101 protein-coding genes (1 of these 101 running past the window's edge) are annotated in these 111750 nt (G+C 72.0%); 57 read left to right on the top strand and 44 right to left on the bottom strand.

Annotated elements, in window-relative coordinates; all coding sequences use genetic code 11:
- The 3 genes in view from ACIRC0_RS18065 to ACIRC0_RS18055 are tightly spaced (at most 21 nt apart) and all read left to right on the top strand, a layout consistent with a single transcriptional unit that may run on beyond the window.
- A protein-coding gene (locus tag ACIRC0_RS18065; protein ID WP_403617129.1) for a DUF5819 family protein crosses the window boundary here: on the top strand, positions 1 to 11 show its final stretch. Its footprint begins 844 nt before the window's first position; the window shows 11 of its 855 coding nt (coding positions 845–855); its start codon lies off the left edge, out of view; its stop codon occupies positions 9 to 11.
- The gene (locus tag ACIRC0_RS18060) at positions 11 to 1234 is read left to right on the top strand and encodes an HTTM domain-containing protein (RefSeq protein WP_403617128.1); all 1224 of its coding nucleotides are present in this window, start codon (positions 11 to 13) and stop codon (positions 1232 to 1234) included. The genes ACIRC0_RS18065 and ACIRC0_RS18060 overlap by 1 nt, the downstream gene beginning before the upstream one ends.
- 21 nt (positions 1235 to 1255) lie before the next feature.
- Positions 1256 to 2026 (top strand): TrmH family RNA methyltransferase, encoded by a 771-nt coding sequence (locus ACIRC0_RS18055; RefSeq protein WP_403617127.1) that lies wholly within the window; start codon positions 1256 to 1258, stop codon positions 2024 to 2026.
- 7 nt (positions 2027 to 2033) lie between these two features.
- On the opposite strand, the gene paaN is transcribed toward ACIRC0_RS18055, so the two are convergent.
- Entirely contained in the window at positions 2034 to 3725 is a 1692-nt protein-coding gene (gene paaN, locus ACIRC0_RS18050) for a phenylacetic acid degradation protein PaaN (protein WP_403617126.1), read from the bottom strand.
- 173 nt (positions 3726 to 3898) lie between these two features.
- Here paaN and ACIRC0_RS18045 point away from each other — a divergent pair, with 173 nt between their 5' ends.
- Together ACIRC0_RS18045 and ACIRC0_RS18040 are read left to right on the top strand one after the other, a co-directional pair.
- A complete protein-coding gene (locus ACIRC0_RS18045) occupies positions 3899 to 5413 on the top strand; it encodes a 3-hydroxyacyl-CoA dehydrogenase (RefSeq protein WP_403617125.1) in 1515 nt (504 codons plus the stop codon).
- Positions 5410 to 6000 (top strand): TetR/AcrR family transcriptional regulator, encoded by a 591-nt coding sequence (locus tag ACIRC0_RS18040; protein ID WP_403617124.1) that lies wholly within the window; start codon positions 5410 to 5412, stop codon positions 5998 to 6000. Before ACIRC0_RS18045 ends, ACIRC0_RS18040 begins: the two co-directional genes overlap by 4 nt.
- A gap of 47 nt (positions 6001 to 6047) precedes the next feature.
- Here the strand turns inward: ACIRC0_RS18040 and ACIRC0_RS18035 are convergent, their stop codons facing one another.
- Positions 6048 to 6533 carry an Lrp/AsnC family transcriptional regulator gene (locus ACIRC0_RS18035; RefSeq protein ID WP_403617357.1) on the bottom strand — a complete coding sequence of 162 codons (486 nt, stop codon included), beginning with the start codon at positions 6531 to 6533 and terminating at the stop codon, positions 6048 to 6050.
- 189 nt (positions 6534 to 6722) lie between these two features.
- Here ACIRC0_RS18035 and pdhA (ACIRC0_RS18030) point away from each other — a divergent pair, with 189 nt between their 5' ends.
- The 6 genes from pdhA (ACIRC0_RS18030) (at position 6723) to ACIRC0_RS18005 (ending at position 13917) form a co-directional block, all read left to right on the top strand.
- Positions 6723 to 7868: a pyruvate dehydrogenase (acetyl-transferring) E1 component subunit alpha gene (gene pdhA / locus ACIRC0_RS18030; protein WP_403617123.1), complete on the top strand. Its 1146-nt coding sequence runs from the start codon at positions 6723 to 6725 to the stop codon at positions 7866 to 7868.
- On the top strand, positions 7865 to 8869 hold the full coding sequence (locus ACIRC0_RS18025; protein WP_403617122.1) for an alpha-ketoacid dehydrogenase subunit beta: 1005 nt from the start codon (positions 7865 to 7867) through the stop codon (positions 8867 to 8869). The genes pdhA (ACIRC0_RS18030) and ACIRC0_RS18025 overlap by 4 nt, the downstream gene beginning before the upstream one ends.
- Complete coding sequence (locus tag ACIRC0_RS18020; protein WP_403617121.1) at positions 8869 to 10263, top strand: dihydrolipoamide acetyltransferase family protein; 1395 nt, start codon at positions 8869 to 8871, stop codon at positions 10261 to 10263. The genes ACIRC0_RS18025 and ACIRC0_RS18020 overlap by 1 nt, the downstream gene beginning before the upstream one ends.
- 152 nt (positions 10264 to 10415) lie before the next feature.
- Positions 10416 to 11303: an NTP transferase domain-containing protein gene (locus tag ACIRC0_RS18015; RefSeq protein ID WP_403617120.1), complete on the top strand. Its 888-nt coding sequence runs from the start codon at positions 10416 to 10418 to the stop codon at positions 11301 to 11303.
- A complete protein-coding gene (locus tag ACIRC0_RS18010; protein WP_403617119.1) occupies positions 11300 to 12802 on the top strand; it encodes a molybdopterin molybdotransferase MoeA in 1503 nt (500 codons plus the stop codon). The genes ACIRC0_RS18015 and ACIRC0_RS18010 overlap by 4 nt, the downstream gene beginning before the upstream one ends.
- Positions 12803 to 12936: 134 nt before the next feature.
- Positions 12937 to 13917, top strand: a complete 981-nt coding sequence (locus tag ACIRC0_RS18005) for an NAD(P)H-quinone oxidoreductase (RefSeq protein WP_403617118.1) — start codon at positions 12937 to 12939, stop codon at positions 13915 to 13917.
- Positions 13918 to 13986: 69 nt separating this feature from the next.
- Here the strand turns inward: ACIRC0_RS18005 and ACIRC0_RS18000 are convergent, their stop codons facing one another.
- Positions 13987 to 15204, bottom strand: a complete 1218-nt coding sequence (locus ACIRC0_RS18000; RefSeq protein ID WP_403617117.1) for a hypothetical protein — start codon at positions 15202 to 15204, stop codon at positions 13987 to 13989.
- 219 nt (positions 15205 to 15423) lie between these two features.
- Between ACIRC0_RS18000 and ACIRC0_RS17995 the strand changes: the two genes are divergently transcribed.
- The gene (locus tag ACIRC0_RS17995) at positions 15424 to 15969 is read left to right on the top strand and encodes a bacterial proteasome activator family protein (protein WP_403617116.1); all 546 of its coding nucleotides are present in this window, start codon (positions 15424 to 15426) and stop codon (positions 15967 to 15969) included.
- A gap of 66 nt (positions 15970 to 16035) precedes the next feature.
- On the opposite strand, the gene ACIRC0_RS17990 is transcribed toward ACIRC0_RS17995, so the two are convergent.
- Positions 16036 to 17655, bottom strand: a complete 1620-nt coding sequence (locus ACIRC0_RS17990; RefSeq protein WP_403617115.1) for a protein kinase — start codon at positions 17653 to 17655, stop codon at positions 16036 to 16038.
- 380 nt (positions 17656 to 18035) lie between these two features.
- On the opposite strand from ACIRC0_RS17990, the gene ACIRC0_RS17985 reads away from it, so the two are divergent.
- From ACIRC0_RS17985 to ACIRC0_RS17970, 4 genes are all read left to right on the top strand, one after another.
- Complete coding sequence (locus ACIRC0_RS17985) at positions 18036 to 19607, top strand: protein kinase (protein ID WP_403617114.1); 1572 nt, start codon at positions 18036 to 18038, stop codon at positions 19605 to 19607.
- Positions 19608 to 20099: 492 nt separating this feature from the next.
- Complete coding sequence (gene pdhA / locus ACIRC0_RS17980) at positions 20100 to 21290, top strand: pyruvate dehydrogenase (acetyl-transferring) E1 component subunit alpha (protein ID WP_403617113.1); 1191 nt, start codon at positions 20100 to 20102, stop codon at positions 21288 to 21290.
- Position 21291: 1 nt separating this feature from the next.
- Positions 21292 to 22269, top strand: a complete 978-nt coding sequence (locus ACIRC0_RS17975) for an alpha-ketoacid dehydrogenase subunit beta (RefSeq protein ID WP_403617112.1) — start codon at positions 21292 to 21294, stop codon at positions 22267 to 22269.
- A gap of 10 nt (positions 22270 to 22279) precedes the next feature.
- Positions 22280 to 23668: a dihydrolipoamide acetyltransferase family protein gene (locus ACIRC0_RS17970; RefSeq protein WP_403617111.1), complete on the top strand. Its 1389-nt coding sequence runs from the start codon at positions 22280 to 22282 to the stop codon at positions 23666 to 23668.
- Positions 23669 to 23742: 74 nt separating this feature from the next.
- Here the strand turns inward: ACIRC0_RS17970 and ACIRC0_RS17965 are convergent, their stop codons facing one another.
- Positions 23743 to 24645, bottom strand: coding sequence for a D-alanyl-D-alanine carboxypeptidase family protein (locus ACIRC0_RS17965; protein ID WP_403617110.1), 903 nt, complete (start codon positions 24643 to 24645; stop codon positions 23743 to 23745).
- Between the two features lie 208 nt (positions 24646 to 24853).
- On the opposite strand from ACIRC0_RS17965, the gene ACIRC0_RS17960 reads away from it, so the two are divergent.
- Complete coding sequence (locus ACIRC0_RS17960; protein WP_403617109.1) at positions 24854 to 25537, top strand: GntR family transcriptional regulator; 684 nt, start codon at positions 24854 to 24856, stop codon at positions 25535 to 25537.
- Positions 25534 to 26850: a nitrate/nitrite transporter gene (locus ACIRC0_RS17955; protein WP_403617108.1), complete on the top strand. Its 1317-nt coding sequence runs from the start codon at positions 25534 to 25536 to the stop codon at positions 26848 to 26850. The genes ACIRC0_RS17960 and ACIRC0_RS17955 overlap by 4 nt, the downstream gene beginning before the upstream one ends.
- A gap of 17 nt (positions 26851 to 26867) precedes the next feature.
- Here ACIRC0_RS17955 and ACIRC0_RS17950 read toward each other — a convergent pair whose 3' ends face one another.
- Entirely contained in the window at positions 26868 to 27668 is an 801-nt protein-coding gene (locus tag ACIRC0_RS17950; protein ID WP_403617356.1) for a carbon-nitrogen family hydrolase, read from the bottom strand.
- Between the two features lie 190 nt (positions 27669 to 27858).
- Between ACIRC0_RS17950 and ACIRC0_RS17945 the strand changes: the two genes are divergently transcribed.
- A complete protein-coding gene (locus tag ACIRC0_RS17945) occupies positions 27859 to 28683 on the top strand; it encodes a maleylpyruvate isomerase family mycothiol-dependent enzyme (protein ID WP_403617107.1) in 825 nt (274 codons plus the stop codon).
- A gap of 47 nt (positions 28684 to 28730) precedes the next feature.
- On the opposite strand, the gene ACIRC0_RS17940 is transcribed toward ACIRC0_RS17945, so the two are convergent.
- Together ACIRC0_RS17940 and ACIRC0_RS17935 are read right to left on the bottom strand one after the other, a co-directional pair.
- Positions 28731 to 29225 (bottom strand): LURP-one-related/scramblase family protein, encoded by a 495-nt coding sequence (locus ACIRC0_RS17940; RefSeq protein WP_403617106.1) that lies wholly within the window; start codon positions 29223 to 29225, stop codon positions 28731 to 28733.
- Entirely contained in the window at positions 29222 to 30220 is a 999-nt protein-coding gene (locus tag ACIRC0_RS17935) for a GlxA family transcriptional regulator (protein ID WP_403617105.1), read from the bottom strand. The genes ACIRC0_RS17940 and ACIRC0_RS17935 overlap by 4 nt, the downstream gene beginning before the upstream one ends.
- 51 nt (positions 30221 to 30271) lie before the next feature.
- On the opposite strand from ACIRC0_RS17935, the gene ACIRC0_RS17930 reads away from it, so the two are divergent.
- A complete protein-coding gene (locus tag ACIRC0_RS17930) occupies positions 30272 to 30664 on the top strand; it encodes a cupin domain-containing protein (RefSeq protein ID WP_403617104.1) in 393 nt (130 codons plus the stop codon).
- Positions 30665 to 30771: 107 nt separating this feature from the next.
- On the opposite strand, the gene ACIRC0_RS17925 is transcribed toward ACIRC0_RS17930, so the two are convergent.
- Positions 30772 to 31005 (bottom strand): hypothetical protein, encoded by a 234-nt coding sequence (locus tag ACIRC0_RS17925; protein WP_403617103.1) that lies wholly within the window; start codon positions 31003 to 31005, stop codon positions 30772 to 30774.
- A gap of 149 nt (positions 31006 to 31154) precedes the next feature.
- Here ACIRC0_RS17925 and ACIRC0_RS17920 point away from each other — a divergent pair, with 149 nt between their 5' ends.
- Positions 31155 to 32984 carry a thioredoxin-like domain-containing protein gene (locus ACIRC0_RS17920; protein ID WP_403617102.1) on the top strand — a complete coding sequence of 610 codons (1830 nt, stop codon included), beginning with the start codon at positions 31155 to 31157 and terminating at the stop codon, positions 32982 to 32984.
- 268 nt (positions 32985 to 33252) lie between these two features.
- On the opposite strand, the gene ACIRC0_RS17915 is transcribed toward ACIRC0_RS17920, so the two are convergent.
- The 5 genes from ACIRC0_RS17915 to ACIRC0_RS17895 all read right to left on the bottom strand — a co-directional run bounded on the left by ACIRC0_RS17915 (position 33253) and on the right by ACIRC0_RS17895 (position 38388).
- On the bottom strand, positions 33253 to 33417 hold the full coding sequence (locus tag ACIRC0_RS17915) for a hypothetical protein (RefSeq protein WP_181138986.1): 165 nt from the start codon (positions 33415 to 33417) through the stop codon (positions 33253 to 33255).
- A 49-nt stretch (positions 33418 to 33466) separates the two neighbouring features.
- Positions 33467 to 34546 (bottom strand): glycosyltransferase, encoded by a 1080-nt coding sequence (locus ACIRC0_RS17910; RefSeq protein WP_403617101.1) that lies wholly within the window; start codon positions 34544 to 34546, stop codon positions 33467 to 33469.
- Positions 34547 to 34834: 288 nt separating this feature from the next.
- Complete coding sequence (locus tag ACIRC0_RS17905) at positions 34835 to 35083, bottom strand: DUF6458 family protein (protein ID WP_103839426.1); 249 nt, start codon at positions 35081 to 35083, stop codon at positions 34835 to 34837.
- A 100-nt stretch (positions 35084 to 35183) separates the two neighbouring features.
- On the bottom strand, positions 35184 to 36482 hold the full coding sequence (locus ACIRC0_RS17900) for a M18 family aminopeptidase (protein ID WP_403617100.1): 1299 nt from the start codon (positions 36480 to 36482) through the stop codon (positions 35184 to 35186).
- A gap of 79 nt (positions 36483 to 36561) precedes the next feature.
- Entirely contained in the window at positions 36562 to 38388 is a 1827-nt protein-coding gene (locus tag ACIRC0_RS17895; protein WP_403617355.1) for an acyl-CoA dehydrogenase, read from the bottom strand.
- Between the two features lie 143 nt (positions 38389 to 38531).
- Here ACIRC0_RS17895 and ACIRC0_RS17890 point away from each other — a divergent pair, with 143 nt between their 5' ends.
- The 3 genes from ACIRC0_RS17890 to ACIRC0_RS17880 all read left to right on the top strand — a co-directional run bounded on the left by ACIRC0_RS17890 (position 38532) and on the right by ACIRC0_RS17880 (position 41291).
- Positions 38532 to 39017, top strand: a complete 486-nt coding sequence (locus ACIRC0_RS17890; protein WP_263234842.1) for an SseB family protein — start codon at positions 38532 to 38534, stop codon at positions 39015 to 39017.
- A 160-nt stretch (positions 39018 to 39177) separates the two neighbouring features.
- Positions 39178 to 40158, top strand: a complete 981-nt coding sequence (locus ACIRC0_RS17885; RefSeq protein WP_200421569.1) for a pirin family protein — start codon at positions 39178 to 39180, stop codon at positions 40156 to 40158.
- An 80-nt stretch (positions 40159 to 40238) separates the two neighbouring features.
- On the top strand, positions 40239 to 41291 hold the full coding sequence (locus ACIRC0_RS17880; protein WP_403617099.1) for an AI-2E family transporter: 1053 nt from the start codon (positions 40239 to 40241) through the stop codon (positions 41289 to 41291).
- A gap of 61 nt (positions 41292 to 41352) precedes the next feature.
- Here ACIRC0_RS17880 and ACIRC0_RS17875 read toward each other — a convergent pair whose 3' ends face one another.
- Positions 41353 to 43500, bottom strand: a complete 2148-nt coding sequence (locus tag ACIRC0_RS17875; RefSeq protein WP_403617098.1) for a SpoIIE family protein phosphatase — start codon at positions 43498 to 43500, stop codon at positions 41353 to 41355.
- Positions 43501 to 43719: 219 nt separating this feature from the next.
- Between ACIRC0_RS17875 and aspS the strand changes: the two genes are divergently transcribed.
- From aspS to ACIRC0_RS17855, 4 genes are all read left to right on the top strand, one after another.
- The gene (gene aspS / locus ACIRC0_RS17870) at positions 43720 to 45483 is read left to right on the top strand and encodes an aspartate--tRNA ligase (protein ID WP_403617097.1); all 1764 of its coding nucleotides are present in this window, start codon (positions 43720 to 43722) and stop codon (positions 45481 to 45483) included.
- A 165-nt stretch (positions 45484 to 45648) separates the two neighbouring features.
- Positions 45649 to 46539: a hypothetical protein gene (locus ACIRC0_RS17865; protein ID WP_403617096.1), complete on the top strand. Its 891-nt coding sequence runs from the start codon at positions 45649 to 45651 to the stop codon at positions 46537 to 46539.
- 28 nt (positions 46540 to 46567) lie between these two features.
- Positions 46568 to 46837, top strand: coding sequence for a hypothetical protein (locus tag ACIRC0_RS17860; protein ID WP_403617095.1), 270 nt, complete (start codon positions 46568 to 46570; stop codon positions 46835 to 46837).
- Positions 46838 to 46853: 16 nt separating this feature from the next.
- Positions 46854 to 46985 carry a hypothetical protein gene (locus ACIRC0_RS17855; RefSeq protein ID WP_403617094.1) on the top strand — a complete coding sequence of 44 codons (132 nt, stop codon included), beginning with the start codon at positions 46854 to 46856 and terminating at the stop codon, positions 46983 to 46985.
- Positions 46986 to 47059: 74 nt separating this feature from the next.
- Here the strand turns inward: ACIRC0_RS17855 and metG are convergent, their stop codons facing one another.
- Together metG and ACIRC0_RS17845 are read right to left on the bottom strand one after the other, a co-directional pair.
- Positions 47060 to 48775, bottom strand: a complete 1716-nt coding sequence (gene metG / locus ACIRC0_RS17850; RefSeq protein WP_403617093.1) for a methionine--tRNA ligase — start codon at positions 48773 to 48775, stop codon at positions 47060 to 47062.
- A gap of 164 nt (positions 48776 to 48939) precedes the next feature.
- Positions 48940 to 50871 (bottom strand): VWA domain-containing protein, encoded by a 1932-nt coding sequence (locus ACIRC0_RS17845; protein ID WP_403617092.1) that lies wholly within the window; start codon positions 50869 to 50871, stop codon positions 48940 to 48942.
- A 312-nt stretch (positions 50872 to 51183) separates the two neighbouring features.
- Here ACIRC0_RS17845 and ACIRC0_RS17840 point away from each other — a divergent pair, with 312 nt between their 5' ends.
- Positions 51184 to 53238, top strand: coding sequence for a PhoX family protein (locus ACIRC0_RS17840; protein ID WP_403617091.1), 2055 nt, complete (start codon positions 51184 to 51186; stop codon positions 53236 to 53238).
- An 84-nt stretch (positions 53239 to 53322) separates the two neighbouring features.
- Here the strand turns inward: ACIRC0_RS17840 and ACIRC0_RS17835 are convergent, their stop codons facing one another.
- From ACIRC0_RS17835 to ACIRC0_RS17815, 5 genes are all read right to left on the bottom strand, one after another.
- Positions 53323 to 55257 (bottom strand): FUSC family protein, encoded by a 1935-nt coding sequence (locus ACIRC0_RS17835; RefSeq protein WP_403617090.1) that lies wholly within the window; start codon positions 55255 to 55257, stop codon positions 53323 to 53325.
- Positions 55258 to 55270: 13 nt separating this feature from the next.
- Entirely contained in the window at positions 55271 to 56323 is a 1053-nt protein-coding gene (locus ACIRC0_RS17830) for an endonuclease/exonuclease/phosphatase family protein (protein WP_403617089.1), read from the bottom strand.
- A 253-nt stretch (positions 56324 to 56576) separates the two neighbouring features.
- The gene (locus ACIRC0_RS17825) at positions 56577 to 56996 is read right to left on the bottom strand and encodes a hypothetical protein (protein WP_403617088.1); all 420 of its coding nucleotides are present in this window, start codon (positions 56994 to 56996) and stop codon (positions 56577 to 56579) included.
- A gap of 136 nt (positions 56997 to 57132) precedes the next feature.
- Positions 57133 to 58038, bottom strand: coding sequence for a hypothetical protein (locus tag ACIRC0_RS17820; RefSeq protein ID WP_403617087.1), 906 nt, complete (start codon positions 58036 to 58038; stop codon positions 57133 to 57135).
- A gap of 171 nt (positions 58039 to 58209) precedes the next feature.
- Positions 58210 to 58698 carry a hypothetical protein gene (locus tag ACIRC0_RS17815; protein WP_403617086.1) on the bottom strand — a complete coding sequence of 163 codons (489 nt, stop codon included), beginning with the start codon at positions 58696 to 58698 and terminating at the stop codon, positions 58210 to 58212.
- A gap of 105 nt (positions 58699 to 58803) precedes the next feature.
- On the opposite strand from ACIRC0_RS17815, the gene ACIRC0_RS17810 reads away from it, so the two are divergent.
- The 3 genes from ACIRC0_RS17810 to ACIRC0_RS17800 all read left to right on the top strand — a co-directional run bounded on the left by ACIRC0_RS17810 (position 58804) and on the right by ACIRC0_RS17800 (position 62316).
- Entirely contained in the window at positions 58804 to 59439 is a 636-nt protein-coding gene (locus tag ACIRC0_RS17810; RefSeq protein ID WP_403617085.1) for an NAD(P)-dependent oxidoreductase, read from the top strand.
- 512 nt (positions 59440 to 59951) lie between these two features.
- Positions 59952 to 61097, top strand: a complete 1146-nt coding sequence (locus ACIRC0_RS17805; protein WP_403617084.1) for a PP2C family protein-serine/threonine phosphatase — start codon at positions 59952 to 59954, stop codon at positions 61095 to 61097.
- 79 nt (positions 61098 to 61176) lie between these two features.
- A complete protein-coding gene (locus tag ACIRC0_RS17800) occupies positions 61177 to 62316 on the top strand; it encodes a hypothetical protein (RefSeq protein ID WP_403617083.1) in 1140 nt (379 codons plus the stop codon).
- Positions 62317 to 62398: 82 nt separating this feature from the next.
- Here ACIRC0_RS17800 and ACIRC0_RS17795 read toward each other — a convergent pair whose 3' ends face one another.
- Both ACIRC0_RS17795 and ACIRC0_RS17790 read right to left on the bottom strand, forming a co-directional pair.
- The gene (locus ACIRC0_RS17795; protein WP_403617082.1) at positions 62399 to 63640 is read right to left on the bottom strand and encodes an amidohydrolase; all 1242 of its coding nucleotides are present in this window, start codon (positions 63638 to 63640) and stop codon (positions 62399 to 62401) included.
- Positions 63641 to 63644: 4 nt separating this feature from the next.
- Entirely contained in the window at positions 63645 to 63851 is a 207-nt protein-coding gene (locus ACIRC0_RS17790; RefSeq protein WP_403617371.1) for a hypothetical protein, read from the bottom strand.
- Positions 63852 to 64027: 176 nt separating this feature from the next.
- Between ACIRC0_RS17790 and ACIRC0_RS17785 the strand changes: the two genes are divergently transcribed.
- A complete protein-coding gene (locus ACIRC0_RS17785; RefSeq protein ID WP_403617081.1) occupies positions 64028 to 65371 on the top strand; it encodes a helix-turn-helix domain-containing protein in 1344 nt (447 codons plus the stop codon).
- A 15-nt stretch (positions 65372 to 65386) separates the two neighbouring features.
- Here the strand turns inward: ACIRC0_RS17785 and ACIRC0_RS17780 are convergent, their stop codons facing one another.
- Complete coding sequence (locus tag ACIRC0_RS17780; protein ID WP_403617080.1) at positions 65387 to 67231, bottom strand: alkyl/aryl-sulfatase; 1845 nt, start codon at positions 67229 to 67231, stop codon at positions 65387 to 65389.
- Positions 67232 to 67374: 143 nt separating this feature from the next.
- Between ACIRC0_RS17780 and ACIRC0_RS17775 the strand changes: the two genes are divergently transcribed.
- From ACIRC0_RS17775 to ACIRC0_RS17765, 3 genes are all read left to right on the top strand, one after another.
- Positions 67375 to 67653, top strand: coding sequence for a ribosomal protein L7/L12 (locus ACIRC0_RS17775; protein WP_403617079.1), 279 nt, complete (start codon positions 67375 to 67377; stop codon positions 67651 to 67653).
- A gap of 102 nt (positions 67654 to 67755) precedes the next feature.
- On the top strand, positions 67756 to 68877 hold the full coding sequence (locus tag ACIRC0_RS17770; protein ID WP_403617078.1) for a HoxN/HupN/NixA family nickel/cobalt transporter: 1122 nt from the start codon (positions 67756 to 67758) through the stop codon (positions 68875 to 68877).
- A 284-nt stretch (positions 68878 to 69161) separates the two neighbouring features.
- A complete protein-coding gene (locus ACIRC0_RS17765) occupies positions 69162 to 70100 on the top strand; it encodes a hypothetical protein (protein ID WP_403617077.1) in 939 nt (312 codons plus the stop codon).
- A 102-nt stretch (positions 70101 to 70202) separates the two neighbouring features.
- On the opposite strand, the gene ACIRC0_RS17760 is transcribed toward ACIRC0_RS17765, so the two are convergent.
- Positions 70203 to 70964, bottom strand: coding sequence for a DUF4142 domain-containing protein (locus ACIRC0_RS17760; protein ID WP_403617076.1), 762 nt, complete (start codon positions 70962 to 70964; stop codon positions 70203 to 70205).
- 250 nt (positions 70965 to 71214) lie between these two features.
- Between ACIRC0_RS17760 and ACIRC0_RS17755 the strand changes: the two genes are divergently transcribed.
- The 3 genes from ACIRC0_RS17755 (at position 71215) to ACIRC0_RS17745 (ending at position 73932) form a co-directional block, all read left to right on the top strand.
- Positions 71215 to 72249 (top strand): permease, encoded by a 1035-nt coding sequence (locus ACIRC0_RS17755; protein ID WP_403617075.1) that lies wholly within the window; start codon positions 71215 to 71217, stop codon positions 72247 to 72249.
- Positions 72246 to 73013, top strand: coding sequence for a TIGR03943 family putative permease subunit (locus ACIRC0_RS17750; RefSeq protein ID WP_403617074.1), 768 nt, complete (start codon positions 72246 to 72248; stop codon positions 73011 to 73013). The genes ACIRC0_RS17755 and ACIRC0_RS17750 overlap by 4 nt, the downstream gene beginning before the upstream one ends.
- Positions 73014 to 73398: 385 nt before the next feature.
- On the top strand, positions 73399 to 73932 hold the full coding sequence (locus tag ACIRC0_RS17745; protein WP_403617073.1) for a hypothetical protein: 534 nt from the start codon (positions 73399 to 73401) through the stop codon (positions 73930 to 73932).
- A gap of 11 nt (positions 73933 to 73943) precedes the next feature.
- Here the strand turns inward: ACIRC0_RS17745 and ACIRC0_RS17740 are convergent, their stop codons facing one another.
- The 7 genes from ACIRC0_RS17740 to ACIRC0_RS17710 form a co-directional block, all read right to left on the bottom strand.
- Positions 73944 to 74624: a DUF6445 family protein gene (locus ACIRC0_RS17740; RefSeq protein ID WP_403617072.1), complete on the bottom strand. Its 681-nt coding sequence runs from the start codon at positions 74622 to 74624 to the stop codon at positions 73944 to 73946.
- 101 nt (positions 74625 to 74725) lie between these two features.
- Positions 74726 to 75925, bottom strand: coding sequence for a serine/threonine-protein kinase (locus tag ACIRC0_RS17735; protein ID WP_403617071.1), 1200 nt, complete (start codon positions 75923 to 75925; stop codon positions 74726 to 74728).
- 601 nt (positions 75926 to 76526) lie between these two features.
- A complete protein-coding gene (locus tag ACIRC0_RS17730) occupies positions 76527 to 77414 on the bottom strand; it encodes a hypothetical protein (protein WP_403617070.1) in 888 nt (295 codons plus the stop codon).
- Positions 77415 to 78029: 615 nt separating this feature from the next.
- Entirely contained in the window at positions 78030 to 78533 is a 504-nt protein-coding gene (locus ACIRC0_RS17725; RefSeq protein ID WP_403617069.1) for a hypothetical protein, read from the bottom strand.
- The gene (locus tag ACIRC0_RS17720) at positions 78517 to 79008 is read right to left on the bottom strand and encodes an RNA polymerase sigma factor (RefSeq protein ID WP_263230991.1); all 492 of its coding nucleotides are present in this window, start codon (positions 79006 to 79008) and stop codon (positions 78517 to 78519) included. The genes ACIRC0_RS17725 and ACIRC0_RS17720 overlap by 17 nt, the downstream gene beginning before the upstream one ends.
- Before the next feature lie 138 nt (positions 79009 to 79146).
- Positions 79147 to 79758: a class F sortase gene (locus ACIRC0_RS17715; RefSeq protein WP_403617068.1), complete on the bottom strand. Its 612-nt coding sequence runs from the start codon at positions 79756 to 79758 to the stop codon at positions 79147 to 79149.
- Complete coding sequence (locus ACIRC0_RS17710; RefSeq protein ID WP_403617067.1) at positions 79755 to 80117, bottom strand: sortase-dependent protein; 363 nt, start codon at positions 80115 to 80117, stop codon at positions 79755 to 79757. The genes ACIRC0_RS17715 and ACIRC0_RS17710 overlap by 4 nt, the downstream gene beginning before the upstream one ends.
- A gap of 344 nt (positions 80118 to 80461) precedes the next feature.
- On the opposite strand from ACIRC0_RS17710, the gene ACIRC0_RS17705 reads away from it, so the two are divergent.
- On the top strand, positions 80462 to 81388 hold the full coding sequence (locus ACIRC0_RS17705) for a LysR family transcriptional regulator (RefSeq protein ID WP_403617066.1): 927 nt from the start codon (positions 80462 to 80464) through the stop codon (positions 81386 to 81388).
- A 288-nt stretch (positions 81389 to 81676) separates the two neighbouring features.
- Here the strand turns inward: ACIRC0_RS17705 and ACIRC0_RS17700 are convergent, their stop codons facing one another.
- Positions 81677 to 82465, bottom strand: coding sequence for a TetR/AcrR family transcriptional regulator (locus ACIRC0_RS17700; protein ID WP_403617065.1), 789 nt, complete (start codon positions 82463 to 82465; stop codon positions 81677 to 81679).
- 183 nt (positions 82466 to 82648) lie between these two features.
- Between ACIRC0_RS17700 and ACIRC0_RS17695 the strand changes: the two genes are divergently transcribed.
- The 3 genes from ACIRC0_RS17695 (at position 82649) to ACIRC0_RS17685 (ending at position 85485) form a co-directional block, all read left to right on the top strand.
- Positions 82649 to 83656 (top strand): aldo/keto reductase, encoded by a 1008-nt coding sequence (locus tag ACIRC0_RS17695; RefSeq protein WP_403617064.1) that lies wholly within the window; start codon positions 82649 to 82651, stop codon positions 83654 to 83656.
- 41 nt (positions 83657 to 83697) lie between these two features.
- Positions 83698 to 84444 carry an SDR family oxidoreductase gene (locus tag ACIRC0_RS17690; protein ID WP_403617063.1) on the top strand — a complete coding sequence of 249 codons (747 nt, stop codon included), beginning with the start codon at positions 83698 to 83700 and terminating at the stop codon, positions 84442 to 84444.
- Between the two features lie 114 nt (positions 84445 to 84558).
- Positions 84559 to 85485 carry an SDR family oxidoreductase gene (locus tag ACIRC0_RS17685; RefSeq protein ID WP_403617062.1) on the top strand — a complete coding sequence of 309 codons (927 nt, stop codon included), beginning with the start codon at positions 84559 to 84561 and terminating at the stop codon, positions 85483 to 85485.
- A 49-nt stretch (positions 85486 to 85534) separates the two neighbouring features.
- Here the strand turns inward: ACIRC0_RS17685 and ACIRC0_RS17680 are convergent, their stop codons facing one another.
- Complete coding sequence (locus tag ACIRC0_RS17680; protein ID WP_403617061.1) at positions 85535 to 86029, bottom strand: N-acetyltransferase; 495 nt, start codon at positions 86027 to 86029, stop codon at positions 85535 to 85537.
- A 272-nt stretch (positions 86030 to 86301) separates the two neighbouring features.
- Between ACIRC0_RS17680 and ACIRC0_RS17675 the strand changes: the two genes are divergently transcribed.
- The 6 genes from ACIRC0_RS17675 (at position 86302) to ACIRC0_RS17650 (ending at position 92658) form a co-directional block, all read left to right on the top strand.
- Positions 86302 to 87246 carry an RNA polymerase sigma-70 factor gene (locus tag ACIRC0_RS17675; protein ID WP_403617060.1) on the top strand — a complete coding sequence of 315 codons (945 nt, stop codon included), beginning with the start codon at positions 86302 to 86304 and terminating at the stop codon, positions 87244 to 87246.
- 117 nt (positions 87247 to 87363) lie between these two features.
- Positions 87364 to 88572, top strand: coding sequence for an NAD(P)/FAD-dependent oxidoreductase (locus tag ACIRC0_RS17670; protein ID WP_403617059.1), 1209 nt, complete (start codon positions 87364 to 87366; stop codon positions 88570 to 88572).
- A gap of 270 nt (positions 88573 to 88842) precedes the next feature.
- A complete protein-coding gene (locus ACIRC0_RS17665) occupies positions 88843 to 90111 on the top strand; it encodes a beta-ketoacyl-[acyl-carrier-protein] synthase family protein (RefSeq protein ID WP_403617058.1) in 1269 nt (422 codons plus the stop codon).
- Positions 90108 to 91328, top strand: a complete 1221-nt coding sequence (locus ACIRC0_RS17660; protein WP_403617057.1) for a ketosynthase chain-length factor — start codon at positions 90108 to 90110, stop codon at positions 91326 to 91328. The genes ACIRC0_RS17665 and ACIRC0_RS17660 overlap by 4 nt, the downstream gene beginning before the upstream one ends.
- Positions 91329 to 91359: 31 nt before the next feature.
- Complete coding sequence (locus ACIRC0_RS17655) at positions 91360 to 91617, top strand: acyl carrier protein (RefSeq protein ID WP_403617056.1); 258 nt, start codon at positions 91360 to 91362, stop codon at positions 91615 to 91617.
- A gap of 102 nt (positions 91618 to 91719) precedes the next feature.
- Positions 91720 to 92658 carry an aromatase/cyclase gene (locus ACIRC0_RS17650; RefSeq protein ID WP_403617055.1) on the top strand — a complete coding sequence of 313 codons (939 nt, stop codon included), beginning with the start codon at positions 91720 to 91722 and terminating at the stop codon, positions 92656 to 92658.
- A gap of 64 nt (positions 92659 to 92722) precedes the next feature.
- Here the strand turns inward: ACIRC0_RS17650 and ACIRC0_RS17645 are convergent, their stop codons facing one another.
- The 4 genes from ACIRC0_RS17645 to ACIRC0_RS17630 all read right to left on the bottom strand — a co-directional run bounded on the left by ACIRC0_RS17645 (position 92723) and on the right by ACIRC0_RS17630 (position 96361).
- A complete protein-coding gene (locus tag ACIRC0_RS17645; protein WP_403617054.1) occupies positions 92723 to 93844 on the bottom strand; it encodes a DUF6081 family protein in 1122 nt (373 codons plus the stop codon).
- 73 nt (positions 93845 to 93917) lie between these two features.
- Positions 93918 to 94862: an alpha/beta hydrolase gene (locus tag ACIRC0_RS17640; RefSeq protein WP_403617053.1), complete on the bottom strand. Its 945-nt coding sequence runs from the start codon at positions 94860 to 94862 to the stop codon at positions 93918 to 93920.
- A 113-nt stretch (positions 94863 to 94975) separates the two neighbouring features.
- Positions 94976 to 95911: an NADP-dependent oxidoreductase gene (locus ACIRC0_RS17635; protein ID WP_403617052.1), complete on the bottom strand. Its 936-nt coding sequence runs from the start codon at positions 95909 to 95911 to the stop codon at positions 94976 to 94978.
- Between the two features lie 12 nt (positions 95912 to 95923).
- Positions 95924 to 96361 carry a lipocalin-like domain-containing protein gene (locus ACIRC0_RS17630; protein WP_403617051.1) on the bottom strand — a complete coding sequence of 146 codons (438 nt, stop codon included), beginning with the start codon at positions 96359 to 96361 and terminating at the stop codon, positions 95924 to 95926.
- 296 nt (positions 96362 to 96657) lie between these two features.
- On the opposite strand from ACIRC0_RS17630, the gene ACIRC0_RS17625 reads away from it, so the two are divergent.
- The 3 genes from ACIRC0_RS17625 to ACIRC0_RS17615 all read left to right on the top strand — a co-directional run bounded on the left by ACIRC0_RS17625 (position 96658) and on the right by ACIRC0_RS17615 (position 101340).
- A complete protein-coding gene (locus ACIRC0_RS17625) occupies positions 96658 to 97797 on the top strand; it encodes a hydrolase (RefSeq protein WP_403617050.1) in 1140 nt (379 codons plus the stop codon).
- An 89-nt stretch (positions 97798 to 97886) separates the two neighbouring features.
- Positions 97887 to 99335 carry a multicopper oxidase family protein gene (locus ACIRC0_RS17620; protein ID WP_403617049.1) on the top strand — a complete coding sequence of 483 codons (1449 nt, stop codon included), beginning with the start codon at positions 97887 to 97889 and terminating at the stop codon, positions 99333 to 99335.
- A gap of 79 nt (positions 99336 to 99414) precedes the next feature.
- Positions 99415 to 101340, top strand: a complete 1926-nt coding sequence (locus ACIRC0_RS17615) for a flavin-containing monooxygenase (RefSeq protein ID WP_403617048.1) — start codon at positions 99415 to 99417, stop codon at positions 101338 to 101340.
- 67 nt (positions 101341 to 101407) lie between these two features.
- Here ACIRC0_RS17615 and ACIRC0_RS17610 read toward each other — a convergent pair whose 3' ends face one another.
- From ACIRC0_RS17610 to ACIRC0_RS17600, 3 genes are read right to left on the bottom strand one after another with little or no spacing between them, the layout of a single operon-like run.
- Positions 101408 to 102328, bottom strand: coding sequence for a DUF6081 family protein (locus tag ACIRC0_RS17610; protein WP_403617047.1), 921 nt, complete (start codon positions 102326 to 102328; stop codon positions 101408 to 101410).
- A gap of 4 nt (positions 102329 to 102332) precedes the next feature.
- Positions 102333 to 103466 (bottom strand): glycosyltransferase, encoded by a 1134-nt coding sequence (locus ACIRC0_RS17605; protein WP_403617046.1) that lies wholly within the window; start codon positions 103464 to 103466, stop codon positions 102333 to 102335.
- 57 nt (positions 103467 to 103523) lie between these two features.
- Positions 103524 to 104981, bottom strand: coding sequence for an NDP-hexose 2,3-dehydratase family protein (locus ACIRC0_RS17600; protein ID WP_403617045.1), 1458 nt, complete (start codon positions 104979 to 104981; stop codon positions 103524 to 103526).
- A 145-nt stretch (positions 104982 to 105126) separates the two neighbouring features.
- On the opposite strand from ACIRC0_RS17600, the gene ACIRC0_RS17595 reads away from it, so the two are divergent.
- The 3 genes from ACIRC0_RS17595 to ACIRC0_RS17585 are packed head-to-tail and all read left to right on the top strand — an operon-like array spanning position 105127 to position 108172.
- Positions 105127 to 106191 carry a glucose-1-phosphate thymidylyltransferase gene (locus tag ACIRC0_RS17595; protein WP_403617044.1) on the top strand — a complete coding sequence of 355 codons (1065 nt, stop codon included), beginning with the start codon at positions 105127 to 105129 and terminating at the stop codon, positions 106189 to 106191.
- Entirely contained in the window at positions 106188 to 107168 is a 981-nt protein-coding gene (gene rfbB / locus ACIRC0_RS17590) for a dTDP-glucose 4,6-dehydratase (protein WP_403617043.1), read from the top strand. The genes ACIRC0_RS17595 and rfbB overlap by 4 nt, the downstream gene beginning before the upstream one ends.
- A complete protein-coding gene (locus ACIRC0_RS17585) occupies positions 107165 to 108172 on the top strand; it encodes a Gfo/Idh/MocA family protein (RefSeq protein WP_403617042.1) in 1008 nt (335 codons plus the stop codon). The genes rfbB and ACIRC0_RS17585 overlap by 4 nt, the downstream gene beginning before the upstream one ends.
- A gap of 34 nt (positions 108173 to 108206) precedes the next feature.
- Here the strand turns inward: ACIRC0_RS17585 and ACIRC0_RS17580 are convergent, their stop codons facing one another.
- A complete protein-coding gene (locus ACIRC0_RS17580) occupies positions 108207 to 108992 on the bottom strand; it encodes a 3-oxoacyl-ACP reductase (RefSeq protein ID WP_403617041.1) in 786 nt (261 codons plus the stop codon).
- A 202-nt stretch (positions 108993 to 109194) separates the two neighbouring features.
- Here ACIRC0_RS17580 and ACIRC0_RS17575 point away from each other — a divergent pair, with 202 nt between their 5' ends.
- The gene (locus ACIRC0_RS17575; protein WP_403617040.1) at positions 109195 to 109629 is read left to right on the top strand and encodes a nuclear transport factor 2 family protein; all 435 of its coding nucleotides are present in this window, start codon (positions 109195 to 109197) and stop codon (positions 109627 to 109629) included.
- Between the two features lie 117 nt (positions 109630 to 109746).
- Here the strand turns inward: ACIRC0_RS17575 and ACIRC0_RS17570 are convergent, their stop codons facing one another.
- A complete protein-coding gene (locus ACIRC0_RS17570) occupies positions 109747 to 110565 on the bottom strand; it encodes a BTAD domain-containing putative transcriptional regulator (protein WP_403617039.1) in 819 nt (272 codons plus the stop codon).
- 285 nt (positions 110566 to 110850) lie between these two features.
- Between ACIRC0_RS17570 and ACIRC0_RS17565 the strand changes: the two genes are divergently transcribed.
- Positions 110851 to 111627, top strand: coding sequence for a hypothetical protein (locus tag ACIRC0_RS17565; protein WP_403617038.1), 777 nt, complete (start codon positions 110851 to 110853; stop codon positions 111625 to 111627).
- The last annotated feature ends 123 nt before the right edge of the window (positions 111628 to 111750 follow it).

Below are 111750 nucleotides of genomic sequence, written 5' to 3'. Positions count from 1 at the left end.
CGAGCGCCTGATGAACCGTGTCGCCCTGTCCGTCTCGCGCGGCATCGCACGAGTCGCCGACGCCGCCCTCGGCCCGTACCAGACCGCGGTCGTACGCATCGGTTTCGCGGCCACCTGGCTGCTGTTCCTGCTGCGGGAGCTCCCCCACCGCCAGGAGATGTACGGACCCGACGGGCCGTGGGGCTGGGACCTGGCCCGGCAGCTCATCGCGGACAACCACGCCTTCACGATCCTGATGTGGGCCGGCAGCCAGCTCTGGTTCGAGGCCGTGTACGTCCTCGCCGTGCTGTCGAGCGCCCTTTTCCTCGTGGGATGGCGCACCCGCGCGATGTCCGTGCTGTTCATGGTGGGCGTGCTGTCGCTGCAGAACCGCAGCGTGTTCATGGGCGACGGCGGCGACAACGTCATCCATCTGATGGCGATCTACCTGGTCTTCACGCGCTGCGGGCAGGTGTGGTCGCTGGACGAGCGACGCGAGCGGCGCGCCCGTGCGGCACGCGCGCGTGGGGAGCGGCCCCGGCCCGACCGGGCGGGGCCCGTGCTGTGGGGCGTGCTCGGCCTCGTGCTGGCCCTGGTGACGGGCGCGGGCCGGCTCGACGCCGGCTGGCTTGCCGTGTACTGGGGGCTGTGGGCTGTACAGGGCCTGTGGTGGTACGTCGTCCGGCGCGCCCCGGACGGCGAGCCCCGCATCCTGCTGGACGTCGTCGCCAACCTCGTGCACAACGCCGCCCTGCTCGTGATCATGGCCGAGGCGTGTCTGATCTACTCGACGGCCGGCTGGTACAAGATCCAGGGCTCGCGCTGGCAGGACGGCACCGCCGTCTACTACCCGCTGCACCTGGACTCCTTCTCGCCCTGGCCCGCCCTGTCCGACCTGCTGTCCGCGCACGGCACGCTGGTGCTGCTGGTGACTTACGGGACGGTCGCCGCGCAGGTCGCGTTCCCGTTCACCCTCTTCAACCGGCGAGTGAAGAACGTCCTGCTGGTGTGCATGATGACCGAGCACGCGGTGATCGCCGTGGTCCTCGGGCTGCCGTTCTTCTCCCTGGCGATGATCGCCGCCGACGCCGTGTTCCTGCCGACGTCCTTCCTGCGCCGGCTGGGCGGCTGGGCGTCACACGCGCGTGGGCGCCTGGCCGCGGGCCGTGTCGCCCGGGCGCTGCCTCGCCCGCGCCCGCACCGGCCGCCCACCGAGGAGCCGACCGAGGCCGCTCAGGCAGGCTCGCCGGCCTGAGCCGCACGTAGGCTGCACAGCATGACCGACCCGTCCCGCGGCGCCACCGACCCGCTGACCACCTGGCGCAGGCTCGCCGCCTCCTGCGTGCTGCTCGACGGTTTCCACGCGCTCAAGCACGCGGTCCGCTTCCACGCGCGGGTGCCGGTCGCCGTCACCACCGACCGGGGTGCGGCACTCGCCCTGGCCGACGAGCTCGCCCCAGACGTACGGGACACCCTGGACGCGCTGCTGACGCAGGTCCCCGAGGCCGCGTACCAGGCCCTCGTACCGCGCCCGCACCCCACCGGGGTCGCGGCCCTCGCCGAGCGCCCCTCGCGCGAGGCCAACCTGGAGACGCTGCGGCGCACGCCCCGCCCCGCCCCCGTCGTCGTCCTCGACAACCCCCGCAACCTGGGCAACGCGGGCGCGGTGATCCGGCTCGCGGCCGGCTTCGGCGCGACCGGGGTGGTCACGACCGGCACGCTCGACCCCTGGCACCCCACGGTGGTCCGCGGCGGGGCGGGGCTGCACTTCGCGACCGCCGTGGAGCGGCTGACCGTGGCCGAGCTGCCGCCCGGCCCCCTCTTCGCGCTGGACCCGGAGGGTGACGACATCCGCGGGCTGAAACTCCCCGACGACGCCGTGCTCGCTTTCGGCTCCGAGCGCAGCGGCCTCTCCGCCGAGCTGCGCGCCCGCACCGACCACCTGGTGTCCCTGCCGATGCGCCCCCAGGTCTCCAGCTACAACCTCGCGACCAGCGTGGCCATGACGCTGTACCACTGGAGCGCGACCGGGGGCGCATCCGCCTGAGCCGGTGCTACGACTCCCGGCGCACCTCCACCACCCGGAAGCGGTTCGCCACGAACGCCCCGTCGCACAGGGTCGCGTTGGCCGCGGGGTTGCCGCCCGAGCCGTGGAAATCGGAGAAGGCGGCCGTCTGGTTGACGTACACCCCGCCGGTCAGGTTGAGCGAGAGCTGGGCGGACTCCTCCAGGCAGACCTCCTCGACGGCCTGCTCCACCTCCTGCGAGGTGGTGTACGCACCCACGGTCATCGCGCCCTTGTCCCTGATCGTGCGCCGCAGCAGCTCCACCGCGTCCGACGCCGAGTCCACCGCGACGGCGAAGGCGACCGGGCCGAAGCACTCGCTCATGTAGGCGGCCTCGGCGTCCGGCTTGGCGCCGTCGAGCTTGATGACGACCGGGGTGCGGACGACGGCCTTCGGGAACTCCGGGTTGGAGATCTCCCGCGAGGCCAGGGCGACCTCGCCGAGCCCGGCCGCCGCTTCCAGGCGGGCCTTGACGTCCGGGTTCACGATCGCGCCGAGCAGCGCGTTCGCCCGCGCGTCGTCTCCCAGCAGGCCGTCGACCGCCTTCGCCAGATCGGCGACCACTTCGTCGTACGACTTCGGGCCGTCGTCGGTGGTGATGCCGTCCCGGGGGATCAGCAGGTTCTGCGGGGTGGTGCACATCTGGCCGCTGTACAGCGAGAGGGAGAACGCCAGGTTGGACAGCATCCCCTTGTAGTTGTCGGTCGACTCCACGATCACCGTGTTGACGCCGGCCTTCTCCGTGTAGACCTGGGCCTGGCGGGCGTTGGCCTCCAGCCAGTCGCCGAACGCCGTGGAACCCGTGTAGTCGATGATCCGGATCTCCGGGCGGACGGCCAGCGTCTTGGCGATGCCCTCGCCGGGGCGCTCGGCGACGAGCGCCACCAGGTTCGCATCGAAGCCGGCCTCGGCGAGCACCTGGCGGGCCGCCTGCACCGTGAGCGCGAGCGGCAGCACCGCGCGCGGGTGCGGCTTGACCAGCACCGCGTTGCCGGTGGCGAGGGAGGCGAACAGGCCCGGGTAGCCGTTCCACGTCGGGAAGGTGTTGCAGCCGATGACCAGCGCGATACCGCGCGGCACGGCCTTGAAGGTCTTGGTGAGCGCCAGCGGGTCGCGCTTGCCCTGGGGCTTGGTCCACTCGGCGGTGTCGGGGGTGCGGGCCTGCTCCGCGTACGCGTACGCCACCGCCTCCAGGGCGCGGTCCTGTGCGTGCGGGCCGCCTGCCTGGAACGCCATCATGAAGGCCTGGCCGCTGGTGTGCATGACCGCGTGCGCGAACTCGTGCGTCCGGTCGCTGATGCGCTTGAGGATCTCCAGGCACACCATCGCGCGCATCTCCGCGCCCGCGTCGCGCCACGCCTTCTGACCGGCGCGCATGGCGGGCAGCAGTACGTCGATGTCAGCGTGCGGATAGGTGATGCCCAGCTCGATGCCGTACGGGGAGACCTCGCCGCCCGTGAAGTCGTCGGTGCCGGGCTGGCCGAGGTCGAGGCGGGAGCCGAGGAGCGCCTCGAAGGCGGCCTTGCCCGCCGCCGCGTCCAGGCTGCCGTTCTCCCCGTAGGCCTTGGGGTGCTCGGGGTGGGGGGACCAGTACGCGCGCGTACGGATCGCTTCCAGCGCCTGGTCGAGGGTGGGCCGGTGCTGGGCGATCAGCTGGTGCGCGGTGAGTTCGGCGGCCATGCGGGACCAACTCCTCGTCTTGAGAGCTCTCCCTTGAGCTCGTGACCTGGGCAGGAACAGCCGGACAGGGTTAGAGTAACCGAACGATCGGTCGGGACAAGAGTGTCCGCCGTATCTGTGGACAAGGGGGTCCGCCGCATCCGTGGGCAACCCCGTGCGGGAGGATCGCGCACATGACAGCACTCGACCTCAGCAGTCCCGTGGCCGTCGTGGGCACCGGCACCATGGGCCAGGGCATAGCCCAGGTCGCGCTGGTCGCGGGCCACCCGGTGCGGCTGTACGACTCCGTCCCCGGCCGCGCCCGCGAGGCGGCCGCGGCGATCGGCGCGCGCCTCGACCGGCTCGTCGAGAAGGACCGGCTCACCGGCGCCGAGCGCGACGCGGCACGCGCCCGCCTGCTGCCCGCCGGGAGCCTGGCCGAGCTCGCGGACTGCGCGCTCGTGGTGGAGGCGGTCCTGGAACGCCTCGAGGTGAAACAGCAGCTGTTTCGCGAGCTGGAGGACATCGTCGGGGAGGACTGCCTGCTCGCCACCAACACCTCCTCCCTGTCCGTGACCGCGATCGGCGGTGCCCTGCGGGGCCCGGGCCGCTTCGTCGGACTGCACTTCTTCAACCCGGCGCCGCTGCTGCCGCTGGTCGAGGTCGTCTCCGGGTTCGCCACCGACGTGACGTCGGCCACGCGCGCGTACGAGACGGCCCGCGCCTGGGGCAAGACCCCCGTCGCCTGCGCGGACACCCCCGGCTTCATCGTCAACCGCATCGCGCGGCCGTTCTACGCCGAGGCGTTCGCGGTGTACGAGGCGCAGGCCGCCGACCCGGCCACCATCGACGCCGTGCTGCGCGAGTCGGGCGGCTTCCGGATGGGCGCCTTCGAGCTGACCGACCTGATCGGGCAGGACGTCAACGAATCCGTCACCCGTTCCGTGTGGGAGTCCTTCTTCCAGGACGTGCGCTTCACGCCCTCGCTCGCGCAGCGGCGGCTGGTCGAGTCGGGCCGGCTCGGCCGCAAGAGCGGACGTGGCTGGTACGACTACGCGGACGGCGCCGAGCGGCCCGAGCCGCACACCGCGGAGAAGGCGCAGGCACCCTCGTACGTGGTCGCCGAGGGCGACCTCGGCCCCGCCTGCGAGCTGCTCGCGCTGATCCGCGAGGCGGGTATCGGGGTCCGTGAGGAGGACGAGGACCACGGCACGCGCCTGGTACTGCCGAGCGGCGGCCAGCTCGTCCTCGCCGACGGGCAGACCTCCATGGAGTTCCGCGACGTCGTCTACTTCGACCTGGCGCTCGACTACCGCAGGGCGACCCGCATCGCCCTGTCCGCCTCCCAGGACACCTCCGCGCAGACCCTGGCCGAGGCCACCGGGCTCTTCCAGGCGCTCGGCAAGGACGTCAGCGTCATCGGGGACGTGCCCGGCATGATCGTCGCGCGCACGGTGGCCCGCATCATCGACCTCGCGCACGACGCCGTCGCCAAGGGCGTGGCCACCGAGGAGGACATCGACACCGCGATGCGCCTCGGCGTCAACTACCCCGTCGGCCCCTTCGAGTGGAGCCGCAGGCTCGGCCGCGGCTGGGCCTACGACGTCCTGGACGACCTGCACCTGCGCGACCCCTCCGGACGGTACGCCCCGTCCCTCGCGCTGTACCGCCACGCGTACGCCTCCGAGAAGCGGGAGGGCACCTCATGACCACCGCCAAGCGCGACACGTACACCCCGGAGAGCCTGCTCTCCGTCGCGGTGCAGGTCTTCAACGAGCGCGGCTACGACGGCACCTCCATGGAGCACCTGTCCAAGGCGGCGGGCATCTCCAAGTCCTCGATCTACCACCACGTCGCCGGCAAGGAGGAGCTGCTGCGCCGCGCCGTCAGCCGCGCCCTGGACGGCCTGTTCGGGATCCTCGACGAGCAGCACGCGCGCGAGGGGCGCCCGGTGGAGCGGTTGGAGTACGTCGTCAGGCGCATGGTCGAGGTGCTCACCGCCGAACTGCCTTATGTCACGCTGCTGCTGCGGGTGCGCGGCAACACCGGCACCGAGAGGTGGGCGCTGGAGCGGCGCCGCGAGTTCGACCACCGGGTCGCCGAGCTGCTCAAGGCGGCCGCCGCCGACGGGGACGTGCGCGGCGACGTGGAGGTGCGGCTCGCCACGCGGCTCGTCTTCGGGATGATCAACTCGATCGTGGAGTGGTACCGGCCCGACGGACGCGGCATGGGCGAGCGGGAAGTGTCCGACGCGGTCGTGCGGCTGGTCTTCGGCGGGCTCCGCAAGGAGTCCTGAACGGGCCTGGTGGCTCGACGGCCGACCTGATCCGAAAGAGAGGCCCCTCAGCCCTCCGGCTCCACGTCCTCCTCCTCGAACACCAGCAGCGTGCGCGTGCTGAGCACTTCGGGGATCGCCTGGAGCCGGGTGAGGACCAGCTCGCGCAGCGCCCGGTTGTCCGGTGTGTGCACCAGCAGCAGGACGTCGAAATCGCCGCCCACCAGGGCGATGTGGGCGGCACCGGGAAGCCTGCGCAGCTGTTCGTGGACGGTGCGCCAGGAGTTCTGGACGATTTTCAGGGTGATGTAGGCCGATGTGCCCTGACCGGCGCGCTCGTGGTTGACGCGGGCACCGAAGCCGCGGATCACCCCGTCCTCGATGAGCCGGTTGATCCGCGCGTAGGCGTTGGCGCGCGAGACGTGGACGCGCTCGGCGACCGCCCGTATGGAGGCACGGCCGTCCGCCTGGAGCAGTTGCAGGATGTCCCGGTCGATGGCGTCGAGGGGACGCGGGGACGGCGGAACGGGACTGTACTCCGCGGGCTCGGCCATTTGTTCAGATGCCATGTACCCCCGCCTCTCTACCATGGACGTACTGCGTCCATCTCAGGGTGTGGAGAACCGTTTGTCCACAGCCTGGAGGGGCCTGTAGCCAAAATGTGCTGTCGACCGAACAATCGGTAGGTGAGGCGCATCACTCCCGTGGCGCGCCTGAAGCCGCTCCCACGAGGAGGTGCCGTCATGACGGTCATGGAGCAGCGGGGTGCCTACCGGCCGACCCCGCCGCCCGCCTGGCAGCCCCGTACCGATCCCGCACCGCTGCTGCCCGACGCGCGGCCGTACCGCGTCCTCGGCACCGAGGCCGCCGCCAAGGCCGACCCGGAGCTGCTGCGCCGGCTGTACGCCGAGCTGGTGCGCGGACGCCGGTACAACGCGCAGGCGACGGCGCTGACCAAGCAGGGCCGCCTGGCCGTCTACCCCTCCAGCACCGGGCAGGAGGCCTGCCAGGTCGCCGCGGCGCTCGTCCTGGAGGAGCACGACTGGCTCTTCCCCAGCTACCGCGACACGCTCGCCGCCGTCGCCCGCGGCGTCGACCCCGTCCAGGCTCTGACCCTGCTGCGCGGCGACTGGCACACCGGCTACGACCCGTACGAGCACCGCGTGGCCCCCCTGTGCACCCCGCTCGCCACCCAGCTGCCGCACGCCGTGGGCCTCGCCCACGCCGCACGCCTGAAGGGCGACGAGGTGGTGGCGCTCGCCCTGGTCGGCGACGGCGGCACCAGTGAGGGCGACTTCCACGAAGCCATGAACTTCGCCGCTGTCTGGCAGGCACCGGTCGTCTTCCTCGTCCAGAACAACGGCTTCGCGATCTCCGTGCCGCTCGCCAAACAGACCGCGGCTCCCTCCCTCGCCCACAAGGCCGTCGGCTACGGCATGCCGGGCCGCCTGGTCGACGGCAACGACGCCGCCGCGGTGCACGAGGTGCTCGCCGACGCCGTGGCGCACGCGCGCGCGGGCGGCGGCCCCACGCTCGTCGAGGCGGTGACGTACCGCCTCGACGCGCACACGAACGCCGACGACGCGACCCGCTACCGCGCCGACGCCGAGGTCGAGGCCTGGCGCGACCACGACCCGATCGTGCTGCTGGAGCGGGAGTTGACGGACCGCGGACTGCTCGACGAGGACGGGATGCGGGCCGCGCGCGAGGACGCCGAGGCCATGGCCGCCGACCTGCGCACGCGCATGAACCAGGACCCGGCGCTCGACCCGAGGGACCTCTTCGCCCACGTGTACGCCGAGCCCACCACCCAACTGAGGGAGCAGGAGGCCCAGTTGCGGGCGGAGCTGGACGCGGAGGCCGCGGGACCGGAAGGAGCCGGGCGATGACGACCGTGGCCCTCAAGCCGGCCACCATGGCCCAGGCCCTGACGCGCGCGCTCCGCGACGCCATGGCGGCCGATGCGTCCGTGCACGTCATGGGCGAGGACGTCGGCACACTCGGCGGTGTCTTCCGCGTCACCGACGGGCTCGCCAAGGAGTTCGGCGACGACCGCTGCACGGACACGCCGCTCGCCGAGGCGGGCATCCTCGGCACGGCCGTCGGCATGGCGATGTACGGCCTCAGGCCGGTCGTCGAGATGCAGTTCGACGCGTTCGCGTACCCCGCGTTCGAGCAACTGGTCAGCCATGTCGCGCGTATGCGCAACCGCACCCGTGGCGCGATGCCGCTGCCGATCACCGTCCGCGTGCCCTACGGGGGAGGCATCGGCGGTGTGGAGCACCACAGCGACTCCTCCGAGGCGTACTACATGGCGACTCCGGGCCTCCACGTCGTCACGCCCGCGACCGTCGCCGACGCCTACGGGCTGCTGCGGGCCGCGATCGCCTCGGACGACCCGGTCGTCTTCCTGGAACCCAAGCGGCTGTACTGGTCCAAGGACACCTGGAACCCCGAGGAGCCCGAGGCCGTCGAGCCGATAGGCCGTGCGGTGGTGCGGCGCCCGGGCCGGAGCGCCACGCTGATCACCTACGGCCCGTCGTTGCCGGTGTGCCTGGAGGCGGCCGAGGCGGCGCGCGCCGAGGGCTGGGACCTGGAAGTCGTGGACCTTCGGTCCCTGGTGCCGTTCGACGACGAGACGGTGACCGCGTCCGTGCGCCGCACGGGCCGGGCGGTGGTGGTGCACGAGTCGAACGGGTTCGGCGGTCCCGGAGGGGAGATCGCCGCGCGCGTGACGGAGCGCTGCTTCCACTATCTGGAGGCGCCGGTGCTGCGGGTGGCCGGGTTCGACATCCCGTATCCGCCGCCGATGCTGGAGCGGCACCACCTGCCGGGCGTCGACCGGATCCTGGACGCCGTGGGGCGCCTGCAGTGGGAGGCGGAGAGCTGATGGCCCAGGTGCTGGAGTTCAGGCTGCCGGACCTCGGGGAGGGACTGACCGAGGCCGAGATCGTCCGCTGGCTGGTGCAGGTCGGGGACGTCGTCGCGGTCGACCAGCCGGTCGTCGAGGTGGAGACGGCCAAGGCGATGGTCGAGGTGCCCTGCCCCTACGGCGGTGTGGTCACGGCCCGCTACGGCGAGGAGGGCTCGGAACTGCCGGTGGGGGCACCGCTGTTGACGGTCGCCGTAGGCGCGCCGGCGGAACCCGCGGCGGAGTCGTCCGGGAACGTGCTGGTCGGATACGGCACGTCGGCGGCTCCGGCACGCCGCCGCAGGGTACGGCCACCGCGGCCCGGCGTACGGCCCACGGGCGGCGAACCGTCCGAAGGCCACCGGACGGCTGAGCCCGCCGCCGAGCCCCCGGTGTCCGCCGCCCAGCCGCCCGTGTCCGACTCTCCACTGCGCACCCGGCGCCCCACCGTCCCGGAGCGCCCCGACGGCCCCGTCCCGGTCATCTCCCCGCTGGTCCGCAGGCTCGCCCGCCAGAACGGCCTGGACCTGCGGCGGTTGACGGGGTCCGGACCCGACGGGCTGATCCTGCGGGCGGACGTGGAGGGTGCCCTGAGGACCACGGCGGCCCGCGAGGAGGCGGCGAAGACCACGGTGACCGCTCCGGCGCCCGAGACGGCTCTTCTCGAGCGCCCCGAGCCCCGTGCAGGCACCCGTATCCCCCTCAAGGGCGTGCGCGGTGCCGTCGCCGACAAGCTCTCCCGGAGCCGGCGCGAGATCCCCGACGCGACCTGCTGGGTGGACGCCGACGCGACCGAGCTGATGCGCGCGCGGGCGGCGATGAACGCGGCCGGCGGCCCGAAGATCTCCCTGCTCGCGCTGCTGGCCCGCATCTGCACCGCCGCGCTCGCCCGGTTCCCGGAACTCAACGCAACCGTCGACACGGAGGCCCGGGAGATCGTCCGGCTCGACCAGGTGCACCTCGGGTTCGCCGCGCAGACCGAGCGGGGGCTCGTCGTCCCCGTCGTACGCGACGCGCACGCGCGGGACGCCGAGTCGCTGACCGCGGAGTTCGCGCGGCTCACCGAGGCCGCGCGCGCCGGGACCCTCACCCCCGCGGACCTCACCGGCGGGACGTTCACGCTGAACAACTACGGGGTGTTCGGCGTCGACGGCTCGACACCGATCATCAACCATCCCGAGGCGGCCATGCTCGGCGTCGGCCGTATCGTCCCCAAGCCCTGGGTGCACGACGGGGAGCTCGCGGTGCGGCAGGTCGTGCAGCTCTCGCTCACCTTCGACCACCGGGTGTGCGACGGCGGCACGGCAGGCGGCTTCCTGCGGTACGTGGCGGACTGCGTGGAACAGCCCGCGGTGCTGCTGCGCACCCTCTGAGCCGACGGCCGGGCCCGGGCGCACGCCCGGGGGAACGGGCCCGGCCGCCTCGCCCCGGAAACGGGCCGCCCGGCCCCCTGTCAGCGATCCCTCGCGGACAGCCGAGGTCCCCGAGGGTGGCATTGATTCATGCGGCGCCCATACTCGGGGGCATGACCGCGTACCAGCCCCCGGGCGACCTCAGCCGCGACGGCTACGACGCCGTCGTGCTCGCGGGCGGTGCCGCCCGGCGGCTCGGCGGCGCCGACAAGCCCGGTGTGCGCGTCGGCGGACGGGCGCTGCTCGACCGGGTACTGGCGGCGTGCGCCGACGCGGACACCACCGTGGTCGTCGCCGGTGCCCGGCCCACCGCGCGCCCCGTGGTCTGGGCTCGCGAGGAGCCGCCCGGCGCCGGACCGGTCGCCGCGCTCGAAGCGGGCCTGAAGCGGACCACGGCCGCGGATGCCGTCGTACTCTCCGCCGACCTGCCGTTCCTCACCGAGCGGACGGTACGACGGCTACTGGACGCCCTCCGGGCGAGCGGCGCCGAAGGGGCGGTGCTGACCGACCCCGAGGGGCGTGACCAGCCCCTCCTCGCCGCCTACCGCACAGCGGCACTGCGCCGCGAGCTGGCACGGCTCACCACCGAGCACACCGGTCTCACCGGCCTTCCGCTGCGGCGCCTGGTCGCCGGGCTGGACCTCACCCGCATCTCCGACCCCGTCGCGTCCTTCGACTGCGACACCTGGGACGACATCGCCACCGCCCGATCACGCATCAGGGAGCATGGGCACGTGTTGGATGAATGGATTTCCGCAGTCAAGGACGAACTGGGCATCGACCTCGACGTCGACACCGGCGTCCTCCTCGACCTGGCCCGAGACGCCGCGCACGGGGTCGCCCGCCCCGCGGCCCCGCTGACGACGTTCCTCGTCGGCTACGCCGCCGCGCAGGCGAAGGGCGGCCCCGAGGCGGTCGCCGAAGCCGCCCGCAAGGCCGCCGCGCTGGCCCTGCGGTGGGCCGACGAGGACACCGCCGAGGACAGGCCGGGCGCCGGATGACCGGGCGGGGCACCGAGGGGCACCTGGACACCGAGGAACGCGACATGGAGGAGGCGCTGGTCGTGGCCAACGAGAGCGGGGAGCCGAGCCGTCCGCAGGCCCGCCCCGCCCGTTCACCGCAGGACCAGCACGACCGGGACCTGGAGGAGGCCCTCGCCCTCGTCCGCGACCCGGACCCGCGCTCCCCCGAGCCCGGGCCGCCTGCTCCCGGGCCCGAGGCGCGTACGCCCGAGCCCGGCCCCCGCGCACCGCAGCACCCCGGCACCCAGGACCGCCCGGCGGGCACCGGCGCCTCCACCCCACCCCCCTCCGAGCACCACGCGACGCCGTGGCCCGAGGCCCGCGCCGTCGCCGAGCGCGCCGCCCGCTCCGCTCCGCGCCGCCCAGCCCTGGACGTGCCCCTCGACGCGGCGCTCGGCCTGGTCCTCGCCGCGCCGCTCACCGCCCTCACCGACCTCCCCTCCTTCGACACCTCCGCCATGGACGGCTGGGCGGTCGCCGGCCCCGGCCCCTGGGACGTGCGGGAGCACGGGGTCCTGGCCGGGCACGCCGAGCCGGCACCCCTCGGCGACGGCGAGGCCGTGCGGATCGCCACGGGCGCCCGCGTCCCGCCGGACACCACCGCCGTCCTGCGCACCGAGCACGGCCGCACCGACGACAAGGAGCGGCTGCACGCCACCCGAGAACTCCCGCAGGGTCAGGACATCCGGCCGCGCGGCCAGGAGTGCCGCACCGGCGAACAACTGCTCCCGCCGGGCACCCACGTCACCCCGGCCGTTCTCGGACTCGCAGCCGCCGCCGGTTACGACACCCTGCGGGCGCTGCCCCGGCCGCGCGCCGAAGTCCTCGTGCTGGGCGACGAGTTGCTCACCGAGGGCCTGCCCAGGGACGGGCTGATCCGGGACGCGCTCGGGCCGATGCTGCCGCCGTGGCTGCGCGCACTCGGCGCCGATGTGACGGCCGTCCGCAGGCTCGGCGACGACGCCGATGCCCTGTACGAGGCCGTGACGTCCTCGGTGGCCGACCTGATCGTCACCACGGGCGGCACCGCCGCGGGCCCCGTCGACCACGTCCACCCCACCCTGCGACGCGTCGGGGCCGAACTCCTCGTCGACGGCGTGCAGGTCCGCCCGGGCCATCCCATGCTCCTCGCGCGGATCGAGGACGGCCGGCACCTCGTCGGTCTGCCCGGAAACCCCCTCGCGGCCGTCTCCGGCCTGCTCACGCTCGCCGAGCCGCTGCTGCGTACCCTCGCCGGCCGCATGGCGCCGGAGCCGTGCGCGCTGCCTCTGAAGGACTCCGTCCACGGTCATCCGCACGACACCCGGCTCATCCCCGTCGTCGTACGCGCCGACCAGGCCGTACCGCTGCACTACCACGGCCCCGCCATGCTGCGCGGTATCGCCGCCGCGGACGCCCTCGCGGTGGTGCCGCCCGGGGGCGCGGATCGCGGCCAGGAAGTGGAACTGCTCGACCTGCCCTGGGCGTTGGCGGGGTGAGGTCCGTCTGGGTCAGCTCGCCTCGGGCTGATCCAGAGCGGGGAGTGTTTCACGTGAAACATCCGTGTCGGCATGCCGTCGGGCGCCCGCGCGGGGATCGGCGGGGCTCCTCAGTGAGGAGTAGCGTCCCCCTCATGTACGCGATCACGATTCCTGAACCCGGTGGGCCCGAGGCGCTGGTGTGGGCAGAGGTCCCCGATCCCGTACCCGCCGAGGGCGAAGTGCTGGTCGACGTGGTGGCCGGCGCGGTCAACCGCGCCGATCTCCTCCAGCGGCAGGGCTTCTACAACCCGCCGCCCGGGGCGTCCCCGTACCCCGGGCTCGAGTGCTCCGGGCGGATCGCCGCGCTCGGCCCCGGCGTCTCCGGGTGGGCCGTCGGCGACGAGGTGTGCGCGCTGCTCGCGGGCGGCGGATACGCCGAGAAGGTGGCCGTACCGGCCGGTCAGCTGCTGCCCGTGCCCGAGGGGCTCGATCTGCGGAACGCCGCCGCGCTGCCCGAGGTCACCTGCACGGTCTGGTCGAACGTGTTCATGGTCGCCCATCTGCGCCCGGGCGAGACGCTGCTCGTGCACGGCGGCTCCAGCGGCATCGGCACGATGGCGATCCAGCTGGCCAAGGCGGTGGGAGCGAGGGTCGCGGTCACGGCAGGCACCAAGGCGAAGCTGGACTACTGCGCCGAGCTGGGCGCGGACGTGCTGATCAACTACCGCGAACAGGACTTCGTCGAGGAGATCCGGCAGGCCACGGCGGGGGCGGGTGCCGACGTCATCCTCGACAACATGGGTGCGAAGTACCTGGACCGCAACGTCCAGGCGCTCGCGGTGAACGGGCGTCTCGCGATCATCGGTCTGCAGGGCGGGGTGAAGGGCGAGTTGAACATCAACACGCTGCTGCGCAAGCAGGCGGCGATCACCGCCACCTCTCTGCGGGCGCGGCCGCTCGGGGAGAAGGCGGCGATCGTGGCGGCGGTGCGGGAGCACGTGTGGCCGCTGATCACCTCCGGTGACGTGCGCCCGATCGTGGACCGTGAGGTCCCGATGAGCGACGCGGCCGAGGCCCACCGGGTGCTCGAGGAGAGCGGGCACGTCGGGAAGGTGCTGCTGGTGGCGCCGTAGGCGTGGTCGTCCGGGGGTGATGGCGGCCCGGTGGGCACCGGTCGTGTGGGGTGGCGGTGGCCTCGGGGGTCATTCGCGGCGCAGGCGCAGGGCGAGGAGGGCGAGCGCCAGGCCGAGGCCCATGAGGACCAGGCCGCTGCCGAGGGGGAGGACCTGGGACACGGGCTGCGAGGCGGAGTTCTCCCGGGCGGAGCCGGCGGCGCCGTGCGAGGGGCTGGGTGAGGCCTCCACGGGGTCGGCCGGGTCGTGGGACGGCTCGATGCCGGTGGTCGGGTCTGCGGTGCCGCGGTCTGCCCGGTCCGGTGTCCGCTCCGGCGGTGACGGCGGGTCCTGGTCCGTGTAGGCCGGCTCGTCGTCCTCGTCCGGTGGTTCCGGATCCGGCCGCCCGGGCCGCACCCTTCCCTCGCCGGCCCAGTTGCCGGCCCGGGAGGAGTCGGGCGAGGGATCGGCGGAGGGCGGATCGTCGACGGGGTGTCCGGGGGCGGTTGACCGCACGGGGTCCTGGCGCCGGTGGGGGCGGTGGGGCTTGTCGTGGCGCTGCGGCGAGGCGTGTCTTTCCGGTCTGGCGTGGTCCTGCGGCGAGGCCTGTCTTTCCGGCCTGGCGTGGTCCTGCGGCTTGTCGTGGCCGCGCGGCTGGTCGTGGGCATGGGACCGGCCGTGGCCTTGGGGCTTCTCGGGTCCGGGCGGGGCTGTCCCGGTGGGTGGGGCGGACGCGGTGGGCGCGGGCGTGGACCGGTGCGTCGGTATCGCGGACGCCGTGTGCCGGGGAGCGGCGGTGTCGTCGGCCGCAGTCCCGGACGCCGGGGCCTTCGCGGCGGGGGCGTCGATCGGCCGGTCGGAGGTGACGGTGACGGCGGTGGGTGTGCGCCCCGGGGTGGCGGTGTGAGTCGGTGGAGCCGAGAGGGGGTGCGCGGCGGCGGATGCGCGGGTCGGCGGAGCCGAGGGGGTGTCTTCCCGGGCGGATGCGCGGCTCGGCGAAGCCGAGACGGTGTGCGCGGTGTCCGTGAGCCGGGCTATGGAGAGCCGGGCTATGGATTCGTGGGCCGGATAGGCGATTCGGGTGACGTACGTGCCGTGGAAGGGGCTCTTCGCCCCGGCCTGACGCACGGCCCCCGTGGTGTGCGAGGCGGCCCGTATGCCGTACGTGGGCCGGAGCCCCTCCGTGGACGCGAGGGCGCAGGCGGATATGCCGTACAGACCGCAGACGGCCGTGGTGGTGAGCACCGGTGGCAGGACGGCCACGCGGAGCGCGCGGAACCTGGACGGCGGACGAGGCCATGGAGTCACGCGAGTGACCCCCTCCCGTACTCGGGCGGCAAGATCAACGGCACCAGCGTCACACGGACCCCGGCGTCCGGCATCTCGGCCGTACGCCGTCCGTCGCGTCCGTCGCGCCCCCGCTGCACCGACCAGAGGCACCGAGGCCGAACTGTCGGTTGTGGGGTGGATCACTCCCCGTACCGGGCACCTGGCTGATGAGGTGTATCGGTGCGAGAGAATGGCGGCATGGAGATGCCGAGGAACGAACGGTCGTCGGAGAACGCCCAGAAGATCTTGGTCGTGGGCCAGGACGGGATGGCTCTCGGCGGCACCGGAGACGACGACTCCCGCGAGGTCCCGGTGACCGAACAGGTGGAGCAGCCCGCGAAGGTCATGCGCATCGGCAGCATGATCAAGCAGCTGCTGGAGGAGGTGCGCGCCGCTCCTCTGGACGAGGCGAGCCGGCAGCGTCTGAAGGAGATCCACTCCAGCTCTGTGAAGGAACTGGAGGACGGTCTCGCCCCCGAACTCGTCGAGGAGCTCGAGCGGCTCTCCCTGCCCTTCACGGACGAGGTGATCCCCAGCGACGCGGAACTGCGCATCGCGCAGGCCCAGTTGGTGGGCTGGCTGGAGGGCCTCTTCCACGGGATCCAGACCACTCTGTTCGCCCAGCAGATGGCGGCACGCGCCCAGCTGGAACAGATGCGCCGCGCCCTTCCCCCGGGCGTGGGCTCCCCCGACGGCGAGGAGGACCGCCGCACCGGTGGCCGGGCGGGCGGCCCGTACCTGTGACGCGGACCGTGCGAGGGGCCCGGCACCGTGAGGGTGCCGGGCCCCTGCCGTCGCATCAGAAGCGGCTCACGCCGGGTCGCCCGTCGACACCGTGAGCTCGATCACGGGCATCTTCTTCGGGTTGGCGTCCGTACCGGCCGTCGGCGACTGGCTCATGACCGTGTCCTCGCCGTAGGTGTTCTCGTCCTCGTGCGTGATCGTGTACTTCCAGCCCGCTGCCTGGAAGCACGCCTTGACCGACGTGAGGTTCTTGAAGGAGAAGTCGGGCACCCGGATCTTCTTCGGGTCGACGTACGACGTCTCCGGCTCCGTGCACCTCGTCGTCTCGATCGTCTTCGTCGTGTCCGGGCCCCTGTGGCCCGCCGCCACGGCCGAGGGCGTGCTCGCACCGCCGTCGCCCCCGTTGGCCTCGTCCCCGCTGCTGCCGTTGTTGTGCAGCAGCAGTGAGGTCAGCAGGCCGACTATCACGACCAGGGCGACCACGACCGAGCCGATGACCAAGGCCTGGTTGCCCTTCTGACCGCCCGTGGCGGGCGTCTGCGGGGTGAGGTGGTACGGCGGTGGGGTCGCCGCGGACTGCTGCGGGGCGTACCCGGCGTTCTGCGGGGGCGTCTGGTAGCCGCCCTGCTGCGGGTAGCCGTAAGGGGGCGACGGGACCGGGCCGCCGTACGGGCCGGGCTGGTACGGCGTCTGCACGGGCCCCACGGGGGCCGCCGCCGACTGGCCGACCGGGGGGAAGACCGCGGAGCTGACACCGGCGCCGCTCGGGGTCTGCGTGCCCGGCACGATGCTCGGCGCGGCGGCCGTGAGCGACGCGGCCACCCGCAGGCATTCGTCCCGCATCGCCTCGGCGCTCGGGAAGCGTTCGTTCGGGTTCTTCTTCAGCGCGCGGGCGACCAGCGCGTCCACCGCGGGCGGCAGCGAACGGTTGATCGAGGACGGAGCCACCGGCTCCTCCTGCACATGTGCGTACGCGATCGCGAGCGGTGAATCCGCCTCGAACGGCAGCCGCCCGGTGACCAGCTGGAACAGCATGATCCCGACCGAGTACAGGTCGGACCGCGCGTCCACGGCCCGGCCGAGGGCCTGCTCCGGCGACAGGTACTGCGGGGTGCCGACCACCATGCCCGTCTGGGTCATCGAGGTGACGCCGGACTGCATGGCACGGGCGATGCCGAAGTCCATGACCTTGACGACGCTGCGCTTCGTCATCATCACGTTGCCCGGCTTGATGTCCCGGTGGACCAGCCCCATCTCGTGGCTGATCTCCAGGGCCGCCAGCACATCAGCGGTGATCTTCAGCGCCTTGTCGGCCGGCATCGCGCCGTACTGCCGGATGTCCGCGTCGAGGACCGAGCCGAGCGGCTTGCCCTCGATGTACTCCATGACGATGTACGGGGTCGTCGTCCCCGCCAGCTCGTCCTCGCCGGTGTCGAAGACCGAGACGATGTTCGTGTGCGTGAGTTTCGCCACGGCCTGCGCCTCGCGGCGGAAACGCTCCCGGAAGGCCTGCTCGCGTCCCAGTTCGGTGTGGAGTGTCTTGATCGCGACCTGGCGGTCGAGGACCGAGTCGTACGCCAGGTGCACCGAGGCCATGCCGCCCTCGCCGAGCAAGTCGCGCAGCTGGTAGCGGCCGCCGGCGAGCGCGCGCCCCGCGTACCGGCCGTGTGCGCCGTCCTGGCTCATGTTCTGCGTCCCCCATCGGCGCGGCGGCAGCGGCTGCTGGTGCTCCCGCGGTCCGTGATCGAATATCCGTGTTGTCGACGATCGACAGCTACTGCTCCGTGATCGACTGGTCCATTCCCGGCCAAGTCTGCCCCAGGGCAAGGACACGTCAAGCTCGGTGCCCGTTCCGTGACCGTACGCGAAAGAAGCGTCGCGGAAGCGTTACAGGGGTTGTACGGCAGGCCCACGGAATTTGCACGTGGGACCCGGTACACGGTTGGATGGCCGGTCCATCTCGAATCCATCTCGGACCGGTGCCTTGCGCGGAGCCTGTAGCGTGGCCCGTCGGAGACCGTAACAACCACCGCGCAGACCGCGGGCAGAAACGACGGCGAGGACCGATGGCACAGACGCAGCGCGCCCAGGGCCCGTCCGACCCCGAGGCGACTGGCGGCGGGATGTCGGACGCGCCGGAGACCTGGGGCAACGGCGGACTTGTCGGGGACGGCCGGTACCGGCTGACCCGCAGGCTCGGCCGGGGCGGCATGGCCGAGGTGTTCGCGGCCGAGGACGTGCGCCTCGGCCGGACGGTCGCGGTCAAGCTGCTCCGGTCCGACCTCGCCGAGGACCCGGTCTCCAAGGCGCGTTTCACCCGCGAGGCCCAGTCGGTGGCCGGGCTCAACCACCACGCGATCGTCGCCGTGTACGACTCCGGCGAGGACGTCGTGGGCGGCCAGTCGGTGCCGTACATCGTCATGGAGCTGGTCGAGGGCCGTACGATCCGCGACCTGCTGCTCAACGCCGAGGCACCCGGCCCCGAGCAGGCCCTGATCATCGTCTCGGGCGTCCTGGAGGCGCTCGCCTACTCGCACCAGCACGGCATCGTGCACCGCGACATCAAGCCGGCCAACGTCATCATCACCAACAACGGCGCCGTGAAGGTGATGGACTTCGGCATCGCGCGCGCCCTGCACGGGGCGTCCACGACGATGACGCAGACCGGCATGGTGATGGGCACCCCCCAGTACCTGTCCCCGGAGCAGGCGCTCGGCAAGGCCGTGGACCACCGCTCCGACCTGTACGCGACCGGCTGCCTGCTGTACGAACTGCTGGCGCTGCGGCCCCCCTTCGTGGGCGAGACGCCGCTGTCCGTGGTCTACCAGCACGTGCAGGACATCCCGGTGCCGCCCTCCCAGATCTCCGAGGGGGCGTCGCCGCCGGAGCTGGACGGGCTCGTGATGCGCTCCCTCGCCAAGGAGCCGGACGACCGGTTCCAGACCGCCGAGGAGATGCGCGGGCTGGTCCAGTACGCGCTGCAGATGCTCTACGACCAGGGCGGCCACACCGGCACCTGGAACACCGGCCCGGTGGGCGTGCACGACGGCCGGCACACCCCGGCCGCGGGCCTCGCCGGCACGGCGGTGCTGCCGCATCCGGGCGAGTTGGGCACCGCGCAGATCCCGCAGTCGATCCTGCCCACCGGATACGGCTCCGGGGACGACGGCGGTTTCGAAGGACACGGCAACAAGGGCAGCGGGCGCGGCAAGCTGTGGGTCCTCGCGGTGCTCGCGGTCATCGCGATCGCGGCGGGCGTCGCGCTGGCGCTGCAGCACAAGGGGGACGGCGGCGGTACCGGGCCGACGACGTCCCCGACGGTCACGAAGTCGCACGAGGAGAAGCAGTCCAGCCAGACGCCGACGGACGAGGAGACCGCCACCACTCCGGGCGACGACTCGGACACCAGCGGCGACTCGGACTGGACGCCCTCGTACCGGCCCTCGCAGAGCTACAGCCAGCAGCCGCCGGTCGAGCCCTCGACGACGGCGCCGCAGACGAGCGGGCAGCCGACCCCGTCGGACCCCTCGCAGGGGCAGCCTTCCGACACGCCCCCTTCGGGCGGAGCCGGCGGCTCGACGCCTCCGGCGGGCTCGTCGGGCGGCGGCAACACCTCGGGCGTGCCCCAGGTGCCCTGACGCCCCGCAGTGAAACGCTCACCACGCGCGCGTGGCCCTAAGACGGGCGCCACGCGCGCGTGGCTTTTTTCGGGCGTGTCCCAGGTCGTGCCCCGGCCCGTGTCGCACACGGTGTCATCCGTGGGGCGGACCCACGGATGACACCCGTGTCACTCCAGATGACGTCTTCCCGTGCTCCGGGCGGGCGGGATAACGTGCCGTTGTTCCGGCCCCCTGCAAGGCTGTGACCAGCACCTGTTCCCGACTGACTCGATTTACTTGGATTTCCAAGCAAAATCCCAGGTCAGGAGGGGTTTCACAGAAATGTGGCGCGCTGGGTAACGTGCCCCTTGCAGGGTGCTCGCCGGGGCACCTTCCACGTCTGTTCGGACGAGCCGCACCCACCCCGTGCGTCCGTGCGCTGCAGGCGGAGCCGCTCCCACCGGCCCGAACGGGCCGAGGGGAACCCAGGCACCCGGCGAACCCGGGGGCCGGACCGACGGAGGAGCACACGTGACCGTGGAGAGCACTGCCGCGCGCAAGCCGCGACGCAGCGCCGGAAGCAAGGCCGGCACCACCGGCACCAAGCGCACCACCAGCAACACGCCCAAGAAGGGCAGCGACCCCGACCTCGTGCAGTTGCTGACGCCCGAGGGCACGCGGGTCGCGAACCCCGAGTACGACCGGTACGTCGAGGACATCACGCCGCAGCAGCTGCGCGGGCTGTACCGGGACATGGTGCTGACCCGCCGCTTCGACGCCGAGGCCACCTCCCTGCAGCGCCAGGGCGAGCTGGGCCTGTGGGCCTCGCTGCTCGGCCAGGAGGCCGCCCAGATCGGTTCCGGCCGGGCCCTGCGCGACGACGACTACGTCTTCCCGACCTACCGCGAGCACGGCGTCGCCTGGTGCCGCGGCGTGGACCCGACCAACCTGCTCGGCATGTTCCGCGGTGTGAACAACGGCGGCTGGGACCCGAACAGCAACAACTTCCACCTCTACACGATCGTCATCGGCTCCCAGACGCTGCACGCCACCGGCTACGCCATGGGCGTGGCCAAGGACGGCGCCGACTCGGCCGTGATCGCGTACTTCGGTGACGGTGCCTCCAGCCAGGGCGACGTGGCGGAGTCGTTCACGTTCGCGGCGGTCTACAACGCCCCGGTGGTGTTCTTCTGCCAGAACAACCAGTGGGCGATCTCCGAGCCCACCGAGAAGCAGACCCGGGTGCCGCTGTACCAGCGTGCGCAGGGTTTTGGCTTCCCCGGGGTGCGGGTCGACGGCAATGACGTGCTGGCCTGCCTCGCGGTGACCAAGTGGGCGCTGGAGCGGGCGCGCAACGGCGAGGGCCCGACCCTGGTGGAGGCGTTCACCTACCGGATGGGCGCCCACACCACCTCCGACGACCCGACCCGCTACCGCCTCGACGACGAGCGGGCCGCCTGGGAGGCGAAGGACCCGATCGCCCGCCTGCGCGCCTACCTCGAGGCCTCAAACCACGCGGACGAGGGATTCTTCGCGGAACTCGAGGCGGAGAGCGAGGCGTTGGGCAGGCGGGTGCGTGAAGCGGTCCGTGCCATGCCGGACCCGGACCACTTCGCCATCTTCGAGCACGCGTACGCGGACGGGCATGCGCTCGTCGACGAGGAGCGGGCCCAGTTCGCCGCCTACCAGGCGTCGTTCGCGGACGTAGAAGGGGGACGGTGACATGGCCGAGAAGATGGCGATCGCCAAGGCGATCAACGAGTCGCTGCGCAAGGCCCTGGAGTCGGACCCCAAGGTCCTGGTGATGGGCGAGGACGTCGGCAAGCTCGGCGGTGTCTTCCGGGTGACGGACGGCCTGCAGAAGGACTTCGGCGAGGAGCGGGTGATCGACACCCCGCTCGCGGAGTCGGGCATCGTCGGCACGGCGATCGGTCTGGCCCTGCGCGGGTACCGGCCGGTGGTGGAGATCCAGTTCGACGGGTTCGTCTTCCCGGCCTACGACCAGATCGTCACCCAGCTGGCGAAGATGCACGCCCGCTCGCTGGGCAAGGTCAAGCTGCCCGTCGTCATCCGCATCCCCTACGGCGGCGGAATCGGGGCGGTGGAGCACCACAGCGAGTCCCCGGAGGCGCTGTTCGCGCACGTGGCGGGCCTGAAGATCGTCTCTCCGTCCAGCGCCTCGGACGCGTACTGGATGATGCAGCAGGCGATCCAGAGCGACGACCCCGTGATCTTCTTCGAGCCGAAGCGGCGCTACTGGGACAAGTCCGAGGTCAACACCGAGGCGATTCCGGGCCCGCTGCACAAGGCGCGCGTGGTGCGCGAGGGCACGGACCTGACCCTGGCCGCGTACGGCCCGATGGTGAAGGTGTGCCAGGAGGCCGCCGCGGCCGCCCAGGAGGAGGGAAGGTCGCTGGAGGTGCTGGACCTCCGGTCGGTCTCCCCGCTCGACTTCGACTCCGTCCAGACGTCGGTGGAGAAGACCCGCCGTCTGGTCGTGGTGCACGAGGCGCCGGTGTTCTTCGGTTCGGGCGCGGAGATCGCCGCTCGCATCACGGAGCGGTGCTTCTACCACCTGGAGGCGCCCGTGCTGCGGGTCGGCGGCTATCACGCGCCGTATCCGCCGGCGCGGCTGGAGGAGGAGTACCTGCCGGGCCTGGACCGGGTGCTGGACGCCGTCGACCGCGCCCTGGCGTACTGAGGAGAGGGTCGTGACGACGATGACTGACGCGTCCGTGCGCGAGTTCAAGATGCCCGACGTGGGCGAGGGGCTCACCGAGGCCGAGATCCTCAAGTGGTACGTCCAGCCGGGTGACAAGGTCACCGACGGGCAGGTCGTGTGCGAGGTGGAGACGGCGAAGGCGGCCGTGGAGCTGCCGATCCCGTACGACGGGGTGGTCCGCGAGCTGCACTTCCCCGAGGGCACCACGGTGGACGTCGGCACCCCGATCATCGCGGTGGACGTGACGGGCGGCGCTCCCGCCGAGGAGGCGCAGGCGCCCGTCGAGAAGGCGGCGGAGGAGAAGCCCGCCGCGAAGGAGACCCGGCAGGAGGGCCGCAAGCCGGTCCTCGTCGGATACGGCGTCGCCGAGTCCTCCACCCGGCGTCGCCCCCGCAAGGCGCCCGCGGCGGCGGCCGAGGAGACCGTCTCCGTGGTCCAGGGCGACCTGAACGGGCACGGCAAGCAGGCCCGTCCGCTGGCCAAGCCGCCGGTGCGCAAGCTCGCGAAGGACCTGGGCGTCGACCTGGCGACGGTACGGCCCTCGGGCCCGGACGGGATCATCACGCGCGAGGACGTGCAGGCGGCGGTGGCCTCCGCACCGGCCCCCGAGGCCCCCGCGGTCCCGGTGGCGCCCGCTCCCGTCGAGGCGCCGGCGCCGGTGGTGACGTACGACAGCGGGCGCGAGACCCGTATCCCGGTCAAGGGCGTCCGCAAGGCCACCGCGCAGGCGATGGTCGGCTCGGCGTTCACCGCGCCGCACGTCACGGAGTTCGTGACCGTCGACGTCACCCGCACGATGAAATTGGTCGAGGAGCTCAAGCAGGACAAGGACTTCGAGGGTCTGCGTGTCAATCCCCTGCTGCTGATCGCCAAGGCCCTGCTGGTCGCGATCAAGCGGAACCCGGACATCAACGCGTCCTGGGACGAGGCCAACCAGGAGATCGTGCGCAAGCACTACGTGAACCTGGGCATCGCCGCGGCCACCCCGCGCGGTCTGATCGTGCCGAACATCAAGGACGCGCACGACAAGACCCTCCCCCAACTGGCCGAGGCCCTGGGTGAGCTGGTGGCCACGGCCCGGGAGGGCAGGACGAGTCCCGCGGCGATGCAGGGCGGCACGGTCACGATCACGAACGTGGGCGTCTTCGGCGTCGACACCGGCACGCCGATCCTCAACCCGGGCGAGTCCGCGATCCTCGCGGTCGGCGCGATCAAGCTCCAGCCGTGGGTCCACAAGGGCAAGGTCAAGCCCCGCCAGGTCACCACCCTGGCCCTGAGCTTCGACCACCGCCTGGTCGACGGCGAACTGGGCTCGAAGGTCCTCGCGGACGTCGCCGCGATCCTGGAACAGCCGAAGCGGCTGATCACCTGGGCCTAGCGCGGGACAACCCACCTACGGCGAAGGGGCCTGCCGCTGACCGACAGCGGCAGGCCCCCTGGTGTGTGCGGGTGTCAGCCGAGCCGGGCGAAGCCGTAGTTCAGCAGCCTCGTGGCGTCGGTGGCGCGCTGGCTGATCGACGACGAGGCGAGGACCGTGCCGATGACCGTCTTGCCGTTGCGGGTGGCGGCGAAGACGAGGCAGTACTTGGCCTCGGGGCCGGAGCCGGTCTTCACGCCGATCGCGCCGCTGTAGCTGCTGAGCAGCGTGTTGGTGTTGGTCCACGGCGCCATGGTGCGGATGGTGCCGGACTTGGTGATGGTCTTCGCCGTGTACGACTTGGTCTTCACGATCGTGCGGAACGTGGTGCTCTTCATCGCGCTGCTCGCGATTTTCGTCAGATCGCGCGGCGTCGAGTAGTTGCTGCCGTTGCCGATGCCGTCGAACGAGTCGAAGTGCGTGTTCCTCAGGCCGAGGCTCGTGGCGGCGCTGTTCATCTTGCCGATGAACGACTTCACGCGCGCCGCACGCGTCGTGCCGGAACCGAACTTGTCGGCGAGCGCGTAGGCCGCGTCACAACCGGAGGGCAGCATCAGCCCGTACAGCAGCTGACGGACGGTGACCTTGTCGCCGACGATCAGGTGCGCCTGGGAGGCGTTGTTGGCGACCACGTAGTCGCTGTACGCCTTCTGGATCGTCACCTTGGCGTCGAGGTTGAGGTTCGGCTGTGCGAGCACCACCTTCGCGGTCATGATCTTGGTCGTGGAGCCGGTGGAACGCCTGGTGTCCGCGGCCTTCGTGTACAGCGTCGCGCCGTTCGCGTTGTTCATCGCGTAGCCGCCCGCGGCCACGATCGAGGGCGTGGTGACGGCCTGAGCGGGCGCCGCGGTGAGGGCTCCGGTGGTGAGCACGGCTGAAGTGGTGACCACTGCCGCGACTGCCCTGCGAACTCGCGTGCCCTTAATGCCGGTAATCAAAGTTGAACGCTCCGATTGCGTCTCTGATGCCTCTGAATGCATCCAAATGCCCCTGGAGTGCGGCCAGATGACGAGGCCGCCTTCTCGTGAGACTCGTAGGTAGCACAAAAGGATGTGCGGTTGCCCGGGTGAAATCCGGGACCCGTGTGCCGGGTCCACATGGCGGACGATCCTCGGCATGCGTACGTGTTGTATCTATGATGTGCTCATGCCTGCAGCGTCGTCCGTCGCCCACGTCCCCGAGAAGATGCCCCTCAAACAACCCCCCGCCGCCGACCGCGTCTACACCCACGTCAAACGGGGTGTCCTGGAGCGCCGTTACCAGGGCGGGACGCTGCTGACCGAAGGTGAGCTGGCCGAGGAGGTCGGCGTCTCACGGACGCCGGTGCGCGAGGCGCTGCTGCGGCTGGAGGTCGAAGGGCTGATCAAGCTGTACCCGAAGAAGGGCGCTCTCGTCCTCGCCGTCTCGGCCCAGGAGATCGCGGACGTGATCGAGACCCGCCAGCTCGTCGAGGAACACGCGGCCCGCAAGGCCGTACCCGCCCCGCCGGGGCTGATCGAGCGGCTCGAGGAACTGCTCGCGCGCCAGAAGGAGCAGGCCGCCGCCGGTGACCTGGCCGGTGCGGCGCTCACCGACCGCACCTTCCACGCCGAGATCGTGCGCAGCGGCGGCAACGAGATCCTCTCCCGCCTGTACGACCAGCTCCGCGACCGTCAGCTGCGGATGGGCGTCGCCGTCATGCACTCGCACCCCGACCGCATCGCCAAGACCCTCACCGAGCACGAGGAGATCCTTCAGGCGCTGCGGTCCGGCGACGCCGAGGCGGCCGTGGACATCGTGCACCGGCACGTCAGCTGGTTCTCCCACCTGGCGCGGGGTGAGGTGCGATGAGGTCGGGATCGGTGAGCTCCCGTTCCGTGTCCCTGCCCGGTGATCCGCCGGGCGGCCGACGTGCCGTGGCCGTGTGGGCCATCGGCGTCTCGGTCTACTTCGTCGCCGTCGTCTTCCGTACGTCGCTGGGCGTGGCCGGACTGGACGCGGCGGACCGCTTCCATGTGAACGCGTCCGCCCTGTCCACCTTCTCCATCCTCCAACTGCTCGTGTACGCGGGCATGCAGATACCCGTCGGCCTGCTCGTGGACCGGCTCGGCACCAAGAAGGTGCTGACCATCGGGGTCGTCCTCTTCACGGCCGGTCAGCTCGGATTCGCGTTCTCCCCGTCGTACGGGACGGCGCTCGCCTCGCGCGCGCTGCTGGGCTGCGGCGACGCGATGACGTTCATCAGCGTGCTGCGGCTCGGCACGCGCTGGTTCCCGGCCCGCCGCAGTCCGCTGGTCGCGCAGCTCGCCGGTCTGGTGGGCATGGCGGGCAACCTCGTCTCCACGCTCGTGCTCGCCCGGCTGCTGCACTCAGTGGGCTGGACGGCGGCGTTCGGCGGCAGCGCGGTCGCCGGGGTGGTCGTCCTCGTCCTGCTGCTGCTCTTCCTGAAGGACCATCCGGAGGGGTACGAGCCGGAGCCGTTCCCGCACCGCGGGTCGGCGTACGTGCGGCGGCAGATCGTGGCGTCGTGGAAGGAGCCCGGGACGCGGCTGGGCCTGTGGGTGCACTTCACCACGCAGTTCCCGGCGATGGTGTTCCTGCTGCTGTGGGGCCTGCCGTTCCTGGTCCAGGCGCAGGGCCTGTCCCGGGCCACGGCCGGTGAACTCCTCACGCTCGTCGTGCTGTCGAACATGCTGATCGGACTGGTGTACGGCCAGATCGTCGCCCGGCACCACGCGGCGCGGCTGCCGCTGGCCCTCGGCACGGTCGGGGCGACGGCGGCGGTGTGGGCGGCCACGCTCGCCTACCCGGCCGCGCATGCGCCGATGTGGCTGCTGGTCGTGCTGTGCACGGTGCTCGGGGCGTGCGGTCCGGCCTCGATGATCGGCTTCGACTTCGCCCGGCCGGCGAATCCGCCGGAGCGTCAGGGCACGGCGTCCGGGATCACCAACATGGGCGGTTTCGTCGCCTCCATGACGACGCTGCTGGCGATCGGGGTGCTGCTGGACGCGACGGGTGACGACTACACCGTGGCGTTCTGCGCGGTCTTCGTGCTCCAGGCGGTGGGGCTCAGCCAGATACTGCGGCTCCGGAAGCGGGCGGCGCGCAGGGAGCGGGAGCGGCTCGTCGCCAGCCGGGTGGAGACGGTGCACGTCCCTGCGTGAGGGGCGCCGGGTGCCGTCTAGAGCGGACGACGCGGGGGCGCCAGGCCCAGGACCCGGTCCTTCAGCGCCGGGAACTGCTCCCTCGTCGTCGCCACCCTCGCCGGGTCGAACTCCACCGTGAGGATCTCCTCCTCCGCGCCCGCCTCGGCGAGGACCTCCCCCCACGGATCCACCACGATCGAGTGACCCGCCTGCGGAACCCCCGCATGTGTTCCGGCCGTTCCACAGGCAAGGACGTACGCCTGGTTCTCGACCGCCCGCGCCTTGGCCAGCAGCGTCCAGTGGGACCGGCGGCGCTCCGGCCAGCCCGCCGGGATCACGAGCGTCTCGGCCCCCGCGTCCACGAGCGAGCGGAACAGCTCGGGGAAGCGGAGGTCGTAACAGGTGGCCACGCCGACGGTCGTCCCCGGCAGCCGCACCGTCACCGGCTCGGTCCCCGCACCCATCAGCACGGCCTCGCCCTTGTCGAAGCCGAAGCGGTGGATCTTGCGGTAGGACGCGGCCGGTTCACCGGAGGGGGAGAAGATGAGAGACGTGTTGTAGAGGGCGCCGTCGGGGGCGCGCTCGGGGATCGAGCCGGCGTGCAGCCACACGCCCGCGTCGGCCGCAGCCTTCGCCATCGCCTCGTGGGTCGGCCCTTCCAGGGGCTCGGCCTCGGCGCCGAACCGCTCGTAGGCGAAGGCCCCGGTGGTCCACAGCTCGGGCAGCACCACGAGATCGGCTCCGGCTTGATCTCGTACCAGCGAGGCGGCTCGCCGCCGACGCGAATCGACCGATTCGTCCTCGTCCACCCGCATCTGGATCAGGGAGGCGCGCACACTACCACCGTCCTGGTAATCGAGCCTTCTCAACGGGCCTACGATCGTCACACCAAAGCACTGCCGGGGTGCCTCGCAGCAGCGTAACTTAACGTCCCAAGACACCCGCTGACAGCCACCTCCCGCAGTACAACCACCGACAACGCCGTCGACCAACGCCCGTGCACCGACCGCCGAGGGGTCCCGTTCCGTGAGTCTGCATCCCACTCTTCAGCCCTACGCCGATGCCTGGACCCACTCCATCGAAGCGATATCCGAGCTGGTGCAGCCGCTCGTGGAGGGCGAGTGGAACCGGCGGACACCGTGCCCCGCGTGGTCGGTGCGCGACGTGGTCTCGCATGTCATCGGCATGGACTGCGAGATGCTCGGCGATCCGCGCCCCATCCACACGCTCCCGCGCGACCTGTTCCACGTCACCAACGACCACCAGCGCTACATGGAGATGCAGGTCGACGTCCGCCGCCACCACACGGCGCCGGAGATGACGTCCGAACTCGAGTACACGATCATCCGCCGCAACCGCCAGCTGCGGAACGAATCGCGGGACCCGGGCACCAAGGTGCGCGGCCCGCTCGGCACCGAACAGACTCTCGAAGAGGCCATGCGGTACCGCGCGTTCGACGTCTGGGTGCACGAACAGGACCTGCGCACGGCGCTCGGCCGGCCGGGGAACCTCGACTCCCCGGGCGCGCACATCACCCGGGACGAGCTGCTGGCCGCCCTGCCGGAGGTGGTCGCCAAGGGCGCGGGCGCGCCGCCCGGCTCAGCGGTCGTCATCGACGTGCACGGCCCCGTGGAGTTCCTGCGCACGGTGCGGGTGGACGCGGAGGGGCGCGGCTCGATCGACGGCACGCCCTCGCTGGGCCCGGCGGTGACGCTGACGCTCGACTGGGAGACGTACGTCCGCCTGGCCTGCGGTCGGGTGAGCGCGGACGCCGTGGCCGACCGCATCAAGGCGGAGGGCGACCCGGAGCTGACGGCGGCGATCCTGCGCTCGTTCGCGGTGACGAAGTAGACGACGCGGGCGGACCCTCGAGCGTCCTGGCGCCCCTCGGGGCCCGCTCAGTCCTCCTCCCGCTCCTTGTCCGAAAGGTGGATCACGCACACGGCCACCGCGATCAGCAGTGCCGGGTCCGCGTCCTCGCGCACGATGTCGACGCCGTACGTCTCACGGACGTGCAGCCAGCGCCGGGAGATCTGGGCGAGCAGCTCGCCGTCGTACTCGATGGCGAACTCGCGGTCGAGGATCTTGCCGCTGACATCGAGCTCCGTGCCGTCCGCCAGCGAGACGCGGTAGTGGTTGCGCAGCAGGGAAAGCCGCTTGCGCTTGATCGTGGCCAGCCGCTCGCCGTCGCGCTCGATGATCATCGTGTCGCGCAGGGCGAACATCTTCTGGTGGATGTCGATCAGGACGCGCCCCTGCGGGTCCTTCAGCTCGAAGGTGTCCCTCAGCCGCATCGCCTTGCCGTCGACCAGGAAGACCTTGGTGCCGTCCTGGTCCTCGATCCAGTAGTCTTCGCCGATGCCGAGGAGCCGGTCGCGTACGAAAAGTCTCATGCGGTCAGAGCTTCCCCCGGGGCGGGCCCGAAACGCCGCCGGTAGGCCGACGGACTGAGCCCGGTCTCAGCCCGGAGCCGGGCCCGCAGGTTGGCGGCCGTGCCGAGGCCGCTGCGCGCGGCGACCACGTCCAGCCGCTCCTCGCCGCGCTCGATCAGCCGGCAGGCGAGGGCCACTCGCTCCCCCGTCAGCCAAGCCAGTGGTGTGGTGCCGAGCTGGGCGCGGAAGCGGCGGTGCAGCGTGGCGGGGCTGACCGCGGCGCGGGCCGCGAGGTCGCCGACGGTGAGCGGTTCGTCCAGTCGCTCCTGGGCCCAGGCCAGCACCGGGGCCAGCGACTCGTCCGGTACGTCCGGCAGGGGCCGCTCCACGAACTGCCGCTGTCCCCCGTCGCGGTGCGCGGCGAAGACCAGCCGGCGGGAGACGGCGTTCGCGACCTCGGCGCCGTGGTCGCGGCGTACGACATGCAGGCCGAGATCGAGTGCCGACGCGCTGCCGGAGGCGGTCAGGATGTCGCCATCGTCCACGAACAGTACGTCCGGTTCCAGCCTGACCTGGGGAAACCGCGCCCGGAAGGAATCCGCCCACATCCAGTGGCAGGCCGCTCGCCGGCCGTCCAGCAGCCCGGCCTCCGCGATGGTGAACGCGCCGGAGCAGAAGCCGACCAGCCGTGCCCCCCGCGCGTGCGCCCGGCGTACTGCGTCCAGGACCTTCGGGGAGCGCGGGGTGTCGGTGTCGGGCCTGTTCGGCACGATCAGCGTGTCCGCGTCGTCGGCCGCCTCGAGCCCGGCGACGTCGGTGAGCGTGAAGAAGCCGTCCCGCATCCGGATCCTGGGCCCGACGGCGCACAACCGGAAGTCGTACAGCTCACGGCCGAGCTCCGGCCGCCGTAGGCCGAACACCTCGATGGCGCAGCTCATCTCGAAGGGGTTGGAGTTCTCGTCCACGACGAGCACGACCCGGTGCCGGCGCGACGTCTGAGAGGATCCTTGCGGCATATGCGATTTCTAGCACTCGTACGGCGGCAGGTCACCCCGCACGATGACGGCATGGAACCCAAACCCATCTCCCTCGCCGCGGCCCTCGCCTCCTTCGCCGAACTGTGGAGTCCGCGCATCGTCACGACCGTCAACGACTACGACGTCCGCGTCGCGAAGGTCGAGGGCGAGCACCTGTGGCACACGCACGACCACACCGACGAGTTCTTCCTCGTACTCGACGGCGAACTGCACATCGCGCTGCGCGAGCCGGCCGGCGAGCGCACGGTCACCCTTGCCAAGGGCTCCGTCTTCACGGTTCCGCGCGGCACGGAGCACAAGCCGTCCGCGCCCGCCGGGGCATCGATCCTGCTGTTCGAACCCACCGGCACCATGACGGTCGGCGACCGGCATGAAGAGGTCCCCGACCACGTGGACGCGACGACCGGGCACACCCTGGCCTGAGCCCGCCCCGTCCCGGCATCCGCCGCCCCGGACACGGACGAGTCCCCCGCACGCGCGGCGGGGGACTCGTGGACTGACCGCGAGGGACCGCGCAGGGGCGGACCGGTCTACCGGTAGCCCTCCCGCCTGTCCTGCTCGTCGAGCTCGTCCTCGTCCCAGGACGAGCGCCGGCCCTCGCGGTCACCCCGCGTGCCGGGCCTGCCCAGGTCCTGGTCCGGGTGGTCGGAGCCGCTGATGTCGGGGTCGCGGCGCTTCCGGTCGCGGATCTCCTCGCCGCTCGTCTCACCGCGCTCGCGGTCGCGGCTCGGGCGGCGCATCTGGTCGTCGATGTCACGAGGCATGGAACTGCTCCCTTGCACTGACCCCCCTGTGTGAGACGAGCATCTCTCCGTCACGCCATGTGCGCATCCCGTAGGAGAGGTTGTACGCACAGTCACCGAGTTGTCCACAGGCCCCGCTGCACGCCCACGTCGGATGGCACCCTTGACCCATGAACGACTCCCCTTCGCGTCGCGTCCGTGTCCGTGCCCCCGAGCTGATCGGCAAGGGCGGCTGGCTGAACACGGGCGGAGAGCAATACAGCCTCGCCGACCTGCGAGGACGCATAGTCATCCTCGACTTCTGGACGTTCTGCTGCATCAACTGCCTGCACGTCCTGGACGAGCTGCGCGAGCTGGAGGAGAAGCACCGCGACACCGTGGTGATCATCGGCGTGCACTCTCCGAAGTTCGTCCACGAGGCGGAGCACCAGGCGGTGGTGGACGCGGTGGAGCGGTACGGGGTGGAGCACCCGGTCCTCGACGACCCGGAGCTCGCCACCTGGAAGCAGTACGCCGTCCGGGCCTGGCCGACGCTGGTGGTCATCGACCCCGAGGGGTATGTGGTCGCCCAGCACGCGGGTGAGGGTCACGCCCATGCGATCGCCCGGCTCGTCGAGGAGCTGGAGGAGGAGCACGCGGCCAAGGGCACGCTGCGCCGGGGCGACGGCCCGTACGTGGCACCGGAGCCCGAGCCCACGACCCTCCGCTTCCCCGGCAAGGCGCTCCTGCTGCCGTCCGGCTCCTTCCTGGTCAGCGACACCACCCGGCACCAGCTGGTGGAGCTGGCGGCGGACGGCGAGACGGTGGTGCGGCGCATCGGTTCCGGCGTACGGGGCTTCGCGGACGGCCCGGCCGGGGCGGCGAGCTTCAGCGAGCCGCAGGGCCTGGCGCTGCTCGATGAGGGTGCGGTGGTCGTCGCGGACACCGTGAACCACGCGCTGCGCCGCCTGGACCTGGCGACCGGCGAGGTGAGCACGCTGGCGGGCACCGGCAAGCAGTGGTGGCAGGGCTCGCCGACCTCGGGGCCGGCCCGGGAGGTGGACCTCTCCTCGCCGTGGGACGTGGCGGTCTTCGGCGAACGGGTGTGGATCGCCATGGCGGGCGTGCACCAGCTGTGGACGTACGACCCGGCCACGGCCACGGTCGTGGTGGCGGCCGGCACCACGAACGAGGGGCTGGTGGACGGCCCGGGCGCCGAGGCCTGGTTCGCGCAGCCGTCGGGGCTCGCGGTGTCGCCGGACGGGGAGCGGCTGTGGCTGGCGGACTCCGAGACGAGCGCCCTGCGCTGGGTGGACCGGGACGGCGCGGTGCACACGGCGGTCGGGACGGGGCTGTTCGACTTCGGGCACCGGGACGGGGCGGCGGAACAGGCACTTCTCCAGCACCCGCTGGGGGTGACCGCGCTGCCGGACGGCTCGGTGGCGGTCAGCGACACCTACAACCACGCGCTGCGGCGCTACGACCCGGCGACGGGTGAGGTGAGCACGCTGGCGACGGATCTGCGGGAGCCGTCGGACGCGGTGCTCGTCGGCGAGGACATCGTGGTCGTGGAGTCGGCCCGGCACCGGCTGACCCGGCTGCGGCTGCCGGAGGAGGCGGTGCAGGTCGCCGCGGTCGCCCATCGCACGCAGCGCGCGGCGACCGAGGTGACGCCCGGGAAGCTCCGGCTCGACGTGATCTTCCAGGCCCCGGCCGGCCAGAAGCTGGACACGCGCTACGGACCGTCGACCCGCCTGCTGGTCTCCTCGACCCCGCCGGAGCTGCTGCTGAAGGGCGAGGGCGCCGACACGGACCTCGCGCGCGAGCTGGAGCTGAACCCGGCGATATCCGAGGGTGTCCTGCACGTCTCGGCGATGGCGGCGTCCTGCGACGACGACCCGGCCAACGAATACCCGGCGTGCCATGTCCACCAGCAGGACTGGGGCGTCCCGGTCCGCCTCACCGAGGGCGGGACGGACCGGCTGCCCCTGGTCCTGGCGGGGATGGACGAGAGCCGGTAGACGGGGCGGCCTTGAGCGTCCCGGCGCGGCTTGAGCGTCCCCGATCCCGGGCGTTCCCGGGCTCGGGAGTCCCGGCCTGAGTGTCCCGGGGTGCCCGGACGTTTCCAGGCTCGGGAGTCCCGGCTTGAGCGTCCCCGGGGTGCCCCGGCGTTCCCGGGCTCGGGAGTCCCGGCCCGAGGGTCCCCGGGTCCCCGGGTGCCCCGGCGTCCCCCGGGCGCGGGGGCGCGGGGGCGCGCCCGGGGGACGGGATGGCATCGGTGGGCGGGTGTCAGCGGCGGCGCGGGCGCGGCGCCAGCTTGAACAGGGCCACTCCGGCCGCCACCAGGGTGGTGGCCGCCACCATCAGCGCCATGCTGTTCATCCACAGGCCGGTGGCGGCCAGTGTGGCGCCGCCCGCGCCGGTGGTGCCGGCGCCTATCACTCTTCCGTACATCGTCGAATCTCCTTGGGGCGTTGGTGCGAGAGAGGGTGGGGGGCGGGGCTCAGGTGGCCACCCACTTCTCCTCGCTGCGGCGCACGAGGCCCCACAGCGAGGTGAAGTAGACGGCGTGCTGGAACAGGTCGTAGAGCATCTCCGGGACCATCAGCGCGGCCACCACGACGGCCAGGGGCCCCGCGCGGCGTACGGAGACGGTCTTCTCGACCACGAAGATCAGGCCGATCGCGGTCCAGAACGGCGACAGTCCTGGCCAGCCGTACATGGTCGTGTAGGTGCTCATGAAGATCAGGTAGACGAGGAAGGAGAGCGCCCCGAACCCCATCAGGAACTGCTGCAGGAAGTAGCGGGCGGTGACCCGGGTCCAGCCGTAGTCGCGCAGGTTCTCCAGAGCGCCGCGCTGCCAGCGCAGGCGCTGGTGCCAGAGCTTGCGCAGGGTGGGCATGACCTCGGTGGTGACCGCGCAGCCGGCCGGGGACATGGCCCGGTAGCCGAGGGTCTTGACCGCCTTGGTCATCTCGTCGTCCTCGGTGAGCGAGGCCAGGCTGTAGTAGCCGTCGCCGCCACCGATCAGCCCGGACAGGCGGGCGGCCCGAACCTCGCGCAGCACCCGGGCGCGGAACATGGTGCCGGTTCCGGTGAGCACCTGGGCCCTGCCGCCGGTGCGCTCGACCTCCCAGGCGTAGCGGTGGAACTCCATGCGCTGCAGCAGACCGAGGAGTCCGCCGCCCGGTTCGCCGTAGAAAACGCCGCCGACCGCGCCCACCTTGCGGTTGAAGGTGCCCATGGCTGTCTCGTTGAACCAGGGGTTGAGGACCGTGTCCGCGTCCTGCACGAGCAGGAGGTCGCGGTCGTCGAGGTGGGGGAGTATCCAGTCGATGGCCTGGTTGAGGGCGCCCGCCTTCTTGTGGGTGTTGCCCCGGGTGTGGAAGACCTGCGCGCCGTGGGCGGCCGCGACGGCGGCGGTGTCGTCGGTGCAGTTGTCGGCGACCACCACGATCAGATCGGGGCGGCGGGTCTGACGCCAGAGGCCGTCGATGGCGGCGGCGATACGTTCCCGCTCGTTGTGCGCGGGGATCAGGACCGTCAGATGCGGTCTGCCGCCCGTTGCCGCCGGGTCGTGCACGGCAGGAGCCCCCCGTCGTGATGCTGTGGCGCGCCCGGCACCTCCACCCCCCGGGCGCTCATGACGCCACAGTCTTCACGTTTTTCACACAAGACGACAAGATGACTCCGGTAACGGAATACCCAAGGTTGTCTGTTGTCGTCCCGAGGCCGCCGTATCGTCCCTTGCGCGCCGTACGTGGGCTACCGCGCCGTACACGCCTTACTTGGCTTACAGCCGTCCACAGCCACCCACAGCCTTTCGGCCCTCAGCCCTTGCGGCCCTCCGCCCTTACGGCAGTTGCAGCCCTTACACGCCGTATCCGTCGGTGTAGCCGTCGCCGCGGTGGTGCCGGTTCTCCTCGACCACGGTCGTCGGGGGCGGCACGACGACCCGCCTGCGGCGGTAGATGCCGCTGAAGGTGGTCACTCCTATCAGCCCGACGATCATGAGTATGACGCCGACCAAGTGGATGTTGACGCCTTGCATGTGCCAGTCGGTCGCAAACGCGAGGATGGCCCCCACGGCGATCAGGATGATGCATCCACCCAGGCCCATGAGTCCTGCCCTCCCTGTGGGTCCGGTCCTTCCGGCCCCGAACCCGGGTACCCGGGACATCCGTGGACATGCCGGGACGATCGGCGGGCGGGCGGGAGTGTCAGCCCTCCAGAAACGCCGTCAGGGCGTTGGCCAGGAGATACGGGTCCTTCGCGCCGCACAGTTCGCGGGCGCTGTGCATCGACAGGATCGCCGCGCCGATGTCCACCGTCTTGATGCCGTGGCGGGCGGCGGTGATGGGGCCGATGGTGGTGCCGCAGGGCATCGCGTTGTTCGAGACGAAGGTCTGGAAGGGCACGTCCGCCTTCTCGCAGGCCGCGGCGAACAGCGCGCGCCCCGAACCGTCGGTGGCGTAGCGGTTGTTGACGTTCACCTTGAGGATCGGCCCGCCGTTCGCGCGCGGGTGGTGCGTCGGGTCGTGCCGCTCCGCGTAGTTGGGGTGGACGGCGTGCCCGGTGTCGGAGGACAGGCAGACCGTGCCGGCGAAGGCCCGCGCCCGGTCCTCGTAGGAGCCGCCCCGGGCGAACACCGAGCGCTCCAGGACCGACCCGAGCAGCGGACCGTCGGCGCCGGTGTCCGACTGCGAGCCGTTCTCCTCGTGGTCGAAGGCCGCGAGTACCGGGATGGACGACAGGGCGGCGTCCGAGGCGGCGACGGCCGCGAGCGCCGCGGTGCCCGCGTGCACGGACAGCAGGTTGTCCATGCGCGGACCCGCCACCAGCTCCTTGTCGCGGCCCAGGTAGGCCGGCGGCTCCACCGAGTGGGTCATCAGGTCCCAGCCGGTCACGTCACCGGCGGCGAGCCCCAGCTCCTGCTCCAGGAACGCGATCAGGTCGCCGTCGCGCACGTCGTCGCCCAGGCCCCAGACGGGCTGGAGGTGGCGCTGCTTGTCCAGCTTCAGGCCCTCGCTGGAGACCGAGCGGTCCAGGTGGATGGCCAGCTGCGGTACGCGCAGCAGCGGTCTGTCGACGTTCACCAGGCGCGTCGAGCCGTCGCGCAGGGACAGCCGGCCGGCCAGGCCGAGGTCCCGGTCGAGCCAGGAGTTGAGCAGGGGGCCGCCGTAGATCTCCACCGCGATCTGCCGCCAGCCGTGCGCGCCGCTGTCCGGCCGCGGCTTGACCCGCAGGTTGGGCGAGTCGGTGTGTGCGCCCACGATCCGGAACGGGGTGTGCGGATCGGCGCCCTCGGGGACGTACCAGGCGATGATCGCGCCGCCGCGCAGCACGTACCGGCCGCCGGACGTGCCGTCCCAGGCGTCCGTCTCCGAGACCTGACGGAAGCCGGCCTTCTCCAGCCGTTCGGCGGTGCCTGCCACGGCGTGGTACGGCGACGGGCTCGCCGCCAGGAAGGACATGAGGTCGTCGGTGTGGCCGCGGTCGAAGCGCGCACTTGTGCTCATGGGTTCACCTTAACGACGGACGAGGGCCCGCTCCCGGTGATGGGGAACGGGCCCTCGTAAGGGGTATGTGGAAGTGGTCCTAGAACGCGGCCTCGTCCAGCTCCATGAGGTCCAGGTCCACGCCCTCGGCGACCTTGCGGGCCAGGGTCACGCCCGGCAGGACGTTGGCCGCGAAGAACTTCGCCGCCGCGATCTTGCCCTGGTAGAACGCCTTGTCCTTGTTCGACGCGCTCGGCAGCTTCTCGGCGGCGACCGCGGCGCCCTTCAGCATCAGGTAGCCGACGACCACGTCACCGGAGGCCATCAGCAGGCGGGTGGTGTTCAAGCCCACCTTGTAGATGTTCTTGACGTCCTGCTCGGTGGCCGCGAGGTCGGTCAGCATCAGGCCGACGATCGCCTCCAGCTCCACGGCCGCCTTCGCGAGGTGGTCGCGGGCCGCGGCCAGCTCCTCGCCGCCCTCGCCCACCGCCAGGAACTTCTTGATCTCCTCGGCGAGCGAGTTCAGCGCGGCACCCTGGTTGCGGACGATCTTCCGGAAGAAGAAGTCCTGGCCCTGGATCGCGGTGGTGCCCTCGTACAGGGTGTCGATCTTGGCGTCGCGGATGTACTGCTCGATCGGGTACTCCTGCAGGAAGCCGGAGCCGCCGAAGGTCTGCAGCGACTGGGCGAGCTGCTCGTAGCCCTTCTCGGAGCCGTAGCCCTTGACGATCGGCAGGAGCAGGTCGTTCAGCGCGTGCTCCGTCGACGCGTCCTCGCCGTTCGCCTCCTTGACCGCGATCGCGTCCTGGACGGAGGCGGTGTACATCACCAGCGCCCGCATGCCCTCCGCGTACGCCTTCTGCGTCATCAGCGAACGGCGCACGTCCGGGTGGTGGGTGATGGTGACCTTCGGCGCGGTCTTGTCCATGAAGTTCGCCAGGTCGGGACCCTGGACGCGCTCCTTGGCGTACTCCAGCGCGTTCAGGTAGCCGGTGGACAGCGTGGAGATCGCCTTCGTGCCGACCATCATGCGGGCGAACTCGATGATGCGGAACATCTGGCGGATGCCGTCGTGCTTGTCGCCGATCAGCCAGCCCTTGGCGGGGTGCTTGTCGCCGAACGTCATCTCGCAGGTGTTGGAGGCCTTCAGGCCCATCTTGTGCTCGACGTTCGTGGCGTACACGCCGTTGCGCTCGCCCAGCTCGCCGGTCTCGAAGTCGAAGAGGTACTTCGGGACGAGGAAGAGGGACAGGCCCTTGGTGCCGGGGCCGGCGCCCTCGGGGCGGGCGAGGACGTAGTGGAGGATGTTCTCCTCCATGTCGTGCTCACCGGAGGTGATGAAGCGCTTCACGCCCTCGATGTGCCAGGAGCCGTCCTCCTGCTGGACGGCCTTGGTGCGCCCGGCGCCCACGTCCGAGCCGGCGTCCGGCTCGGTGAGCACCATCGTGGAGCCCCAGCGCTTCTCGACGGCTATCTTCGCGATCTCCTTCTGGACCTCGGTGCCCTCCTCGAAGAGGATGCGCGCGAACGCCGGGCCGGACGAGTACATCCAGATCGCCGGGTTCGAGCCGAGGATCAGCTCCGCGTAGGCCCAGATCAGGGACGGCGGGGCGGTGGTGCCGCCGATCTCCTCGGGCAGGCCGAGGCGCCAGTACTCGGAGTCCATGAAGGCCTGGTAGCTCTTCTTGAAGGACGCCGGGACCGGCGCGGTGTTGGTCTCCGGGTCGAAGACGGGCGGGTTGCGGTCGGCGTCCGCGAAGGACTCCGCCAGCTCGTTCTCCGAAAGGCGGGTCAGCTCCTCGAGGATGCTCTTGGCGGTCTCGGTGTCCATCTCCGCGAACGGGCCGGTGCCGTACAGCTTGTCGCGCCCGAGCACCTCGAAGAGGTTGAACTCGATGTCGCGGAGATTCGACTTGTAGTGCCCCATGGCGACGGCTCCGTAGAGGGATCGGCGAGGCACTGTCTCCTCGCAACTGGTTCATCTACCAACAAGTAGCTCCGATGATGCTACCCGTCGGTAATAAGAAGCAACCCCTCATGGCCCAGATGTGGCCCACTACTCTTTGGGGCATGTACGGCTACCAGAACGCGGGCGCTCAGCAGGGTTACGCCTCGGAGCAGATGCCCGGGCAGCAGATGCCGGGTGGGCAGATGCCCGGCGGGTACGGCCAGCAGCCGCCGCTGTACCCCGAGCCGTCGCCGCCGTCGCTCGCGGACGCGGTCCGTGCCTTCACCACCGGGTCGATGTCCGCGGAGGACTTCCAGCAGATCTTCGCCACGTCCAAGGTGTACTGCCCGCGCGGCGACAACCCCGGCTTCCTGGCGCTGCACAACACTCAGCAACCGGTGATCCCGATGTTCACCTCGCTCAAGGAGTTGCGGCGGTACGCGGGCAAGGAGTCGAAGTACTTCGTGATCACCGGGGCGGAGGTGATCGACCTGCTGCCGACCGGCTACGGCTTCGTCCTGGACATGGAGGGCGAGCATCGGATGGTGTTCGACGCGAAGGCCGTCGAGCAGATGGTCGAGTTCGCCATGCGCCGGATGTATGGCTAGACGCCCTTGCCGCGCGGACGGCCAGGTGCCGTCCTGCCGGCCTCGCGCCCCCTGGCGGGGCGCACCCGAGCCCGGAGGGAATGCCCTCCGGGCTTTCTGTGTTTCGGGGTGGCAGAAAGTTCAACGGTCAACTAAACTCGGACCACAAGGAGGTACCGACATGCCCGCAGTGACCGTCGAGAACCCGCTGACCCTTCCCCGTGTGGTCGCACCCGCCGACGCGGTGGCCCGTCCCGTGCTCGGTGTGACGACCGCGCCCAGCGGCTTCGAGGGCGAGGGCTTCCCGGTCCGCCGCGCCTTCGCCGGGATCCACTACCGCCACCTCGACCCGTTCATCATGATGGACCAGATGGGCGAGGTGGAGTACGCGCCCGGTGAGCCCAAGGGCACCCCCTGGCACCCCCACCGCGGCTTCGAGACCGTGACCTACATCATCGACGGCGTCTTCGACCACCAGGACTCGCACGGCGGTGGCGGCACCATCACCAACGGCGACACCCAGTGGATGACCGCCGGCTCCGGCCTGCTGCACATCGAGGCCCCGCCGGAGTCCCTCGTCGTGTCCGGCGGCCTGTTCCACGGCATCCAGCTGTGGGTCAACCTGCCCGCCAAGGACAAGATGATGGCCCCCCGCTACCAGGACATCCGCGGCGGCCAGGTCCAGCTGCTGACCACCCCCGACGGCGGCGCGCTGATCCGTGTCATCGCCGGTGAGCTGGACGGCCACCAGGGCCCCGGCATCACGCACACCCCGATCACCCTGATCCACGCCACCGTGGCGCCGGGCGCCGAGGTCACCCTCCCGTGGCGCGAGGACTTCAACGGCCTCGCCTACGTCCTGGCCGGCCGCGGCAGCGTGGGCGCGGAGCGGCGGCCGATCCGCCTCGGCCAGACCGCCGTGTTCGGTGCGGGCTCCTCGATCACCGTCCGCGCGGACGAGAAGCAGGACTCCCACACCCCGGACCTGGAGGTCGTCCTGCTCGGCGGGCAGCCGATCCGTGAGCCGATGGCGCACTACGGGCCGTTCGTGATGAACACCCGCGAGGAGCTCCAGCAGGCGTTCGAGGACTTCCAGAAGGGGCGCCTCGGGACCGTCCCGGCGGTCCACGGGATGACCGACAGCGGGCCGCAGGGTTCCTGAAGGGCCATTTCCTGACGCCGCGTCACCCGGGCGGGCCGTCCGTACAGGACAGCCCGCCCTCGGCGTGATCCGCTGGAGGGGTGCAGCTCCTCCCCGAACCAGTCCGCCGGCTCGCCGCCTGGTGCGCCGTCCTGCTGCTGGTCTCCGGGGTCGTCTGGATCGTGGTCCGGCTGTGCGGTCAGTTCCGTACGGCCGTCGTACCCGTGCTCCTCGCCCTGCTCGGGACCGCGCTGCTCGGGCCGCTGCACCGGCGGCTCGTGCGGGTCGGCGTGCACCGGTCACTCGCGGCCGGGATCACGTGTGTCGCCGTGGTGGCGGTGGTCGGCGGGGCGGTGTACATCATCGTCACCGCGCTCATCGACACCGGAGACCAGATCGTCGCCTCGCTCAAACGGGCCGCGAAGTCGCTCGGGCGGTACTTCGGGGCGGCCGGCACCTCGCTCGACGACCTGGTCTCCCACTCCAGGGAGCTGCTCGCCAAGTTCGGCGGGACCGCCGCCTCCAACGTCATCAGCGGCGTCAGCGTCGTCGCCGAGAGCCTCGCGATGGCCGTCCTCGCGCTGCTGCTCGTCTTCTTCTTCCTGCGCGACTCCGACCGAGCCGTCGGACTGCTGCGCTCGCTCGCCCCGCACGGCACCGCCGACGCCCTCGAGGCCACGGCGCGGCGCGCCTTCCAGGCCGTCGAGGGGTTCATGCGCGGGACCACGGTCATCGCCCTCATCGACGCCACCCTGATCACCGTCGGGCTGCTGGTCCTGCGTGTCCCGGGCGCGATCGGGCTCGGCGCGCTCGTGTTCGTCGGCGCGTACATCCCGTACCTCGGCGCCTTCATCTCCGGTGCGGTCGCCGTCCTGGTCGCCCTCGCCGACCGCGGGCTCGTCATCGCGCTGTGGGCGCTCGGCGTCGTCATCGCCGTGCAGGTCCTGGACGGGCACGTGCTCCAGCCGGTGGTCCAGAGCCGGACCGTGCGGATGCACCCGGCGGCGGTGCTGCTGGCGCTCACCGCGGGCGCGTCGGTGGCCGGAATCCTGGGGATGCTGCTGGCCGTACCGGTGACGGCGGCGGCGTTCGGCGTGGCGCACGAGCTGCGGGTGCGGTACGGGCGCGGCCCCGAGGCTTCACAGGACGGGTAGGGCCGGCGGCGGCGCCCGGGCACCATTCCATGGATCCCGTGCGCCCCTGGGCCCCGTGCGCCTACGCCTCCCCGTCCTCCTTCACCGGCTCCTCCTCCAGCTCGAACCAGATGCTCTTGCCCTCGCCCCGCGGATCGACGCCCCAGGCGTCCGCGAGGAGCTCCATGAGGACCAGGCCGCGGCCCGAGGAGGCCAGCTCGCCGGGGTGGCGCCTGTGCGGGAGGTCGTCGCTGGCGTCCGTGACCTCCACCCGGACCCGGCGCCCGGCCCGGCCGCCCAGGCCGTCGCCGTCGCCGGAGACCTCGGCCACCAGCAGTGCGTCCGCGTCGGTGTGCACCAGGACGTTGGTGAGCATCTCGGAGGCCAGGAGCACCGCCGAGTCGACCTGCTCGGCGGAGGACCAGTCGTGCAGCAGTTCGCGCAGCTGCTGCCGGGCGCCCGCGATCCGCTCGGGCTCGGCCTGCGCGATCGTCAGCGCCGTACGCCGTATCACCGGCAGTACCGGAGTGACCGTGCCGCCACAGGTGCCCGCCCCGCTCGCACGGCACAGCAGCACCACGGCGATGTCGTCCTCGCGCCGGTCGGTCAGCGGCCCGGTGGCGTAGTGCGAGGAGGGCCCGTGCACGGCCTGGACCAGCGCGTCGGCCAGCTCCTCCATGTCACCGTCGTGCTCCTCGAGGATGCGCCGGATCCGCCGCCAGCCGGTCTCCAGGTCGTGGCCGCCGGTCTCGATCAGGCCGTCCGTGCAGAGCAGCATGGTCTCGCCGGGCTCCAGGACGAGCCGGGTGGTCGGGTAGTCCGCGTCCGGGTCGATGCCGAGCGGCAGCCCGCCCGAGGTCGGCCGCATCAGCACCGTGCGGTCTGACATGCGGATCGCGGGGTCCGGGTGGCCGGCCCGGGCGATCTCCAGTGTCCCGGTCGCCGGGTCCACCTCCACGTACAGGCAGGTCGCGAAGCGCAGGTCGGCGCCGTCCTCGCCGTAGGTCATGCCGTGCAGGAAGCGGGAGGCGCGGGAGAGGACCGCGTCCGGGCGGTGGCCCTCGGCGGCGTACGCGCGCAGGGCTATCCGCAGCTGGCCCATGAGGCCCGCGGCGCGCACGTCATGGCCCTGGACGTCGCCGATGGTCAGCGCGAACCGGCCACCCGGCAGCTGGATCATGTCGTACCAGTCGCCGCCAACCTGGAGCCCGCCGCCGGTCGGCACATAGCGCGCGGCCACCGTCATGCCGGGTATCTGCGGGCCCAGCGTGGGCATCATCGAGCGCTGCAGCCCGTCCGTCAGCTCCCGCTCCGTCTCGGCGGCGCCCGCCCGGGTGAGGGCCTGGGCGAGCATGCGGGCGACCGTGGTGAGCACCGAACGCTCGTCGGGCGTGAAGGCGACCGGGTGCTTGAACGCCGCCATCCAGGCGCCCATCGTGCGTCCCGCGACGGTGAGCGGAAGGAACGCCCAGGACTGGCGACCGAACTGCGCGGCGAGCGGCCAGGAGGCCGGGTAGCGGGCCTTGTACTCCTCGGGAGAGGACATGTACACGGCGCGGCCGGTGCGGACGACCTCGGCGGCCGGGTAGTCCGTGTCCAGCGACATCTGGATGAAGGGCGCCTCGTCGCCCGGCTTGTGCCCGTGGTGGCCGATGACGGTCAGCCGGTCGGCCTCGACCCCGAAGACGGCCAGCCCGTCCGGCGAGAACCCGGGCATCGACAGCCCGGCCGCGACCCGCAGCACCTCCTCCGTGGACCGCGCCTCCGCCAGCGCGCGCCCCGCGTCCAGCAGGAACGCCTCGCGGGAGCGGCGCCAGTCGCCGATGACGGGCGCCCGGGCGGCGGCTCCGGGGACGGGCTCGGTGACCTCCTGGAGGGTGCCGACCAGCTTGTACTCGCCGGTGCGCGCGTCCAGCGACGGCTTGGAACGGCTGCGGACGATACGGACGACACGGTTGTTCTCGTCCATGATCCGCATCCGGACCTCGGCGATGGTGCCCTCGGCGAGGGCAAGCTGGACCACCCCGTCGACCTCGTTCCAGTCGACCGGGTGGAACCGGGAGCGGATCTGGGCCTCGGTGAGCGTGGTCGGCTCGGCGGGCAGCCCGACGAGCCGCGCGGCCTCGGCATCCAGGGTGACGAGCCCCGCGGCGGCGTCGTAGCGCCACATGCCGGTCGCCACGGCAGCCAGGACGTCCCCCACGGCGGGCAGGGGCTCACCAGTGCGCATTGCCCCACTGTAAGAAGAGAGGATCGGGAGGTGCCACTGAAAGTGAGCAACAGCCGATCTTGAGCGGGTTCGCGGTGATTCCGGCGCACCGGAAGAATCGGGGCGAGGCGACGTTGGGGCGGCCGGTACGCTTGATGGGTCCGGGCCGTGCCCGCCCGGAGGCGCCGGGGCGAGCGGCCCCGGCGAGACCCCGATCCTGCGAAGACTGGATGAACGACGATGCACCGGTACAGGTCCCACACCTGCGGCGAGCTCCGCGCCTCTGACGTCGGCAAGGACGTCCGGCTGAGCGGCTGGCTGCACAATCGGCGCGACCTGGGCGGCATCCTGTTCATCGATCTGCGCGACCACTACGGCATCACGCAGCTCGTCGCCCGCCCGGGCACGGCGTCGTACGAGGCCCTGGACAAGCTCTCCAAGGAGACGGTCGTCCGCGTCGACGGCAAGGTCGTCTCCCGTGGCACGGAGAACGTGAACCCGGACCTGCCGACCGGTGAGATCGAGATCGAGGTCGGCGAGGTCGAGGTGCTGGGCGCGGCCGCCCCGCTCCCCTTCACGATCAACACCGAGGACGGGGTCAACGAGGAGCGGCGCCTGGAGTACCGCTTCCTGGACCTGCGCCGCGAGCGCATGCACCGCAACATCATGCTGCGCACGGCCGTGATCTCGGCGATCCGCCACAAGATGGCGGCGATGGGCTTCAACGAGATGGCGACCCCGATCCTGACGGCGACCTCCCCCGAGGGCGCCCGCGACTTCGTGGTCCCCTCCCGTCTGAACCCGGGCAAGTTCTACGCGCTGCCCCAGGCGCCGCAGCAGTTCAAGCAGCTGCTGATGATCTCCGGCTTCGACCGCTACTTCCAGATCGCGCCCTGCTTCCGTGACGAGGACGCGCGCGCGGACCGTTCGCCGGGCGAGTTCTACCAGCTCGACGTGGAGATGTCCTTCGTCGAGCAGGAGGACGTGTTCCAGCCGATCGAGAAGCTGATGACGGAGATCTTCGAGGAGTTCGGAGGCGGCCGGCACGTCACCTCCCCCTTCCCGCGGATCCCGTTCCGTGAGGCGATGCTGAAGTACGGCTCCGACAAGCCGGACCTGCGCGCCCAGCTGGAGCTGGTCGACATCACCGACATCTTCGAGGGCTCGGAGTTCAAGGCGTTCGCGGGCAAGCACGTGCGCGCGCTGCCGGTGCCGGACACGGCCTCGCAGCCCCGCAAGTTCTTCGACCAGCTCGGCGAGTACGCGGTGGAGCAGGGCGCCAAGGGCCTGGCCTGGGTGCGGGTCGGCGAGGACGGCTCGCTGTCCGGCCCGATCGCGAAGTTCCTGACCGAGGAGAACGTCGCGGAGCTGACGAAGCGGCTGTCGCTGTCGGCCGGCCACGCGGTGTTCTTCGGCGCGGGCGAGTTCGACGAGGTCTCCAAGATCATGGGCGCGGTCCGGGTGGAGGCGGCCAAGCGGGCCGGCCACTTCGAGGAGGGCGTCTTCCGCTTCTGCTGGATCGTCGACTTCCCGATGTTCGAGAAGGACGAGGACACCGGGAAGATCGACTTCTCGCACAACCCGTTCTCGATGCCGCAGGGCGGCATGGAGGCGCTCGAGACCCAGGACCCGCTGGACATCCTGGCCTGGCAGTACGACATCGTCTGCAACGGCGTGGAGCTGTCCTCGGGCGCGATCCGGAACCACGAGCCGGACATCATGCTCAAGGCCTTCGGTATCGCGGGCTACGACGAGGAGACGGTGGAGCGCGAGTTCGCCGGCATGCTCCGCGCGTTCCGCTTCGGCGCCCCGCCGCACGGCGGCATCGCCCCGGGCATCGACCGCATCGTGATGCTCCTGGCGGACGAGCCGAACATCCGCGAGACGATCGCGTTCCCGCTCAACGGCAACGCGCAGGACCTGATGATGGGCGCGCCCACGGAGCTGGACGAGGCGCGGCTGAGGGAACTGCACATCTCGGTGCGCAAGCCGCAGGCGAAGTAGCGAGGCAAGAGGGTGGCCCGGAACCGACGGTGGGTTCCGGGCCACTTTCGCGTGGGAGAGGCCGGCCGGTTCGTCATCCGGTTCCGGGCTTCTGCTGTGAGGGGCGTGGCGCGTGACCTCGGTGCGGCGTACGGCGTTGATCACGTCGTACGGAAAGGAGAGCGGATGGTCGGCTCGTCGCACGAGGCGCTGCACCGGATCTTCCAGAAGGACCCGGCGCTGCTGACGCGTGCCCTGCAGCAGGTGTTGAACATCCCTTTCCCCGAGCCGCGCGAGTTCGCGGCCATGAACGTGGACCTGACGGAAGTCGAGCCGGTCGAACGCCGGGTGGACACGCTGCTGCGGGTGCAGACGGACCAGGGGGAGTATCTCCTGGTCGTCGAGTCGCAGGGACGGAAGGACGAGGCCAAGCGGGGTAGCTGGCCGTACTACCTCTCGTACTTATATGAAAAGTACGGCTGCGAGCCGGTGCTGATCGTCATCACACAGAACAGTGCCACGGCAGCCTGGGCGGCCGAGCCGATCCACCGCGTTCTCCCTGGCCGTCCGTCGATGACGGTACGGCCGTTGGTACTGGGCCCGGACAATGTGCCGTTGATCGCGGACGCGCGGGAGGCCGAGCGGGACGTACCCCTCGCGGTGCTCTCGGCGATGACACATGGCAAGGGCCCGAGGGTCGCGGCCATACTGGAATCCCTGGTAGCCGCTCTGCGCACCATCGACGCCGAGAGCGCGGCGGCGTTCGTGCAGTTCGTCGACTCATGCCTGGACGACCCCCGGGCGAAGGAGATCTGGAGGGACTTGATGGCTGCGGTCCAGTACTTCTGGAGGCACCCGCTGGCGGAGCAGGTGCGTGAGGAAGGCCGTGAGCAGGGCCGGTTGGAGGATCGCGCCGAGATGACCCTGCGCATTCTGGAGTGGCGCGGTATCCCTGTTCCGGATTCCGTGCGGGAGCGGGTGCAGGGCTGCACGGATCTGCGGCAGCTCGAAGTCTGGGCTCAGCGGGCGGTTCACGCGACGCGTGCCGAGGACTTGTTCGACGAGGATGCCGTCTGAGTGAGGTGGCCGCTCGAGGAGGGACTTGATGGCTGCGGTCCAGTACTTCTGGAGGCACCCGCTGGCGGAGCAGGTGCGGGAGGAAGGCCGTGAGGAAGGCCGTGAGCAGGGCCGGTTGGAGGATCGCGCCGGGATGACCCTGCGCATTCTGGAGTGGCGCGGTATTCCGGTGCCGGACTTCGTGCGGGAGCGGGTGCAGGGCTGCACGGATCTGCGGCAGCTCGGGGTCTGGGCACGGCGGGCACTCCATGCGTCGGACGCTGCGGAACTGTTCGACGACGAACGGGGAATCCGCTGAGGTGGTGACCGGAAAGATGAGCAGGCGAGTGCGGCAACCTTTTGCGACCGTCAACTGGAAGCCGACGCTCACCGCGGGTCTTCAGACCTCCGCGAAGAACCTGCCGGCGGAACTGGCCGGCACCACCGGCGCCGGGGTTCTTTCCTAGGAGCACGCAGACGCAGACGAACAGGGGCCCGGGAGCCTTTCGGCTTCCGGGCCCCTTTCGGTGTGCGGGCGCCGCTACTCCGTCTCGCCGCCGAAGCGCTCCTTGTACGCGGCCAGGTCCTCGTCCGTCAGCTTCGCGAACAACACCGGCGGGACCGTGAAGGGCGTGCCCGGGGTGACGGCGGTGAGGGACCTGGCCTCCTCCTGCGTGACCCAGGCCGCCGTGTCGTCCTTCAGGTCGAAGGCCGCGCGCATGGCCGCCGAGGACGTCGGGATGAACGGCTCCGAGACCACCGCGTACAGGTGGATCAGGTTCATCGCCGTGCGCAGCGTGAGGGCCGCGCCCTCCTTGTTGGTCTTGATCTCCAGCCAGGGGGCCTTCTCCTCGAGGTACGAGTTGCCGGCCGACCACAGGGCGCGCAGCGCCGCCGCCGCCTTGCGGAACTGGATGGCCTCCATGTGCTCCTCGTACTCCGCGAGCAGACGGGCGATCTCCTCGCCGAGCCGCGCCTCGGCCTCACCCGGTGCGCCGCCCTCGGGGACGGAGTCTCCGAAGCGCTTGCGGGAGAAGGAGAGCACGCGGTTGACGAAGTTGCCCAGTGTGTCGGCGAGGTCCTTGTTCACCGTGGCCGTGAAGTGCTCCCAGGTGAAGGAGGAGTCGTCCGACTCGGGCGCGTTCGCCATCATGAAGTAGCGCCAGTAGTCGGCGGGCAGGATCTCCAGCGCGTCGTGCGTGAAGACGCCGCGCTTCTGCGAGGTGGAGAACTTGCCGCCGTAGTAGTTGAGCCAGTTGAAGGCCTTGATCACGTCGACCTTCTTCCACGGCGCGCGGGTGCCCAGCAGGGTCGCCGGGAACATCACGCTGTGGAAGGGCACGTTGTCCTTGCCCATGAACTGGGTGTAATGGACGTCCGCGTCCGACTCCCACCACCAGGAGCGCCAGTCGCGGTTCTCCGGGTCCTGGTCCGCCCACTCCTTGGTCGCGCCGATGTACTCGATCGGGGCGTCGAACCAGACGTAGAAGACCTTGCCCTCGGCGGCCAGGTCCGGCCAGGTGTCGGCCGGGACCGGGACGCCCCAGTCCAGGTCACGGGTGATCGCACGGTCGTGCAGGCCCTCGGTGAGCCACTTGCGGGCGATGGAGGAGGCGAGGACCGGCCAGTTGTCGGCGCGCTCGTCCACCCAGGCCTCGACCTCGCCGGCCAGGGCCGACTGGAGGAGGAAGAGGTGCTTGGTCTCGCGGACCTCCAGGTCGCTGCTGCCGCTGATCGCCGAGCGCGGGTCGATCAGGTCGGTCGGGTCCAGCACACGGGTGCAGTTCTCGCACTGGTCGCCGCGGGCCTTGTCGTAGCCGCAGTGCGGACAGGTGCCGATGATGTACCGGTCCGGCAGGAAGCGGCCGTCGGCGTTCGAGTACACCTGGCGGATGGCCCGCTCCTCGATGAACCCGTTCGCCTTCAGCTCGCGGGCGATCTCCTGGGTGATCTCGCGGTTCTGCGGGGAGGAGCTGCGGCCGAAGTAGTCGAACGCCAGGTTGAAGCCGTCGTAGACCGCCTTCTGGGCGTCGTGCGCCTGGGCGCAGAACTCGTCCACCGGGAGACCCTGCTCCTTGGCGGCCAGCTCGGCCGGGGTGCCGTGCTCGTCCGTCGCGCAGATGTACAGGACCTCGTGGCCGCGCTGGCGGAGGTAGCGGGAGTACACGTCCGCCGGGAGCATGGACCCCACCATGTTGCCCAGGTGCTTGATCCCGTTGATGTACGGAAGGGCGCTGGTGATGAGGTGTCGAGCCATCGCGGGCTGCTCCCAGGTCGATACGTGGGGTGACGACGTCCTGCTCTCGGGTCGGCTGGGCATCGTCTACGAACCTTGAAATCGTAGCCGACATGGGTACGCCGCCCGCTTCGCGTTTTGGGGGGTGAGAAGCGGGCGGCGTCCCAGGGGGCGTCCGGGGAGGTTTACGGGCGCCAGTTCGCCAGTACGCCCTCGTAGACCTCGGCGTCCGTGAGCTCGCGCGGGGTTTCGCCGGCCAGGAAGTGCGACGTGTTGTCGGTCTTGAGCTTGCGGAGGTAGTCGAAGGCCTTGTTCTCCGGGTCGCCGAAGGCGATGAAGGAGAAGAAGAGCTGGGGGTGGCTCTTCGCGGCCTCGGTGAGGGACTGGGTGGCGGGGGTCTTCGCGTCCGGGGCGCCGTCCGTCTGGAAGATCACCAGGGCGGGGAGGTCCGGGTTCTCGGACTTGTCGTGGTGGGCGATCACCGCTTCCACGGCCGCGTGGTAGCTGGTGCGGCCCATACGGCCGAGGGACGCGTGGAGGGTGTCGATCTTGTTCTCGTGGTCGGCGAGGGTGAGCTCGCCGGTGCCGTCCAGTTCGGTGGAGAAGAAGACGACGGGGACCGTGGCCTCCGCATCGAGGTGGGCGGCGAGGGCGAGGACCTGCTCGCCGAGGGCCTGGGCGGAGCCGTCCTTGTAGTACGGGCGCATGGAGGCGGAGCGGTCGAGCACGAGGTAGACCCTGGCCCGGGTGCCGGTGAGGTGGCGGTCGTCGAGGACGGTTGCGGCGGCCTTGTAGGCGGTGAGGAGGCCGGGGGCGCGGGTCTTCAGGCGGGTGGCGGGGATGGCGGGGGCGGCCTTCGGCTTGGGCGAGGTCGCCTGCGGGTTCGCCTGCGGCTCGGGCTCGGGCGCGGGGTCCGCCTCGGCTTCGCCTTCGGCGGGGGTGTTCCCACCCGCACCACCCGTGCGGGTGGTGGTGTCGGGTGCGGGTGACTCCTGTGGGGCTTCCTCGCCGTCGGCGGCTGTCGGGTCGTCGGTGGGAGCGGGCGTGGGCTGCTCGGCGGTGGCCGGTTCCGGTGCCTCGTCCTCCGGCTCCGGCTCTGCCGTCACCTCCGTGGTGGGCTGCGCCTGGGCCACGGGCTCGGTCTTCGCCTCGGGCTCGGTCTTCGCCTCGGGCTCGGTCTTCGCCTCGGGCTCGGTCTTCGCCTCGGGCTCCGGCTGAGGCTCGGGCTCGGTCTTCGCCTCGGGCTGAGACTCCGGCTCCGCCTTCGCTTCGGCTTCCTGCTGGGCCTCCGGCTCCGGCTCCGCCTTCGCTTCGGCTTCCGGCCCCGCCTCCGCCTTCGCTTCGGCTTCCGACTGGACCTCCGGCTCCGGCTTCGCCTTTGCGTCGGCCTCGGGCTCCGGCTTCGCTTCGGCCTCCGGCTCCGCCTTCGCTTCGGCTTCCGACTGGACCTCCGGCTCCGGCTTCGCCTTTGCGTCGGCCTCGGGCTCCGGCTTCGCCTCGGCCTCCGGCTTCGCCTCGGCCTCCGGCTCCGCCTTCGCTTCGGCTTCCGGCCCCGCCTCCGCCTTCGCTTCGGCCTTAGGCTCGGGGGCCGCCTCGACTTCCGCCGTCGCCTCAGCGGTGGGCTCCGTCTCGGGCTCGGGCTCCGGCTCGACCTTGGTCCGCAACTCCGGCTCGGCCTCGGCCTGGGGCTCAGCCGCCGCCTCGGCCGTCGGCTCCGTCGCAGCCGTTCGCTTCGGAGTTTCCGTGGTCGGTGGCTCGTCCCTGGGGGTCGGCTGCCTCGGTACCGTCACGTTGTCGAACGCCGCCGCCACCAGTTCGTGTTCCTCGTCCGTACGGCCCGAAGACTGCGCCGGTACCGCCGGCTCCGGTTCCGTCGACTGCGCCGGGGCCGCCGGCTCCGGTTCCGTCGACTGCGCCGGGACCGCCGGCTCCGGTTCCGTCGACTGCGCCGGGACCGCCGGCTCCGGTTCCGTCGCCCGTGCCGGTACCGCCTGCTCCGGGGCCGTCGACTGGGCCGGGACCGTCGGCTCCTGTGGCTCCCGCGTGGGCTCCTCCTCGGCGGAGCGACCCTTGCGTGAGCGGCCGAACGCGTTCCGCAGGAGAGTGAGAATGCCCATGTGCGCAACCCTTCGCGTGAGTTGATGCCCGTCAATCCCTGGCCAGGACGGACACGTAAGGTTAGCGGCCGAAGGCGGCGATCCTGGGTACCGTCCGAACATCGGAACCGCCGCCTGTCAATACCGCGATTCCGCCGTTACACATCCTCGGGGCCGAGACGGCTCGGCTCGCGCGGCACGCCACGCCGAGTGCCGCCCAACCCCCGTACGGTTCCATCCGGTTCACCGATCGTTCATCCCTCTGCATTGCTCCCGCACACCCGATCCCCCTAGCGTCACGCCCACACCAAGGGTTCGTATGGGGAGAGTAAAGTGCGCAAACTGCTGCCGCTGATCGGTACGCCGTCCGGTTCGCATCCCGGCGGGCGGTCCGCCCTGACCTGCCGCTTCCGGTGCGGTGACGCCTGTTTCCACGAGGTGCCCAACACCAGTTCCAACGCGTACGTCGGCGATGTCGTCACCGGCGCCCTCAGCCGCCGTTCCGCCCTCCGCGCCGCCGCCGTCGTCACGGTGGCCGCCACCACCGGTACGGCCGCGCTGGCGGCGACCGCCTCGCGGGCCGAAGCCGCCGCCCCGGCCCGCGCCGGCGCCGCCCGCGGCCTTCGTTTCACCCCCGTCGCGCCCAACACCGCCGACGCCGTCACCGTCCCCGACGGCTACCGTCAGAACATCGTCATCCGCTGGGGCGACCCCATCCTCCGCGGCGCCCCCGCCTTCGACCCCGAGCACCAGACCGCCGCCGCTCAGGCCGGCCAGTTCGGGTACAACAACGACTTCCTCGCCCTCCTCCCGCTCCCGGGCGAGTGCGGCCGCCAGCTCCTCGTCGCCAACCACGAGTACACGGATGAAGTGATCATGTTCCGCGGGTACGACCCGGAGAACCCCACCCGGCAGCAGGTGGAGGTCGCCTGGGCCGCCCACGGGCTCTCCGCCGTCGTCGTCGAGGAGGACGAGCGCACCGGGCACCTGGCCGCCGTGTCCCGTCATCCCCTCAACCGCCGTGTCACCGCCACCACCGAGTTCCGGCTCACCGGGCCGGCGGCGGGATCGGAACTCCTGCGGACCTCCGCCGACCCCTCCGGCCGCAAGGTCCTCGGCACCCTCAACAACTGCTCCGGCGGCACCACCCCGTGGGGCACCACCCTCCACGGCGAGGAGAACTTCAACCAGTACTTCGCGGGCGGCAGCCGGGCCACCGACAAGCGGTACGGCGTCGGGACCGGTGCCACCGAGCGGAAGTGGGAACGGTTCGACAAGCGGTTCGACATCGCGCAGGAGCCCAACGAGGTCCACCGCTTCGGGTACGTCGTCGAGTTCGATCCGTACGACCCCGCCTCCACGCCCCGCAAGCACACCGCCCTCGGCCGCTTCAAGCACGAGGCCGCCACCGTGCGGCTCACCGAGGACGGGCGGCCCGTCGTCTACTCGGGGGACGACGAGCGGTTCGACTACTTCTACAAGTTCGTCAGCAGCAAGCGGATGCGGCACGGGAACTCCCGGGCCGTGCGGGAGCACAACCTGTCGCTGCTCGACGAGGGCACGCTGTACGTCGCCAGGCTCACCGGTGACTCGCCGGCCTCCGAGATCGACGGGAGCGGGAAGCCGCCCGCCGACGGGGAGTTCGACGGGTCCGGCACCTGGATCCCGCTCGCCACCGCCACCGCCCACGGGGCCGTCTCGCACGTCGAGGGCATGACCGCCGAAGAGGTGTTCGTCTTCACCCGGCTGGCGGGAGACAAGGTCGGCGCCACCAAGATGGACCGCCCCGAGGACATCCAGCCCTCCCCGCACACCGGCAAGGTGTACGTCGTCCTCACCAACAACTCCAACCGGGGCAAGCCCGGGTACGCGGCCGCCGACGAGGCCAACCCCCGCAACGTCAACAAGCACGGGCACATCCTGGAACTCACCGAGCGCCGCAACCGGCCCGACAGCACCGCCTTCGCCTGGTCCCTCTTCCTCGTCGCCGGTGACCCCGCCGACCCCTCCACCTACTTCGCCGGGTTCCCCAAGGACAGGGTCAGCCCCATCTCCTGCCCGGACAACGTGGCCTTCGACCCCCACGGCAACCTGTGGATCTCCACCGACGGCAACCAGCTCGGCTCCCACGACGGCCTGTTCGGCGTGGCGACGAGCGGTGACCGGCGCGGTGAGCTGAAGCAGTTCCTGACCGTGCCCACCGGTGCCGAGACGTGCGGGCCGATCGTGCAGGACCGGCGCGTGGTCGTGGCCGTGCAGCACCCGGGCGAAATCGACGGCGCGTCCGTGGAGAAGCCGGCCAGCACCTGGCCCGACGGCCCCGGGAAGATCGTCCGCCCGGCCGTCGTCGCGGTGTGGCGCGCGGACGGACGCGACGTCGGCGTCTGAGGCCGTACGGCAAGACGGCAGCACGGCAGTAAGGCAGGACGGCATTGAGAAGTACGGCCGTACGGCACGTGGGCGGTCGTGGTCTCAGTGCGGGGACGCGATCGCCCGTGCCGCCGCCACCTCCTGCCGCAGCGGCTCCAGGATGCTCTCCGCCGGGCCGGTGAGGTCGGTGCGGACGGGGACCAGCACCTCCGTCTCCCGCAGGCCCTCCGACAACTCCCGCAGTTGCAGGGTGATCTGGGCGATCTCGGCGGGCGACGGCGGCGGTGCCCCCTGCTTCACCCGTACCCGGGCCGCCGTCGTCGTGTCCACGATCCGTTCCACCGCGACGACCAGCGGCCACCAGGCGGCGGCCCGGCGGCCGGTCGGCGGCGGTTCGGTCAGGGCCCGCTGGAACTCCGTACGGATCGTGGACAGATCCCGGTACAGGCGCCGTCGCATCCGGGCGCGGGAGGCGGGGTCCGCGGTCTGACCGAACGCCTTCTCCACGTACACCGCCGTGTCGGCGACCGCGGTCGCGAGCCGGTCGCCGACACGTGTCTGCCAGCTCTCCGGCCACAGCAGGTAGCCGGCCACGAGGGCGATGCCGCAGCCGATGAGGGAGTCGACCAGCCGGGGCACCAGGAGGGCCGTGCCCAGGTGGTTCAGGATGTCGGACAGGAGCAGGATCACCGGGGTGATCGCGGCCGTCTGGTAGCCGTAGCCGCGGGGCGTCAGCGCGGGGATGAGCGGGGCGAGGACCACGAGCGTCGGCACGTCCCACCAGCCGCGCGGCACCGCGGCCAGCACGACGGCCGCCACCAGCAGGCCCGCCACCGTGCCGAGCGCGCGGAGCAGGGCCCGGGAGAAGACCGAGCCGAAGTCGGGCTTCAGCACGAAGGTGATCGTCAGGGCGATCCAGTAGGAGCGCGGGACGGGGACCAGGGACACCAGGGCCTGGGCGATGCCGATGCACAGGGCGAGGCGCAGGCCGTAGCGCCAGGAGGTGCCGGACAGCAGGACGTTGCGGGCCGTACGGTAGGCGCGGACCCGCAGGGAGGCGGGACGGCCGAGGCGGTCGACGATCGTGCGGGGGTCGAGGTTGTGGGCCGTGACGACCTCGGCGGCGTGGCGCAGCGCGTGGTCGAGGGCGCGGTCCGTCTCCCCGGCGGGGACCGGCAGGCCGAGGTCGAGGGGGTCGCGGCGGCCGGCGGCGATGGCGTCCGCGAGGAGCCGTACGGCGGCGGGGACCTGCTCGGGCAGCGGCCTGCCGTAGTGGTGGGCGGCCGGGGCGGCCTCCACGACCGGGGTGATCGCGTTCAACTCGGCGATCAGCCGGACCAGTTCGGGGCTGCGGCCGTGGTGGCGGGCGCGCCGGGCGAGGATGAGGTCGTAGGACTGGTTGAGGGACTGGGTGACGGCGTACCGGGCGGCGTCGTACGTCTTCGTCCCGCAGGCGCCGAGCAGGTCGGCGACCGCGCGGTAGGTGCCCGCGACGGCGGCCCGTTCGGGTACGCCCGAGCGCAACGGCCAGGAGAGCAGGGCGAGGGCCAAAACGAGCAGGCCGCCGCCGGAGAGCAGCAGCGGGGGGAGCCACCAGGGCTGCGGCAGCGGAAGTCCGGCGCCGATCACGCAGTTGAGGAGCAGCAGCAGTCCGGAGACGGAGGCGACCGCGCCGATCGAGGAGATCAGTCCGGACAGCAGTGCCACCGAGGTCATGGCGGCGACGGCGAGCCAGCCCTGCCCGAACACCAGGGAGCCGACGGTGACGCCGACGGCGCCGAAGAGTTGGGGGATCGCGATGTTGAGGATGCGCATGCGGTACGCGTCCGCGGTGTCGCCGATGACGCCGGACAGGGCGCCCATGGAGGCGATGGCGCCGTAGGCGGGTCCCCCGAGGGCCAGCCCGATCGCGAGGGGCAGGGACATCGCGATGGCGGCGCGGACGGCGGCGGGCCGGTTGACGGGGGCCTGCTGGGGTTGGAGGTTCCTGACCAGCCAGTCGGGAGGGGTGAGGCCGATGGGGAACTCGCGGGGCATGCCCTCATTATCGCTAATGCGTGCGGGTGACCCTTTGGGCTGTTTGGCGCTCTGTGTGCCGGCCGGGTTCGTGGAGGGTGAGGTCGACGACCAGGGCGCGGTGATCGGTGTCGGCGATGTGCAGGAAGCGGGCCGAGCCCACGGAGAAGTCCGGGGAGACCAGCACATGGTCGATCTGGGCACCGAACGGCGGGGCGGTGCGCGCGGGCCAGGAGGGCGTACGGGCGTGGTCGGCGAGGCGGGCGCTGTCGCGCAGGCCGGTGCTCAGGATGCGGCGGAAGGCGGCGTGGTCCTCGGAGGCGTTGAAGTCGCCGGCGAGGACGGTCGGGCCGCCGTGACCGGCCGCCGCGTAGGCGCGGAGCTCCCCGAGTTCACGGCGCCAGAGCGCGAGCTGGCCGGGGAGCGGGGGCATGGGGTGGGCGAGCTGGAGGCGCACCGGGTGGCCGTCGACGTCCGCGACGGCGCCCGGCATGCCCATGGTGCCGGGCACGCCGGGCGCGGGCCCGAGCGGGAACCGGCTGAGGATGACCGAGCCGTCCGAGCCGCTGCCGTCGACGGCCCTGCGGTAGGGGTAGGTGCCGTGCGCGCCGCCGAAGGCGCGCTCGAGGAGGGCGGAGCAGCGGTGTTCGCACTCCTCGACGAACACGATGTCCGGACGGGCGCGGCGGATCGCGGGGACGAGGGAGGGGGCGCCGCGGCCGAACTCGACGTTCGAGGTCAGCACGCGAAGGCCGGCGAGCGGGGTGCCGGTGGGTTCCGCCTCGCTGCCGTACGGCTTGGAGAACCACGCGAGGGCCATGAGCGCCAGGGCGCCCCACACCATTCCGGCGCGCCAGCGGGCGAGCAGGGTGAGGAGGAGGGCGAGGGCGGCGGGGAGGAGCAGCCAGGGCAGGAAGGCGAGCAGCTGGGGCACGGGGGTCACGCCGTCGGTGCCTGCGGCCCGGCACACGACGGCCACGCTCACTCCGGCCAGCAGGACCCCACCGGACCATGCCCCGGCGAGACGCCCCCGGGACCGCCGCCGCACCTCGGCCTGCGGGCCCGCCGCCACGATCGTCGTCTCCACGCGCCGCCGCCTTCCCCCGGTGGACCGGATGCCCGAATCCTCCCTCAAGACGGGGAGTTGCGGGGGATGGTTGCCGACGCGGAGGGGAAGAGACGGTGCGGAAGCGGTGCTACCGGAGCGCTGGGGTGCTAGCGGACAGCCACGGGGCCACGTGAGCGCTGCGGTGCTGGCGGACAGCTACGGGGCCACGTGAGCGCTGCGGCGCTGGCGGACAGCCACGGGGCCACGTGAGCGCTGCGGCGCTGTCCGACAGCTACGGGGCCCGTTCCGGGCGCGGTACCGTCACCAGGGACCAGATCACGAAGCCGCCGATCGCGATGGCGATGATCGACCAGATCGGGGCGTACGGCAGGAACATGAAGTACAGGATCATGTAGAGGGCCGCCAGGCCCACACCCACCCAGCGGGCCCACTCCAGGCCCTGCAGGACGCCCCACCCCGTGATCGCCACGAGAGCGCCGACGATCAGGTGGATCCAGCCCCACGTGGCGAGGCTGAACTGGTACACGTAGTCGCCGACGCGGACGTAGACGTTGTTCGTGGCGATGCCGGCGATGCCGTTCAGCACGCCGATGATGCCGCCGACCATCATCAGGACCCCGGCGAACGCCATGCCGCCGGTGGCCCACGCCGTCTGTCTGGCGTGCGTGGTGGATGCGGTGTGCTGGACCATGGGGTTGCCTCCTAGGGACGGGGCCTTCCCCCGCAGGTTCACCCCGAGGAGGGTGCGCCGCAGGGTGAAGCGGTCCGAACGGGTGAGCGCAGAACTCCCGCGGCCGCCCGGCGCGGAGGGTGCCTCGCGCACCATGTCAGGCCTGGACCTGCGACGGTCGCTCCGACGGAACCCGTGCGGGCTCCTCGGACGCTCGCCGGCGTCGCAGGTACCGGCCCGTGAGCCAGGCGGCCAGGGCCACCAGGAGGCCGAGTCCGAGCAGCAGCCAGGAGACCAGGCGCAGGGTCTCGGTGAGCGCGTCGTAGACCGCGCCGGCCGCCGGATGCGAGACGTCCGGCGGCAGGTCCGCCAGCGTCATGCGGCGCCCCACCGCGATCGCGACCCCGAGCAGGGCCGCGCCCAGCGCGGTGCCGAGGCCGGTCGCCAGCACGGCCCGGCGGCGGCAGACGGCCACGAGGATGCCGGTCACCGCGAAGGACACGGCGGCGACGGGAAGCCAGAAGCCCGCGACTTCGAGCACGTGGAACCCCTTCCGGAGCTTCGTCAGGTCCTGCGACTGCAGCAGCGTGATCTCGGTGTGCGCGACGGGGATGCGGCCCGCGAACGGCACATGCTCGTCGACGAGCTGCTGCTTCATGCGCTCGGTGACGGGGGCGAGGTCGAGGGTGACGGGCCCGTCGCCCCGGTCGTCGTCGTGCAGCGCGCGCATCACGGCGTCGTGCGCGCTGAGGTTCGCGGTGTCCCAGGCGGCGCGGAAGGCCTCCGTGTCCGTGAACGAGCGCACCGCGTCGTGGACGAAGGCGTGCACGGAGCCCCGCAGGGGCGGGCTGACCCGCACATCGCGCATGATGCCGTCGGTGACGGCACCGGCGATGGCGTCGCGGACCTCGGCGTCGGAGGCGAGCGGGGCGGTGCTGGCCGCGTAGCGGTCGGCGTCCTCGATGCCGTACTTCGCCCACGCGGCGAGCACGCCGAGCGGTGCGAGCAGACACGCGAGGCCGACCAGTACGGCGGACAGGACGCTGCGAACACGTCGGGACACGCCACCAGGGAATCGCCAGCACGGACGGCGCGCGAGCGGACCGCGTGCAAACGGGTGGACGGGGCGGCGGCGCGGTGACCGCGGACGGGCGCGAACGGGCGCGGTCCCGGACGGGCCGGGTCGGTGCGGGCCCGGCTCCGGGGCCGCGCGGTGACGTCCTCCGCGGACGGGTCAGCCGGCCCGGCGGCCTCCTGCCTCCTCGTCCCTGACGTAGTGGGAGAACGTCGAGTAGCGGTAGATGTCGAACAGGAACGCGGCCAGCGCGACCACGAGCGCCAGGCCCGCCGCGTGCAGCACGCTCACGTTGGCCTGGATGTAGAGGAAGCCGAGCGTGATGCCCGTGAACGCCCCCCACGCCATCGCGTGCGCCCCGCGCCGAAGGCGCGGCGCCACGACGAACAGGGCGTAGCACAGCACTGTGAAGACGATCGTGCAGGCGAAGCCGAACACGAGGTTCCAGCCGGTGATGGGGCCGCCCTGGCGCCGGTTGGCCGCCGCCCAGTAGCCGTAGAGGAGCCCGATGGCGAGCGGCACGGCCAGCCGTCCGAGGCGGTGCACGCGCCGGTCGAAGAGGTCCGGCGGCCGATGGGCCGGGACGAAAGCGCGGGAGGTGGTGGCGGGTGGGTGCGGGGTCCTCGATGCGGGTGCCGCGTGAGCCATGGGAGCACTCCTCTCTCCTCGCCCCTGCTCACCAGGGCACACCCTGGTGGGGGCGGCGGGCAAGTCGGGATGCGAGGCCTTTCGGAGCGTGTTTCGCTGGGGCTCATGAGGATCGTCCTGTTCGGCGCGACCGGGATGGTGGGCAGCCGGATCGCCGCGGAGGCGACGCGGCGCGGACACCGGGTGACCGCAGTCAGCCGCTCCGGCCGGTCGCCGGTGCCGGGGGTGACCGCGACGGCGGCGGACGCGGCGGATCCGGCGAAGGTCGCCGAGCTGGCGAGGGGGGCGGACGCGGTGGCGAGCGCGTGCGCACCGCCCCGGGACGGTACGGACCCGGAGGAGCCCTTCCTCGCGATCAACCGGGGGATCGTGCAGGGCATCCGGGACGCAGGGGTGCGGCGGCTGGTGGTGGTCGGCGGCGCGGGCAGCCTGGAGGTCGCGCCCGGGGAGGCGCTGTACGACCAGCCCGGTTTTCCGGAGGCGGTCCGGGCGGAGGCGCTGGCGCACGGCACGGCCCTGGACTTCTACCGCACGGTGGACGACCTGGACTGGACGTACGTCTCCCCCGCCGCCGAGATCGCCCCCGGGCAGCGCACGGGCCGTTTCCGGGTGGGCGGCGACCAGTTGCTGACCGACGCGGAGGGCCGCAGCCGGATCAGCGCGGAGGACTACGCGGCGGCGTTCCTCGACGAACTGGAACAGGGCGGCCACGTGCGCGCCCGCATGTCGGTGGCGTACTGACGAACCGCGAGACCGACGGACTGACGAGACCGACGAACCGCGAGACCGACGGACTGACGAGACCGACGAACCGCGAGACCGACGGACTGACGAGACTGACGAGACCGACCGACGGACTGACGAGACCGGCGAACTGACGACCGGCGGACTGACGAGACTGCGAACGGCAGGCAGGTCCGGTGCCCACGAGACGAGCCCCCGACGACCGACCGGAGGAAGGCCGGAGGGAAGAGGACGGCCGCGTACGCCATCGAGAGGACGTCCCACGGCTGGGCGCGCCGCGCCGGGGGCCCGAACCGCGAGGCAGGGACGACGCTCCGCCCGGCTCCCCGAGAGGCGGGGCTGCCGGCCAAGCGCGTGATGGCCTCGACGACCTCGCCGAGGCTGCCCGCGACGGACCGGACGGACCGGCCCTACCGGCCGGACCGACAGGACCCACGGGTGACGGCCTGGACGGACTCGCCCGCGTCGGTCCCGAAGAACCGGCCGCCGATGGACCCGTGCCGGGTGTCGTGACCACGCCCACGGGAGCGGCGGCCTCGCGCGGGCCGCAGTCGTTGTTGCGGGTGCGGGGGCGCAGCGTCGGCTGGGTGCCGCCGCTCCTCCTGCTCCTCACCATCGCCTTGCTGGACTGGAACAGCACCAGCGGCTTCCGGATGATCTCCTGGGTCGTGCTGGTGCCCGGCATCGCGGCGGCGATCTGCGGGGTGTGGGGCACGAGCGTCGCGGCCGCCCTGGCCGTCGTCACCTACGAGATCGAGGACCACGCCTGGCCGCACGAGCTCCGGACCGGCGTGCCCGACTTCATCCTCGTCATCGCGGGCGGCGTCCTGGCCGTGCTGGCCTGCGCGGTCCGGGTGCGCGGCGAGCGGCGCATGCTGCACATGCAGGACATCGCCGAGACGACCCGGCACACGGTGCTGCGGCCCCTCCCCGCCGACTGGGGCGGTCTCGACCACGCCGCGGCCTACCTCGCGGCGGACAGCGTCGCCCGTGTCGGCGGCGACTTCTACGACATCCAGCCCGGCCCGCACGGCACCCGTGTCCTGGTCGGCGACGTGCAGGGCAAGGGCCTCGGCGCGGTCGCCGCCGCCTCAGCGCTGCTCGGCACGTTCCGCGAGTCGGCGTACCACGAACCGCTCCTCGCCACGGTCGCCGAACGGCTGGAGACCCGGATGCTGCGGCATGTGCGCTACCGCACGTCGATCGGCCGCGACGACGGGGACCGCTTCACCACCGCCGTCCTGCTCGGCTTCCCGCCCACCGATCCCTGCTGCGTGGAGGTGGTCAACTTCGGGCACGAGCCGCCGCTGGTGGTCGGCCCCGGCGGCGTACGGCCCCTGCCGCCCGGCGAGGGGCTGCCGCTGGGCTTCGGCCCACTGGCCGACGGACCGCCGCCCGTACGGCGCGTACGGCTCGCGCCGGGCGAGACACTGCTGCTGGTCACGGACGGGGTGTGCGAGGCGCGGGACGGGGCCGGGGAGTTCTACCCGCTGCGGGAGAAGGTCGCGCGCGCGGTCGCCGAGGACCCGCGCGCGGCGGACCCCGACCGCCTGGTCCCGCTGGTGCGCGACGGCACCCTGCACCACTGCCGCGGCCGTCTGGCCGACGACACGACGATCTTCGCGGTCCGGCCCCGCCCGTCCGTCGCCCACTGAGCGTTCGCCGGACTCCGTCGCCCCTTTGCAGGCGCAGAGGTTACGGTGCTGACGTACCTGATCGATGGGGGAGGGAACGATGCCCGGAACCGTGCTGCTGCTCGCGGCCTCGCCGGCGGGCAAGGGATGCCTGGTGGACGCGGCCTCCGTGCTTCCGGTGCTCGCGGCCGTCGCCCCACCGGTGCTGTCCGGCACGGACACGGCGAACGTGGTGGAACTCGCCGACCCGCTGGAGCCGCAGGCCGTCCTCACCCGGCTGCGGGCCGCCGCGGCCGCCCCCGTCCCGCTGACGGTGTTCCTCACCGGGCAGCTCCAGCTCGACCGCCGCCAGCACCTGCCGCACCTGGCGCTGGCCCGCACCACCCCGGCCACCGTCCGCTACACCGGCTTCCCCTGGCACTGGTTCCGCGAGGAGCTGAGGCTGCGCCCGCCCGGTGCGACGACCGTGTTCGCCGATCTGCACGCGGATCCGGAGACCTGGCAGCACCTGCGCGGCATCGCACCGGACTGCGGCCCGGCCGTCACCCTCTACGGCCGTATCGCCCCACCTCCCGCGCGCCGCGCGCTCGCGACGCCCGCCTACATGAAGGCCGTCGCGACCCTGCTCCGCAGCGGCCACCGCCCGGACCCGGCCACCCTCCACCACCAGGCGGTGACCCGGGCCTACGCGGACGACGGCACGCGGGGGGACATACTGCTCGCCCCGCACCAGCCGCCGGCGCAGCTTCCCGTCCGCAGTAGCCGGCAGCCCGTCCCCGCACCACCCCCTCACCCGGCCGCGCCCCCCGACCCCCACGCCGCCCTGACCGCCGCCGTCCAGGACGGCCGGCACGGGGAGGCCGCCGCGCTCGCCGCGCAGTGGGAACAGGCCGCGTTGCGGCAGCACGGGCCCGGCTCGCAGGAGGCGCTGCACTGGATGGAGGTCCGCGCCGACCTCGCGATGCTCGCGGGCGACGCGGGCCGCAGCTGCGAGACCTGGCTGACGGTCGCCGCCGCCCGCCTCGCGGCCGGTCAGTCCCCCGAGGACCCGGCGGTGGAGGCGGCCGTCGACCGCGCCCACCACCAGTGGGGCCGCATGACCGACGCCACCCGCGCCCGCGAACTGGGCCCCGCACTGGCGGAGTTGCGCGAGCGGGTACCGGGGCGCCGCGAGGGAGCGCTCCGCCACGTCCGTCAGCACCTCGAGGAACTCGGGCAGTCGCAGCGCGTGCCGGGGTAGCGACCGACGCCCCCGAAAGGCCGGGCCGCGTTCACCGCGTGCGCGACCCGGTGGGAGCCGTCGGGTCGTCGGCGGGCTCAGGTCATGCCGCCGGCAGGTGGGCCAGCGCCCCCGACACGAGCGTCCGCACCCCGGGGACGAGTGTGGACAGGTCGGGTGCGAAGTGGGGGCTGTGGTTGCTGGGGACCGCCGCGAACTTCTCCATGAGGTCCGTGCCGGGGGCCGCCTCCCAGACGTCGGCGGGGGTGGTGGTGACGAACCAGTACGCGTACGGCACCCCGTCCGGCGCCAGGTGCGGGAAGTCCTCGCTGCCCATCGCCGCGCCGGGGTCGAAGACCCTCTCCGGGCCGAACACCTCTCTGTGCACGTCGGTGACGCGGTGGTCCGTGGTGGGGTCGTTGACCGTCACGGGGAAGTCCGCGCCCACGGTCACCTCCGGCTCGCGCGGGCAGCCGGCGGCCAGGCACTCGCCCGCAGCGATGCGCCGGATCGCGGCGATCATGCGATCCCGGACGGCGGCGGACTGGCTGCGCAGGTTCAGCGAGATGTGCGCCTGGGAGGGGATGACGTTGGGCCGGGTGCCCGCCTCGATCCGGCCCACCGTCAGGACGGCGGACTCGCGCGGGGCGATCTCGCGGCTGACGACGGTCTGCAGCCGGGTCACCAGGTAGGCGGCCGTGACCACGGGGTCGACGGTCGCCTCGGGGCGCGAGCCGTGGCCGCCCCGGCCGTGCACCACGATGTCCACGTCCGTGGAGGCGGACAGGATCAGGCCCGGCGAGTGCGCGTAGAGCCCGGCCGGGCCGGGGACCGCGTGCTGGGCGAGCAGTACGTCGGGGCGCGGGAAGCGCTCGTACAGCCCGTCCGCGACCATCGCCCGCGCCCCCTCGCCGGTCTCCTCGGCGGGCTGGCCCACCACGACCAGCGTCCCGGACCAGGCCTCCCGCCCCGCGGCCAGCGCACGGGCCGCCCCCGCGAGCCAGGTGACGTGCAGATCGTGCCCGCAGGCGTGCATCACCCCGGGGACCTCGGAGGCGTACGGCAGTCCCGTCTCCTCGGCGACCGGCAGCGCGTCCATGTCGGCGCGCAGCAGGACGGTGGGGCCGTCGCCGTTGCGCAGGACGCCGACGACCCCGGTGCCGCCGATGCCCTCGGTGGTCGCGTACCCGGCCGCGCGCAGCCGCTCGGCGAGCTTTTCCGCGGTCCGGTGCTCGCGCTGGGACAGCTCGGGATGGCGGTGCAGGTCCCGGTAGCAGTCCGCCAGGTCGGCGAGCGGGACGTCGGCGGTGAGGTCCAGCGCGGTGCGTGCGGCGGGGGAGGTCACAGGATCAGCGTAGGCGGCCCGGGAAGGCTCCGGGGTGAGTGTGCTCACGGGAGGCCGCCTGGGCGGGGAGCGTCTGCCGGGGCTCCGCGGCCCGGGCCGGGCCCGCGTTGGCGGCGGTGACCAGGGCGGCCACGGCCACGACGGCCGCGCCGAACCCTCTGACATGACGCGCGGATATGCGTCCGTGGTGCACGGAAGGGCGTGGGGGCACGGCAACCGACCTCGCAATGACAGCCGCGGATTAAGCGCGCTTAATGCGTCTTCCAAGCTAGGGGCTGGGACGCCTGCCGGGGAAGAGGCGCAGGGCAGTTGGCATGTGCCGGAAGGAGTTGACCGATATTCAAATTGTGCTCATTGGTAAGTGGGCTTACTGGCATGATGAATCGCATGGCGAAGCGGGACGACCCTGAGACCATCGGGCGCAGGGTGCAGCGGCTGCGGCGGGAACGCGGACTGACCCAGCGGCAGTTGGCCGAGCCCGCCTACACGCCCGCGTACATCTCCACCCTGGAGGCCGGCCGGGTCCGGCCCTCCGACGAGGCGCTCAGGCATCTCGCCGAGCGGCTCGGGGTGGCGTTCGACGAGCTGGCCACCGGCCGTCCGGCCCACCTCGCCACCGGGTTGCGGCTCAGGCTCACCGACGCCCAGCGCACTCTCGCCACCGGTGAGGCCGAGGTGGCCGCCGAGCAGTACGCCGCGCTGCTGGCCGAGGCCGAGGAGCACGGGCTCACCGCCGAGCGGGCCGCCGCGCTGCTGGGACTCGGTGAGTGCGCGCTGGAGCTGGGCGACCTGGTGGTGGGGCGGCAGTACTTCGAGCGGGCCGAGAAGTGCCTGCACGAGGCGCCGCTGCCGAGCCGCGTCCCGGCACTGCGCGGCCGTGCCGTCTCGCACTACCTCGCCGGTGAACTCCGTTACGCCTGCTACCTGCTGGAGACCACCCTCGACGAGCTGAACCGCTCGGGACTGCACGATCCGGACGCCCTGCTGCTGCTCTACGCGAGCGCCATCGGCCCGTACATGGACATGGGCGCGCACGCGAGGGCGGCTCAGGCGGCCGAGTTCGCCCTCGCGCTCGCGCCCCAGGTCCAGGACCCGGCTCTGGTGGCCCGTATGCACCGCTCCGTCGCGCGCACCCTGCTCGCCGAGGGGCGGCTGGCCGAGGCGGACTCCAACCTCGCCAAGGCCGCCGAGCTGTACCGGCAGCTGCAGATCCGCACCGAACTGGCCAATTGCCACTGGATGCGCGGCTATCTGTACGCGCAGAACGGTGAACTGGAGCGCGCGGAGCGCGAGTTGCGCGAAGCCCTCGCCATGCTGTCGGAGAAGCGGGCCGCCCTCTACAGCAGCCAGGTCGCGGTGGAACTGGCGGACGTGCTGCACCGGCGCGGCAGGTCCGCCGAGGCCGCTCGGCTGCTGCGCGACGTCCTCGGTGACATCGGACCCGAGCGCGGCGCGGTGCACTCCGCCGCCGCGCACCGGCTCCTCGGCATCATCGCGGAGGACGGGCGCGACACGGAGGCCGCCGAGGAGCACTATGTGCGCGCCCTCAGCCTGCTGGAACGGGCGGGCGCCGCGGGCGACCTCGCGGACCTGTGCCGGCTGCTCGGTGATCTGCTGCGCCGCACGGGCCGGGTGGAGGCCGCCCTGGACGCCTACCGCACCGGCCTCGGCCACCGCACCGCGCCCGGCACGACGACCCTGGGTCCGGCCCCCGCCCAGCCGCCGCTGTGACGGGCCTCGCCCTCCCTACGGGGTGACGATGGGGAACCCCCGGTCCGGCCGGGCGACGTAGGAGAACAGGCGCTTGAGCAGGCCCCGGTCCCCTTCCGTCTCGATGCCGGCGAGGCCGTGGCCCGCGAGCAGGCCGAGCAGTTCCGGACGGGTCAGGGTGAGGGTGAGGCCCGCGTGCGGCCTCGGGGTGCGGTGCAGCGGCATGCTGCGGTGGGTGAGCGCGCCGTGCTCCAGGTTGATCCGGTGGCGGCGCTCCTCGTCGATCACCACCAGGTCGATGATCAGGCGTGGCTCCTGGGCCGCGCGCGGCCCGTCGATGCGCACCGCGAGGGCGTCGAGGAGCATGCTCACGGTCAGTTCCGAGGTCAGCTCGGGCGTGTCCGAGGTGACGGCGGGAGCACTCGCCCCCTCGCGCAGTTCCAGGGCGCCGGTCAGGTAGATGTTCCGCCAGGGCCCGTTCTCGGCGCCGTACCCGAGGCGTTCGTACACGCCTGCCAGCGTCTGCTTCGCCTCCTCGTCGCCCGGGTCGGCGAAGACCAGGTGGTTGAGCAGGGTCGCGGCGAAACGCAGGTCACCGGCCTCCACGTACCGTCGGGCCGCCGCGAGCGCCGCCTCGGGACCGCCCGCCACCTCCACGTACCGCCGCGCGAGGGCGACCGGGGGGTGCTCCCACAGGTGGGCGGGGTTGCCGTCGTACCAGCCCAGGTAGCGCTGGTAGACGGCCTTGACGTTGTGGCTGAGGGACCCGTAGTAGCCGCGCGCGTGCCAGGCGCCCTCCAGCACGGGCGGCAGCCGCAGCTCCTCCGCGATCTCCGGGCCGGTCAGACCGCTGTTGAGCAGCCGCAGAGTCTGGTCGTGCAGATACGCGTAGAGGTCGCGCTGCTCCGCCAGCAGGCGTACGACGCTCTCGTGCCCCCAGGCCGGCCAGTGGTGGGAGGCGAAGGCCACGTCGTAGCCGTCGCCGAAGTAGTCGATGGCCTCGTCGAGATAGCGGGACCAGAGGCGGGCGTCCCGGACGACGGCGCCGCGCAGGGTCAGGATGTTGTGCAGGGTGTGCGTCACGTTCTCCGCCAGGCACAGGGCGCGCTGCTCGGTGAAGAGGAAGTTCATCTCGGCGGGAGCCTCGGTGCCCGGCGTCAGCTGGAACAGGATGCGCACGCCGTCCACGGTCTCCGTCTGCCCGGTGCGGGTGATGTCGACGGTCGGCGGGACGAGGGTGACCGTGCCGGTGGACATGGTGAGGCCGAGGCCCGTGCCGATCTGCCCGTCGGGCGCCTTCGCCAGCCGTTCGCCGTACATGAAGCCGGCGCGGCGGGACATCGCGGGCCCCGCGTACACGTTCTCGCTGACCGCGTGCTGAAGGAACCCGGCCGGCGCGAGCACCGGCACGCCCGCCTCCGCCTCGCGCGGCAGCACCCCGCGGGCGCCCCCGAAGTGGTCCACGTGGGAGTGCGTGTAGATCAGCGCGGTCACGGGCCGCTCACCGCGGTGCCGCCGGTACAGGGCGAGGGCGGCCGCCGCGCACTCGGTCGAGATGAGCGGGTCGACGACGACGACGCCGGCACGGCCCTCGACGAGCGTCATGTTGGCCAGGTCCAGGCCGCGTACCTGGTAGACGCCCTCGCACACCTCGTACAGCCCCTGCCGCGCGCACAGCTGCGACTGCCGCCACAGGCTCGGATGCGCGGTGTCCGGGCACTCCCCGTCCAGGAACCGGTACGCGTCCGCGTCCCACACCACCCGCCCGTCCCGGTCGGTCACCACGCCCGGCTCCAGAGCGGCGACGAAACCGCGGTCGGCGTTCTCGAGGTCGGTGCGGTCCTCGAAGGGCGGCAGGCCGTCACGGGGCGGGGCGTCCATGCGGCCAGCCTGGGGCCGGTGCGGACGGCGGGCCAGCGGTGGGGGACCGTTCGGGGTGCCGGGTGCCGTGTGAGCAACCGCACCGGCACCGCCCCGCGCGTCCGGCCGCACTCCCGCTGAGGCCCGCTCCTAGGATCCCGAGCATGGACATGCTGAGCTTCTTGACGGTGTTCGCCCTGCTCGTGGCCGGTTTCGCAGGGGTCGAGGCGAGGATCAAGCGGACCGACCGCCGGATGGCCCGGGTCGAGCGGAAACTCGACCTGGTCCTCGACCACTTGGGGCTCCACCAGGCCGACCCGGACCTGGAGCGGGTCGCCGCCCTGCTGCGGGACGGCAGGAAGATTCAGGCCGTCAAGGTGTACCGCGAGATCACCGGGGCCGACCTGAAGGAGGCGAAGGAGGCCGTGGAGCGGATGGGTTAGGTGCCGCGCGGCCGCGGAGGCTTTACTGCGACTTTCTTGCAAGTAGAAGTCACCTGCATGAAAGTGGGTGGTGCGGTTCTCAGAGAAGAAAGGCCCCGCTCCATGCCTCCGTCCTCCTCCCGGATGCGCCTGTCCATCACGCGGCAGGAGTGGGGCCGGCTCGGCGGCATGGCCGCGTTCGTCCTGGCTTTGCACGTCATCGGGTGGTTCACGCTCGTCGGGATCGTCGCGCCCGAGCACTACACCATCGGCGAGAAGTCGTTCGGCATCGGCATCGGCGTGACCGCGTACACCCTCGGCATGCGGCACGCTTTCGACGCGGACCACATCGCCGCGATCGACAACACCACCCGCAAGCTGATGAGCGAGGGGCAGCGGCCGCTGTCGGTCGGGTTCTGGTTCTCGCTCGGCCACTCCAGCGTCGTCTTCGGACTGGCGCTGCTGCTCTCGCTCGGCGTCAGGACGCTGGCCGGACCGGTCCGCGACGACAACTCCGAGCTGCACGACGTGACCGGCCTCATCGGCACGACGGTCTCCGGCACGTTCCTCTACGTCATCGCCGCGATCAACCTCGTCATCCTGGCCGGAATCTGGAAGGTGTTCCGGCAGATGCGGTCGGGCGAGTTCGACGAGGCGGCGCTGGAGGAGCAGCTGAACAACCGCGGCTTCATGAACCGGCTCCTCGGCCGCGTGATGAAGTCGATCACCAAGCCGTGGCAGATGTACCCGCTGGGCCTGCTCTTCGGCCTCGGCTTCGACACCGCGACGGAGATCGCCCTCCTCGTCCTGGCCGGCTCGGGCGCGGCCTCCGGGCTGCCCTGGTACGCGATTCTGTGCCTGCCCGTCCTGTTCGCGGCCGGCATGTCGCTGCTCGACACGATCGACGGGTCGTTCATGAACTTCGCGTACGGGTGGGCGTTCTCCAAGCCGGTCCGCAAGGTCTACTACAACCTGACCATCACGGGCCTGTCCGTGGCCGTGGCGCTGATCATCGGCACGACGGAACTGCTCGGCCTGCTCGCCGAGAAGCTCGGCCTGCACGGGGCCTTCTGGGACTGGATCGCCGGCGTCGACCTCAACACCCTGGGCTTCGTGATCGTCGGCCTCTTCTTCGCCACGTGGGTGCTCGCGCTGGTGGTGTGGAAGGTCGGCCGCATCGAGGAGAAGTGGACGGCGGGGCTGGCCCGGCCGGAGCCGCGGCCGGTGGAACAGGCGGTGGAGTAGGCACCCGGACGAGCGCCGCGGGGCGGGCGCTTCTCGCGGCCTTCCGCCGCCTAACGGATCGTATCCTTCCTGATGTGGCCGAAACGTGATCGGGTTCTGAACTCGTCGTGGTTTCAACGAGGTTGACAGTGTCGTCACCGTGATCGAATATGTGCTCGCGCTGTGGCTCATGTGACCAAAGAGCCACCTTGTTTCTCTCGACCACTTCCTCCCGGCCACGGTCCCGGCGGCTTCGCGCTGCCCGCTGCCGCCGGCCGGGTCCGGCCCGCAAGATGGGGGACCGAATGTCCGACACGAGCCGTGTCACCGTGCGCCGCCTGCTGGGGGCGGGCGCCGCGGCGCTCACCCTCACCGCCGTCACCGGGGGCGCCGCCTGGGCCTCGGGTACGCCCGGTGGTGGCGGCTGGGACCAGGGGGGCCGCGCGTACGCGTCCGGGAACGGGCCGGGCACCGTCACCGAGGCCGACCACTGCCAGTTCTCGCTGGACGGAAAGACGTTCACCGACTCCGTCCGGGTCGACGACCAGAACCTGAAGCCCACCGAGGACGGCAAGGTCCACATCAAGGTGCGGGCCGCGGGCGACGCGGCGACCTGCACCGCTTCCCTCGCCTCGTACCGCACGCACGGCGCCACCTTCGCCACGTCCGGGCTGCAGGTCTTCCACGACTTCGACTCGGTGACGGTGAAGCAGGGCGAGACCGACTCCCTCGACATCTCCGTGCCGGACGCCGGCTGCTTCGCGCAGATCGACCTCTACCGGGGCAAGGTGAAGTTCGACGGGAACCTCGGCGCACAGGACGGCTTCGAGCACGGTGACGTGCCCAAGGGCCCGGACCGCCCGGTCATCAAGGACAAGCTGATCGCGTCCTGGAACGGCGGGACGAAGGACTGCACGGTCCAGCCGCCGAGCACCCCGGCCACCACCCCGCCCGCGTCGGCCCCGGCCACCACGCCGCCCGCCTCCGCCCCGGCCACCCCGGTGACCCCGGTGACGCCCGCCTCTCCGTCCGCCTCCGTCTCGACCCCGCCCGCCACCGGCGAGTCGAGCACGCCCCCGGCGCCCACCCCGAACGGCGGCACGTCCACCCCGCCCGGTGGTCTGGCCGAGACCGGCGGCGGCAGCACCGCGCTGCCGATCGCCGCGGGCGCCGCGGCCCTCGTCGCGGCCGGTGCGGGCATCGCGGTCGCCGCCCGACGCCGTACGTCCCGCGGCCGCGCCTGACGCCTCCGGGCGTCCGCTGAACCATCCCCGACGGGCCCGGCGCTCTTATCCCCCGGAGAGCGCCGGGCCCATTTCTCGCGACTCGGGGCCTGTCCCGGACCGTCAGCCCGTGGTCGGTGCCGCCCCGGGGGCCACCGCCGCGCCCGGAGTCGTCGACGGCGGCGGGGTGAAGCCCGGCGGCGGGGAGAGGACCTCCGTCGGCTCGCCGGGTTGCGGGGCCGGCGGGGTCAGGCTGGACTTCGGGAGTTTCGGCGGGGTCGTCTCCTGGAACACCAGCGAGTCGAAGTCCACCAGGCCCGTCTGCTCCATGACCGTGATGTGGTCGAGGACGGTGTCGTTGGCCACGTCGGCCAGCTGGCGGACCAGCGTGTTCTTCGTGGTGGCACGGATGTTGGCGATGGCGGGGAAGATCTGTCCGTGCGTCAGCCGCAGGATGTTCGCGAGGTCGCTGTCGAACTGCTTGCCCGTGTCGTTGGTCAGCGTCGTCACGAATCCCTGCTGCTGGGGGCTCGGCTGGTTCGGCAGCGTGATGCCCAGCTCCGCGGCCACCTTCCGGTCGACGGCGTCGAGGTTGACGTGTCCGTTGACCAGATGCGCCCCGGCGGTGCGCACGGCCGGGGTCGTGCCCTTCTTCATGGCCAGTTCACCGGACGGGAACTCCCACAGGCCGGCGGCCCGTACCTTGACGACGAAGTCGCGGTCCGCCTCGGTCAGCGGTCCCGACGAGGTGTTCGCGATCACGCGTGAGGGGGCGCTGGAGACCGTCTGCACTCCCAGCATCGACGGATAGACCAGCGCCGTGAGTGTCAGGGTGAGGGCGCCCGTCACGAAGAGGGTTCCCGCCGCGGTCCGCGAAATGCGCATGGCACCTCCTGGTTGCTCCAACGCCCAGGGGTACGGGTGGGACCGGAGCCGGAAACCTTTTCCACAGGCAAAATCCACGGCCCGCGCTGTGGGGGCCGTCACAGCGCCGATCGGCACCTTCGGCATGTCGCCGTCGGTCGCACCGAGGGCTGCGCACGTCCGCGTCGGCAGACTGAGGGCGTGGCGGTGCCGGAAGGGGAGGCCGGGCGCCCGTTATGTTCGATCCGAACATCCGACAGTCGGAGCCGGCATGCAGAAGACAGAAGAACTGGCCGAGGAGGCGGAGGCGGCCGTCGCGGTCCCCGCGGCGCCCGAGCGCGCCCCCGCCCGCGGCTGGCCCGCGTTCTGGCCGCTGCTGCTGGCGGCGGCCGTCCTCGCCGGTCCGGCGCTGCTCCTGCTCGGCCGGTGGATGGACGCGCCCGCGATGCAGGCGTGGCGCACCGTCTGTCTGGCCATCACCGTGCAGGCGCTGCCGTTCCTGCTGCTGGGCACGGCCCTGTCCGGCGCCATCAACGCGTTCGTGCCGGCGACGGTGTTCAGCCGGGCGCTGCCCCGCAACCCCGCGCTCGCCGTTCCGGTAGCCGGGGTCGCCGGGGTGGTGCTGCCCGGCTGCGAGTGCGCCTCGGTGCCGGTCGCGAACAGCCTGATCCGGCGGGGTGTCACCCCTGCCGCCGCGTTCGCGTTCCTGCTGTCGGCTCCCGCCGTCAACCCGGTGGTGCTGACCGCCACCGCCGTCGCCTTCCCCGGCAGCCCCCTGATGGTCCTGGCCCGGCTGCTCGCCTCGCTCGCCACCGCGGCCGTGATGGGCTGGCTGTGGCTCTGGCTCGGCAGGGAGGAGTGGCTGCGGCCGACCGTGCGCCACACCGGTCACCGACCGGGGCACAGCCGCTGGCGGGAGTTCCGGCTCGGCTTCCAGCACGACTTCCTGCACGCGGGCGGCTTCCTGGTCGTCGGGGCGATGGCGGCGGCCACGTTCAACGTGGCGGTCCCGCGCTCCGTGCTCGACGTGTTCTCCGGCTCGACCTGGCTGTCGGTGCTGTTCCTCGCGGGGCTCGCCGTCGTGCTCGCGGTGTGCTCCGAGGCCGACGCGTTCGTGGCCGCCTCGTTCACCGGCTTCTCGCCCGTGGCGCGGCTGGCGTTCATGGTGGTGGGGCCGATGGTCGACCTGAAGCTGATCGCCCTTCAGGCGGGCACGTTCGGCCGGGCCTTCGCGGTCCGCTTCTCCACCGCCACGGCCGTCGTGGCGGTGCTGTGCAGTGCGCTGATCGGAGGGGCCCTGCTGTGAAACGGCCCTTCCAGACGGTCCTGCTCGTCCTCAGCGGCCTGGGTCTGCTGCACGCCTCGCTCTTCACCGACCTGTGCCTGAGGTACGTGAGGCCGGGACTGCGTCCGTATCTCATCGCCTCGGGGGCGCTGCTGCTCGTGCTCGGGCTGGCGAGCGCGGCCCTCGACCGCGGGCGGGGCAGCCACGCCGAGCACGACGAGCACGCTGAGCACGGTGGTCACGGTGACACCGGCCACGGCCACGACCACTCCACCGCGCCCCGTGTCGCCTGGCTGCTGTTCCTGCCCGCGCTGAGCCTGCTCTTCTACGCCCCGCCCGCCCTCGGCTCGTACACCGCCTCCCGTGAGCCCGCCAGGGCCGTCGCGCAGCAGCGGCACTTCGATCCGCTGCCCGCGACCTCGCCGCTGCCGATGACGCTCACGGAGTTCACCAGCCGTGTGCAGCAGGACCGTGCGCAGGCCATCAAGGGGCGCAGCGTCACATTGACCGGTTTCGTCACGCCGGACGGGCGGGGCGGGGGCTGGTACCTGACCCGGATCATCTTCTCGTGCTGCGCCGCGGACGCGCAGTCCGTCAAGGTACGGATCCACGGGTCCCCGGCGCTGCCGGCCGACACCTGGGTGGCCGTCACGGGCACCTGGCACCCCGGCGGGACGCTGGGCACACGGTCGGCGCCGGCCGCGCTGGACGCCCGTACCGTCGAGCGGGTGGACAAGCCGGTGAACGCGTACACGGACGACCTGCCGCTGAGGCCGTCCCGCTGACGACCTGCCGCTGAGGCCGTCCCGCCGACACCGTCCCGCTGACGACCTGCCGCTGAGGCCGTCCCGCCGCCGCCGTCCCGCTGACGACCTGCCGCTGACGCCGCCCCGCCGCCGTCCCGCTGACGACCTGCCGCTGACGCCGCCCCGCCGCCGTCCCGCTGACGACGTCCGCCCGGGCGGGAGCCGGCCGCGCCCGCTGTACACCTGGGTGAACCAACGCCCAAGCGCAGCCCATGACTTCACAACCCGGGGCCTTCGCGCGGACAAACCTTCGCCCAAGGTTCTCCCGGTCACGCAAAGGGGTCTACCCGCATAGAAGCGCCCGGTGCTGTCATGCTCACGACCGCCCGGAACCGTGCCGGGCATCCCCACCGGGAGACTCCCCATGTCCCGAATACCGCGCCCCCTGGTGACCACCCTGTCCACGCTCGCCCTCGCCGCCGCGGGCCTGACCGTCACCGCCGGCGGCGCGCACGCGCAGTCGTGCAGCCAGGACTACCTCCCCCTCCCCGACCCCAGCTGCCAGCCCGGCGCCGTCAACCCGGACGTCACACAGGACACCATCGACTCCACGATCTGTGTCTCCGGCTGGACCGCGACCGTGCGGCCGTCCAGCTCGTACACCACCGCGCTGAAGAAGAAGCAGATCGTCGAGTACGGCTACGGCGACACCAGCACCGCAGACTACGAGGAGGACCACCTCATCCCGCTGGAGCTCGGCGGCAACCCCACCAGCCCGGAGAACCTGTGGCCCGAACCGCGCTACGACACGGGTTCGGGGGAAGTCGCCGCCGACAAGGACACCGTCGAGAACACGCTCAAGAAGGACGTGTGCAACGGCGAGGTCGGTCTCGACGACGCACGCAACGCCATCGCCACCGACTGGACGACCGCGCTCTCCAGCCTCGGCCTGAGCTGAGCCCGGACCCGCTAGGCCATCCAGAAGAAGACGGCCGTCATGCGCCGTTCCTCCAGGTCGCTGCCCCAGTAACCGGTGGCGCTGTGCATGAGGTTGGCCTTGTACAGGAGCAGCCGGTTGTAGCGCTGCGGCACGCGGACGTCCTCGGTGAACGCGTCCGGCGAGACGTACCGCGTGCCCAGCGCCTCGACCAGGTTGGTGTGCGGCGCCTGCACCATGTTGCCGCCGAGGACGCCGCCCGGCAGGCTCTGCCGGTAGAAGCTCGTGCCGCAGTCCTTGGGGATGTTCGGGCTGAGGTAGAGCACGGCGGCATACCGGCACAGGGCGCGTGAGTCGGTGTGCGGGCGCGGTTCGCCCTCGTCCTTGCCGACGACCTGGACGCAGTTGTGGTTGAGGGTGCCCCCGCCGGGGGCGGTCTCCTGCCACAGCTTCGGCGCGCCGGTCTCCTTGCGCACCAGCCGCTCGATCCGGGCCAGTTCGGCCGGTTCGAGGCCGGGCATGGTGCGCATCCCCGGCCAGCTCTCCTGCGTGTACGGGTATCCCTTGACCCAGTCCTCCTTGGCGAGACAGCGGGCCCGGACCTCGTCCACGTTCGGCAGCACGTCGTCGAGGATCCAGTAGTCGCGGCCACGCGATGGCTTGCGGTACGGCAGGACGGGCAGGCGCGGGGGTTGTGGGGGCTGTGGGGGCATGCCGGTGAACCTACAGTTCGCCCCCACCGTCGTTTCTTTTCGTTCGGTCAAGCCTTCGTCAACTCAACCTGCCTGGTGAGAGGGCGAGTTGAGTGGGCGCCTCACGGCGTCGGCGCGGCCGGGCTCGAACGGCCCGGCTTCTGCGGTGTCTCCGCCGAGCTGCTGTCCGGGCTGAACACCGACATGCCCACGTACATCGCCGTCAGGAACAGCAGCGCCGCGGCGATCAGCCCCACCGCGCGCGGCCGCCCGGCGACGAACGTGCGCAGCGACGGTCGCGCGCGCCGGTTGCCCGACGACCGCTGGCGGGCGGCACGGTGGCCGGGGAGCGCGGACGGGAGTTTGTACGTCGTCACCGGGCCCTCCATCCGGGGCGGAATCGGCGACTTCGGGGCCGGAGCCGCAGCCGGCGTCGGGACCGGGGCCGGCGTCGGGACCGAGGCCGGCGTCGGGACCGGGATCGGTGCCGCGGCCGGAAGCGGTTCCGGGCGGCCCCGCCAGGCGCCCGTGGCGAACCAGTCGGCGACCTGCCGTGCCGTGGGCCGGTCCTCGGGCCGCTTGGCGAGCAGTCCGAGCAGATAGTTCTCGAAGGCGGGCGGCAGGGCGGCACCCAGCTCGCGCGGCGGTACGGGCGCCGCGTCCAGGTGCTGGTGCAGGATCGCGATCGGGCTGTCGGCGCGGAACGGCGGCCGCCCGGTGAGGAGTTGGTAGAGGACGCAGCCGAGCGAGTACACGTCGCTGGCCGGTCCCGCGGGCTTGCCCAGGGCACGCTCGGGCGCGATGTACAGGCTCGTACCGACGATCTGCCCGGTCACCGTCAGCGCGCCCGACGGGTCGTCCATGAAGCGGGCGATGCCGAAGTCGCCGATCTTCAGGGTGCCGCCCGCGTCGAGGAGCAGGTTGCCGGGCTTGATGTCGCGGTGCACGATGCCCTGTTCGTGCGCCACGGCGAGCCCGGCCGCCGCCTGGGCCGCGATGGCCGCGACCTGTTCGGCGGGCAGCGGCCCGTCGTCGGCGAGCACCCGGGCGAGGCTCGCGCCCTCCACCAGCTCCATGACCAGGAACAGCCGCCCCTCGTGCTCACCGAAGTCGAGCACGCCGACCACGTGCGGGTGGTGGAGCCGGCCCGCGGTCTGTGCCTCGAGGCGGAAACGGGAGGTGGCGGTGGGGTCGGCGTTCCGGTCGAGCAGCACCTTGACGGCGACGGGACGGTCGAGCATCTGGTCGTACGCCCGCCAGACCTCTCCCATCGCGCCACGTCCGATGGTGGTGTTCAGCTGGTACCGGCCCGCGATCAGCACCTGTTGTTCATCCTCATGCCGGGAGACGAATGCCGTGCGACGACTCGACCGCCGCCGGACAGGATTCCGCCAGGGCGGGTGGGGGTGGGGTGCCGCAGCGGATCACAGCCTACTGGCACGGACACACGATTCGATCACGGTCTCCCCCATCCGGTGACCACCGGGTGACGATCCGGACGCGCGATCCTCGCGTGTCCGACACTCCTGGCCGGCCGTGGCCCCGGCATGAGCGCGGCCGAACGCCGGGGCGCCGAGCCCGGGGGATGCCCGTGCCCGGCGACCGCGTCGGCCGTCACTTCCTGGTGTGGCCCGCCACTTGTGGCCGTAGCCGGTCACTTCTCGGTGCAGCCGGTCACTTCTTGGTGTGGCCCGTCACCCGGCCGATCCATTTGATGAAGTCGCCGGGGAGCCCACAGCGGCTCCGGGGGAAGCCCTGAGGAACGGCTCAGAGGCGTTCATGTGCTCGGTGTGCGGGCGTCGGTGCGGGCACCTGCGAGGGCACCTGCGAGAACATCGCGAGCGCATCGCGGGGGCACGCCGAAAACCGCCCGCCCGCGTGATCGCGGGGGGCGGTGAGTGGCCTGGTGGCGTCCGCCTGCGGTCAGCCGAGGCAGACGACGAGCAGGCAGACCTGCGACGGCGAGGTGGCCGCCGGGGACGGGCTGGTCTGCGAGGTGCCCGGGTCCGTGCCGCCGCCGGTGCCGGTGGTCGGGGAGGACGTGTGCTGGGACGTCCCCGTGGACGACGAGGAGGAAGAGGAGGAGGACGAGGAGTCCGACCCCGACTGGGAGGGAGGGTTCGCCGTCGTGTGACCCGTGCCCGACGTGCCCGCGCCCGCCGCCCCTGTCGTGCCCGTCGTGTGCGCCGTACGGGAGGTGGCCGTGTCCGGCTGAGCGGCCGACGGCGTGGCATGGGCCGAGACCGGCGAGGACAGACGGGGCAGGTCGGCCGCGGGGGACTGCGCGGCGGGGGTGTGCGAGGCCCGGAGCGCGCCGGAGCGCGGGGTGCCGGAGCCGGGCGGCGCCGGACTGCTGTACTGCGACGTCGGCTCCTCCGCACCGCCGAGGGCCGAGGCATCCGGAGCCGGGGCCGCCTGGGCGCGGTCGGCGGTGTGCCGGTCCATCGACGCCACGGTCAGACCGCCTCCGACGAGGGCGACGGCGGTCGCCACCAGGGCCTTGCGCTGGGTCTTCTTCCAGCGTGCCAGCCGGCGCCGCCGCGCGGCACGCCCTTCCGTGCGACGCGCCGGGCCCGTGGGGTCGGCGTGCGGGGCGTCCTCGATGTCCGGGGCTTCGTCGATGTCCGGGGCCGCGAACTCCCATGCCGCCGTGGCCGCCGTCGCCTCCATGACCGGCGCCGCCAGGGTGGCCGGGCCCGGGACGGTGTGGCCGTCGGCGGTGACCGGGGCGATGTCGGGGGCGTAGGCACCGCATCCGGGGCACACCAGGGCGCCGTTGAGATGCCGACGACACGAGGAGCAGTAGTCCATTGCGGTCTTCCTGTGTTGGCTGGCCGCCGCCCCGACGGGCCGCGTTCGCACCTGGAATCGAACGGGTTGCCACGCTAACGGGGCTATCGAAAGACCGTGTGCAGGCTGTGTGGGGCTCGTGAGGGGATTCTCCGGGGGCCTTGCAGGGGTGCCTCCCGTGCCTTGCGGTTCAGGGAGCGGTGGTGGTGAGACTGACGGTTGCGCCACCACGCCGCTGAACAACGGCTGACCTGCGGGCTCGGCGTTTCAATGCTCAGGTGACGGCCGTTTTCGCGGGGCTCCCGCGACCCCGACCACGCGGATCGGGACGGTCCGGCCTGCCGTCGTCCCGGGCCGTGCACGTCTCCGTCGCGCCGGCCACCGCCTTGAGGGGGCCGGGCAGGACACGTCGTCGATCCGCTGACAGGCCCCCGGCAGCCGGTGGTGGACCCGCCGGGCGGACCGCCTCGCCATCTCACCGACGACGGCCGGGGCCGCCGCCCCCGCTCCCGGACGCGGCCCGCGGTACCGGCTTCGGCCTGGTCGGCCTGACGGAGCGTGACACGGCGGTGGGCGGGGCACCGCACGCCGGGCCTCGTGCGCAGTACGGGAAGCACGGGTGAGGAGTGGCCGTGACTACCTCTGCCGTATCGGCGGGCTGACCGACGGTGCGGTGTCGGCCCCGGTCCGGCTCGCCGACGGCTCGGGACGTGCCGGGGTCGGTGTCGCCGACGGTTCCCGGGTGGCGGTCGGCGGGCGGGTCGGGGTGCGGGAACCGGCGGTTCGGGGAGCCGTGGTGGGGCGCGGGGTGACACTCCCGGGCGACGCCGCCGGCGAGGGCGACGCCGACGGGGCGGCGGGCGCCGGACGACCGCTCGGGGGCGGCGGTGCGAGGGGGACCGACGGGGATGCGGGTGTCTCGGGCGTCGCCAGGTGGAGCGGCAGGGCGACGAGGACGGCGACGGCGGCGGTCAGGCCGGCTCCGGCCGCCGCGCGGAGCAGTCGGCGGCGGGCCGCGGCGCGGCGGATCGCGTGGAAGCGGCCGGGGGGCGGGCCGAGGTGGTCCGAGGGGGGCCGCAGGATCACCGCGAGGGGGTCGTCGGGTGCCGGCTCCGGGCCGTCGTCAGAGCGTGTGGTCAAGGCTTCTCCTCAGGTGGACGCGGAGCAGTTCCCGGGCCGCGTGCAGGTCGGCCTTGACGGTTCCTTCCTTGCGTCCGGTCAGCACGGACACCTCCCGGATCGGCATGTCAGCGTAGTAGTGCAACAGGATCGGGACGCGCAGTCGCTCCGGCAGCGACTGCACGAGCAGGCGCACCGAGGGGTCGGCCTGTTCGGTGTGGGGGCGGACGGCGGCCTCCGTGGTGGCGCGGTGCACGGCTCTGCGCTCGCGCTCGAGCTTGCGCCAGTGGTCCCGGACGATGTTGGCCGCGGTGACGTAGAGGAAGCCGCGGGGCTCGTCCACGGAAGTCCAGCGGGCCCAGAGCCGGGTGAACGCCTCCGAGGCGATCTCGTGGGCCGTCTCGTCGTCGTCGACGAGACGGCGGCACCAGCCGGCGAGGCGTGGATAGACGGCGGCGAACAGCTCGGACGCCGCCCTCTCACGGGACCGTTTCAACGCTCTCCATGGTCGTGGGGCAGTCGTGGGGTAGGACCCCGGGCCGTCGGCGTACGTTCCGAAGGCCCGGGATCCGTACCGGCGGATCCGGGCCGGCGGCATACCGGCGGATCAAGGGGTGGCGGTATGCCGGCCGGCTCAGGGGGTGGCGGTGGTCAGCGCGGCGAAGACGATCACGTTGTCGAGGTATCCGTCGCCGGTGCGGGGGCCCCCGCAGGTGATCAGCCGCAGCTCCGGGCGGTTCACGTTCCCGTAGACCTCCTTGGTCGGGAAGTCCGCCTTGGCGACCGTCCGTACGGCGCTGACCGTGAACACGGCCGCCGTTCCGTTCTCCAGGCGCGCCACGATCCGGTCGCCCCGGTGCAGGTCCGCGAGGTGACGGAAGACCCCGTCCCCGTAGCTGCCGACCGTCACATGGCCGAGGATGACCGACGGCCCGACCTGGCCCGGTGTCGGCGAGTGCCAGTACCAGCCCGCCCGGTCGTGTGCGGCGACCGGCGGCACCTGCACACTGCCGTCCTGCGCCAGTCCCAGCCGCATGACCGGGGTGTCCACCCCGATGGCCGGGATCTGCAGCCTGACGGGGGCCGAATGCTCCAGCGCCGGTGCCACCTTGGCGGAGGTCGAGGCGGGCGGTGGCGTACTGCCGGGACTGACGGTTCCGGCCCGGCCGGCCTCGGGGCCGCCGCAGCCGGCGAGCAGCGCGGCCATCGCCGCGGTGGCGAAGGCGCGCCTGGAGAGCCGGGTCATGCCCCGGTCGCCCGCCTGCGGCGTACGACGTAGACGGCAGCGCCGCCTCCGACCAGCACCAGGCCGGCGCTCCCGCCGATCAGCCCGGGAGACACGGACCGGGAGGTCCCCGCCGTCACACCGGTGTCGGGCGCGCCGCTGGGGACGACCGAGACCTGGCCGCGCGCCCTCGTCGGCGCGGCACTCGGAACCGCGCTCGCGGCGGTCGGCGCCGCGGTCCGTTCCGGGGCGGTGGACGGGGAGGCAGTGGCCGCCGGAGCGGTCGGGGAGGGGGACGCCCCCTGGGCGAACGCGGGCACGGTGCCCGCCAGCACGGCGGTGCACGCAAGTGCCATGGCGCTCAGGACGGTTCGGCGCATCGAATCGCTCTCTTTCGTCGGTCCGCCCGGTACTGCGGCGGGCTGAATCACGGATCGAGCGGAGAGACGAGGCGGCGCGGGGGCAGGTTGTAAAGAGATGGCAAAGTCGTCGGAGGGTGGCCCGGCACACGCACACAGGGACGTGAGCAGACGACTCCTGCCGAGTCGCGGTGCGGTGGCGCACCGGATGGCGACGAGGGCGGCGCCGGCCGACGTGCCGACTCCCCCGATTGCCGACGAGCCGGCCGGCCGCCAACCAGACGATCGCAGCAGGGGCGTTGGCCGATCAAGGTCGAAGTACTGCACAATCCATGAGCCGGGCTCATCGATGGGGGAGCACTGGAGTGGACCTCACGGAGATCGAGACGTTTCTGGCGCTGTCGGAGGAACTGCACTTCGGACGCACCGCGGAGCGCATGAGACTGTCCCAGTCACGTGTCAGTCAGCTGATCCGGGCGCTGGAACGACGCATCGGCGCACCGCTGTTCGTCCGAACCAGCCGCCGCGTCGCGCTGACCCCGCTGGGCGAGCACACCCGACGCACTCTGGGCGCCGCCTACGAAAGCCTCAGAAAGGGCTACGACGAGGCCTGCGCCATCGCGCAGGGCATGGTCGGCACCCTGCGTGTGGGCTTCCTCGGCTGTCTCAACGGCCCGCCGCTGACCGACACGGTCGTCGCGTTCGGCCGCCGGCACCCGGCCTGCGAGACCACGGTGACCGAGGTGCCCTGGCGCGACCCCTACGGGCCGCTGCGCAACGGCGAGGTCGACGTGCTGCTCACGCTGCTGCCCGTCGACGAACCGGATCTGAAGGTGGGGACCGTCCTGGTGTCGCACCGCCGGGTGCTGGCCGCCGGTGCCGGCCATCCGCTGGCGGAGCGCGCGTCGGTCGACATCGAGGACCTGGCGGACTGGGTTCTGCTCGACGGCCCCGCCGAACTGCCGGAGGCCCTTCGGCACGGCTTCTGTCCGCCGTTCACACCGCTCGGCAGGCCCCTGCGCCGCGGGAAGGGCGGACGGACCTACCAGGAGGCGCTGCACAAGGTCGCCACCGGCGAGACGGTGTGGACGACCCATCAAGGGCTGTTCCACGCCTACCGGCACCCCGGCGTCGTACACCGGCCGCTCAGCGGACTGCCCCCGGCCAACGGCGCCCTCGTCTGGCGCGCGGACACCGAGAACGCCAAGGTCCGCGCGTTCACCGCACTGGCCGCACAGATGGCCTCCGGCCGGGCGTCCGCGCAGGGTGGTGCGGGTGGGCGGGAGCTCTGACGCTCCGACACGACCCACCAGGCGTCGTCACCGTGGTCGACTCGCGGAACCCGCACCCGACGTGTCGGCCGAATCTGCTGGACGCCGTCGTCGTGGACGACGGCGGCGACGGCGACGCCCACGACCGCGCGGGCCGGGGTGACGCCAGGCTGACCTGCGCCGGGAGCCGAACCGGCAGGCGGTCCACCACCGTTCAGGGGTGTGCCGCCAGCGGCACACCCCTGTCGCGTCGCGTCGCGCCGTGCCCGAGGGCCTGGCGCCTTGTGGGGTCAACCCCGGATCGCGCGGCTATCGCCGCCGCACGGGTTCCTCGCCAGGCTCCGCGGCGCCGGGCTCCTGGGCGTCCTCGGCGGCGATGCGGTCCAGCCACTCGCCGAGCAGGGTGCGCTCCCCCGGGGTCAGGGACCGTACCCCGTCGCGCATCAAGGACTTCAGGGCGACGGCGTGCACGGCGGCGTGGTGGGCGCCGGCGCTCGACCGGGCAGCGGCGGCGTCGTCGGCCGGGGCGAGCACGGAGTCCAGCACGGCTTCCCGGACGTTCTCGGACAGACCTTCGTAGTCCGAGAGCCTGCCGTCGGCCTGCGCGGCGATCAGCGTGAGCGTCACCCCCATGCCCGAGGAGTGGATCATCGTCGCGGCGGCCTCGACGCCCGTCCGCAGCCGGCCGGCCTTGGCCACCCGTTCGACGATGCGCAGCAGCACCTGGTGGGCGTCACCGGTGACCGCGAACTGCTGGCCGGGCCGCGGTTCGGTGTACAGCAGCCGGTAGAGCGCGGGATTGGCCAGTCCGAAGGTCACGTGCATGTCCCAGCCGCTCCGCAATTGCGCCACGGGGTCGCCGTCCGCGTCCTGGGCCTGCTTGGCGGCCAGATAGGACGCGTATCCGCGCCGCGCCACCTCGTCGAGCAGCCCCTGCATGTCACCGAAGTGCCGGTAGATCGTCTGCGCCTGCACGCCGGCGGCCGCGCTGACCGCACGGGTGGACACGGCCTCCCGTCCGCCTTCGGCGAGCAGGGCTGTCGCGGCCTGCAGGATCCGCTCGCGGGGCTGCGCTGTCGTCGTCTCGACCGTTGCCATGACATCGACGATAACACTTGCGGTGCATCGATGATGTGTTAGCGTTGATGTGTCAGACCGGTTATCGGCGATATGACGATCGGGTGATCCGCTGCCCGCCGCCTTCTTCGCTCCGGAACCGACCCTCCCGAAGCCCCACGCCGGCGAACCGGGGTGTTCGCCCCGAGACCAAGGAGAACCGCCATGACCATCGCGACCCGCAAGCTCGGTGCGAACGGGCCCGAGGTGTCCGCCATCGGCCTGGGCGCCATGGGGATGTCCGACCTGTACGGGGCCGCCGACGACGCCGAGAGCGTCGCCACCCTGCACGCCGCGATCGACGCGGGCCTGAACCTCGTCGACACCGCGGACTTCTACGGGTCGGGCGCCAACGAGATGCTCATCGGCCGGGTTCTGAAGGAGCGCAGGCGTGACGAGGTCGTGCTGAGCGTCAAGTTCGGCTCCCGCCGCACCCCCGACGGCGGCTTCCAGCCCGTGCCGTACGACGTCTCCCCGGCCGCGGTGAAGGACCGCCTCGCCTACTCCCTGCGGCGGTTGAACACCGACTACATCGACATCTACCGTCCCGCCCGCCTCAACCCGGACATCCCTGTGGAGGAGACCGTCGGCGCGCTCGCGGAGATGCGGCAGGCCGGCTTCATCCGGCACATCGGTCTGTCGGAGGTCGGTGCGGAGAACATCCGCCGCGCCGCGGCCGTCGCACCCATCAGCGACGTACAGATCGAGTACTCGCTGCTCTCCCGCGGCCCGGAAGCGTCCGTCATACCGGCGCTGCGGGAGCTCGGCATCGGTCTGACCGCCTACGGCGTGCTCTCCCGAGGCCTGCTCAGTGGCCACTGGAGCGCCGCGCGGAACCTGGGCGCCGAGGACTTCCGCGCCCACAGCCCACGCTTCCAGGGCGAGAACCTCAAGGCCAACCTCCGCCTGGTCGAGGCACTGGGACGCGTGGCCGAGCGCCTGGGCGCCACCACCGGCCAGGTCGCCATCGCCTGGGTGGCCGCCCAGGGCCAGGACATCGTCCCCCTGGTCGGTGCCCGCCGAAGGGAGCGTCTGGCCGAATCCCTCGGCGCCGTCGGCCTCGACCTGGACGCCGAAGCCCTCGCCGAGATCGAGGCGGCGGTCCCCGCCGGATCCGCCGCCGGGGAGCGCTACGCGGCCCCTCTCATGGCCACGCTCGACAGCGAACGCTGACCTACCCACCCGTAACCCGCACCCACGAAGGACGGAACACCATGACCGACAACACCACCACCACGCCCCGCGTCGCCCTGGTCACGGGCGGGTCCGGCGGCATCGGGCGCGCCGTCGTCGAGCGCCTCGCCAAGGACGGCATCGCCGTCGGCGTGTACTACGCCGGCAACAAGGCCCGCGCCGACGACACGGTCGCCGCGGTCACCGCGGCGGGCGGCCGGGCGTTCGCGGTCGGCGGCGACATCGCCGACGAGCACGCCATGGCGGAGGCGTTCGACGCCGTGGAGCGGGAGTTCGGCGGCATCGACGTCGTCGTCAACACGGCGGGCATCATGTTGCTGTCGCCGATCGCCACGCTCGACCTGGACGACCTGGACCGGATGCACCGCACCAACATCCGCGGCACCTTCGTGGTCTCCCAGCAGGCGGCCCGGCGGGTGCGCGCCGGTGGCGCGATCATCAACTTCTCGACCTCGGTCACCCGCCTGCAGTTCCCGAACTACGGCGCCTACGCGGCGAGCAAGGGCGCGGTCGAGGCCATGACCCTGGTCCTGGCCCGCGAACTGCGCGGCAAGGACATCACCGTCAACGCCGTGGCCCCCGGCCCCACCGCCACGCCCCTGTTCCTGGAGGGCAAGGACCAGGCCGCGATCGACAACCTGTCCAAGGCGGCCCCGCTGGAGCGCCTGGGCACGCCGGAGGACATCGCCGAGGCGGTCGCGTTCCTCGCCGGCCCGGCGCGCTGGATCAACGGCCAGGTCCTGTACGCCAACGGCGGCGTGGCCTGACCCGGCCACCTCCCTCCCTGACGCCCTTCGCGTCCTGACGCCCTTCCTTCCCTGACGCCCTTCCCTCCCGCCCGCCACACCCGGCCGCGACCCCTCCTCGAGGAGAGAACTCCCATGAAGAACATCGTCGTGATCACCGGTGCCTCCAGCGGCTTCGGCGCCCTGACCGCCCGCGCCCTCGCCGACTCCGGCGACACCGTCTACGCCGGCATGCGCCAGACCGGCACCCGCAACGCGCCGCAGGTCCGAGCCGCCGCCGACTACAGCGCCCGGCACGGCGTCGACCTGCGCGCCATCGAACTCGACGTCAACTCCCAGGCGTCCGTGGACGCCGCCATCGACCAGGTCGTCACCGAGCACGGCCGCATCGACGTCCTGATCCACAACGCCGGGCACATGGTCACCGGACCGGCCGAGGCGTTCACCCCCGAGCAGCTCGCCGAGCTGTACGACGTGAACGTCCTCTCCACCCAGCGCGTCAACCGGGCGGTCCTGCCCCACCTGCGCAAGGCGGGCCGGGGCCTGGTGATCTGGGTGTCCAGTTCGAGCGTCAAGGGCGGCACCCCGCCCTACCTCGCCCCGTACTTCGCCGCCAAGGCCGCCATGGACTCCCTGGCCGTGAGCTACGCCGCCGAGCTCGCGCGCTGGGGGGTGGAGACCTCCATCGTGGTGCCCGGCTCGTTCACCAGCGGCACCAACCACTTCGCCCACTCCGGCCACCCCGCCGACAGCGCCACCGAGACGGAGTACGAGACGAAGTACCCGGGCCTCATGGACCAGGTCGCCCGGAAGCTGGCCGCGCTGGCCCCCGAGGACGCGGACGCCTCGATGGTCTCCGACGAGATCGCCCGCATCGTCGCGCTCCCCGCCGGGCAGCGGCCGTACCGGGTCCACATCGACCCCGCCGACGACGGCTCGGAAGAGGTATCCGACGTCGCCGACCGCGTCCGCCGCGAGTTCCTCACCCGCGTCGACCTCGCCGACCTGCTCGCCGCGCACCCGGCGCACGCGCCCGAGGCACCCGGCGCGGTCGTGGCGTAGACCCCGGCTCGCACGGGACGACGAACCCCAGGCCCTCGCCTGGGGTTCGTCAGACGTTGTCGGGGAGGGCGAGCCACTCCTTCCAGGTGAGGTCGCGGCCTATGTGGCGCGGCTCGCGGAAGGGCCAGGCATCGGCGATCCACTGCGGGACGAACGCGTCCAGGGTGCGTTCGAGGTCGGTGCCGGCCTTGTCGTCCACCACCCACCAGGAGATCTCGGCGTCGGCGCCGGTCTTCTCCGGCGGGTCGATGTACACGCAGCCCAACAGGGCGGTGCCGGTCTCGTCGAAGAGCGCGTAGTTGAAGGACTTGTGCTCGGCGATCTCCCGCTCGTGGTACAGCAGGTCCTCGCGGTCCTGGTCGTACGTCATGGTGGCGGGGGGCCAGCCCCATGCCTCGCCGTAGATGGACCACAGCCGTTCCCGCGATCCCATGACCGCCGGGTAGTCGAGGTCCGTGTCGGCGGCCGTGATCGGGCGGAGGTGGTGGCCACCGGGGAGCGGCACGCGGACGGGGTGGACGAAGTCGTCGGGAAGCCAGTTCATGGACCGGGAGGCTAACTGCCGCTCCGTCACGGCGCACCTTCGTCGCCGTGACGGTGGCGCGGCCGCAGCTCGACGCCGGCTTCGCCCACCCGGTGCCAGTCCGTGTCGCGCAGCATCTCGCGCAGACGGGCGGCGTGGGCCCGGGGGGTGGCTCGTGTTGCCGTTGTGACCGCCGGGCAGTTGGAGCAGCTCGGTGGATCGGCCGGGCAGCGCGGGGGCCGCCCCCCACAATGCGGAGGTCGTCGCGCATCGCGGCGGCTAGGATCCGGGCCATGGCCCTGACCATGAGCGACGTGGACCGGTTCGAGGCCTCCAGGTCCCGACTGGAGGCCATCGCCTACCGCCTTCTCGGCTCCGCGAGCGAGGCCGAGGACGCCGTGCAGGAGACGTTCCTGCGCTGGCAGGCCGCCGACGTCGACCGCATCGAGGTCCCCGAGGCCTGGCTGACGAAGGTTCTCACCAACCTGTGCCTCAACCAGCTCACCTCGGCCCGCGCACGGCGCGAGACCTATGTGGGCCAGTGGCTGCCCGAGCCGCTGCTCGCCGGGGACCCGATGCTCGGCCCGGCCGACACGGCCGAACAGCGCGAATCGGTCTCGTACGCGGTCCTCGCCCTGCTGGAGCGCCTCTCCCCGAACGAGCGGGCGGTGTACGTGCTGCGGGAGGCGTTCGACTACCCGCACCGGGAGATCGCCGAGATCCTCGACATCACCGAGGCCGCCAGCCAGCAGGTCTTCCACCGCGCCAAGAAGCACGTCGCGGACGGCAGATCCCGCAGCGAGATCGACGAGGCCGCCGCCCGGCGGATCGTCCAGGAGTTCCTCGCGGCCGCCACCAGCGGCCGGACCGAGCCGCTCGTGCGGCTGCTCACCCAGGACGCCGTCTCGATCGGTGACGGCGGCGGGAAGGTCCCGGCCCGCGCCAAGGCGTTCGAAGGCGCCCTCGCGGTCGCGAAGTTCATGCGGGGCCTGTTCAAGCCGAGCAAGGCCAAGCAGGCCCTGGTCGGTGGCTCACCCGAGGTGTACGCCACGACCGCCAACGGCGACCCCGCCCTCGTGGCGGTCGTCGACGGCCGGGTCGTCGGCGTCATGTGCCTGGAGATCACCGCCGAAGGCATCGCCGCCTTCCGCAACCAGGTCAACCCCGACAAGCTCGAACGCGCGACCCGGCGATGGGCGGCGGCCGACCACGGCGAACCCCTGCTCAGCGCCTTCTGACGCTTCCGACCCCGATGTGAGGTGCTTCACATCGCGTTCCTGTCAGGAAACGGCGGGCCGCCCGGTTCAAGGGTCGAACCCGCCCACGACAGCAGCGCTCGAGACAGGAGCAAGGAGATGCAGCACCGCATCGTCGTCCTCGGAGCCGGATACGCCGGAGCCATCGCCGCCGGGCGCCTCGCCAGGCGGCTGCGCCGCGAAGACGTCGCCATCACCCTCGTCAACGCCGAACCCGACTTCGTCGAGCGCGTCCGGCTGCACCAGCTCGCGGTCGGCCAGGACCTCGAACCCCGGCCGTTCCGCGAGATCTTCGCGGGCACCGGCGTCGAACTGAAGCTCGCGAAGGTCACCGGCGTGGACGTCGACCGCAGGACCGTGACCGTCGTCGACGCTGACGGCACCGAGGGGCGGATGGAGGAGCTGTCGTACGACACCCTCGTGTACGCCCTCGGCAGCGGCTGGAACGACCAGGGCGTCCCCGGCACCGCCGAGCACGCCCACGAGATCGCCAGTCGCCCCGGAGCGCTCCGGCTGCGCGAGCGCCTGGCCCGCCTGGACGCCGGACAGCCCGTGGTCGTGGTCGGCGGCGGACTCACCGGCCTGGAGGCGGCGGCCGAGATCGCCGAGGCCCGCCCGGACCTCGATGTCGCCCTCGTCGCCCGCGGCGGCCTCGGCGACTGGCTCTCGCCCAAGGGCCGCCGGCACCTGCGCAAGGTCTTCGGCAAGCTCGGCGTCACCGTGCACGAACACGCCGACGTCACCGCCGTCGAGGCCGACCGCGTCACCACCGCCGACGGCATGGCCGTCCCCGCCGCGGTCACCGTGTGGACCACCGGCTTCGCCGTCCACCCGATCGCGAAGGCCACCACCCTGGAGGTCACCGACACGGGCCGGATCGTGGTCGACGCAACCATGCGCTCGGTCTCGCACCCCGACGTGTACGCCATCGGCGACGCGGCCATGGCAATGGGCCCCGGCGACAAGCCGCTGCGGATGTCGTGCGCCTCGGGCACGCCCATGGCGTGGCAGGCCGCCGACGCCATCGCGGCGCGCCTGACCGGCGGGAAGCTCCCGAACGCACCGCTGCGCTACTTCAACCAGTGCATCTCGCTGGGCCGCAGGGAAGGCCTGATCCAGTACGTCACCGCCGACGACCGCGCCGTCCGCGCGGCGCTGACAGGACGGTTCGCCGCCGTCTACAAGGAGCTGGTCTGCAAGGGCGCGGCCTGGAGCATCGCCAACCCGACGCTCGGGATGCCGACCCGGACCCGCCGCGTCGTGCGGGAGCCGGCCCAGGCGGGCCCGGCGGTCAGGACGCCGGCCTGACGCGCCCGGCGGAGCGGGCGTCCTCGAGGCGAGGGCGCCCGCTCCGCCGTCGGTCCGTGCGGCTCATCCGGTACGTCCACTCTCCTTCTAGCTCAGCTCGAGCAGCCCGAGCGAGCCTGCTGGAACCTTCGGCGCGGTACCGCCGGAGAGCGCGAGCCCCGACACGCGAAAGGAACGAACTGCGATGTTCTGCATGGAGGGAAGCCGGGGTTGGCTGCGGCACCGGTCCACGGGGCACCGCCCCGGCTCCACTGCCGTCCGGAGCGCCCGATGACCAGGCGTGTAGCGATCACCGGCATCGGTGTCCGCGCCCCGGGCGGCTCCGGAACGAAGGAGTTCTGGGATCTGCTGTCCTCAGGGCGCACCGCGACGCGTGCGATCTCGGCCTTCGACGCCGGCGCCTTCCGTTCCCGCATCGCGGGCGAGGTGGACTTCGACGCGGCCGCCGAAGGGCTGAGCCCCCGGGAGATCCGCCGGATGGACCGCGCCAGCCAATTCGCCGTCGTCTGCACGCGTGACGCCGTGGCCGACAGCGGGCTGGACTTCGACGTCGTCGACCCGGCCCGGATCGGCGTCAGCCTCGGCAGCGCCGTCGCCTCCGCCACCAGCCTGGAGAACGAGTACCTGGTCATGTCGGACGCGGGCCGCAAGTGGCTGGTCGACCAGGACTACATGTCCCCGCACATGTTCGACTATCTCAGCCCGGGCGTGATGCCCGCCGAGGTCGCCTGGGCGGTGGGCGCCGAGGGCCCGACGACCATGGTGTCGGACGGCTGCACCTCCGGACTCGACGCGGTCGGCTACGGCGTACAGCTCATCCGGGAGAACTCCGCCGACATCGTTCTGGCCGGTGCCGCCGACACGCCGATCTCGCCCATCGTCGTCGCCTGCTTCGACGCGATCAAGGCGACGACTCCGCGCAACGACGATCCGGCCCGGGCCTCCAGGCCCTTCGACGGCTCCCGCAACGGCTTCGTCCTGGCCGAGGGCGCCGCGATGTTCGTGCTCGAGGAGTACGAGCGGGCGTTGCGCCGTGGTGCCCACATCTACGCGGAGATCGGCGGCTACGCGACCCGCTGCAACGCGTACCACATGACGGGCCTGAAGACGGACGGCCGTGAGATGGCCGAGGCGATCCGGGTCGCGCTCGAGGTGTCCCGGACCGACCCCACCGGCATCGACTACGTCAACGCCCACGGATCGGGGACCAAGCAGAACGACCGGCACGAAACCGCCGCGTTCAAGCGCAGCCTCGGCCCGCACGCGTACGACGTGCCGGTGAGCTCCATCAAGTCGATGGTCGGGCACTCGCTCGGCGCCATCGGCTCGATCGAGATCGCCGCGTGCGCACTGGCCATCGAGCACAACGTGGTGCCCCCGACGGCCAACCTGCACACCCCCGATCCCGAGTGCGACCTGGACTACGTGCCGCTGACCGCGCGCGAACAGAGGGTGGACACCGTCCTGACCGTCGGCAGTGGGTTCGGCGGCTTCCAGAGCGCCATGGTCCTCCACCGTCCCAAGGGAGCAACGGCATGAGCGCAACGGTGATCACCGGAACGGCGGTCGTCGCTCCGACCGGACTCGGCAGCGACCAGCATTGGAAGGCCGTACTGGCCGGCGAGAGCGGGATCGGCGAGATCACCCGCTTCGACCCGTCGGGCTACACCTCCCGGCTGGCCGGCCAGATCACGGACTTCGACGCCAAGGAGCACCTGCCGAGCCGGCTGCTGCCGCAGACCGACGTGTCCACCCGGTACGCGCTCGCCGCCGCCGACTGGGCGCTGGCCGACGCCGCCGTGGGGCCGGACACGCTCGCCGACTACAGCATGGGCGTGGTGACGTCGAACGCCCAGGGCGGTTTCGACTTCACCCACCGCGAGTTCCGCAAACTGTGGAGCAAGGGACCGGAGTTCGTCAGCGTCTACGAGTCCTTCGCCTGGTTCTACGCGGTCAACACCGGCCAGATCTCCATCCGCAACGGCATGCGCGGACCGAGCGCCGCCCTCGTCGGCGAGCAGGCCGGCGGGCTCGACGCGCTCGGGCACGCCCGCCGGACGGTGCGCGGCGGCACCGACCTGGTGCTCGCCGGCGGGGTCGACTCCGCTCTGGACCCGTGGGGCTGGGCCGCGCAGCTGGCCGGCGGCCGGGTCAGCACCGTGGACGACGCCGCGGCGGCGTACCTGCCGTTCGACCGCAGGGCGAGCGGGTACGTGCCCGGCGAGGGCGGCGGGATCCTCATCGTCGAGGACGCCGACGCTGCGGCCCGGCGCGGTGCCCCGCAGATCTACGGCGAGATCGCCGGCTACGCGTCCACGTTCGACCCGCGGCCGGGCTCGGGCCGGCCCCCGGCGCTGCGCCGGGCCGCCGAACTCGCCCTCGCCGACGCCGGACTGCGGCCAGCCGACATCGACGTGGTGTTCGCCGACGCGGGCGGGCTGCCGGAGGCGGACCGCGCCGAGGCGCAGGCCATCACCGAGATCTTCGGACCGAAGGGGGTCCCGGTGACCGCGCCGAAGGCCCTGACCGGCCGGATGTACGCGGGAGGCGGCCCGGTCGACGTCATCACCGCGCTGCTGAGCATCCGGGACCAGGTCGTACCGATGACCGCGCACACCACCGACGTACCCGAGGAGTACGGGCTCGACGTGGTCCGCGACGAGGCGCGCGGCATGCCCGTCAAGGCGGCCCTGATCCTCGCCCGCGGCCGCTGGGGGTTCAACTCGGCCCTCGTCGTGACCGCTCCGACCCGCTGAACAGGCGACAACGCAGGAGGAATCCCTACCCATGGCAACGATGGACATCGAAGACCTGCGCCGCATCCTCGTGGCGTGCGCGGGCGAGGACGACGCGGCCGACCTCGACGGCGACATCCTCGACGTGACGTTCCAGGACCTCGGTTACGACTCGCTGGCGATGATGGAGACAGCGGCCCGAATCACCCAGGAGTACGGAGTGGACCTCTCGGACGACCAGATCACCGAGGTCGCCACCCCGCGTGCCCTGCTCGATCTGGTCAACCGGTCCGTCGCCGCGACCGCCTGATCCCCTTCCCAACCCCACCGACGGTGCCCGTACCCGCAGGCCGCGGGGCGGGCACCGTCGTTCTTCCGCGACCGCCCGGCAGACCGAAGGAGCTCCTCGCGCATGACGAACCGGCACCGCACCGAACACACCCTGACCGTGTCCGCGCCTCCCCGCACGCTCTACGACCTGGTGGCGGACGTGACCCTGTGGCCCGCGGCGTTCGGGCCGACCGTGTACGTACGGCACTTCGAACACACCCCGCGGCAGGAGCGGTTCCAGCTGTGGGCCGTGGTCAACGGCCAGGTCACCAGCTGGGTCTCCCGGCGCACCCTGCACCCGGAGGAGCTGCGGATCACCTTCCACCAGGAGCACAGCCGGCCGCCGTTCGACTCCATGAGCGGCGAGTGGATCTTCCGCGAGCTGCCCGGCGGGCGCTGCGAAGTGGTCCTGGTACACGACTTCGTGCCGGTGGACGACAGCCCGCGGACCCTGGCCTCGATCATGGCGGCGCTGGACCGCAACAGCCCCGAGGAACTGGCCGCGCTCGCCCGGTTGTCGGGCCTCGGCCATCCGCTGCCGGAGGTGATCTTCTCCTTCACCGACGTCCTGCCCCTGCGCGCGGGCGTGGCCGATGCCTACGCCTTCGTCCACCGCGCCGACCTGTGGGCGAAGCGGCTGCCGCACGTCGCCGGCGTGCGGCTCGCGGAGCCGTCCCCGGGCGTGCAGGAGCTGGAGATGGAGACGGTGACGGCGGACGGCTCCTCGCACACGACCCGCTCGTTCCGGGTGTGCCAGGAGGGGGAGTGGATCGCCTACAAGCAGCTGAAGACGCCGAAGCTGCTCCTCGGCCACAGCGGCCTGTGGACCTTCTCCGACGGCGACGAGGGACCGGTGGCGACCGCCCGGCACACGGTGGCCCTCGACCCGGCCGCGGTCACGGAGGTGCTCGGCGCGGGCAGCACTCTCGCCGACGCCCGCGCCTACGTCCGCGAGGCGCTCGGCAACAACAGCAGGACGACCCTGTCCTACGCCGCCGCGGCTGTGGAGGGCAGTCGCTGACCTCGGCAGCGCGGAAGGGGCGGCCCGCCACGGCGGGCCGCCCCTTCGTGTGCCGGTGGCCGGATCAGCGCTCGCCGCCTGCTGCGGGCGCCGGGACGCTGGAGACCACGTACCGGCTCATGTCCAGTCCGGCGCCCTGGCCGAACAGCCGGTTCCCGGGCGCGCTGGCGTTGTCGTAGAAGGTCTGCGGGACCGGAGCGCCGACCCGTGGGCGGTAGTAGTGGTCCGGGGCGGTGGTCAGCCGGATCAGGGCCGAGTCGTCGGTGGTCCCGGGCCGACCGCCGTCCATGATGGTGAACAGGCCCATGCCGCAGCTGAGCTGGCGCGGCGCGGCCGCCATGTCCGTGCCGCCGTTGTCGAGCATCATGTACTTCCGCGACGGCAGGCGGTGTCCGATGCGGTCCACGGTGTAGACCACGCGTCCGTCGAGTACCCAGCGCACCGCACCCGCGGACCGGTCGTAAGAGATCTTGAAGTGGTGCTGCCGGCCGGGCGCGGTGGACGCCACGGGGATCGCGTAGGTGAAGGCGGCGTAGTCACCCAGCTTCGCGCGGTTGTCGGGAACCCGTTCGTAGAAGGCGTAGACGCGCTTGTTCGTCACGAAGAAGTCGAAGATCATCGATGTCTCCGGGTCGAGGACCGGCATGCCCACCGAGGCCAGCCGCAGGTCGTCGTCCGGATCGGCCACCCGGCTCCCGAACGGATGCGCCCCGGTGCCGTAGGTCCTGCCCGACATCCACGTCTCGCAGGAGAGCACCCGGCCGGGCACCGCGTCGAAGCCCTGGTAGCCCGCCGACGAGGTGTGGTTGGCGAACGCCAGCCACTTGACGTGGTCCAGATTGCCCGGCAGGCCCGAGCCGTCGCTGTTCTCCTGGCCCACGGTGTGGGTGAAGGCGGGCTGGCCCGTGGCCGGGTTGACGCCGCCGGAGACGAGGTGGAGGCCGTTGCGGGAGGTCGACGTCTTCCCGTCGTCGGTCACGAAGGAGCCGATCGTGGGGAAGGCCCAGCGGGCATCGGGCCCGGCGGAGGAGAAGCCGTTGCTGAAGTCGTCCCACACGATGCGGTACGAGGTCGGGTCCGAGCCCGTACCCGTCGCGGCCGAGGCCGCGGGAGCGGTACCGGTCAAAGCCGCGCAGCACAGCGCCGCGGCTGCCAGCAGCCGTCCCGGACTCCTCTTGCGTGCCATGGAATGAGCTCACCTTCTGTTGCGGGGACGAACCCCGGCAGTGGTCGTGTCGGAACGGGCCGGCGGCGGCCCGTCAGGCGCGCAGGCCCCGGCGCAGGGCATGCACCTGGTCGGCGATCATCCGGCGGGAGATCTCCGCGTCGATCGCCACGGAACCGTGGAAGGTTCCCGGGTAGTGGCTCAGCTCGGTGCGCACCCCGGCCTGGATCAGCCGGTGGGCGTACACGATCCCCTCGTCCCGCAGCGGGTCGAACTCGCACACCATGACGAAGGCCGGGGGAAGGCCGCGCAGATCGTCGGCGCGGGCCGGGGCGGCCAGCGCCGGCACCGCGCCGCTGCCCGGTTCCGCGGTTCCCGTCAGGTAGTACTGCCAGCTCGACCGGGCTCCGGCGCGGTTCCACTTGGGGGTGTCCGTGAAAGAGCGGGCCGAGAGGGTGTCGAGACGGTCGTCGAGCTCCGGCTGGAAGAGGCACTGGAAGATCGTTCGCGGCCCGCCGCGGTCACGGGCCAGCAGGGTCAGCGCCGCCGCGAGACCGCCGCCGGCACTCTCGCCGCCCACCCCGATGCGGTCGGGGTCGACGCCGAGTTCCCCGGCGTTGCGCGCGGTCCACTCGAGCGCGGCGTAACAGTCGAACAGGGCGGCCGGATAAGGGTCTTCGGGGGCGTTGCGGTAGCCGACCGACACCACGACGGCGCCGACCCGGTCGGCGAGCCGCAGTGCCGTGGAGTGGATGGAGTCCAGGTCCCCGAAGACGAAGCCGCCCCAGCGCAGATAGAGCAGCGCGGGCAGCAACCCCGCCCGCCCGGCGGGCCGGTAGACGCGCACCGCGACCCCGGGGGCGCCGGGCGGCCCGGGGACGGTCCGATCGGTCACCTCGACCGGGTGCTCGGGTTCGTAGGCGGGGGCGTTGGCCGTCGCCGAGCGCAGCAGCGTGCGCGCCGCGGCGAGATCGCGGTAGTCGACGGCCGGGAACTTGGCCGCCCAGGGGGCCAGCTCCGGGTCGTAGTCGTATTCCACGGCAGACCTTCCAGGGGAGGGCGGACCGAGTGCCGGCCGCCGCCGCGGCCGGGCACCGTCCTTCAAGGGAACGCCGCAGGGCGCGGGCGCCGGCCCGGTCGCCGGTTGCGGCGTCAGACGGTGACGACGACCTTGCCGACGGGGTGCTTGCCCGCGGCGAAGTCGCCGTAGGCCTGCGCGGCGTCCGCGAGCGGGTACGTGGCACTGACATGGACGGCCAGTTCGCCCGCCGCGACCTTGGCGACCAGTTCCTCGAGCCGGCCGATGCCGTTCTCCACCCCCACGTGCACGGGTGTCACATCACGCTCGAGGGAGTCGGGAACGCCGATCGAGGAGACCAGCCGGCCGCCCGGACGGACCGCGGCGGCCGTCTTCTCCACCGCGGGGCCGCCGTTGACGAGGTCGATGACCACGTCGACGCCGCCCGGGTACAGGCGCAGGGCCTCGGCGACGGGGTCGACGGAGGTGTAGTCGACGGCGTGCGCGGCACCGAGCCCGCGCACGTGGTCCAGGGCGGACGGCTGCGCGGTGGCGATCACCTCGGCGCCGGCGCCTGCGGCCAGCTGCACCAGGTAGGAGCCGATACCGCCGGTGGCGCCGACGATCAGCACGCTCTGGCCGGCCGCGAGACCGGACGCCTCCAGCAGGGCGGCCGCGGTCATCCCGGACACCGGCAGCGCCGCGGCGCTGACCGCGTCCACGGTGTCGGGCCGGTGCACGAGCCCCGGGCCGTCGGCGACGACGGTCAGTTCGGCCAGGGTTCCCGTCGTGTCGTGGGTGAACGCCACGACCTTGTCACCGGGGGCGAAACGCGTCACACCCTCACCGACGGCCTCCACGACACCGGCCGCGTCCATGCCCGGCGTGAAGGGGTGCTCCACGGGCATGACCTGGCGGAGCCGGCCGGTGATCAGAATGACGTCGATCGGGTTGAGCCCCGCCGCCTCCACCCGCACCAGCACCTGGCCGGGCCCGGGCTCGGGGGGTGCCGTGTCGGTGACCACGAGCTGGTCGACGGAGGCGTACGACTGGGCGATGACTGCCTTCAAGGACTGTTCTCCTTATGAGCGAGGTTGTGCGGAGGACCTGCCTGCCGGATGCTGTGCGGACGCGGGGGCGGGCACGCGCTGCCAGGTCAGCCTGCGGCGCTGCGGGCGTCCGTCGATCGTCGCGACGCCGTGCAACACCAGTCGGTCGCCGTCGAGTTCGGCCTCCCGGGTCAGCTCCGTACCGACCTGGAAGGGGTGGGCGCTCACGCTGACGTCGTGCTTGACGACACCGTCGGCCAGCCGCCACGTGCCGGCATAGCCCATGAAGACCGTGGCCGATTCCGGTGCGGTCGCATGGTCGCCCCGCATCATCGACACCGACATGTGCCCGTGGTCGCCGTAGATCAGCAGTCCCCGGGGGTCGGGGCCCAGCGGGCCCTCACGGCTTCCCCCCGCCTCGTCGAGGTCCACGTAGGCGAGCAGACGCCACACGCCGATCAGGTCCTCCACAGCCCACCGCACCCTGTCCCCCTGCGTCCGGCTACTCCGGTTGTCCGCGCCCGAGCGCGGCCACCGCACCGACAACGGTATGTACGCAACACGTCCCAGGTGTAGGGAAATTCGGTCGAGTATGACTCGAGCGAGGCTCGCGCGACCGGCGGGCCGGGACGGGTTCCAGTGGCGTTCAAGCCACCTTCCACCGCCGCTCGCCAGGGTCGGCGCCACCAGCACCCGGGCCGCACCCGCTCCCTCGGGCCGGGACGGCCCGGCCGCGGGTGCCCTGCGAGACCAAGGAGTGTGCAGGGATGCTTGAGCGAACCCTTCCGAACACCGGTCTGCTGTCCGCCGCGAAGGACGTCGCGACGGCGGCGGAACGGAGCGCGGCCGCCGCGGAGGCCGACCGCCGGCTCGACACCGAGGTGGTCAAGGAGGTGGTCGCGGCCGGTTTCGCCCGGCACTTCGTCCCGCGCGACGCGGGAGGGAACGCGGGCACCTTCACGGAGCTGAGCGAGGCCGTCGTCACCGTCGGCGCCTCCTGCCCCGCCACCGCCTGGTGCGCCTCCCTCTTCGCCAACCTGGCCCGCATGGCCGCCTTCCTGCCCGCGGAGGGCTACCGGGAGATCTGGGCCGAGGGCCCCGACGCGGTGGTGGTCGGCTCGCTCACCCCGGCCGGGAAGGCGACCGAGGTGCCCGGCGGCTGGCGGCTGTCCGGCGCGTGGTCCTACATCAGCGCGGTCGACTTCTCCGACTGGGCGCTGGTCGCCGGGATGGTCGTGACCGAGGCCGAGCCGCAGGCGCTGATGTTCGCCGTCCCGCGCTCCGCGTACTCCGTCGTGGACTCGTGGTCCAGCGTCGGTATGCGGGCGACGGGCAGCAACACCCTGGTGCTGGACGACGTGTTCGTGCCCGCGCCGCGGGCCTTCCGCCGTGAGGACCTCTTCGCGGGACGGGCCGTGGACTCCACCGCCGCCTGCCACAGTGTGCCGTTGCAGGCGGCCAACGGCCTGTCGTTCGCCACGCCGACGCTCGGCGCCGCCCAGGGCGCGCTGCGCACGTGGTCGCAGTACATCGGCGAGAAGTTGCGCACGGCCTCGGTGCCGGGCCGGCCGCCGGTCAACCGTGCGGCGCACGAGCGGACGCTGAGCCGGTCGTCCGGCGAGATCGACGCCGCCCGGCTGCTGCTGGAGCGGGCGTCCGCCGTGGCCGATCTGGGCTCGGCCGTCAGCCCGCTGCAGACGGCCCGCAACCTGCGGGACTGCTCGCTGGCGGTGGAGCAACTGGTGACCGCCGTGGACCGGCTCTTCCGCGCCGGCGGCACCAGCGGGCAGTCCGAGCACAGTCCGATGCAGCGCTTCTGGCGCGACGTCAACGCGGCGTCCACACATGTGGCGTTGCAGTTCGACGCCGCCGCCGGTGTGTACGGGGGAGAGGTGTTCCCTTCCTGAAAACCCATCCAGGGGTGGCCGGTTCCGCTGCCGCGGGCCGGCTGTCGGGGGTCCCCCAGGGGAGCACGGAGCACGAAGAGAGACGCACCATGAACAGCAGACGAGAGATGCTCAAGTTGATGGCGGCGACGGGGGGCGCCCTGGCGGTGACCGGCGGCCTGGCCATGCGGAGCATGCGCCCGGACGTCCAGCCGGCCGCCAGGGCCACGGCCGCCCTGGCCGGTCCGATCACGCCTTTCCAGGTGGCCATGCCGGTGCCGAAGGTGCTGCAGCCCACCAGCCGTTCCAGCACCACCGACTACTACACGCTGGATGTGCAGCAGGCGGTCACCGAGATCATGCCCGGCAAGAACACGACGGTCCTCACCTACGGCGGCTCGCTTCCCGGCCCCACCATCCGGGCCAAGTCCGGCCGCACCGTGGTGGTCCGGCAGACCAACCGGATCGGCGCCGGTACCTCGATGCATCTGCACGGTGCCGTGGTCGACCCGGAGAACGACGGCGGTCCCATGGACCTGATCGCGCCCGGCGCCACCCGGACCTACACCTACCCGAACAAGCAGGTCGCGACGACCCTCTGGTACCACGACCACGCGCACATGACGGACGCCGAGCACGTCTACCGCGGCATGTCCGGCTTCTACGTCCTCAGTGACGCCTCCGAACAGGCGCTGGGCCTGCCGAGCGGCAACTACGACGTGCCCGTCATGATCCGCGACGTCGGCCTCAACGACGACGGCTCGCTCTACTTCGACCACTTGTTCACCTCGCGCCCGCAGATCCTGGTGAACGGCAAGCCGCAGCCGTACTTCCGGGTCCGGGCCCGCAAGTACCGGTTGCGCCTGTGCAACGGCTCCAACCTGCGCCCGTTCGAGTTCAGGCTCGACAACGGCGACGCGTTCCAGCAGATCGGCACCGACCGCGGGCTGCTGCCGGCGCCCGTCACGACGACCAGCCTTCCGCTGTCACCGGGCGAACGGGCCGACATCGTCGTGGACTTCTCCCGGTACGCGGCGGGCACCCGGATCGTGCTGCAGAACACGCTGTTCCCCACGGACACCACCGACCGGATCATGCGGTTCGACGTCGGTGACACCGCCTCGGACACCAGCCGGGTCCCCGGCAACCTGGCCACGCTCCCCGGGCTCGGCACGCCCACCGTCACCCGCACCTTCTCGCTCACCCTCGACCCGACGACCGGCGCGGGCCTCATCAACGGGCGCGAGTTCGACATGAACCGGGTGGACTTCACCGTCAAACAGGGCGCCACCGAGATATGGGAGATCAGCAACGTCGACCAGATCCCCCACAACTTCCACATCCACCTGGTCGACTTCCGCGTCCTCGACATCAACGGCACGCCGCCCGCGCCGGGCGAGGCGGGGCTCAAGGACATCGTGAGCGTCATGCCGGGCCAGAAGGCCCGCATCCAGGTGTCGTTCGCCTACCCCTACCTGGGCCGCTACTACTACCACTGCCATCTCATCGACCACGGAGCCATGGGCATGATGGGCCAGTTCGACATCGTCCGCTCCTGACGAGGCCCCCACACACCAGTCGACGGCACGTACGGCGCGCCCCCGACGGGGCGCGCCCCTGACTTGGAAAGGAGCGGCCATGGCCGCCAACTCCGAGGTCCGGCCGATCACCGCCGCGGACGACGTCATCCGGGCCCACCTCGAAAGCGCGGAGATACCCGCGCTGTTGATGGCGGTGGCCCATTTGACCGGGGACGTGTCCTTCCTCGCGGACTACGCCGGCCCCAGCGGATGGCTCACCCTCCCGCAGGGCGGTCTCACCCCCGAACAGCTCGCCTCGGCCCGGGAACTGGCGCTGCGCGCTCTGGTCCGCCACCGGGACGGTGGGAGTGTCGCGCCGCCCCCGCCCGGGCCGGAGCTGCTGCACGCCATCACCTCCTGGGCGATGGGCGAGGACACCGAGGAGCTCCTGCCGCTGATCGCCGAGGAGGTGACGGCGCCGGGCACCGACCCCAAGGCACCCCGCTGGCACCTGCGGGAGCCGGCACCGGGCAGCGGTGTCCGGGTGGGCATCATCGGCGCCGGCATGAGCGGTCTGCTGGCCGCCCACCGGCTCGCCCAGGCCGGGGTGCCGTTCGAGATCTACGAGAAGAACGGCGACGTCGGCGGAACCTGGTTCGACAACCGGTATCCCGGGTGCCGGGTCGACGTGCCCAGCCACCTCTACAGTTACTCGTTCGCCACCAGGACCGACTGGCCGGAGTACTTCTGCACCCAGGACGTCCTGCTGGACTACTTCCGCGACGTGGCCAAGCGTTTCGGCCTGTACGACCACATCCGCTTCGGGACCGAGGTGCGCGAGGCGGCCTGGGACGAGGAGCGCGGCCAGTGGTCGCTGCTGCTGGACACCCCGGGCGGACCGGAGCGGGCCGAGTGCACCGTGCTGGTGAGCGCCGTCGGGCAGCTGTCCCGGCCGAGCCTGCCGGACATCCCCGGGCGGGACACCTTCCGCGGCCCCGCCTTCCACTCCGCCCGCTGGAACCACTCGGTGGAGCTGGCGGGGCGGCGGGTGGGCGTGATCGGCACCGGCGCCAGTGCCTTCCAGTTCATCCCGGAGATCGCCGAACAGACCGCCGAGCTGCGGGTGTTCCAGCGCACGCCACCCTGGCTGCGGCCCACCCCGCACTACCACGACCAGGTGCCGCAGGGCGCCCGGTGGCTGCTCGAGCACGTCCCGTACTACGCGGACTGGTACCGCTTCTGGCTCTTCGCGCCGGGGCTGCGCGGAGTGCTGGAGGCGTGGATCGTGGACCGCTCGTACCCGCCGACGGAACGCGCCGTGTCCGCTCTGAACGAGAAGCTGCGCGTGGCCCTCACCCGGGCCCTGGAGAGCCAGCTCACCGACGCGCCCGAGCTGCTGCCCCGGGTACTGCCCCGCTACCCGGTCGGGGCCAAGCGGGTGCTGCGGGACAACGGGAGCTGGATCCGTACCCTCAAGCGCGACGACGTCACGCTGGTCACCGACGCCATCGAGGAGATCACACCGGCCGGGGTGCGGACGGCGGACGGGCTCCACCACGAGCTGGACGTCCTGGTGTACGGCACCGGCTTCGAGGCCTCGCGCTTCCTGGTGCCGATGAAGGTGACCGGCCGGGGCGGGGTGGACCTGCACGAGATGTGGGGCGGCAGCGCCCGCGCGTATCTCGGCCTGACCGTGCCCGGATTCCCCAACTTCTTCTGCCTGTACGGACCGAACACGAATCTCTCGGGCCAGGGCGGCAGCATCTTCTACTTCTCCGAGTGCGGGGTCACCTATCTGCTGGACGCCCTGCGGCTGCTGCTGGACGGCGGGCACCGCTCCCTGGAGGTGCGCCAGGACGTCTACGAGGAGTACAACGCCAGGGTCGACGAGGCCAACGCGGAGCGCGCCTGGGGGTTCTCCTCGGTGAGCAACTGGACCGTCGACCGCGTGGCCGGCCGTTCGGCGCAGAACTGGCCGTTCACCGCCCAGGAGTACTGGAGCCGCACCCACCGGGTCCGGCCGCAGGAGTACCACCTGCGGTGAGCCGGGCGGTCACACGTCAGGGGCCTGCCACCGGTAAGCCGGTGGCAGGCCCCTGACGTGCGGAGGTTCAGTCCGTGACGTACACGCCGAAGTCCTTCAGCGTCAGCCGCACGCCCTGTCCCCACAGGGACGGCCGCGCCGCGCTGCCCCCCTGCGGCTCCAGCGGTGGCCCGCCGTCGGGACCGGCCGCGTTGAGCAGGGTGAAGCAGGCGTACCCGGTCAGCAGCTGACGCGGCCGGATGGCCTCCTCCACGCCGTCCGCACCGATCAGCAGGCGGCCGCGGTCGGCGGGACCGTGGCCGCCGATGCGGTCGACGGTGAGCACCTCGGCGCCGTCCACCCACCACCGGGCGGTGCCCGTCGTACGGTCGTAGCCGAGGGCGAGCCGGTGCGCCTGCCCGGGGGTCCGGTCGGCGACCGGGACGGCACGGCAGAAGGCCGTCGGGTCGTCGGGCCCCTGCGCGAACCGCTCGTACAGGGCGTAGACGCGACGGTTGGTGAGCGACAGATTGAGGACGAGCCGGGTCTCCACGTCCGCGGCGATCAGCGCGCCGGCCGCCAGGCGCAGATCCGTGTCCGGGTCGGCGACGCCGGCACCGAAGGGGTGCCCTGCCACCCCGAAGGCCTCGGCCGCCATCTCACTGCGCACGGTGAGCGTGCCGGTGACGTCGAATCCCGGGAAACCGGAGGACGCGGTGTGCCGGGGGATCGCCCGCCACCGCATGTGGTCCTCGCCGGTGCCCGGCATGTCGCCGAAGGCCCAGCTCGGTTCGCCCGTCCCGGGGTGCCGAGCGGTGGGGTCCACGACCAGCCCGCCGGGGGTCGGCCGTGCCGTCCCGTCGCCCGCCGGCAACGCCCCGGCGGCACGCAGGTCCCAGCGGGCGCCGTCGCCGTGCGCGTCCAGGCCGCCGGAGAAGTCGTCGAGGAAGGCCGGGCGGCCGGCCACGTGGGCCGGGCCGCCCGCCATCGTGTCGTCGAGGGAGGTCACGCGCTCAGCCCTTCGCCAGAGCCGCGACGATGTCGACCACCTCCGCCGGGCTCGGCAGCTCGGCGATCTCCTGGGCGATGTCCCGCGACCGCTTCAGATACGACGGCTCGTCCAGCAGCTCCCGGCACGCCGCGGCGATGACCTCGCCGCTGTCCTCGCCGCTCAGCACCATCTTCGCGGCGCCGTACTCGACGAGGTTCTCCGTCATGCCCACCTGCTTGGGCATGGCGGGGATGACGAGCTGCGGGATGCCCGCGGTCATGGCGGACAGCATGGTGTTGCCGCCGCCACGGTGGACGAGCAGATCGCTGGAGCGCATCAGCACGTCGATGGGCAGCCACCCGGCCCGCACCCCCTCGGGCAGCGGACCCAGCAGGTTCGCCACCTCGTCGGGAACGGCGATGACCATCTCCATGCCGAGCGGTCCCACCTTCTCGACCAGGTCGCGCAGCGGGGCGAGCTCGTAGTCCGGGGTGACGCGGCTGCCCGCCGAGACGACGACCCGAGGCTTCTCGGGCTTGGTGTACATCCACGGGTCGAGCTTCTTGTGCGTGTTGTACGGCACGTACCGCATCGACTGCGACGGGATGGCGTCCTCGGGACGCACGCTCGGCGGGCAGATGTCGATGAACAGGTCCTCGCCGGGGATCTCCGAGAGGCCGAACTTCTCCAGCTCGGGGGCGAGTTCCGCGGCCGCGCCGAGGTCGATGTTGGCCGGCTCGCCCATGTTCAGCGCGTGCCGCACGAAGGGGATCCCGAAGTGCGCGGCGATGATGGGGGCGGCGTAGGACAGGGAGCCGCCCACGATGACGTCCGGCCGCCACCGCTCGATCAACGGAACCAGACCCTCTAGGCTGGCCGCCGCCAGCCGGCCCATGCCGTGGCCGTTGAACAGGTTCCACTCGTCCGGGTCGTCCGGCTCGACGGCCGGGTTGCCCTCGCGGTCCTGGTACATGAACTGCGGCATGGTGCCCGTGGTGAGGGAGACGCCGGGCAGACCGGCACTCGCCACCGCGGGCAGCGTGTTCTCGGTGACGCCGACGAAGACTTCATGACCTGCGTTGCGGGCTGCGGTGGCCAGCGGGACCAGCGGGAAGACCGCGCCCCGGCTTCCGCCCGAGATGAAGAGGATTCGCATGCGGGCGACGCTAGGACCGGGGAGTCGAACCCCCCTTGAGCCGGAGTGGACCGGGGCTCAGAACAAACCGAGGCTCAGGCAGGCGACAAGGGTGCGGGCCTGCACGTTGAGGTAGTTGCTGTGCCGCAGCAGCTCCTGGGCCTGGTGCAGCGTCACCCAGCAGTGTCCTTCCGGCTCGGTGAGCGGGAAGTCGTCGTCGGCCTCGACGACCAGGTTGCGGGTCACCGCGTGGTGGAACCGGCCGCCTTCCTCGGACTGCACGGCGTCGTAGCGGATCCGGTCGCGCGGCGTTGACAGCAGCCGGCCGAGCAGCTCGGTGCCTCCGCCGGCGGCATGGTGGGAGGGGGAGCACTGAACGCTCGGCGCGTACTCGCACACGTTCAGCGTGCCCGCCTCCACGCGGGCCTCCAGCAGCAGGTGGAGCACGCCGTCGATCCGCTTCACGAACAGCCCCGACAGCCCCGCGACGGGCGCCACCAGCGGCTGCGACCAACGCCCCACCTCGCGCCGCTCGGCCCGTACGTCGACCCCGACCACCTCGAAGTGCCGTCCGTCGGGCCGGGCGATCCCGCGCTCCGTCCGCTGCCACGACCCCTCGTCGAGGACCTCACGCAGCGGTACGCGGCGCTGCACCAACTCGTGGCGGGACCGGGCGTCGGTCAGCCTGCGCAGCACCTCCTGCAGGCTGTGCACGGACCCGTACCGCGGCGCCAGGGACCGCAGGGCCGCCCGCCGGTAGGGGTCCGTGGCCGCGTCGACCAGTTCGGGCGCGGGCTGTCCGCAGGGCAGGGTCGACAGGACCGTACGGGAGTCCATGTTGACCAGGTTGTCGCTCCTCAGCAGCTCGCCGAGCTCGGGCAGCGTCACCCAGCGGAAGCCGTCGAGCAGCGGCACCTCTTCCCGCGTCTCCACCACCATGTTGCGGTTCCGCTTGTGCAGGAACCACCAGCCCTGCTCCGACTGGAGGGAGTCGGCGAGTACCGTGCCCCGGTGCGGGCCCATGAAGTACTCCAGGTACGGCACGCGCCGGCCGCGGTGCACCCCGGTGTAGTTGCTGCGCGTTGCCTGCACGGTGGGCGACAGCTGCACGGTGTTGATGTTCCCGGGCTCCATCTTCGCCTGCATCAGCAGGTGCGGTACGCCGTCGAACCGCTTGAGGAGAATGCCCAGCACGCCGATCTCGGACTGCACGATCACCGGCTGCGTCCATTCACGAGGGCGGCGGAAACCGGTGCGCACCCGCAGGCCGGAGATGGCGAAGAACCCTCCGGACTCGTGCACCAGGTCGCCGCTGCCGTCCTCGAAGTGCCATCCGGACAGCTCGGAGAGGGGGACCCGGTCGACCCTGTAGTGGTGGATCCGGGTCTGCTCCGCGAACCACTGCCGGAATTCGGGGAGACCCCCGGCCGGGCCGGTGACAGGCCGGGCGACATGCCAGAAGCCGTCCGCCGGGCCGCTGCCGCGGGCCTCACCGACCGCTTGTGACGGCGTTGCCATACCATTCGCCAATGTCATGTCGGGCACCGTCGCCGCGCCTGCTCGAGCCGTGGTCGAGCACCGGCCGAGGACTCCTCCTCCGATTCCGCGTCCCTCTCGCGCAGGGCGGCGGCCCGAGCCAGTGTCGACCGGGGCTTGAGCGGAGGTCAGCAGGCTTCGCGGCATGAAGGCGCTTGTATTGTCCGGAGGAACAGGCTCGCGACTGCGGCCTTTCACCTATTCGACGGCCAAGCAACTGCTCCCGGTGGCCAACAAGCCCGTGCTCCGGCACTGCCTGGAGAAGATCCAGGAGGCCGGCGTGACCGAGGTCGGGATCATCGTCGGTGATCACGGCGACCAGATCAGGGCGGCCATCGGCGACGGGGCCCACCTCGGACTGCGGATCACGTACATCAGGCAGCACGCCCCGCTCGGCCTGGCGCACTGCATCGCCGTCGCCGCGGAGTTCCTCGGTGACGAGGACTTCGTCATGTACCTGGGAGACAACATCCTCGCGGACGGCATCGTGCCGGCGGCGGAGAACTTCCGGGCCTCCGGGTGCGACGCGACCGTGCTCGTCGCACCCGTGCCCGACCCACGGGCGTACGGCGTCGCGGAGCTGGACGCCGGCGGCCGCATCCGTCGCCTGGTGGAGAAGCCCCCGGAGCCGAAGAGCGATCTCGCGGTCATCGGTGTGTACTTCTTCACGGGCGCGATCCACCGGTCCGTCGCCGCCATCCGCCCGAGCGGCCGCGGCGAGCTGGAGATCACGGACGCGATCCAGCACCTGCTGGACAACGGCGGCACCGTGCTCGCCGAGAGGTACCGGGGGTACTGGAAGGACACCGGCCGGCCCGAGGACCTCCTGGAGTGCAACCGGGAACTGCTGTCCCGGCTCCGGCCGCGGGTCGAGGGCGAGATCGACGCCGAGACCTCCGTCGAGGGGCCCGTCGTCATCGAGGCGGACGCCAAGATCATCCGGTCCCGGCTGGTCGGCCCGCTGGTCATCGGTGCCGGCAGCGTCATCTCGGACAGCGCCATCGGTCCCGGTGTCGCGGTCGGCCGCGAGTGCGTGGTCAGCAGCGCGGGGTTGTCCGATTCGATCCTGCTCGAGGGCGCCGCCGTGGACAGTGTGCCGGCCCTGCGTCACTCGATCATCGGCCGGTGGGCCAAACTCAGCGCCGCGGACGGTACGCGACCGTCGCGGCTCATCGTCGGTGATCACGCCCAAGCGGAGGTGGCGACATGAAGGTGCTGGTGACCGGTGGTGCCGGTTTCATCGGGTCCCACTACGTGCGGTCCATGCTGGCCGGCGCGTACCCGGGATACGAGGACGCCGAGATCACCGTGCTCGACAAGGTGACCTACGCCGGCAGCCTGGACAACCTGCCCAGCGACGACCCCCGGCTCTTCTTCGTCCGCGGGGACGTCTGCGACCAGGACCTGCTGCGGCTGTTGCTGCCGGGCCACGACATGGTGGTCCACTTCGCGGCGGAGAGCCATGTCGACCGCTCGCTGCAGGCCGCCGCGGCGTTCGTCCGCACCAACGTCGGCGGAACCCAGTGCCTTCTGGAGACCTGCGTGGAGGTCGGCGTGCGCACCGTCGTCCACGTGTCGACGGACGAGGTCTACGGCTCGATCCCCACCGGCTCATGGGACGAGAACGAGCCGCTGCTGCCCAACTCCCCGTACGCGGCATCGAAGGCGGGCAGCGACCTGATAGCCCGCGCCTTCTGGCGCACCCACAATCTGGACGTGCGCATCACCCGCTGCTCCAACAACTACGGCCCGCGCCAGCACCCCGAGAAGTTCCTGCCGCGTTTCATCACCAACCTGCTCAGCGGGCTGCCCGTCCCGCTCTACGGCGACGGGCGCAACTCCCGCGAGTGGCTGCACGTCGACGACCACTGCCAGGCCATCCAGCTGGTCCTCACCAAGGGCGCGGCCGGCGAGATCTACAACGTGGGCGGCGGCACGGAGCTCACCAACCGGGAGGTCACCGCCCGGCTGCTGGAGCTGTGCGGGGCGGACTGGGACCTGGTCCGCCACGTCGAGGACCGCAAGGGCCACGACCTGCGGTACTCCATCGACGACAGCAAGATCCGCGAGCAGCTGGGATACGCGCCGCGCTGGTCCTTCGAGGAGGGGCTCGCCGACCTCGTCGCCTGGTACAGGGACCACCCCGGCTTCTGGGAGCCGCTGCGCGCGCTGGAGGGCTCGGCATGACACCCGCCTCCGGGCCGGTCGTCCGCCTGGGGCTGATGGGCTGTGCGGACATCGCCCTGCGCCGGGTGCTGCCCACCGTGGCCCGGCTTCCCCGGCTCTCGCTCACCGCGGTCGCCAGCCGCGACCGGGAGCGTGCCGAGCGGGTGACGGCCCGGTTCGGCGGGCGCGCGGTGGCGGACTACGGGCAACTGCTGGACCGGGAGGACGTCGACGCCGTCTACGTTCCGCTGCCCACCGGGCTGCACGCCGAGTGGGTCGGCCGCGCCCTGGCGGCGGGCAAGCACGTCCTCGCCGAGAAGCCGCTCACCACGGACCCGGCGGCCACCGAAGCGCTCGTGACGCAGGCGCGGGCGGCCGGCCTCGTGCTGCACGAGAACTTCATGTTCCTCCACCACCGGCGTCAGCACCGGGTCCGCGCACTTCTCGACAGCGGCGCGATCGGCGAACTCCGCTCCTTCTCCGCGGCATTCGCCATCCCGCCCCGCGACCGCTCCGACATCCGGTACCAGGCGGCGCTGGGCGGCGGTGCCCGACTCGACGTGGGCGCCTATCCCGTCCGGGCCGCGCTGTACTTCCTCGGTCCCGGCACCCAGGTCGTGGGATCGGCCCTGAGGTACGAGGAGGCCCCGGGCGTGGACGTCGCCGGAGGAGCGCTCGTCAACCGGCCCGACGGAGTCGTCGGCCAGCTCGTCTTCGGCCTGGACCACGCCTACACCTCCCGCTACGAGTTGCTGGGCACGGAGGGCCGCATCACCGTGGACCGCGCGTTCACCCCGCCCGCCGACCACGCGCCGGTGATCCGCGTCGAACGGGGCGGCGGTGTCGAGGAGTTGGTCCTCGAACCGGACGACCAGTGCGCCAACACGCTGACCGCCTTCGCGGACGCCGTGTCGCGCGGGCGGCCCTGTGCCGACCCTTCGCTCGTCCACCAGGCCCGGCTGCTCGACGACGTGCGCCGGCTGGCCGTCGTCACGGTCGCACACGGCGCGGGGGCCTCCCGGTGAGAGGCCCCCGCGCTCGTCGACGGCTGCGTCCGGCTCAGTAGTTGCCGAGGCCGCCGCAGACGTTGAGCGCCTGCGCCGTCACCGCGGCGGCGTCGTCGCCGACCAGGTACTCGACCATCGCGGCGACCTCGCGCGTCTCCACGTAACGGCCCAGCGGCACCCGCGTGGTGATCCGGTCGTGGGCCTCCTGCTCGGTGACCCCCCAGATGGCGCCGTAGTGCTCACGCACCCGCTCCGCCATCGGCGTCTCGACGAAGCCCGGGCACACCGCGTTCACGGTGATGCCGGTCCGGGCCAGTTCGAGCCCGAGCGCCTTGGAGAAGCCCACCACGCCGTGCTTGGAGGCGGAGTACGGGGCGGCGTGCACGACGCCCTGCTTCCCGCCCGTGGAGGCGATGTTGATGATCCGGCCGCGGTCCTTGTCGAGCATGCCGCCCGTGGTGAGGACCTCCTTGGTGACCAGGAAGACGCTGTTGAGATTGGTGTTGATCACGTCCAGCCACAGCTCGTCCGGGATCTCCGCGGTGGCCCCGCCACCGCTGCGGCCGGCGTTGTTGACCAGGATGTCGATCGGCCCGAAGCGCTCCACCGCGGCCCTGACCAGGGCCCGGATCTGCTCCGGCTGCGCCACGTCGCACGTGGTGCCGTCGACGTCCAGCCCCTGGTCCTGCAGCTCCTTGACCGTGGCGGCCAGCTGCTGCTCCTGCCGGGCGCAGAGGTAGACGCGTGCGCCGAGCCCGGCCAGCCGCTTGGTGATCTCCAGCCCGATACCGCTGGTGGCCCCGGTGACCAGCGCGACCGGTTTGACTGCCTCCGCCATGTTTCCTCCATGACCCGCGTTCACTCCGACGGGCCGAGCCTGCGCCCAGGGCCTTGAGCGGTGGTCGAAGAGTTCTCGACGGCACCGCGGCCCGAGCCGTGGGCCCGAGCCGTGGGCCCGAGCGGTGTCGGCGGCGCTCGAGCGACCTTCGAGGCGGCCGGTACACGGTGGGAACCTCGCCGATCCGGCACCGGAGGAAGCCATGACCAACACGCCCGTGCCGCCCCATGAGTACGCGCGGATCCAGCAGTTCTACGCCCGCCAGATGCAAGCGCTGGACGAGGGCAGGTTCGAGGAGTACGCCGCCACGTTCACGGAGGACGGCACCTTCCAGCACACTCCCGGCACCGAACCCGCCCGCACGCGCCAGGGCATCGTCGCCGAACTCGTGCGCTTCCACGAGCGGTACCGGGACGAACCGGTCCAGCGGCGGCACTGGTTCAGCCAGATCGTGCTCGACCCCCAACCGGACGGCACCCTTCGCTCCACGGTGTACTGCCTGGTGGTGCGCACCCGCCCCGGCGGCAAGCCGGAACCGGAGATCTGGCCCAGCTGCGTCGTGCGCGACGTGCTGGAGACGTCCGGCGACCGGGTTCTGATGCGCTCCCGCGTCGTCGACTACGACCACATGGGCTGAACGTCCGCCCTGGTGGCCGCCGCCGGGTCCGGCGGCGGCCACCAGGACCTGGACGAGCCGGGAAGGAGCCGTGCGGGCGTCAGGGCCTGGACGAGCCGGGAGCGAGCCGGCGGGCCGTCAGGCCGCGACGAGGGGCAGGGGCGCGTCGGCGGTGTACTCCGGGGCGTCCAGCGCCGGGTCCCCGACCAGGACCGCCTGGTGCAGCTGCTGCAGCCGCGGGGAGGGCACGATGCCCAGCTCGTCGTCCAGCGTCCTGCGCAGCTGCTGGAAGACCTCCAGCGCCCGCCAGACCGCACCGGACCGGTAGAAGGCCAGCATCAGATTGCCGGCGAAGGTCTCGTGCAGCGGGTGCTGGGTGGTCAGGACCCGCAACTCGGCGAGAAGCTCCGCGTGCCGGCCCAGCTGCAGATCGGCCTTGATCCGCTGCTCCAGAACCCGCATGCGTGCTTCCTGGATGCCCAGCGTCTCCATCTCCAGCACCCGGCCCATCGGCACGTCCATGAGCGCGTTCCCCCGCCACAGGGACAGCGCCCGCCCGAGAAGCGACGAGGCGCTTCGGGCGTCACCGGCGTCCAGGGCCGTCGTGCCCTGAGCGGAGAGCTGCTCGAACTCCCGGAGGTCACAGACGTCCGGGCGCACGCCGATGCTGTAGCCGCCGAACCGGGTGCTCAGGACGTCCTTGGCGCTCGCGCCCTGTTCCGCCGGCAGGGTGGAGACGATCTTCCGCCTCAGCTGCAGGATGTACGTCTGCAGCGTGGTGACCGCACTGCGCGGCAGGTCGTCACCCCACACCTCCTCCATCAGGGTCGTCACCGGCACGATCTGGCCCGCCCTGATGGCGAGGAGCGCCAGGACCTGCCGCGGCTTTCCCGCGCTCGGAACAATCGACACCCCGTTCATGCGGATCTCAACCGGGCCGAGTATCTCGATTTCCATGGTGGGAGCCTCTCTTCGGGCGCAGCCCTGGTCATGGGCGGCGCCCTGGTCGACGAGTGCTTCTCGAGCCTTCCACGAGGCGTCCGCCAGGCAGTAGTGCCCCCCTCACAGAGATCTCGTGACGAACTCACGCAACCGGAAGGCGTGTATGAGCTTTTAACGCGGCCTGGACGACATCACTGTTTTTTCGCGGCCGCCTGACGGCACAATGAGCAACCCGTTGAACGGGCGCGAAAGCGCTCCGGGACGACCAGTGCGTGACAGACAAGTGAAGGAATCTCATCCGTGGACGGAAGACGCCGCCCGCTCGTGTCCGCAGGACCGCGGGGCGGCTCACCGGGGGGCACCGGCTTCGCACCGCGGCCCGGGTACGAGCCCCGGTCCCTGTGGTCGCTGCGCGACGACGCCGTGCTGGAGGACGAGGAGGGCGGTCGTGTGCTCGTCGTCCGCAGTGCCGTCGGCCGGGTCCGGCTGCCGTCGCCCCACCCGATCGTGCGCAGGACGCTCGACCGGATGGTGCTGGGACCGGTCTCCCTGGAGAACGCGGTGGACGCGCCGCGGGGCGCCTTCGAGGGGCCGCCCGGCACGGATGTGCTCTCGGCTCTTCCCGCCGCGCTCGCCGAGGCGCTGTGGCGCCTCCAGCACATGGTGGTGCGCTCGATCGGGCTGGACGACCGTCTCGGGCCGGTGCTCTCGGTGGTCCCGGTGTGCCGGCAGGCCCGGTTCCGTCCGGTGCTGCCGTCGCTGCACCAGTGGGTGAGGCTGTCCTGCCGCTGCACGCTGACCGTCCGGGGCGTCACCGGGGAGCTGTTCTCCCCCGAGGCGTGTCACCGGGTGCTGCTGCACCGGCCGGAGGCACTGTTCACGACGCGGATGCTGCAGGGGTACGTCACGCCGGCGCAGGCCGCGGCCGAGGCGATGGCACCGCTGCTGGCGCAGGCGATCATCGCCCATATGGCCGGGGCGGGCATGGTCACCGCCCTCCCCGGGGATGAGCCCGGTATTTCATCGTTGTACGACCCGGAAATGTTCGATCAATTCTTGCCGCAGTGGCCGGATTGAATTCCATGGCCGACCAGGAAAGCGGATCTTCATCGTCCGCTTCAGTCGCGACCTGTCATTTCGGCCGGGATCCGGAATGTCCCGACGGGGGATGCGTCACAGTTCCCCCGCCGGGGCTCGCGG

It is taken from the genome of Streptomyces sp. NPDC093984, assembly GCF_044764595.1.
In the GTDB taxonomy this organism is placed as follows: domain Bacteria; phylum Actinomycetota; class Actinomycetes; order Streptomycetales; family Streptomycetaceae; genus Streptomyces; species Streptomyces cynarae.
Note: the sequence above shows the minus strand (reverse complement) of the source record. Positions and strands in the feature narration are given on the sequence as shown.

What these genes read in the sequence shown, in the direction of transcription:
- ACIRC0_RS18060 (WP_403617128.1), top strand. Translation starts at nt 11, where the DNA reads ATGAACCGTGTCGCCCTGTCCGTCTCGCGCGGCATCGCACGAGTCGCC.
- ACIRC0_RS18055 (WP_403617127.1), top strand. Translation starts at nt 1,256, where the DNA reads ATGACCGACCCGTCCCGCGGCGCCACCGACCCGCTGACCACCTGGCGC.
- paaN (WP_403617126.1), bottom strand. Translation starts at nt 3,725, where the DNA reads ATGGCCGCCGAACTCACCGCGCACCAGCTGATCGCCCAGCACCGGCCC.
- ACIRC0_RS18045 (WP_403617125.1), top strand. Translation starts at nt 3,899, where the DNA reads ATGACAGCACTCGACCTCAGCAGTCCCGTGGCCGTCGTGGGCACCGGC.
- ACIRC0_RS18040 (WP_403617124.1), top strand. Translation starts at nt 5,410, where the DNA reads ATGACCACCGCCAAGCGCGACACGTACACCCCGGAGAGCCTGCTCTCC.
- ACIRC0_RS18035 (WP_403617357.1), bottom strand. Translation starts at nt 6,533, where the DNA reads ATGGCCGAGCCCGCGGAGTACAGTCCCGTTCCGCCGTCCCCGCGTCCC.
- pdhA (WP_403617123.1), top strand. Translation starts at nt 6,723, where the DNA reads ATGACGGTCATGGAGCAGCGGGGTGCCTACCGGCCGACCCCGCCGCCC.
- ACIRC0_RS18025 (WP_403617122.1), top strand. Translation starts at nt 7,865, where the DNA reads ATGACGACCGTGGCCCTCAAGCCGGCCACCATGGCCCAGGCCCTGACG.
- ACIRC0_RS18020 (WP_403617121.1), top strand. Translation starts at nt 8,869, where the DNA reads ATGGCCCAGGTGCTGGAGTTCAGGCTGCCGGACCTCGGGGAGGGACTG.
- ACIRC0_RS18015 (WP_403617120.1), top strand. Translation starts at nt 10,416, where the DNA reads ATGACCGCGTACCAGCCCCCGGGCGACCTCAGCCGCGACGGCTACGAC.
- ACIRC0_RS18010 (WP_403617119.1), top strand. Translation starts at nt 11,300, where the DNA reads ATGACCGGGCGGGGCACCGAGGGGCACCTGGACACCGAGGAACGCGAC.
- ACIRC0_RS18005 (WP_403617118.1), top strand. Translation starts at nt 12,937, where the DNA reads ATGTACGCGATCACGATTCCTGAACCCGGTGGGCCCGAGGCGCTGGTG.
- ACIRC0_RS17995 (WP_403617116.1), top strand. Translation starts at nt 15,424, where the DNA reads ATGGAGATGCCGAGGAACGAACGGTCGTCGGAGAACGCCCAGAAGATC.
- ACIRC0_RS17990 (WP_403617115.1), bottom strand. Translation starts at nt 17,655, where the DNA reads ATGAGCCAGGACGGCGCACACGGCCGGTACGCGGGGCGCGCGCTCGCC.
- ACIRC0_RS17985 (WP_403617114.1), top strand. Translation starts at nt 18,036, where the DNA reads ATGGCACAGACGCAGCGCGCCCAGGGCCCGTCCGACCCCGAGGCGACT.
- ACIRC0_RS17975 (WP_403617112.1), top strand. Translation starts at nt 21,292, where the DNA reads ATGGCCGAGAAGATGGCGATCGCCAAGGCGATCAACGAGTCGCTGCGC.
- ACIRC0_RS17960 (WP_403617109.1), top strand. Translation starts at nt 24,854, where the DNA reads ATGCCTGCAGCGTCGTCCGTCGCCCACGTCCCCGAGAAGATGCCCCTC.
- ACIRC0_RS17955 (WP_403617108.1), top strand. Translation starts at nt 25,534, where the DNA reads ATGAGGTCGGGATCGGTGAGCTCCCGTTCCGTGTCCCTGCCCGGTGAT.
- ACIRC0_RS17940 (WP_403617106.1), bottom strand. Translation starts at nt 29,225, where the DNA reads ATGAGACTTTTCGTACGCGACCGGCTCCTCGGCATCGGCGAAGACTAC.
- ACIRC0_RS17935 (WP_403617105.1), bottom strand. Translation starts at nt 30,220, where the DNA reads ATGCCGCAAGGATCCTCTCAGACGTCGCGCCGGCACCGGGTCGTGCTC.
- ACIRC0_RS17930 (WP_403617104.1), top strand. Translation starts at nt 30,272, where the DNA reads ATGGAACCCAAACCCATCTCCCTCGCCGCGGCCCTCGCCTCCTTCGCC.
- ACIRC0_RS17925 (WP_403617103.1), bottom strand. Translation starts at nt 31,005, where the DNA reads ATGCCTCGTGACATCGACGACCAGATGCGCCGCCCGAGCCGCGACCGC.
- ACIRC0_RS17920 (WP_403617102.1), top strand. Translation starts at nt 31,155, where the DNA reads ATGAACGACTCCCCTTCGCGTCGCGTCCGTGTCCGTGCCCCCGAGCTG.
- ACIRC0_RS17915 (WP_181138986.1), bottom strand. Translation starts at nt 33,417, where the DNA reads ATGTACGGAAGAGTGATAGGCGCCGGCACCACCGGCGCGGGCGGCGCC.
- ACIRC0_RS17905 (WP_103839426.1), bottom strand. Translation starts at nt 35,083, where the DNA reads ATGGGCCTGGGTGGATGCATCATCCTGATCGCCGTGGGGGCCATCCTC.
- ACIRC0_RS17900 (WP_403617100.1), bottom strand. Translation starts at nt 36,482, where the DNA reads ATGAGCACAAGTGCGCGCTTCGACCGCGGCCACACCGACGACCTCATG.
- ACIRC0_RS17895 (WP_403617355.1), bottom strand. Translation starts at nt 38,388, where the DNA reads ATGGGGCACTACAAGTCGAATCTCCGCGACATCGAGTTCAACCTCTTC.
- ACIRC0_RS17890 (WP_263234842.1), top strand. Translation starts at nt 38,532, where the DNA reads ATGTACGGCTACCAGAACGCGGGCGCTCAGCAGGGTTACGCCTCGGAG.
- ACIRC0_RS17885 (WP_200421569.1), top strand. Translation starts at nt 39,178, where the DNA reads ATGCCCGCAGTGACCGTCGAGAACCCGCTGACCCTTCCCCGTGTGGTC.
- ACIRC0_RS17875 (WP_403617098.1), bottom strand. Translation starts at nt 43,500, where the DNA reads ATGCGCACTGGTGAGCCCCTGCCCGCCGTGGGGGACGTCCTGGCTGCC.
- aspS (WP_403617097.1), top strand. Translation starts at nt 43,720, where the DNA reads ATGCACCGGTACAGGTCCCACACCTGCGGCGAGCTCCGCGCCTCTGAC.
- ACIRC0_RS17865 (WP_403617096.1), top strand. Translation starts at nt 45,649, where the DNA reads ATGGTCGGCTCGTCGCACGAGGCGCTGCACCGGATCTTCCAGAAGGAC.
- ACIRC0_RS17860 (WP_403617095.1), top strand. Translation starts at nt 46,568, where the DNA reads ATGGCTGCGGTCCAGTACTTCTGGAGGCACCCGCTGGCGGAGCAGGTG.
- ACIRC0_RS17855 (WP_403617094.1), top strand. Translation starts at nt 46,854, where the DNA reads ATGAGCAGGCGAGTGCGGCAACCTTTTGCGACCGTCAACTGGAAGCCG.
- metG (WP_403617093.1), bottom strand. Translation starts at nt 48,775, where the DNA reads ATGGCTCGACACCTCATCACCAGCGCCCTTCCGTACATCAACGGGATC.
- ACIRC0_RS17845 (WP_403617092.1), bottom strand. Translation starts at nt 50,871, where the DNA reads ATGGGCATTCTCACTCTCCTGCGGAACGCGTTCGGCCGCTCACGCAAG.
- ACIRC0_RS17835 (WP_403617090.1), bottom strand. Translation starts at nt 55,257, where the DNA reads ATGCCCCGCGAGTTCCCCATCGGCCTCACCCCTCCCGACTGGCTGGTC.
- ACIRC0_RS17825 (WP_403617088.1), bottom strand. Translation starts at nt 56,996, where the DNA reads ATGGTCCAGCACACCGCATCCACCACGCACGCCAGACAGACGGCGTGG.
- ACIRC0_RS17815 (WP_403617086.1), bottom strand. Translation starts at nt 58,698, where the DNA reads ATGGCTCACGCGGCACCCGCATCGAGGACCCCGCACCCACCCGCCACC.
- ACIRC0_RS17810 (WP_403617085.1), top strand. Translation starts at nt 58,804, where the DNA reads ATGAGGATCGTCCTGTTCGGCGCGACCGGGATGGTGGGCAGCCGGATC.
- ACIRC0_RS17800 (WP_403617083.1), top strand. Translation starts at nt 61,177, where the DNA reads ATGCCCGGAACCGTGCTGCTGCTCGCGGCCTCGCCGGCGGGCAAGGGA.
- ACIRC0_RS17785 (WP_403617081.1), top strand. Translation starts at nt 64,028, where the DNA reads ATGGCGAAGCGGGACGACCCTGAGACCATCGGGCGCAGGGTGCAGCGG.
- ACIRC0_RS17780 (WP_403617080.1), bottom strand. Translation starts at nt 67,231, where the DNA reads ATGGACGCCCCGCCCCGTGACGGCCTGCCGCCCTTCGAGGACCGCACC.
- ACIRC0_RS17775 (WP_403617079.1), top strand. Translation starts at nt 67,375, where the DNA reads ATGGACATGCTGAGCTTCTTGACGGTGTTCGCCCTGCTCGTGGCCGGT.
- ACIRC0_RS17770 (WP_403617078.1), top strand. Translation starts at nt 67,756, where the DNA reads ATGCCTCCGTCCTCCTCCCGGATGCGCCTGTCCATCACGCGGCAGGAG.
- ACIRC0_RS17765 (WP_403617077.1), top strand. Translation starts at nt 69,162, where the DNA reads ATGTCCGACACGAGCCGTGTCACCGTGCGCCGCCTGCTGGGGGCGGGC.
- ACIRC0_RS17760 (WP_403617076.1), bottom strand. Translation starts at nt 70,964, where the DNA reads ATGCGCATTTCGCGGACCGCGGCGGGAACCCTCTTCGTGACGGGCGCC.
- ACIRC0_RS17755 (WP_403617075.1), top strand. Translation starts at nt 71,215, where the DNA reads ATGCAGAAGACAGAAGAACTGGCCGAGGAGGCGGAGGCGGCCGTCGCG.
- ACIRC0_RS17745 (WP_403617073.1), top strand. Translation starts at nt 73,399, where the DNA reads ATGTCCCGAATACCGCGCCCCCTGGTGACCACCCTGTCCACGCTCGCC.
- ACIRC0_RS17740 (WP_403617072.1), bottom strand. Translation starts at nt 74,624, where the DNA reads ATGCCCCCACAGCCCCCACAACCCCCGCGCCTGCCCGTCCTGCCGTAC.
- ACIRC0_RS17730 (WP_403617070.1), bottom strand. Translation starts at nt 77,414, where the DNA reads ATGGACTACTGCTCCTCGTGTCGTCGGCATCTCAACGGCGCCCTGGTG.
- ACIRC0_RS17715 (WP_403617068.1), bottom strand. Translation starts at nt 79,758, where the DNA reads ATGACCCGGCTCTCCAGGCGCGCCTTCGCCACCGCGGCGATGGCCGCG.
- ACIRC0_RS17710 (WP_403617067.1), bottom strand. Translation starts at nt 80,117, where the DNA reads ATGCGCCGAACCGTCCTGAGCGCCATGGCACTTGCGTGCACCGCCGTG.
- ACIRC0_RS17700 (WP_403617065.1), bottom strand. Translation starts at nt 82,465, where the DNA reads ATGGCAACGGTCGAGACGACGACAGCGCAGCCCCGCGAGCGGATCCTG.
- ACIRC0_RS17695 (WP_403617064.1), top strand. Translation starts at nt 82,649, where the DNA reads ATGACCATCGCGACCCGCAAGCTCGGTGCGAACGGGCCCGAGGTGTCC.
- ACIRC0_RS17690 (WP_403617063.1), top strand. Translation starts at nt 83,698, where the DNA reads ATGACCGACAACACCACCACCACGCCCCGCGTCGCCCTGGTCACGGGC.
- ACIRC0_RS17685 (WP_403617062.1), top strand. Translation starts at nt 84,559, where the DNA reads ATGAAGAACATCGTCGTGATCACCGGTGCCTCCAGCGGCTTCGGCGCC.
- ACIRC0_RS17680 (WP_403617061.1), bottom strand. Translation starts at nt 86,029, where the DNA reads ATGAACTGGCTTCCCGACGACTTCGTCCACCCCGTCCGCGTGCCGCTC.
- ACIRC0_RS17675 (WP_403617060.1), top strand. Translation starts at nt 86,302, where the DNA reads ATGGCCCTGACCATGAGCGACGTGGACCGGTTCGAGGCCTCCAGGTCC.
- ACIRC0_RS17670 (WP_403617059.1), top strand. Translation starts at nt 87,364, where the DNA reads ATGCAGCACCGCATCGTCGTCCTCGGAGCCGGATACGCCGGAGCCATC.
- ACIRC0_RS17665 (WP_403617058.1), top strand. Translation starts at nt 88,843, where the DNA reads ATGACCAGGCGTGTAGCGATCACCGGCATCGGTGTCCGCGCCCCGGGC.
- ACIRC0_RS17660 (WP_403617057.1), top strand. Translation starts at nt 90,108, where the DNA reads ATGAGCGCAACGGTGATCACCGGAACGGCGGTCGTCGCTCCGACCGGA.
- ACIRC0_RS17655 (WP_403617056.1), top strand. Translation starts at nt 91,360, where the DNA reads ATGGCAACGATGGACATCGAAGACCTGCGCCGCATCCTCGTGGCGTGC.
- ACIRC0_RS17650 (WP_403617055.1), top strand. Translation starts at nt 91,720, where the DNA reads ATGACGAACCGGCACCGCACCGAACACACCCTGACCGTGTCCGCGCCT.
- ACIRC0_RS17645 (WP_403617054.1), bottom strand. Translation starts at nt 93,844, where the DNA reads ATGGCACGCAAGAGGAGTCCGGGACGGCTGCTGGCAGCCGCGGCGCTG.
- ACIRC0_RS17625 (WP_403617050.1), top strand. Translation starts at nt 96,658, where the DNA reads ATGCTTGAGCGAACCCTTCCGAACACCGGTCTGCTGTCCGCCGCGAAG.
- ACIRC0_RS17620 (WP_403617049.1), top strand. Translation starts at nt 97,887, where the DNA reads ATGAACAGCAGACGAGAGATGCTCAAGTTGATGGCGGCGACGGGGGGC.
- ACIRC0_RS17615 (WP_403617048.1), top strand. Translation starts at nt 99,415, where the DNA reads ATGGCCGCCAACTCCGAGGTCCGGCCGATCACCGCCGCGGACGACGTC.
- ACIRC0_RS17605 (WP_403617046.1), bottom strand. Translation starts at nt 103,466, where the DNA reads ATGCGAATCCTCTTCATCTCGGGCGGAAGCCGGGGCGCGGTCTTCCCG.
- ACIRC0_RS17600 (WP_403617045.1), bottom strand. Translation starts at nt 104,981, where the DNA reads ATGACATTGGCGAATGGTATGGCAACGCCGTCACAAGCGGTCGGTGAG.
- ACIRC0_RS17595 (WP_403617044.1), top strand. Translation starts at nt 105,127, where the DNA reads ATGAAGGCGCTTGTATTGTCCGGAGGAACAGGCTCGCGACTGCGGCCT.
- rfbB (WP_403617043.1), top strand. Translation starts at nt 106,188, where the DNA reads ATGAAGGTGCTGGTGACCGGTGGTGCCGGTTTCATCGGGTCCCACTAC.
- ACIRC0_RS17585 (WP_403617042.1), top strand. Translation starts at nt 107,165, where the DNA reads ATGACACCCGCCTCCGGGCCGGTCGTCCGCCTGGGGCTGATGGGCTGT.
- ACIRC0_RS17580 (WP_403617041.1), bottom strand. Translation starts at nt 108,992, where the DNA reads ATGGCGGAGGCAGTCAAACCGGTCGCGCTGGTCACCGGGGCCACCAGC.
- ACIRC0_RS17575 (WP_403617040.1), top strand. Translation starts at nt 109,195, where the DNA reads ATGACCAACACGCCCGTGCCGCCCCATGAGTACGCGCGGATCCAGCAG.
- ACIRC0_RS17570 (WP_403617039.1), bottom strand. Translation starts at nt 110,565, where the DNA reads ATGGAAATCGAGATACTCGGCCCGGTTGAGATCCGCATGAACGGGGTG.